Below are 115,343 nucleotides of genomic sequence, written 5' to 3'. Positions count from 1 at the left end.
AGAATGCGCTGGCCTGATCGTGGCCGGCATGGAATCGCGCCAGCGCGAAGTCGTGATGTCCGCCAAGGGCAAGCTAGGCCGCTGGATGAAACTCATCGCCCCCGGCCTGGTCGAAAAAATGGCACTGGCCGCGCTGAAAGACGATGTGAAGCCTTGATTGTAAGCATTTGTAATTCCCGTCAACTGGGTAGTAGGCGGTCGCGTTTTTTGCTCATGCGACACGGGAATTGTCCCGATGCCGAAACCCTGAAAAAGGAATTCAATCATGTCCAAAGTAATCGCTTCCCTGATCGCCGGCCTGTTCGCTACCGCAGCATTCGCTCAAACGCCTGCGACCGCCCCAGCCGCTCCTGAAACCAAGCCTGCTGTGGCGGAAAAAACCGAAGCGAAACCAGTCGCCAAGAAAAAAGTCCATCACAAGGCCAAACAATCCAAAGCTGCGGAAACCACTGCCGCCGCCGCAGCACCAGCAGCGCCAGTAGCGCCAGTAGCACCAGCAGCAAGCAAGTAATTAACGATATAAACCGTATAAATTAAAAGAGGACTGAATCATGAAAAAAGTTATCGCTACCCTGATCGCCGGCCTGTTTGCTTCCGCTGCTTTTGCTCAAGCTCCTGCCGCCTCGGCTTCCGCATCGGCCGCTGCTTCGACCCCGGCTGCTTCGGCGCCAGTCGTCAAGAAGGCCATGCATAAGAAAGAGCACAAAGCCAGCGCATCGACTTCGGCCTCGGCTTCCGCACCAGCCGCGTCTGCACCTGCTGCCTCGGCTCCAGCCCCGGCCGCTTCGGCTCCAGCCGCCAGCAAGAAGTAATTCGCGCTAGTGCCCGACGTGCCGCCCCGGACCCTCCGGGCCTGGGCGGTGCAAGAGAAAAGATGGCTTCCAACGCCATCTTTTCTGCATTTGGCGTCAACTAGAGTAAACTACGCACAAATTTCTTTCGCAATTCGGCGATTCGAACAAACTTTGTGAGTGACGCCCATGTCTGTATCTTCCGTATCCATTATGTTTTCTGACCTCAATCTCGGCGAGCCGCTGCTCAAGTCGCTGAATGATGTTGGCTACGAGTCGCCATCGCCGATCCAGGCCGCGACCATCCCCCTGCTGCTGGACGGCCTCGACGTGCTGGGCCAGGCCCAGACCGGCACCGGCAAGACCGCCGCCTTCGCGCTGCCAGTGTTGGCGCGCATTGATATCAAACAGACCACGCCGCAAGCGCTGGTGCTGGCTCCAACCCGCGAACTGGCTATCCAGGTCGCCGAGGCGTTCCAGACCTACGCCAAGCACATCCCTGGCTTCCACGTGCTGCCGATCTACGGCGGCCAGAGCTACGGTCCGCAGCTGTCGGCCCTGCGCCGCGGCGTGCACGTGGTGGTTGGCACCCCTGGCCGCGTGATCGATCACCTCGATAAAGGCTCGCTCGACCTGTCCAAGCTGAAAACGCTGGTACTGGACGAAGCCGACGAAATGCTGCGCATGGGCTTTATTGACGACGTTGAGCGCATCTTGCAAGAGACTCCGGAATCGCGCCAGACCGCGCTGTTCTCGGCCACCATGCCGTCGGCCATCCGCCGCATCGCCAATACTTACCTGCACAATCCGAAGGAAGTGACCGTTGCTGCCAAAACCGGCACCAATGAAAACATCCGCCAGCGCTATTGGCTGGTGTCCGGCATGCACAAGCTGGACGCGCTGACCCGTATCCTGGAAGCTGAAAACTTCGACGGCATGATTGTTTTCTCGCGCACCAAGCTCGGTACCGAGGAACTGGCGCAGAAACTGCAAGCACGCGGCTTCTCGGCTGCCGCCATCAACGGCGACATCCAGCAGGCGCAGCGCGAGCGCACCGTGCAGATGCTCAAGGACGGCAAGATCGATATCCTGGTGGCGACCGACGTGGCCGCCCGTGGTCTGGACGTGGAGCGTATCTCGCACGTGGTCAACTATGACGTGCCGCACGATCCAGAAAGCTACACCCACCGTATCGGCCGTACTGGTCGCGCCGGCCGTAGCGGCGAAGCGATCCTGTTCATCACGCCGCGTGAAAAAGGCCTGCTGAAGATGATCGAACGCTCGACCCGCCAGCCTATCGGCCAGCTGGAGCTGCCGACCATCCAGGCGGTCAACGATGTACGCATCGCCAAGTTCAAGCAGCAGATCACCGATACGCTGGCCGAAGGTGGCCTGGAACAGTTCCAGTCGCTGATCGAGGACTTTGAACAAGAACACAATGTGCCGGCGGTGGAAATCGCCGCGGCGCTGGCCAAGCTGTCGCGTGGCGATGTGCCGCTGCTGCTGGATAAAAAACAGCAGACCCAGTGGGAAGAGCGTCCGGCCCGCCCGGTTTCCGACCGTCCGGAACGCGGCGACCGTTTCGATCGCGCCGACCGTGGTGATCGTCCGGACCGCAGCGAGCGCTTCCCGAAAAAGGAACGCATCGCACGCGAATCCGAGCCAGGCATGCGCACCTACCGCATTGAAGTCGGCTACCAGCATGGCGTTAAGCCGGGCAACATCGTCGGCGCCATCGCCAACGAGGGCGGTATCGACTCCAAGAACATCGGCCGCATTGAAATCTTCGACGACTACACGGTGCTGGACATGCCGGACTCCCTGAGCCGCGAAGCGCTGGACATGATGGCGGGCATCCGCGTGGCCGGCCAGTCGCTGCGCATCAGCGTGGACGGCCAGGGCGCGCCTGCGCCAGCTTCGGCGCCATCGCCAGCCCCGGCCAAAGCGCCGCGCGCCGCCAAGCCAGCCGCCTCGCCGCTGGAAAAGGTAGTGCGCGCCGCCGCCGAAGAGCCGGAAGAAGCCCCGGCCAAGAAGAAAAAGGAAAAAGTCGGCAAGCTGGCGGTGCCGATGTCCGCTTTCCGCGTTGAGGTGGGTCGCAAGAATGAGATCACCCCGGCCAACATCGTCGGCGCCATCGCCAACGAGACCGGCCTGGAGGCCAAGTACATCGGCCGTATCGAAATCTTTGAGGACCACTCGATGCTGGAACTGCCGGACGGTATGCCGGAAGATATGTTCCGCAACCTGGGCAAGATCTGGGTTGGCGGTGGCCAGCTGAAGATCAGCCAGGTTGACCGCATGCCGCCGGAATCGGGCAAGCACACGCCGCCGAAGAAACCGGCGCCGGGCGCCAAGCCGAAGTCGAAAAAGTACTAAATACCACGGGGCCGCAAGGCCCCGTTTTCATTCCGCCCTGCATTGCACACAAGCGGTGCTGCAATGCACCAAAACGAATCCTGCCCGGGGAAACGACGGTAATGTTGTCATAGTAGAAGGCAGCTGGCCCGCTTATTGCATAACTGATAGCAATACTATCTCTTACCCCGGAGGGCAGATGTTATTGCGGAATGACCTGTTGCAGTACACGCATCCGTCGCTGCGCACCGTCCGCATTCTGTGGATTGCTCCCGAGCAGAGTCACGCTTATTTCTTCGATGTGGCGGCGCGCTCGGCGGAAGTCGAGCTGGTGCAACTGCCGGCGGTGTACGCCGACCTGCGTTCGGGGCACGCCAGCGTATTGCCGGCCGATCCTTATGTCATGGTGGTGAGCCAGGAGCTGCTGCCGCCCAAGCATCTGCAGCTGCGCGCCCGCGCGTGGGAGATCATCGAAGGGCTGGTGGCGCAGGAGCCGGGGATTTATGAGGCGCGCCTGCGCGGCCAGATGATTGCCCAGGCTACGGCGCAGCATGACGTCTCGCATCCCACCATCTATCGCTACCTGCGCCGCTACTGGCAGCGTGGCCAGACCCCCAACGCGCTGCTGCCCGATTACGGCAACTCTGGTGGGCGCGGCAAGGTGCGCCAGTCGTCGGCTGGTGTGAAGCGCGGCCGGCCGCGCAAGAACGGCGCTGACGCTGGTCCCGGCCTGAATGCGGATGAGGAGATCCGTCGCACCTTCCGCGTCGCCACGGCCCGCTACGCGGCTGCCAACGCCAAGTTCTCGCGGCTGGGGGCCTACCAGCAGATGCTGCATGATTTCTTCGTTGAGCGCCGCATCGATAGCGACTCCGGCCGCGTGCTGAGCATGCCGCCAGGATCGGTCAAGGATGTGCCGACCTTCGGCCAGTTCAACTACTGGCTCGATCACGACGACGACCGCCCGCCGGAAGTGGCGCGCCGGCCGCAAGCTGTGATGCCGGCCGCGCTGCAGGCGGCATCGCAGCCGCAAGGTCAGGGCGCCATGCCTGATGGCCGTCCCGGCGATGGCTTCTATCTGGATGCGGTGCGCGCTGAAGTGCAGCTGGTGTCGCGTGCCGACCGTAATCAATCCATCGGCCGCCCGGTGATCTACGTGGCGACCGATTGCTTCAGTCGCATGGTGTGCGGCGTCTATGTCGGCCTGGGCGAGGTGCAGTGGCCGCAAGCCATGCTGGCCCTGGCCAACTGCGGCGCCGACAAACAGCGCTACGCGCAGCACTACGGCCGCCGCATCGAGGCCGAACAATGGCCGTGCCGCCATCTGCCGGAGACGTTGTTCGCCAACGAGGCCTTGATGCGCGGCTGGCAGGGCGGCAGCGGCGACGCGCTGCTCAACAACTTCAACCTGCGCAGCGCGGCAGTGGACCAGGGGCCGGACGAGTGGCGCACCGTGCTGGAAAAACGTTTTCGTCTGCTGGCGCCGATGATGGAAGGCGCGCCTTGCCGGCTGGACGGCGTACTCGATCTGGAGCAGTTCACCCGCATCGTGATCGACTGTGTCTTGTACTTTAATAGCCGCCACCAGCTGGCGCATGCGAATGCCACGCCGCGCCAGTTATGGGACTGGGGCCGTGAACATCGCGGCGGCGGATTAAAGATATATCCTGAACACTTGATTCGCTGCTGCCTGATGCCGATGGCGCAAGCCCAGGTCACCAGCGACGGCATCGCATTGTTCGATAGCCTGTACACCTGCGCGCGCGCCATTGGCGAACGCTGGTTCGAACGGGCGCGTACGCGCGGTGCATGGAGCATCAAAGTGGCTTATGACCCGGCCAACCTGGATACGGTGTACCTGCTGGATCCAGCCGCGCCGCTGCAATTCCACGCTTGCCACCTGACCGACGCCAGCGTGGCGCACCAGAATCTCTCAGAGGCGGAGATAGCGCGCCTGCCGCGTGCACACGCGCTGCTGCAAGGCGCACCATTGCGTACCACTTCACAGGGTTTTCGCAGTTTCGTGGGCTAATTCCCGTCCGGCGTGCAGACCAGCAAACGCGGTGCATCGTAAAGGTGCACCGCGTTTTTACTTTGGTGGAAGCGTTTCTAACCGCTGATGAATAAAGTCTGTGCGTGTGAAGCCCCGCATCAGGTGTATAGACAAGAACTTGGCCGCGCATGAACAAACATTGTTTTATATCGTTTATCTCATTCCATAAGTAGTCGCCGCAGCGGCGAAACATGTTTATTTTTTGGCTACGTTGTGGCACGCCGTTTGCTAAAGAGGAGCTATGGGTTAGCAAGTCGCCCAAGGATCTTTCAGCAGACTGGTGAGGAAACAGATGGATAGCAAAACAGTAAAACCATATAAATCGTTTAGCTCATTTACGAGAAGGGATTTTCTATACCGTGCCGCCGCAGTCGGCGGCACTGGATTGCTGTTGAATACCATGAATGCCTGGGGCATGGGCATCGCCTCTACCGCCTCGGCGCCGCCGGCCTTGAGCGGCAGCGGCAAGGGCAAGAAGGTGCTGATCCTCGGCGCCGGCCTGGCCGGCATGACCTCCGCCTTCGAGCTGGAAAAGCTGGGCTACAAGGTGCAGATCCTGGAAGCGCGCGCCTTTGCCGGCGGCCGCTGCCAAACCGCGCGCAAGGGCTTCAGCCTGACCGAATTGGGCGGTGAGAAGCAGACCTGCGCCTTCGACGAAGGCCACTACATCAACCACGGTCCGTGGCGCATTCCGCTGCACCACCAGTCGACGCTGCACTACACCAAGCTGTTCGAAGTGCCGCTGGAGGTGATGATCAACGATAACGACCACGCTTACGTCTACTCCGAGAACGCTGGCCCATTCGCCGGCAAGCGCGTGCGCGTGAAGGAAGTGAAGGCCGATATGCGCGGCCACGTCTCCGAACTGCTGGCCAAATCAGTCAAGAACCACTCGCTGGACCAGGAGCTCACCGCCGACGACCAGCGCTTGCTGCTGGACTACCTGCAGCACGAAGGTGCGCTGACCGCCGGCGACTTGCAGTACAAGGGCCGCAGCGGCCGTGGCTACACCGTTAATCCGGGCGCCGGCCTGAATCCGGGACCGGGCACGCCGTCCGATCCGCTGGGCTTTAAGGATTTGCTGGCATCGAAGCTGGGCAACGTCTACAGCGCAGTGCAGGATTTCCCGATGCAGAACACCATGTTCCAGCCAGTGGGCGGCATGGATGCTATCGCCAAGGCGTTTGAAAAACGCGTCGGCAAGAATATTCGCTACAAGGCGGAAGTACAAACCATCCGCCAGAACGACAAAGGTGTGACCGTGACCTACAAGGACACCGGCACCAACAAGGTCAGCGCCATCAGCGCCGACTACTGCCTGTGCGCGATTCCGCTGTCGGTGTTGCGCCAGATCGATACCGATTTTTCGGACAAATTCAAGGCGGCCGTTGCCACGGTGGCGTACGCGCCGGTGGGCAAGATCGGCCTGCAAATGAAGCGCCGCTTCTGGGAAGAGGACGACCATATCTACGGCGGTCACATCATGACCGACGTTAAAGGTATCAACACGATTTCGGTACCGTCGTACGGCTTCCAGAAGAAGAAGGGCGTGCTGCTCGGTTACTACCAGTATCAGACGCAAGCCATTGAAACCAGCGCGCTGTCGCCGAAAGAACGCGCCGAATTCGCACTGGCGGCCGGCCAAAAAATCTTCCCGCAATACACGGAAAACTTCGAGACCTCGTTCTCGGTGGCGTGGCATCGCGTGCAGTACAACCTGGGCGGCTGGGCCGAGTGGACCGATAAGACCCGTGCCGCCGCTTACCCAACGCTGGTGGAGGGCGAGGGCCGCATCCTGCTGGCCGGCGAGCACCTGAGCTACCTGACCGGCTGGCAAGCCGGCGCCATTGAATCGGCATGGCAGCAACTCGCCAAGATCCATGAAAGGGCAAGCGCATGAAGGAAGTATTGATCAAGGCGGTGATGGTGGCGGTGGCGGCGTTTGCAGCGGCAGCATCGTCGCCGCTACGCGCGCAAGAGATGGACGGCAAATCGCTGTTCCTGAAGAACTGCGCGGCGTGCCACCAGCAAACCGGCAAAGGTATCCCCGGCGCCTTCCCGGCGCTGGCCGGTAGCAAATTCGTGCAGGGCAAAGGTACGGACGTGGCCAGCGTGCTGCTGAAAGGGCGCGGCGGCATGCCGGACTTCAGCGACTCGCTGAGCGACCGCGATATCGCCACCGTGCTGACCTTTGTGCGCTCCAACTGGGGCAACAAGGCCGATGGCCTGAGCGAGGCCGATGTGGTCACGCTGCGCACCACGTTGGGCATCGACCCGTTTGGCAATTCCATGATGTCCAACAAACACTGAGAGAAAGAGCACAACAATGAAGAAAGCACTTGCCACCCTGTTGATCGCCGCTGCCTGCGGCACTGCGGCCGCCGCACCAAAAGCGGACATCGTGCGCCACAAGATTCCGAATTCGGATTTTCCGATTGCGCTGGCGGTGACGATTCCACCCACCGCCACCATTCACTTCATCAGCGGCCAGGTGCCGGCGGTGGTGAACAAGGATGCGCCGGCTGATTCGATCGAAGCCTTCGGCGACACCAAGGCGCAGTCGGAATCGGTGCTGAAGAAGATCAAGGAAATCCTGCAGGGAATGAAGCTCGACATCTCTGACGTGGTGAAGATGCAGGTGTTCCTGGTCGGCGATCCGGCCAAGGGCGGCAAGGCTGACACCAAGGGCTTTATGGAAGCCTACACCCAGTACTTCGGTGGCGCCCAACCCAACCTGCCGGCGCGCGCGGTGGTGCAGGTGGCAGGCCTGAGCAATCCGGGCTGGCTGGTGGAAATCGAAGTCGTCGCAGCTAAAAAATAATTTTGTTGTTCGTGTTTCAGGTCTTACTTTTTTCATTCAAAAATGGGGATTAATCTTATGCATAAGGCCACACTCAAGATCGGCGTTGCAGCCGTACTGTCCACGCTGGCGTTTAGTGTCTACGCTGCCGAAGATGATGCAGCAGCGGCCGATGCAGGCGTCACGCCCAACGCGGGAGCGGTGATCGTGACGGGTACGCGTACCAGCGGTATCAAGGTTGAAAACAGCGCTTCGCCGATCCAGGTACTGGATGCGGCGTCGCTGCAGCGCACCGGCCAGCCGGACCTGATTCAGGCACTGGCGCAGAACCTGCCGTCGTTCACGGCGCAAGCCTTCGGCGGCGACACTGCCAACCTGACGCTGTCGGCCCGCCTGCGCGGCCTGAGCCCGAACAACACGCTGGTGCTGATTAACGGCAAACGCCGCCACGGTACCTCGAACCTGGCCGTGCTGGGCGGGCCGTACCAAGGTGGTGCAGCAGCTGACCTGAACTACATTCCGGTATCGGCGATTGACCACATTGAAGTGCTGCAGGACGGTGCGGCCGCGCAGTACGGCTCGGACGCGATTGCGGGCGTGGTCAACATCATCCTCAAATCGAACAACCATGGCGGCACCGCGACTGCCACCGGCGGCGGCTATGTCGATGGCGGCGGCCGCACGGCGGACGCTTCGGCCAACATCGGCGTTGAGCCGTTCGAGAATGCCTTCCTGAGCCTGACCGCAGAATCGAAATACCACGGCTACAGCGACCGTGGCGGCCTCGATCCACGCGTTACCACGGCAGCCAATATGGCGGCGTATCCGGGCATGTTCCAGCATCCGGGCTACCCGCACGTCAACCATATCTCGGGCGATGCGCAGTACCACCTGAATGTGTTTGCCGCGAACTTCGGCTACGACATCGACGCCGACACCCAGTTCTACTCGATCCTGACCGCCGGCCGCAAGGAAGCGCGCGCGTTCGAGAACTACCGTCTGCCGAGCCGCCTGCCGAAAGTGTATCCAACCGGCTTCTCGCCGAAGGAAACCATGAAGCAGGATGACTACGGCCTGACCGTCGGCATCAAGGGCAAGGTCGCTGGCTGGAGCACTGACCTGAGCTCGACCTATGGCCGCGACAAGGCGCTGATCGGCGTGGCCGATTCGGGCAACGTCTCGCTGTTCAATGACACGGGCTCGACGCCAACCGTGTTCAAGGCCGGCGCCTTCATCGCCAGCCAGTTGACCACCTCGCTGGAAACCGGCAAAGAGTTCGACATCGGCTGGGCCAAACCGCTGAACGTGGCCGCTGGTCTGGAGCACCGCATCGACAAGTATGAAATCGAAGCGGGCGATGCGGCTTCGCGCTACAAGGAAGGTTCGCAGTCGTATCCGGGCTTCTCGCTGACCGACGCCGGCAGCCACCGCCGCACCAATGAAGCAGCCTACGTCGACTTCGCCGGTAATCCGATTACCGACCTGACGCTGGATTTGGCTGCACGTTACGAGCACTTCAGCGACTTCGGTAATGCCAAGGTCGGCAAGATCACCAGCCGCTACGACTTCTCGCCGGTGGCAGCGGTGCGCGGTACTTTCTCGAACGGTTTCCGCGCGCCGACGCTGGCAGAGGAATACTACTCGGCCACCAACGTTTCGCCGACCAGCGCCTTCGTGCAGCTGGCGCCGAATTCGGCGGGTGCGAAACTGGTGGGCGTCGATGGCCTGAAGCCTGAGCGCTCGACCAACGTCTCGGTGGGTCTGGTGCTGAACCCGGCCAGCAACGTGGCGATCACGCTGGACCTGTACCAGATCAAGATCCGCGACCGCATCGTTGGTTCGGGCGCGCTGTATGGTTCGGGCGGATCGGTCAACTCGCCGGCGGTGGTGGCAGCGATCAAGGCCAACGGCAACGTGTTGGATAGCACCGTCAACCAGACCGGTATCAACATCTTCTCGAATGCGGTCGATACCCGCAGCCGCGGCCTGGAGTTCGTCACTACGATCAATTCCAACTACGGCACCTCGGGCAAGGTGGACTGGTCGATTGCCGCCAACTACAACAAGGTGGAAGTCACCAAGATCAACCAGGCGCCTAGCCAGCTGCTGCCGCAAACGCTGCTTGACCAGGCGGCAATTTCCGACCTGGAAACCGCATCGCCTAAGCTGCGCATGAACCTGGGTGCGCTGTGGAAGATCGGTAACTGGACCGTCAACCTGCGCGAAGCGATCTACGGCAAGGCTTCCGAGTACGGCAGCGAAGATGGCTCGGTGTACCACCTGACCGAGATCAAGCCGAAGGCCATTACCGACCTGGAAGTGGGCTACAAGATCAGCAACGCGTGGTCGGTAGCGGTGGGTGCGAACAACCTGTTCAACACCTATCCTAACGGCGTGAATCCGAACCTGCTGGCGGACCAGCGTGCGGCTGGCGACAATGCAGCGGTGACCGTGCTGCCATCGTTCTCGCCGTTCGGCATCAACGGCGGCTACTACTACGCCCGCGCCAACTACAAGTTCTGATCAAGGGGATGTTCTTTGCAGCCGCCCTTCGGGGCGGTTTTTTTTTCGTGTAGCATTAGTGCATGCTGAAAAAAATACGTACAACCTTGCTGGCGGCCGCAGTTGCGGGCAGCGCTGGCGGCGCGGCTGCCGCGCCCATGAGTCTTGACGACTACCTCGCCCTGAACGGCCCCGCGCCCACGCGCCACGTCGCATATGGCGCTGCGCCATCGCAGTTCGCGGAGCTGTTCCAGCCGGCCGGGGAGGGACCGTTCCCGGTGGCGGTGATTATTCACGGCGGCTGCTGGACCAAGCACTTCGGCGGCATCACGCAGATGCGCAATATGGCCGGCGGCCTCGCTTCGCAGGGCATCGCGGTGTGGAATGTGGAGTACCGCCGCTTCGACGAGGAAGGCGGCGGCTATCCTGGCATGTACCATGACGTCGGCACGGCGATGGACCGACTGCGCACGCTGGCGCCTGAGCACAAGCTGGACTTGTCGCGCATCGTGCTGGTCGGGCATTCGGCTGGTGGCCACTTGGCGCAATGGGCTGGTTCGCGCGCCAAGTTACCGCGCAGCAGCCCACTGTACGTGGCTGATCCGCTGCCGGTACCAGTAGTGATCAGCCTTGGCGGCCTGGCTGACCTGCGCAACGAAGAAGCGCTGATCAAGACCAGCTGCAACCGCGACATGGCGCAACTGGCCGGCGTCGCCAGCGCCGAGCGGCCTGACATCTACAGCGACACCTCGCCGGCCGAAATGCTGCCGGCCGGCGTGCGCACGGTGCTAATCCACGGTGAATTCGATGATATTTCGCCACTACGCGTGGGCCAGGATTACGCCCGCCGTGCCCAGGCAGCTGGCGACCCTGCCGAGGTGCTGGTGCTACCCGGCGGCAGCCATTACGATGAAGTGGCGGCGATTTCGCCGTCATGGAAGATCGTGCTGGAGCAGATCCGCAAGGCGCTGGGCCTTTAAGCCATCGCAGCGGTATGTATGGACGGACGCCGAGAAAACCGGTATCCTCCGTGCTGCTTGTTGTAATCACACCTCATGCGGCTGTAGCTCAGTGGATAGAGTATTGGCCTCCGAAGCCAAGGGTCGTGGGTTCGATCCCCGCCAGCCGCACCACAAATTCCCATAATATTCAATAACTTAGACGTTGCGATGTAGTGCAATGCAATGCGTTATTTTGCAAATTTTGGCACACTGACTGTGCCAAAAATGTGCCATTTCCATCGAGGATATATTTGTGTGACTGGCACAGTGTTTAAGGCCTGCCTCTCGTTGAGTACCTAAAGATTTTCAACGAGAGACCGCCTCCAGTTTGCGCTTTCTATACTCCTCCAGTTCTTGTAGGTCATGGTCACGCATATCTTGCATGACTTGCTCTCTCACTTCTTCATATTCTTTGCTGTGTGGACTATCAAGCGAATCTGTCTCGAAAAATTTTGCCCCGAGTGGCATCCTTTTCAGGATTTCGTCATTCATTTTTGCGTCCATCAATGACCTTAAGCTTTTCTCAAAATCGGGCGTAACACCTATCTTCGCCAGACCAGCTTGAGTTCGCTCCCTGAGCGGCTGGAGTAGTTTCATCTGATACATGAAGTACTCGGTGGATTCTGGCATTTCTTCATTTATTTTTTCCAAAATACACTCTGCTCCAGGCGGCGCGACGTGACCTGAGAGTGGGTCGGTTCCACCCGTCGCCAGCCAGAAGGCGTATTGCGGCCACCGTTCGCTCACGGATTCAATCATTTCCCCTGAGGGGGCGCTATTTCTATTCCAAAAGGTTCGCCACGTAGCCCCCGAAATTCGGGTGAACTCCTCCATTGACTTGAAGCGCCGGTCTTCACTACTCACGGCCTTGATGATCGTCAGCATCCTAGAACGGATACTCGTATAGATATTGCTTGACATTAACTGTCCTCTTGGCTACAGTTCGCTCAATCGAATCGTTTCAATTGAAACGGTCCAAATGAATCTATTCATGTGTTTGATGTGAGAGGTTGCGCTTAATGAGTCTTGAGGTCAAGTCCCTACCGTCATTGGAGCTGGTTTCTGTTGAGCAGTTGGCATTATTGCTGCACAAATCGCCTGCGAGTGTACGGAGCGATGTATCGAGAAATCCAGACGCACTGCCTCCTATTTGTCGTCTCCCTGGAACCAAACGCCTGCTCTGGCGCAGCGAAGACATCTCCACTTGGGTCGCAAAGTTTGTCCAAGGAACCTCAGCTACTCAGCCAACCTCCGTTCCATCGCTTGGCGCGCCGCGAGGCCGTGGTCGCCCGCGCAAGACTGAGCAGAGAGGCATTGCATGAGGCCTGTCCGCCATTCGTTGATCCGTCGCCAACGCGAAAAGGCCGCAGGCGATTACGCACAGGCTACCGGGGGCACCAGCTATGCACGCTCCGTTAAGTCTCAAATCTACGATGCTGGCAAATCGTCGGCGATCAATGCGGAGCGTACCGACAGCGCGCCAGCGCTGCCGGTGCGCTTCGCCGTTGATGCCGAGAATACCGGGTTAGTGCCGCAAATTGCGCAGGTAAGCGCAGCAATGAACGCCCCCATTAATAACATGGGGGAAAACCTGTCAGGCAAACGCGAGGCTCGTTGGAGCACTGCCAATGATGAGCACCTTGGTCATGTTCAGCTCGTCATGACTGATGGCGGGGAGGTCAAGACGGTAATGGTCCGCCGTCCTACTGAAAAGCAAATCTGCATTATCGACTGGATCAATTTCTCAGTGGCCGAGGAAACGTGGAACAAGACCGCTAGAGAGCAGTTAATCACGGATGAGCAATTCGTCTACGAAGCCAGTCGCCAGCTTGAAAAAATTTTTGGGTTCGGTGTTACGCAGAAGTGCAAGAGCGGTAAGAACTTCTTCACCGATTCTTGGATGCTGGGTGATGGCATGGGCTTTGTTTGCTTTGGTACCTGTGGCCTGTTTGCTTCGTCTCCTCCGTTGGCTCAACGCCACCGGATTTTGTCCCTGAAATCGTACCCGGATGTGCTGCTTGCCTGATTCAGTGAGCCTCCAAAAAAGATCTTTTTATTAGTGATTTGACATCTAACTTGCTTTGGAGTATCGTATTTGAACCCGCTCCAAAACGCGCGCGGACAAACAGCACTATCGAAATTGGCCACAAATGTGGCCTGGATCAACACGTCTATCAAGAAGAGAACATATGAAACAAGAGATTGTCCGCACCAAATCGAAATCCGTTCCTCCAGCCCAATCGAAACCGCCAAAGCGAGCATCGGCGATCGGCGAAAAGCCGACACCGGTAGCGTTTGCGCGGAAAGCGCTTAAGGGGGAATTTGCTAGAAAATGATTGATGAGAAAACGCACTCTAAAAGAGTGCTTCTCTGGAGGGGTGGTGCCCGAGGCCGGAATCGAACCGGCACGCCTTGCGGCGGGGGATTTTCGTACCTGCTACGGCTTTCGCCGCCTGCGCAAACGCAGTTTGGGGTCTGGAGCACGCCTTCACCATAGCACTGTTGTGCCTTAGGTGCCCGCCGTCTGCTCTCTACACCTTCCGAGACGCTTTCGCATCAAGGCTTGGCTCGGTATTGGCTCGGAATCAAGTTCCAGGGCCTTCGCCGAGTTTGACGGGCTTCACCTTCGAGGTTTCCCCTGAAGGGCTCAATTTTTGCGGTCTGGATCCCCTGCGTCTACCAATAGCACCAATCGGGCTATGAAGGGTCATATGATCGCGTGGCAGCGTTTGCCAGGCAGTGGAAGCTGAGGCAATCGGAGTGGGGCAATTCTGCTAGCAAACGAACAGCCAGGTCTTACCGAGGTCGCTTCAACACCACGTATAGCTGCTGGTGCGCAGAACACTTGAGTCGCCATAGGATGGCTTTGTGAGGAAAATTTTGGGGAAACCATGGGGAAAATTTGGGGAAGATTTAACCGAATTGTTTCCTCTTGCTTCCTCTTCTTGCTTTCTGTTTCCCGGTCGGTTATTCTTTAGATTCAAGGAGTTACAGAGTTTATGCGGCCTCCAAACCAGTCGACTGAGGGCCTCCGAAGCCAAGGGTCGTGGGTTCGATCCCCGCCAGCCGCACCAAAATTCCCCAGTAAATTCAATAGTTTATGTTTAGCGCAGGTTAACGAAACATGTTGGCGTCGTCGCCATTGGATTTACCGGAAATCGCTTCCATGCGACTATTCTTGCTCTAACTATAACGAGAGAGACAAGATGAACTGCATACCGATTCCGACTCAACAGCGGTATCCCTCCCTGCGCCGTGCCATGACAGCTAGCGCGCTGGCCATGATGCTCGGTGCCTGTGGCGGATCTGGCGGTACCGCCGCTGCCGCGTCGACTAGCACCAGCGCGCCGCCCCCGGTGGTGACGCCATCGAGCGGCACTTGCAGCAACGCCGTCACGGTGCCGCCGTATCAGACCAAGACCAGCCTGCCTTTCTGTGCCAGCCTGTCCACCGCAGCGGCGGGCAGTGATGGCGTTGGCGCTGAAAACGGCAAGGCCTGCCAGCAGCGCAGCGGTTTCGATATCGTTGCGGAGATGGGCGCGGGCTGGAATCTCGGCAACACTCTGGACGCGAGCGGTAACACCGCGAGCTCGCTGGCCGATGAGACCTTCTGGGGCAACCCTGTCACCACCAAAGCCAATATCGATGCCTTGAAAAAGGCTGGCTTCAGCAGTTTGCGCCTGCCGGTGAGCTGGGACGACCATATCAGCGGCGAGGGCAAGGTCATCGACCGCGTCTGGCTGGACCGGGTAGAGGAAGTCGCCAACTATGCGCTGGCGAATGACATGCTGGTTATCGTCAATATTCACCATAACAAGGGCTGGGAAATGCCCACGCTCGCCAATGAGGCGGTGGCGAAAGAGGTGCTGACCAAGCTGTGGACGCAGATTGCCGCGCGCTTCAAACCGTACGAATACCGCCTGATTTTTGAAGTCATGAATGAACCGCGCGTGACGGTGGATGGGGTGGACGACTGGGGCGGCAAGGCGGAATATTACGATGTGCTCAACCGGCTTAACGCCACCGCCCTGGCCACCATACGCGCCAGTGGCGGCAACAACGCGCGCCGGCTGGTGATGTTGCCGACCTACGCGGCGGCGCCGGGGGAGCAGCAGCTCAATGGCCTGCTGCTGCCGAACGATAAGATGGTGGCGCTGTCGACACACGCGTATTCGCCGTATGATTTCGCGCTGAACCAGAAGGGCAGCGCGGTATTCACTGGCCAGGCGGAATTGGATGCCTTGTTCCAGCGCCTGAATACGCGCTACGTCCAGAAGGGAACGCCGGTGATCATGGGCGAGTGGGCCTCTACCGACAAGAATAATGCCGCCGAGCGGGTCAAGCACGCACAGTATTTTGCACGGGGTGCGCGGCTGGCAGGCATACCCACGCTGTGGTGGGACAACGGCAATCTGAACTGGTCGGCGACCTCGACTGACGTCATGGGCATTTTCGACCGCCGGACCAACAGCTTTACCCATCAGGACATTGTCGACGCCATCATGTGCAGCGTGAAGTGAATCAGCGGCGCCCGCCAAGCGGCAAGCCCGGCAGCGGCGGGTACTTGACGGCGTTCAGCGTCATTTTCTCGATGGCGGCGGCGTGCAGGTCGACGTCCAGCTTGTCGGCCAGCTGCACCAGATAGAGCAGCACGTCGGCCAGTTCGTGGCGGACGGCGGCGCGGGTGGCGGCGTCCAGCTCGGCAGGGGCGCCGGTTGGCAGCCACTGGAAGTGCTCGGCTACTTCGGCCACTTCCACCGACATTGCCATCGCCAGGTTCTTGGGCGTGTGATATTGCGCCCAGTCGCGGGCTTGGGCGAATTGGCGGGTGCGTTCACGCAGATCGTGCAGATCGTGCAGGTCGGAGGTCGTCATTGCGCGGTTCATTCCTTGTTTTCTACCGTTTGTCGCACGGTGCGGACGTGCGCCAGGGGCGCTGGCTATAGTGGCGGCATTATAACTTTAAGGACTCGCCATCATGCGCCGCACTCTCATCGCTCTTGCTGCTCTCTCCATCCTCGCCGGTTGCGCCGTCATCGTGGTGCCGGATGGCGAGGGTGGTATGCATTACAAGTCCGCTTTCGGCGGTGATGCGGTGCAGGGCAACGGCCAGAATCTGGTCGAGACGCGCCAGGTCGCCACGCTGGACGGCATCGATGTCAATGGCCCGATGCAGGTTGAAATCCGTGTCGGCCAGGGCACCTCGCTGCAAGTGGAGGGCGACAGCAACATCTTGCCACTGCTGCGCACCGACGCCAGCAACGGCACGCTGCGGATCTGGGTGGAGGGCAATGTCCGCACCAGCAATCCGCTGCGCGTGACCTACACCACGCCGGCGCTGCACCAGGTCACGGCCAACGGCTCGGGCCAGATGAATATCGCTGGCTTGAGCGGCGGTCCGCTCAACCTGTCGCTGAATGGTTCGCGCGCGGTGCGGGTGAGCGGCTATGTCAGCCAGCTGGATGCGCGCCTGAATGGCTCCGGCGGCCTGAATGCCTCCGGCCTCGACAGCACCGCTACGGTGGCGCGTTTGAGCGGTTCCGGCCAGTTGGCGCTGGGCCGCGTCAATGGCGAGCAACTGAACCTTGAGCTGCACGGCTCGGGCAGCGCCAACGCCAGCGGCAACGTGCGCAATATGACGGTGCGCCTGAACGGCTCCGGCAGCGCCGACCTGGCCGGCCTGACCAGCCAGACCGCAGAACTCAGCACCAACGGTTCGGGCAGCATTTCGGCTGCCGTCACGCAGTCGGTGGTGGCGGCTGCCAACGGTTCCGGCGGTGTGACGGTGTACGGCAATCCGGCACAGCGTAACGTCAGCGGCAAGCGCGTGAGTTTCGTCCAGTAATTACCTCACCTTAAAGAACGCCATCGAGGTCTGAAGCTGTTCCGCCTGGCCGCTCATCTCTTCGGCGGTGGCGGCCAGCTGTTCCGAGCTGGAGGCGTTCATCTGGGTGGTCTGGCTCAACTGGCTCATGGCCGCATTGATCTGGCCCGCGCCGGCCGACTGTTCTTCCGATGCCGCCGTAATCTCCTGTACCAGGTCCGAGGTGCGTTTGATATTCGGCAGCATGGTATCGAGCAGTGATCCGGCTTTCTCGGCCAACGACACGCTGCCCGACGCCACCTGTTCGATTTCCTGCGCCGCCACCTGGCTGCGCTCGGCCAGCTTGCGTACTTCGGCCGCCACCACCGCAAAGCCTTTACCATGCTCGCCCGCGCGCGCCGCTTCGATGGCCGCGTTCAGCGCCAGCAGATTGGTCTGGTAGGCGATATCGTCGATGATGCCGATTTTCTTGGCAATCTCGCGCATCGCCGACACCGTGGAGCGCACCGCCTCGCCGCCTTCGCCGGCTTCCTGCGCAGCCTTGCCGGCCATGCTGTCGGTGACCTTGGCGTTCTCGGTGTTCTGCGCAATCGAGGCCGACATCTGCTCGATGGCGGCACTGGATTCTTCCGCCGCTGCCGCCTGCTCGCTGGCGCCCTGCGACAGCGACTGCGCGGTGGCGCTGACTTCTTCCGAGGCGCTGGCCAGGGCTTCCGCACCGTCATTCACTTCGGTCACCACGCGTGACAGGTTGCCGACCATGCTATTCATGGCCGCCAGCAGGCTGGTGGTGTCGCCCGGTTTGATCTGCACCCGCACCGTCAGGTCGCCGTTGGCGATGCGGTTGACGATGTCGGCCGCGTAATCCGGTTCGCCGCCCAATTGCTTGAGCAGGGCGCGCGCGATGAAGACGCTGATCAACGCCACCGCCGCCAGCGTGACCACGGCAATGATGATGGAATTGCGCATCGCAGTTTTCTTGGCCAGCACTGCCTGTTCGGCGCCGTGCTGGCCGAGATCGACGTTGTAATCGAAGTGTTCATCGATGGCCGCCTGCATCACCTGGATCGCCGGGCGTGCCTGGTCCAGCAGGGCGCGCGCCTTGTCGTTGTGGTTGGAGCGCGATTCCTGCAGCACCGCTTCAATCTGCGGCTGCACCTTGGTCCACGCATCGTGCTCGCGGGCCAGGATGGCTTTGTCCTTGTCGTCGGCCAGCAGCGCTTCGTATTTTTTCAGGTTGTCGTCGACCAGCTTGCGCATATCGTCGACTTGCTTGTCGAGCTCCGCGAACTTTTTGTCATCGGAATTGAGCACGTGCTGGTTGACGCGGATGCGCATGCGCAGGAAGCTGTCGCGCACCTTGTCCAGCACCACCAGACTGGGTACCGTGTTGACCGTGGAGAAGTTGGCGGCCTCATAGACTTCGTCCATCTGATATTGGGCCAGGCCGGCCAGCACCACGATGCCTGTCAGGGCTGCACCTGCCAGTAGTCCCAGTTTTTGCGCGACGCTCAGTTTCATTGCATGCTCCCCTATTTTTTAGGTGGCTGTCATGTGACTTAACCGACGGCTGCCACTGCCGTAGTTCCTTGTAACCGTTCGATCAGCGCCGCCAAGGGCATCGGCCGCGCGTACAGATATCCTTGCATGCTGTCGCAGTCGTTGGCGATCAGGAAGTCGGCCTGCGCCTGCGTTTCCACGCCTTCCGCCACCACCCGCAAACCGAGGTGGCCCGCCATCGCCAGGATGGACTGCACCAGCGCCTTGCTGCTGGCGTCTTCCGGCGTGTCCATGATGAAGCTGCGGTCGATCTTCAACTCGTACAGCGGCATCTTCTTCAGATAGGCCATGCTGGAATAGCCGGTGCCGAAATCGTCAATCGAGAAGCGCAGGCCCATTTCGGTCAGCTGGTGCATGCGGGCGATGGTGTCGTCCATCTTGTCGATCAACAGGCCTTCGGTCACTTCCAGCACCAGCAGGCGTGCAGGGGCGCCGCTGTCGGCCAGCGCTTGCCGCACCTGCTCGACGAAGTCGGCTTGCCGGAACTGGGTTGGACTGACGTTGACGGACAGCGGCATCGTCAGTCCTGCCGCTTGCAATTGCAGCACGGCGTCGCAGGCCTGGCGTAGCGCCCACCCGCCGAGTTCAACTATCAGGCCCGATTCTTCCGCCACCGGGATGAAGACGTTGGGTGGCACCATGCCGCCTTCGGCCAGCGGCCAGCGCATCAGCAGCTCGCCGCCGATGGCGCGGCCGCTGCGGTCGACCTGTGCCTGCACGTGCATCTGCAGCTGGCCGGCGGCCAATGCTGCGCTCAGGTCGCGCTCCAGCGTCAGGCGCTGTTCGACTTCAGCCTGCATCTCGGATTCGAAGAAGGCGATGCCGTTGCGGCCATCGGACTTGGCGCGGTACATGGCGGTATCGGATTCGCGCAGCAGGTCTTGCGAGGTCTGGCCGCCGTGGCCAGCGCGCGGCAGCATGGTCACGCCGATGCTGGCGGTGGAGTTGTAGGTCTGGCCTTCGATCTCGAAATCCTGGCCGATGGCGGCGCGGATTTTTTCCGCCACCGTTAGCGCCGCATGGGTGGCGCCGGGCAGCTCGTGCGACAGGTGGCCCAGCAGCACCACAAACTCGTCGCCGCCGATGCGCGCCACGGTGTCGGCCTTGCGCATCAATTTGCTGAGGCGGTCGGCGGCGTTGCACAGCAGGGCGTCGCCGATGGCGTGGCCGCGCGCGTCGTTGATGGTCTTGAAGCGATCGAGGTCGATGAACATCACGGCGCTGTAAGTGCCGCCGCGTTCGGAGCTGGCCAGCAGCTTGTCGATGCGGTCCATCAGCAGGCGGCGGTTGGGCAGGCCGGTCAGCACATCGAAGAATGCCAGGCGGTGGATATCGTCCTGCGATTTTTTGCGTTCGGTGATATCGCGTTCGACCGCCACCCAGTGCGTGTAGACGCCGCCCTCGTCGGCAAACGGTACCAGCTCGGTCTCGACCCAGTACGGCTCGCCGGTCTTGGTGTAGTTGAGCAGCTCGGCGCGCACCGGCTGGCTGCGCGCCATATGGCGTTCGATGTCGTCCACCACCGATTGCTCGGTGTCCGGCCCACGCAGCATGCGCAGATTCTGGCCCAGCACCTCGTCGCGGCGGTAGCCGGTGCGGCGCTCGAACGCTTCGTTGACGAAGATGATGTGCTGCGCGGTCTCCGGCGTGGTGGAGTGCTTGTCGACTTCGGCGATCAGCACCATGTCGTTCAGGCGCGCCACGGCGGCCGAGGTCAGGCGCAGTTCGGCGTTCAGCAGCGACAGCTGGTCGAACGAGCGCTCAAGGTGCTGCAGCAGCACCGCGCACGACAGCGTCAGTACCGCCGTCATGAACATGAAATTGATGGAGATAATGGCGGCCTTGAGGAAGCCGTAATCGGGTAAGCCTTGCAGGTGCAGGTTGGCGTTGTCTTCAAAGCCCAGCACCATCACGGCCAGGCCGGCCAGTATCAGTGTGACCATGGCTGGCCGCAGTCCCAGCAGCAGCGCCGCCAGCACCGGCACTGCCATCAGGTAAATCTGACTGACCGGCCCCACCTTGAGTAGCAGGGCGATGCCGAGCACAAAGGCCACGGTCAAAAAATTGATGACACGCGAGGTGTAGGAAATGCTGCGCCAGCGCCAGATTACGCCGACCCACACCAGCGCCACGCTGTCGACCACGGCGATCGACCACATGCCTTCGCTGACGGCCAACAGCACACTGGGCACGGCTGTGGCCAGCCCGAGCAAGAACACAACCAGCAGCAGCTTGGCAAAGATTTGCGCGCGCCAGTGCGCTATGTCATTGGCCACTGCCACGGGGGAAGCCTCCAGGATGCGTTACGGTAGTGATGCAACTGATAGTACCCGCATTCGCATGCCGTGTCACCGTGGCAATTCTAGCCTTATTCCCCGGCCTGGATGCTGCCGATCCCAGCCACTTCCTTGTTCACTTTTTTGGGATGGCCGTAGTAGGTCAGGCCGCCAATACCCTTGGCCACGGCGTTCAGCAGGTCGGAGGCGTAGACGCTGATATTGCCCACGCCTTCGAACTGCACATCGACGCGCTCGGCCTGCAGCTTGCGGGTGTCGACCCGGCCCACGCCCTTGGCGCTCAGGCGCAGGTACTTGACCTTGCCGTCGGCCACCAGCTGGCCGGCGCCGAGGTAGCTGATGTCGATGCGGTCGGTGTTGATGTTGTGGAGCTGGGTTTCGCCCGCGCCTTCCAGCTTGACGCGGCTCAGCGACGGCACTGTGATGGTGACGGTGGGCGCGCCCTTGGCGGAGGTGAACTGCTTGTCCGGCAGGATGACTTGCAGCTCATTGTCGATCACCTCGGTCTTCAGCATGCTGACGAATTTGTCTTCGCCGCTGACCACCACCGATTGCGCGTCGCCGACCTGCACCTTCATGCTGAAAGCGCCCTTGGCGTTAATGGCGATAAAGCCGGGCAGGGTGCGCTTGGACTCGGCGCCGTGTGCAGCAGCGCTGAGAGCAAACAAGGCGGGGATCAGGACAGCTGCAACGGTACGGCGCATGGTAATTCCTCGGTAAGGTTAACAAATACGACAATATTAATTTTACTGAATTTTTAGCTAACGCCGACAAGTTTGCGACGAACTGCAAAAATCCCGGCCTGTGTTGCGCGAGGACTACGCTCGCAGCTTCGTGAACAGGCGTTCGATGTCGATTTCCTGGATCAGCACATTGCCCTGGTTGGCCTTGATCAGGCGCGGCGCCAGCGCGGACTCGCCGGCGCCCAGCGGCGACTCGGTCATGTCGGCACTGTCGAACTGCTGCACCGAATGCAGGTCGTCGACCAGCAGGCCGATGGTGCTGTCGCCTTGATGCACCAGCATCACCTGGCTGTTGTCGCTGACCAGGCCCGGCTTGCCGGTGGCCAGCAAGGCAAGGTCGAATACCCACACGAAGTGCTTGCGGCCACCGGCCAGCGGCACGTCCAGCATGCCCAGCCGGGCCGGATGGCCGGCGCCGGCGGTGCGCTGCACTTTGGCGTACGGCACCGCTTCCTGCACCTGCGCCGCGCGCAGCGCCATCAGCGTGCGGCCGGCGTAGAAGATGGCGAAGTCCGGACCGCTGTCGCGCAGGCGCTCGATGCGCACGCCGGCGCGCGGCAGTTCGTGGCGCACCGGACCAAAGGCTTGCAGCAGCACCGCAATCACCGGCTGCTCGACGCCGTCGGCAGCGCGGAATTCGCGGTAGCCGCTGGCGCGGGTGCAGGCGGCGATCACGTACTGACCGTCGTGCTGCAGGATGCGCGCCACGCTGGCGCCATTTCCAGCGCAGGCTTGCGCCAGCAGGCCTGCTTCCAGTTGTAGCAGCGCGCCCGGCGCGCAGGCAGCATCGGTGGAGGACAGCACGCGGCCCTCCGGCGTGACGACGTAGGCGCGCATGTGCGCGCGCCCGGCCACGCCGCTGAGCAGCATGTTGAGCAGCTCCGGCTGGGCGTCGAACACGATGCCGATGCCACCAATGACGGTCGCGCTTTGCTCGGGATGGCGGATTGCCGCGTGGTAGATGTAGGTGGGCTGGCCGCCGTACAGTGGCGACGGCGCGAACGGCTCCGGGTAGTGATCGAGCTCGCTGCGCAGCGCGCACACGCGGGTCAGCGTCTCGCCGCTGATGAACTGGCCGACTGCTTGCTGGTCGCCGGTGCTGGCGATAATGCGGCCGCTGCGGTCGTAGACGAACAGGCGCGCGTACACGGTGTACAGGCTGTTGATGTAGCGGAGCACTTCGGCCATGGCGGCGGTTTGCGCATCGGAGGGCTGCGCCAGCCCGCGCCGCAGCTGGGCCGACAGCGCCCACCAGCGGCCATCGTTGGCGCGTTCGTACAGGTTGCGGTCCAGCATATCGACCAGCAGCTGCGAGGTCAGCGCAGCTTCGCTGATGCTGGAAGCCAGCACGGTCTGGTACAGGTCCTGGATCGAGTGCGAGAACAGCGCGTCGCTGCGCTCGCCGGTTTCGGTGATCTGGTCGAGCACGGTGTTGAGTTTGTTGATGCCGCCGCCATTCTGGCTTGCGCTGTCGTTGGCGGCGCTGGTGACCTTGCCGTTCCAGACGATGCGCTCGATGGTGCGGGTGGTCTTGGTGACCGAACTCATCAGCTCATGCAGCGGCGGGCTGAAGGCTTCCGCGTGCGACAGCAGGCCTTGCATCAGCGCTGGTTCAACCCCGGCCAGTGCGTGCTCGCCGTTGCCGCGGAACGCCAGGTCGACCGGGATCATCAGTTGCGCCTTCCAGCCTGCCGGGCCGGGATAGCCCTGGTAGCCGGCCGAGCTGAAGGTGCGCACCAGGTATTCGCGGCCGCCGAACATCAGCAAGTGCGGCTGGCCGTCGGCATTGGTGGGCACGCGCACGCCGGCTGGGATCCACAGCGGATCGGCGCTGCTGATCACGTGGTCTTGCGCGTCAAGCAGCAGCATGTTGGCGCGCTGCGAAGGATCGCGGTAGGCGGCGAAGATGGTGTTCATCTCCTGCTCGAAATTGAAGCACAGGCACAGCACGCCAGCCGGTGCGCCGGTGTCGGGATGCAGCATGCGGTGCGAGTACACCAGCGCGCGCGATTTGCCGGGCCGCAGGTCGGTGGCGCGGAAGGTTTCGTGGTAGCTGTGCTGCTCCAGCGTTTGCTGCAGCAGCGGGTCGCGGCTGTATGTCACCGGGGTAGATGGATCGGCTTGCACCAGCACGCGGCCTTCGGTGTCGAGCAACAGGATTTCATCGTAGACGGTGTACTTGTCGCGGTAGTCGGACAGGCGCTGGCGCGCTTGCTCACGGTCGTCGTCGAGGCCGGCCACGAAGCGGCACAGCGCGACATCGGTGGCGAGGAAGCCGACATCGGCGGTGCGCTCGAACAGGTTGCGTACCAGGATGTCGATGGCGTAGCGCGCCTGCGTGCCAAGGTCGGCCAGCACGTGGCGCACCTTTTCCTGCACCAGGTTGGCAACCAGCGCCTGCTCCAGGTGCGCGAAACCGGTGCGGGTGGCCACCATCGCCGGCAGCAGCAGGCGCGCTTCGGCCGGACAATTCATCTTGGCGGACGACTCGATGAGGCGCCACATCTGGTTGAGTTCCCGCAGGGAGGTTTCGCAGCGGGCGACGTCGGGCATATGGGGTAGGAATATGTCCGAATTAGCTTGGGTGTAAATGGTCATTACGGTTTGAGCTAGTCGTGAAAGAAGTATTTTTTAAGCAAACAATGTGCCACGGGAAACTTTTTGCACCAAAAAAAACGCCACCCGTCTGGGTGGCGTTGGCATGGGGCACGGCCTGCTTATTTATTGCTCAGGCACTCCTTCATGAAAGCTTTGCGTTCATCGCCTTTTTTGCCGGTGGCGTCGGCATTACATTTTTTCATCTTGTCCTGCTGCGTCATTTTTGGCGCTTCGGCGGCTGGCTTGGCGCTCAGGCATTCCTTCATGAAGGCCTTGCGCTCATCGCCTTTTTTACCGGTGGCATCGGCATTACAAGTTTTCATCTTGTTTTGCTGTGCAGTCGGTTCGGCCGCCAACACGGCGCCGCTCAGGGACAGGATCAAGCTGGCTACGAACAGTTTTTTCATGTGAATTCCTCGCAGGATAAAAGCACGGTGGTGGGCGTGGCGGGATGCTTGCCGCAGTTTTACTATAACGGACTTATCCCGCCACGCCTAATTTTCCTGCGTCAGTCGTCGCCCTCCACGAATACCACGGTGGTGCGCGGCGGGACGGTGAAGCTGCCGTTGGTGCTGCTGTAGGTGGCGGTGCGGGCCAGCGTGTCGCCGCTGGAGTTGCGCTGCACTTTGTGCACCTTCAGGCTGCGGCCCGCCAGTTCGGCGGCGCTCACGGTTTGCGCGCTGCTGGTGACGTTGAACAGCGTGACGACTGATTTGTATTTCGCGCCGTCATAACGCTGGCCGTTGATGCTCATCACGATCACGCCCGCCACTTGCGATGGACCGGTGTTGTGGAAGCGCAGGCGGTCGGCGACGTCGGCTGCCGTGCGCAGGCGGAACAGCGTGCTGTCCTGGCGGATCGCGAGATAGTCGTTCATCACATTGCGCGCGGCGACGATGGCGGCGGTGTCCGGCTTGATCAGCGTATTGGCCAGAATCGGCGACATCAGCGGCCAGTTGCCCGAGTTGACTGCGGCCAGCGGCAAGCCGACGCCGAAGTTGTTGGACTGGTAGCTGTAGTCCAGCTTGTTAAACCAGTCGCCTGCATCGTAGCTGTCACGGTCCATCGATTTGGAGCGCAGGATTTCCTGGCCGGCGTGCAGGAAAGGCAAGCCTTGCGACAGCACGGTGAAAGCCGCGCCCAGGTTCTGCGCCCGCACGCGGTCGGCCAGCGCGGTGTTTTGCGGCAGCTTGTAGGCGTTGAGGTCGAACAGGGTCTGGTTGTCGTGCGCTTCCACGTAGTTGATGGTTTCCGACGGCTGCGCGGCGAAGCCCGCTTGCTGGCCGAAGTAGTCGATCTCGGAGTTCTTGCGCAGCGTGCCCGAGCGGTCGGTGAAGCGGTAGTCGCGCAGGGTGCCGGACAGCGCTACCTTGGCCAGGTCGCCCAGGCGCAGCAAGTCATCCTTGGTCTGCGAGGAGTGGCCGTTTGGATCGGTGTAGACGCCGTTGACCAGACCTTGCTGGCTCAGCAGCGCATCGCCGCTGTCGCAGCAGCCGCCGCCGCGCATGGTGTCGCGGATGCGGTCGTTGAACGAGCCGATGCCGCTGCCGTACATATTCGCCTGGCGCGCCTGCACGAAGCGGCTGTCGTTGGCGACGGTGCCGAAGTTCCAGGCCTCGCCGTACAGGTAGATGTCGCGGCCGGCCGCCTGGTTGACGGAGCTTTGCAGCTGCTTCATCACCGACAGCGGCGTGAAGCCCATGATGTCGAAGCGGAAGCCGTCGACTTTGTAGTCGCGCGCCCAGGTGCTGGTGGAGTCGATCATCAGCTTGGCCATCATGGCGTTCTCCGAGGCGGTGTCGGCGCAGCAGCTGTCGTTGGTGATGCTGCCGCCCGCGTTCAGGCGGTAGTAGTAGGTCGGTACGATTTTATCGAGTACCGACAGCGAACCTTGCTGCGAGGCGCTGGTGTGGTTGTAGACCACGTCCATCACCACCCGCAGGCCTTGTTCGTGCAGGCCCTGCACCATGGCGCGGAACTCGCGCACGCGCACCGCGCCGTCGTTGGCGTTGGACGAGTAGCTGCCTTCCGGCGCCGTGTAATGGACCGGATCATAGCCCCAGTTGAAGCAGTCGGTGCCGCGCGCGGCTTCCACCGCCGCCTGCTGCTCGGTGCCGTTGGCGGCGCCGTTCGGGATGGTTGGCGTGGTGCAGCCAGCTTCGTTGACGCTGGCGATGTCAAACGTCGGCAGCAGGTGGATGTGGCTCAGGCCGGCCTTCTGCATGTCGCCGAGGTGGCGCATGCCGTTCGAGTTGGCATCGGTGAAGGCCAGGTATTTACCGCGGTGCGCGGCTGGCACGCTGCTGTCGCTGATGCTGAAATCGCGGATGTGCAATTCGTACAGCGCGATGTCGGCCGGATGCGCAAGGCGCGGCACACGTTGGCCATCCCAGCCGCTTGGTTTCAGCGCGCTGCTATCGAGGTTGGCGATGAAGCTGCGCTGGCTGTTGGCGTTCAGGCTCAGCGAGTAAGGATCGGTGACGGTGTTGTTGACCAGCGTATTGCCGGCCCAGCGTGATAGCACCTGCACGTTGTAGGTGTAGTAGTAGCGGTTGGCCCAGCTGGCGTCAGGCGCGGTGTAGCTCCACACGCCGCTGGCGTAGTCGAACTTCATGGCGCGCGTGACGGTGGCTGCTGCGTTGGCGTCCGGGTACAGGTTGAGGCTGACCGATTTGGCGGTCGGCGCCCACAGGCGGAAGGTCGGTACGCCATTGCTGGCGAAGCTGACACCCAGTTTGGCATTGATGGCGCTGGCAAACACACTGTCCAACATGCCACTGATTTGCAGCGAGGTCACTTGCACCAGCTTGCCCGCCGCATCGAACTGGGCGATGGCGAACTGGTTTCTGACCTTGGCTGCCAGGCTATTGGCGTCGTACGGCGAGATGCTGAGCGCGGTGGCGCCGGCCAAGTGCGGATATTTTTGCTGCAGGTAGGCGGGCAGGCTGGCGGCGCTGGTCAGCGCGATGCTGCCGTCGGCGCCGGTGACGCCGTCCACGCTGGAACCGAGGCCGCCGTTGGTCGCGTAGTACAGCTTGTAGCTGGCGCCGCTGACGGGCACGCCGGGCCAAGCCAGGGTGGTGGCGTTCAGCCAGTGAGCGTTGGCGTTGTTCAGGTTGCCGAAGCTGATGGCTGGCTGGCTGTTGTAGACGGTGCAATCGCCCTCCAGCAGCCAGACTTCCTGGCCGGCGGTAGCGATGTTGCTGCTGAAGGCGGCAGATTGGTCGTTACCGCAATTCTTGTTGCCGCTGCCGTCGGTGACCAGGAACCAGATCGCCGATTTGCCGGTGTTGATCGGGATGTCGACATAGCCGCCGAAGCTGTCGGCCTGGTTCATCATGAAGCGGCCGGTGATCCAGCCCGGGCTCGGGTTGACCGGGCCGTCCCACGAATACACGCCCCACTGGGCTTCGTCGCCCTGGGTGCGGTGGAAGTGCATGCGGATGTTGCCGGCGGTGACAGGGTTGGTGCTGGCGGACGTGCCGCTGGCGCGGGTTTGCAAAGGGGCGGCAAGTGTCTTGGTGGCCGGGCTGGCGGTATCGGCGTCACTGCCGCCACCGCCGCAAGCTGCCAGCGTGGCCAATGTCGCCATGGCCAAGGCGAGTTTCGCCATTGAAACTAAACTACAGTTAGGTTTCATGCATATCTCCGTTGTTGGTGTGATTTTGCCTCCGGTATTCTTTGTCCCGGATGGGTTTGTAATATTACTACTTACAAAATTCAAAAATGATAAATATTTTTACGGAGTGTGGCGCAAAAAAAACGCCACCCGAGGTGGCGCTGTGGTTTGGCAAGGGCTTAGAAGTCTTGCACGGTTGGGCGCAGGACGATTTCGTTGATGTCGACATCGGCCGGTTGCTCGATGGCGTAGGCGATGGCGCGGGCCACGGCGTCGGCTGGAATCGCCAGTTTGTAGAACTCCTGGACGAAGTTGGAGCTGGCTTGGTGCGAGCTGCCCAGCTTCAGTTCGGAATCGACCGCGCCCGGTTCGATGGTGGTGGTGCGGATGCTGCCGCCCACTTCATGGCGCAAGCCTTCCGAGATGGCGCGCACGGCGAACTTGGTGCCGCTGTAGACGGTGCCACCCGGGCTGAACACTTTGATACCGGCCACCGAGGCGATGTTGATGAAGTGGCCGCTGTTTTGTTTGCGGAACTGCGGCAGCGCGGCGGCAATCCCGTACAGCACGCCTTTGACGTTGATGTCGATCATGCGGTCCCATTCGTCGACTTTGAGCTCGTCCAGTGGCGCAATCGACATCAGGCCGGCGTTGTTGATCAACACGTCGACGCGGCCGTAGACGCGCACGGCAGTGTCGATCAGCGCTTGCACTTGCTGCTTGTTGGTGACGTCGGTGGCCACCACTTCGGCCTTGCCGCCGGCAGTGTGGATCTCGCCGGCGATTTGCTCCAGCTTCTCGGTGCGGCGTGCGCCGAGCACCACAGCGGCGCCGCGTGCGGCCAGGTAACGGGCAGTGGCTTCGCCGAGACCGCTGCTGGCGCCGGTGATCACAACGACTTTGTTTTCGATGTTATTCATTTCAGGACTCCTGGTGGTTGGTTGATGAAGCAAGTATAGGGAGCCTGACTATGGGAATAAATGGAAATGATATGATTTGAGAATTCCATTTTTAGGAATTATCTAGCCATGCTGAACCGATTGGAAATGTTGCGCATTTTCGTGGCCGCCGCCGAGGCGCGCAACTTCAAGGAGGCCGCAGCGCGGCTGGGGATTTCACCGCAAGCCGTCACGCGCGCCGTGCAGGACCTGGAAGCAGTGCAGGGCGAGCTGCTATTCCACCGCAACACGCGCGGCATCCAGATCACCACCTACGGCGAGCACCTTGCCACGCAGGCGCGCGACAGTGTGCAGCAGGTGGATGCGCTGTTCCAGTCGCAATCGGCGCAGGAGCCATCGGCAGGATTGGTGCGGCTGACCGCACCGGTGGGACTGGGACGGCGACTGATGCTGCCGGTGCTGCTGGCGCTGGGCCGTCAGTATCCACTGCTGCGCTTTGACATCCAGTTCAGCGACACCCACGCCGACGTGGTGGATGAACGCATCGACATCGGCGTGCGCTTCGGTTCCATGCATGACAGCCGCTACATCGCGCGCCGCGTGGCGTCGCCGCCGTTCCGCACGGTTGGCACGCCGGAGCTGATCGCGCAGCACGGCAAACCGAAGACCATCGAGCAACTGCATGAACTGCCGACCACCTCGCTGCGCGACCTCAGCACCGGCCGGCCGTGGCCGTGGTACTTCAGCGGTGGCCAGCATATCTCGCCGGTCAACCCGCGTTTTCTCAGCAGTGATTCGGAAGCGGAATTTGACGCCATCATGGCCGGCATCGGCTTTGGCCAATTGCCGGGCTTTATGGCTGATGAGCATATCGCCAGCGGCAAGCTGGTGCCGGTGCTGCAGAAATTGCAGCCGGAGGCGTGGGACATTTACGTTTACCGCCCCCAGCGCGGCCCGGTGCCGCCGCGCATCCGGCTGGTGTTCGACCAGCTGGTGGCGGGGCTGGGCGGATAGGACTTACGCGGCCTTGGCGCCGGCGTCCGGGCGGCCGCAGTAGCGTTCGACGTAGGCCTGGTGGGTCGGCAGCTGCACCACGGTGCGGTCGATGCGGCCTTTGATCCCGCCGAGGAAGCCTTTCAGCTCTTCATCGCCCATCAGGTCAGCGGTCTGGTGGTGCGACTTCGGCATGATGCCCTGGCCCAGCATCACCTGGATCCACGAGTTCTCCGCGAACAGTTCGTTTGGAATCCGGAACACGCGGCCACTTTCCTTGAACAGGTCGATGCGGTGTTTGAGCGAATCGGGAATGCTCATCTCGCGCGCATCGATCCAGAACTGCGAATCGGTGCGGTTGTTGACGTGGTAGTGCAGGATGATGAAGTCGCGAATGTGGTCGATCTCGCGGTTGCACTGGGCGTTGTATTCGTCGATGTCGGCCTGGTGGATGCCGTCCGACGGGAACGATTGCATCAGGCGGATTACGCTGCGCTGGATCAGGTGGATGCTGGTCGATTCAATCGGCTCCAGGAAGCCACTCGACAGGCCGATCGCCACCACATTGCCTTTCCACGTTTCGCGGCGCTGGCAAGGCTGGAACTTGATCACGCGCGGTTCGATCAGTGTCTTGCCGGTGACGTTGGCCAGCAGCTGTTTGCGCGCGGCGTCGTCGTCCAGATAGCGGCTCGAATATACGATGCCGTTGCCGACGCGGTGCTGCAGCGGGATTTTCCACTGCCAGCCGGCCTGGTGCGCCATCGAACGGGTCAGCGGCACGGCGTCGCCGACCGAGGTAGTTTGCACGGCAATCGCGCGGTCGCAGAACAGCCATTGCGACCAGTCTTCCACTTCCTCTTGCATGGCGTCGCCGATCAGCAGGGCGCGGAAGCCGGTGCAGTCGATGAACAGGTCGCCTTCAATTTCCTGGCCCGAGGCCAGCGTGACGGAACGTACGTCGCCGTTGGCGTGCTTGGCGTAGCTGACGATCTTGCCTTCGATGCGCTGCACGCCGCGCGGCTCGCTCAGGCGGCGCAGGTATTTGGCGTAGCGGCTGGCGTCCAGGTGGTAGGCGTAGTTCATACCGTTGTTCGGCAGGTGGGCGAAGCGGTTTTCTTTCGATGCTTTCAGCTCCAGGCAGTAGTCGCCGTAGTCGCTGGCGATGCCGCGCTCGACGCCCTTGCGCCAGAAGTGCTGGAAGCCGGCGGTCCAGTGGTCGGTGCCGGTAACGCCGAAGGAGTGGATGTAGTCTTCCTTGACGTTGCGCCATTCTTCAAAGCTGATGCCGAGCTTGAAGGTGGCCTGGGTCTCGGCCATGAATTCCTGCTCGTTGATTTCCAATACGTTGTGGAAGTTCATCAGCGTTGGGATGGTGGCTTCGCCCACGCCCACGGTGCCGATTTCTTCCGACTCGATCAGTTTGATGTCGAGCAGCTTGCCCAGCACTTTGGAGATGCCGGCCGCAGCCATCCAGCCGGCCGTGCCGCCGCCGCAGATGACTACGCGGCGGACGGGTTGGCGATTGTTCGGATCACGCATATTCAGGGTCTCCTTAACGGTTTAGTCTTTTGAGTAGTTGTGTGCGCAGGGCGCGCGCGCCATCGGTCGTCAGCGGCGCCAGGACGCCGCGCGCATTGGGCGGGATATGAGCAGCCGTTTCTTCGTCGGCCTCGAAAATGTAATGACGGAAAATCTCCTGCCACGCCTTGCGCTGCGCTGGAGGCAGGTCGCGCATGCTGAGGAAGGCCGTCATCAGGGCGTTGGTCGGGGTGTCCATATAGTCCGGCGACTGGCGCCACCAGTAGTTGACCAGCACGTTGAAGGCGTCCAGCGCTTCAATGTGATGCCACCACATGCTCGGGATGAACAGGGCGTCGCCCGGACCCAGCTCGGCCACCAGCGCGTGCTTGAGCGCTTCGGCAAACTTGGGAAACTTGTTGAAATCCGGATTCAGGAAATCGACCAGGCTGATGGCCTGGCCGGCCGGCGTAAAGTCTACCGGTCCCACGTACAGGTTCTGCAGCTGCGACGGCGGGAACAGGGTGAAGCGGCGATGGCCGGCTGCCACCACGGCCACATTGTCCGGCAAGTCGTAGTGGGCGGCGATGCGGGTGCGGTTGCCGATCCAGATGCTGGCCAGCGTATCGCGCGCACCCAGCTGCAAATCGTTGAATTCGCGGAAGCCGGGCAGGCAGGTGTCGATGGTGGTGGAGCCGACGTAGATGGTCGGTGCCGGGTCCATCTGGCTCTTGGCTTCGATCTCGTCCAGCACGCCGGTCAGCTTGGCGTGCACCGGCTGGAAATTGAAGCCGCTCAGGTCGTCGTTATAGAAGAAGCGGCCGCCCGCGTCCGGCCCGCCCAGCATGGCGCCGATGGTGGCGCCCTGGTAGTGGCGGCGCAGGTAGTCGCTGCCGGCGCGGTCGGATTCCAGCGCAGCACGCACCATCGGCCAGCTCGATGCGAGGCCGCGCAGCACCACCGGCGTGGTGGCGGTGAGCAGTTCGTCAGTCAGGTCAGCCGGCCCGAGGCCGCTGACTTCGCGGATGGCTTCAGGCATGGACGAGGGCGTTCTTACGGTCGATCAGCATGCGGAAGTTGGACAGCGAGGCGATCACCAGGTAAATCGCTTGCAAGTAGCCGGCCGCGTGCAGCTTGGCGATGGCTTCGCCGCTCAGCGCTTGCAGACGGTCTTCGTTGATGGTGTAGAAGCCGACCAGGCGGTTTTGCGAGCCGTCGTTGAGTTCGATGTCGAGCACAAAGCTTTCCAGCAGTTCGTTTTCCAGCAGCGCCGACAGGAAGCCAGGTAAATCTTGCATGCCCTGGTGGATGCCGAACAGCAGCGAGTTCATTTGTTCGAGGAAGTCGGTGTTGCCGCCGTGTGGCAGGAATACTTGCTGGCCGTCGAACTGGCTGACGCGCGGGTGGTCGAGGTCGATATTCACCATCAACTGGTCACCGCTGACGCCGATCAGGAAAGGCTGGCGCTCCACCATCATCGGCACGTAAGGCGCTTCCCAGCGTTCGCCTTTGAGGAACAGGTTCTCGCCTTCCTGGAAGCCGAACAGGGCGATCGGCTCGAAGCCCAGGCCGTCCACGGTCTTGCGGAACACGATGGGGTAGCAGGCTTGCACGTCGCGGAATTCGGCCGGGAAGGTGGCAACCGACATCAACTGGTCGCCCAGGTCAGCGCCGCGGCGGGTGATCACGCGCAGGTCGCGGTGTTCGAGGTTGTTCAGCAAAACTGGGTTAGGCATATGGTGTCTCTTCTCGTTTTAAATTTTCTGCAAGCCGTGAAGCTTGATGTGATTGATGAGCGCGCGGTTATCCGGCAACGCGCCCAGCATTTTTCTGGTCAAGGTGGCTGCTTCGTGGAAGTAGCCATCGGCCATGCCGGCTTCCTGCGGTTTGGGCGCGCGGCTGAAGTCACTGCGGAAGCCCATGCCGTACAGGATGTATTGGTAGCTCGCCGAGGGAAATACTTCCTCGATGCGGTTGAAGTCGCTGCGCGATGGCGCGCGGTGCTGCCACAGCGTCAGCAGGTCGCGCAGGCGTTCTGGCGCCTTGGCCGGATCGGTGTTGTCGCGCCAGTAGGGCGTGTCGCGGCGCCGGCTCAGCACGTAGTGCAGCTTGAGGAAGTCGATCACGCGTTCCCAGCGGTAGGTGAAAGCGTGGTTGAAGCGTTTGGCCACGATGTCCATCGCCGCGCGCGAGGCTGGCAGGTCGTCGCTGATCATGGCGGCCGACATTTCAACGATGGCCAGCGCCGATGCTTCCAGCGGTTCGATAAAACCGGCTGACAAGCCGATGGCCACGCAGTTGCGGTGCCAGAATTTTTCGCGGTAGCCGGGCTCGAAGGTCAGTTTGCGCGGCTGCGGAATCTCACGCGGGCCACCGCTCTGCACGATGTAGGCGCGCAGCTCCGCTTCGGCCTGGTCGTCGCTGATGTAGCCACTGGCGTAGACGTGGCCGATGCCGCGCCGGGTTGGCAGGCCGATATCCCAGATCCAGCCGGCGCTTTGCGCGGTGGAGGAGGTCTGCGAGGCAATCGGGCTGTCCTCGGCCGGATACGGGATCTGCACCGCCAGTGCCGAGTCGTTGTACAGCACGTGTTTTTGCGGAATCAGCGGGATGCCGTAGTGCTGGCCCAGCAGCAGCGATTGCAGGCCGGTGCAGTCGATGAACAGGTCGCCTTCAAGCGCGCCATGCTTTTGCGTTTGCAATGAGGCGATGTCGCCGTTGTCATGCGAGTTGATGCCGACCACGTGGTCCGACACGTACTGCACGCCCAGCTTTTCCAGGCAGTGTTTGCGCAGGAAGGTGCCGAACTTGCCGGCGTCGAGGTGGTAGCCGTAGTTGGCCACCGCCGCGTACTCGGGCGTCTGCACTTGCTTGGGGGCGCGGCCCTGGGTGCACAAATGCGGCTGGAAGCTGACCAGGTCGGCAAACGGCACTGACGCCCCCAGCGCTTGCCATTGCTCGGGCAGGTTCACCTCGCCGTAGCCTTGCGGCAGGACGAAAGGGTGGAAGTAGTAATCGTGCTCGCCGCCATCGACCCAGCGGTTGAAGCGCGAGCCTTGCTTGAACGAGGCGTCGCATTCGCGGAAGAAATCGGATTCGGACACGCCAATGCGGTGCAGGGTGTCGCGCATGCTCGGCCAGGTGCCTTCGCCCACGCCGATGGGGGCAACGTCAGGGGATTCGACCAGGGTGATCTGCAGGCCGCCGGGAGCTGCGGCGCGATGTTCTGCGGCGATCAGGCCGGCAGTCATCCAGCCGGCAGAGCCGCCGCCTACGATCACGATACGTCTCAGCATGGTGGGCCTTATTACGTAATGGGTTACGAAAATTTTAACCGAAAAAAGGCCGCTGATGAAACAGCGGCCTTTTCGTGGTGCTCTTACAACAAACGAGCAGCGTTAGAACTTATAGCGCAGGCCTACCATGTAACGCGGACCGTTCTGCGTCACCGATTCCAGCTGCTGCTTGGTGCGGCTGTGGACGCGGGTGATTTCGTTGGTCACGTTGATGCCTTCGATTTGCACGCTCAGCTTCTCGTTGATGGCATAGGTCAGGCTGACGTCGAGCTGGCCGTACGGTTCCACGTACTGCGGGTTAGGACCCGAGCCGTCGAAGGTCGAGGCCAGGAACTCGCCGCGCCAGTTGTAGGCCAGGCGGCCCGTAAACTTCTTGTCCTCGTAGATACCGATGACGTTGTACGAGTTCGACAGGCCCACCAGCGCAAACTGCTCGCCCACTGCGTTGTTGTCGTAACGCAGGCCCGAGTGCACGAAGGTGTAGTTGGTCGACACGCCGAAGCCGCTGTCGCCGAACATGTGCTGCAGGTTGATCTCGGCGCCGTGCAGATTGGCCTTCTTCTGGTTGGAGAAGGAGGTAATCTGGAACTGCGCGACCGGATCGCTCGGCTGGCCGATGATGGTGCCGGTAGCATTGCCCAGTGCATCGTCGGCGCCACGGGTCACGCCAGGGGCGGTCGGGTGGTTGCGGAAGATGTAGTTGCGGATGCAGGTGGTGTCAGTGTTGGCGCAGCCTTTGCCCAGCGCCTCGTTCCACAGTGCGCCACCAACCGGGGTGTGCAGGTTGAACGGGGTGGCGATGATGCGCGACTGGCCGGCGTAGTTCTCCAGGTCTTTCTTGAACAGGCCCAGCGACACGAAGTTCTGCTTGCCGTAGTACCACTCGTAGGACAGGTCCAGATTTTTCGACTTGACCGGTTTCAGCGATGGATTGCCTTGCGAACCGGTGCCGCCGTCGGTACGTACCAGCGAGTTCAGCGTGGTGCCGCCCTGGATCTGGTCATAGCGTGGACGGCCGATGGTTTCGCCGTAGCTGAAGCGCAGCTTCTGGTTTTGCGTCAGCTCGATATCCGAGTCGAAGCTCGGCAGCAGGTTGTGGTAAGCGCCGGTCAGGGTGGTGAAGGTTGGATCGCCAAAGGTGATCGGCAGCTCGTTCTGCGATACCCACTTGATGTTGACGGCGGCCGGCACCAGTGCGGTCGAGATGACGTCGGTCTTCTCGTAGCGCGCGCCGATGGCGGTGTGGATCGGCAGGGCGGTATCCCATTCGGTATTGAACTGCAGGTACAGCGCCTTGGATTTTTCCGAGGTGCGGGCATCGTTATCGAAGTAGGTCTTCGGCAGGTACAGCTCAGGCTTGCCGGATGCGGTGGCCGCCAGCTGACGCACTTGGGCGAAATTGAAGGTGTAGAACTGGTTGAACAGGTTGGAGTTGCTGCTGCCGTCGATCTTGTCGAAGTACTGGCGCACGCTTTGCTGGTGCCACACGCTGCTCGGGTAGTCGGACGGCTTGGTGGCGCCGCCCCAGGTGTCGCGCTGCTGGTTGGAGAAGGCCGAGCGGTTGTCCGACTTGGTGTAGTTGAGGCCGAACTTCAGCTCGGATGCTTCCAGCACCTTCCATGCCCCCTTGACCTGGGTCTGGTCGATCTCGCCGCGCATGTACTGGTTGGTAAACACCGAACCGGTCACTTGCTGGCCGGCTTTGACGAAGTCGGCGCCCTCGATGCTCAGCACCGGGAAATCCTTGCTGAAGTCGGCCGTAGTGGTGCCGCGGCTGAAGCTGGCGGTGCCGAGGGTATTGCTCGAGCCGAACGGGCTGTCGGCGCCCGAGGTGGCGGTCGAGTGGTGGGTGTCGAGTTCAAAGCGCAGCTCGCTCGATGGTTTCCACACGGCGTTGAAGCCCAACGATTTGTTTTGCGTTTTGGTGGCGAAGTCGGCCGCACCCATCGCGATGTCGGAAGTGCCGGCGCCATCTTTCAGCGGGATGATTTCTTTGTAGATCAGCGGGCTCGAAGGCGAACCTGCGGTCCACGAGCTGCTCGATGGGCCGAAGTTGAACCAGGCCGACAGGTCGTTGCGCTTGGTCTGGATCTTATTTTCCGAGTAGGTGTAGTCCAGCGTGGTGACCAGGGTGTCGACCGGTTTGTACTGCAGGGTCAGCTGGGCGTTGGTACGCTGGCGTTTCACGCCGTTGAAGTTGTAGTTCAGGTTTTGCGGTACCGAGTACAGCTGGGCGCCGGTCGGGCGGTTGGTGACCACGCAGGCCGGGCACGCATCGCTCGGGCCATTTGGAATGGTGCCCCAGTTGTTTTCATCGCCGCGGAACGGGCCGCGCCAGCCGTTCGAGACAGCGGCGGTGTTGTAGCCCAGGTTGCGTTCCTGGTAGCTGCCGGTCAGCGCCACGCCAAAGGTGTTGTTGGCGAAGGTGTCCGAGTACAGGCCCGACACTTCAGGCGTCAGGGATTTGCTGGCTTTGACGTCGCCCGGCAGGTTGCTGTTGGTGGTGTCGTACACGCCCTTGATGCCCAGGCTCGAGTGCAGGCCTGGACGCTCGAACGGACGCGCGGTCATCACATTCAGGGTGGCGCCGATGCCGCCGGTTGGCGAGTCGGCGCGGCTGGTCTTGTAGACCTGGATTTGCGAGATGGCTTCCGACGCCAGGTTGGCGAAGTCGAACGCGCGCCCATTTAAATCGCCCAGGTTCGAGGTCGGCATCTGGCGGCCGTTCAGCAGCACCATATTGAAGTCGGGGCCGACGCCGCGCACGGTGATCTTGGAGCCTTCACCGATCGAACGGTCGATCGAGACGCCGGAAATACGCTGCAGCGATTCGGCCAGGTTGGTGTCGGGGAACTTGCCGATATCTTCCGCCACAATGCCGTCGACGATACCGTCGGAATTGCGCTTCAGGTTCAGCGAGGACTGCATCGATGCGCGCAGGCCGGTAACGACTACGCTTTGTGGTTCTGCTTCTGCGGCTTTCGCCGGTGCTTCCTGCGCGTGGGCTGCCGCGCAGGCGCTGGCGACTGCCAGGCTCATGAGTGTCTGTCGTGCCTTAGGATAATGCATGGTATCTCCTGTGTTTTTATAAACAACAACGCTTTATCTACTGCTTTTCCTATCCAGAGAGCCGGCGGCTTGGAAAGGTTTCCAACTATGGTGTCAAATATATCATCGAATAATTTTCAAAGTCAATTTGAACACCTATCGATGCCATAACTTGCATGAAAGAACTATGGTATCGTTTCCAAAAAGCGACACTTCTTAGAAAAAAGATGATGGAGAGTAAATTCCTGCTGGTATGATTGCCTTTAAGGTTATCTTTTTTTGCAATCGAAACCATGATGGAGACGCGATGAAATCTCTTCTATCGAGCGTGACCTGTACACTTTGTTTTTTGTGGCTCCTACAACCGGGGCTTAGTGCTGCACAGACGTCTGTGACTATTTATGGCAACTCCGGCAAGGGGGAGCCCGGTGCTTGGAATAGCTCGATAGGCGGCAACGGGGGGCCTGTCATTACAAAGTCAGATCCAAACGTTGTGATGCCGCGGGTCGTTATGACGGCCACCCGAAAAAAGACTAAAGGCAACTCCAAGAATACGGCTATTCCTGATCCTAATTGCACAGGAATTCCCTCGGTAAACCCTGGCACGACGCGGCCTGTGGTATTGGCTACGGGGGAAAAATACCTGGAGCAGGTCGATTTTCAATCATTCGGTGATTACGGGCTGGGTTTGACGCGTACTTATCGTAGTTATGCGATGGATCGGCAGCCGGCGCAAGGGAGCTTCTTATTTGGCGATAATTGGTATTCCAGCCTAGCCTTGCCAGCCCTCAGCTATACGACTCAAGGCTGCATCCGAGTGTCCGGTAACTATTGCACGCCGAGTACGGTCGCAGTCACCGACAACGATGGTACGCAAATTGTGTATGGCTATTATGGCGAACCTGGAGACGGCACGCTGATCTATAAGAGTGGCGACTACGCCTCTACTGGCCGCCTCATCTACAAACGTGATGGCAGTGGATGGCAGTTATATCGAGATAATGTGACATACCGCTATCAAAGCAATGGTTTATTTTCCAGTATTACGGACGATGCTGGTGCTGCGCTGACCTCTAGCGGTGGCAATAAACTTACTTCGGTGACCAATGCATCCGGACAAACCGTGCGCTTTACTTGGGATGCCAACACTACGCATGTTACCCAAGTGACAGACCCGAATGGCAGTACCTGGGCTTATGAGTACAACACCAATGGCATGCTGTCGAAGGTGACTTCGCCTGGCTCGTCGCCAGATATCCGTGAGTATCACTATGAGGTGGCGGGTAAGCCCAGACTGCTGACGGGCATGTCGATCAATGGCGTGCGTTATAGTCGTTATAGCTACGATACTAGTAATCGGGTAGCACAAAGCGGGTTGGAAAACGGAGAGGAAGTGGATCGCTTCGCATACGGTACCAATCAGACCACTTTGACTGACGTACGCGGTCAGTCCACCACCTACAATTTCACTTCAGTATTGGGAGAGCTCAAGGTTAGTTCGACCTCGCGTGCGGCTAGCTCCACTTGCCCATTGGCTGGGGCTCAGACTGTCTATGACGCAGTAGGGAATGTCGATTACACCATTGACTGGAATGGAAACAAAACTGATTACTCCTTTGATACTGCTGGCAAACTGCTATCAGTAACGAGCGCCGCTGGTACTGCAGCGGCGCTGACCGAAGTCAATACTTGGAATACGGATGATCTGTTATCGACTGAGTATCGTGACGTTTCCGGCGTTGCTTATGCTCGAATCAACTACACGTATTCGACCAGCGGTCGCGATTTTCGTCGGATAACTAATGTTAAAAACACGGATTTGAAAACCACCGCGGTTCAGGAAACCGGCTACGCCCACAGTTTCTGGCCCTCCGGCGTGCTGGAAAGTATTATTGTGACGGAGCGTTTGGCATACGGCAATAGTGTCACCACTTACAACTTTGATACGCAGGGCAATCTGATGACCCTGACAAATCCACTGGGCCAGCAGGAGTCATGGTCAAATTACGATCAGATGGGGCATCCAGGACGATATACAGACATTAACGGGGTCACTTACGATTACCAATATGATCTGACTGGTAATCTCACTCAGACCACGCAAATGTTGGCACAAGGACCGAGCGTAACTACCACCTCGTATAACCATGCGCATATGCCGACTGATATTGCTTATCCAGAAGGTAGCGTGGAGCGCTTCCGCTATAACAGCGGATTGAGACTGGAACAGGTAGGGAATGCGCTAAACCAATTCCAGACAATTAGCCTGGATGTCCCCAATAAAAAGCAGATCACCAGCTCATCCCGGAATGTACCTGGCCTCAGTGGGACGACGCCAGTTGAAACGGCCAGCGGATCATTCACTAATACCTTGACTAAGGATTCGCTCGGACGAGTGTATACCGATACTGGCACGCTAGGCAGTAGCGTTAACTTCCGATACGATAAAAATGGTAATCCGACTAGCCGTAAAGATGCGTTGGGGCATGAAACAACACATGAGTATGATGCGCAAAACCGGCTTACCAAAACAACCGCTCCCGATGGTGGCATCACTCAATACACCTACAATGCCGAGGGCCGTCTACAAACGGTGACTGATCATCGCGGTCTGCAGACCAAGTATAGTTACAACGGGCTTGGCGACATCACCAGCATCATTAGTCCGGACAGCGGCACTTCAACTTATGCCTATGACAGCGCAGGGATGCTGAGCGGTGAGACCCATGCTGATGGTAACACCATAGGGTATACCTGGGATTTGCTGAAGCGGCTCAAGACGCGCAGCAACGGTACGACGGTGAGCAATTATTATTACGATGAAAGCGACTGGTCGCATGGTCAGTTGACGCGGGTGGTGGACCAAACTGGCAATACCACCTATACCTATAACACTGCGGCACAGCTTACTTCTCAGATCACGGTCATCAACGGAGTTAGTTACAGTGTTGGCTGGACTTACGATAGTGCGGGCCGCCAAACTGGTATGACCTACCCGAACGGGCTATCCCTGACTTATGAGTATGACAGTTATGGACGCCCGTCGCGTGTGCGTAGTTCGCTTGCCGGCGTAGGGGCGATACTGGCAGATAGTTTCCTGTATCAGCCAGCGACGGAGGTTCGCTATGGTTGGCGCTTCGGCAATGGGTTGCCTCGATTGCTCACGTTGGATACCGACGGACGAACTACACAACTTGTGAGCTCGTCTGCACACAATCTGACGCTGGCTTATAACAATGCTGACTTGATTCAGAGTATGAGCGATGCGATTAACTCGGCCATGAATCAAGTTTTCGGCTACGATGCTTCGGACCGCTTATCGTCAACTTCGCGCAGCAGTGACGCGCAGAGCTTTGGATGGGATAAGGTCGATAACCGAATTAGCCAGTCACGTCAAGGTATCAGCTACAGCTATACAGTGAGTAGTGTCAGCAATCGGCTGGATGCCTGGAGTGGCAATGGAAAATCCCGTAGCTTGTTCTATAACGGCGCCGGGAATATTAGTAGCGAGACGCGTACCGACGGCAATCGTGTCTATGAATACGACGGATTCAGCCGCTTGAGTAAAGTGAGCATTAATGGCACGGTGGTTGGTGACTATCGCTACAACGCGTTCGACCAACGTGCTTATAAGCTGGCAGGTGGCGTTGGCACTTCGTTCGTGTATAGCCCTTCTGGCGACTTACTGGTCGAGGCGGGGAGTACCGTGACTAATTATGTTTGGCTGTCCGGGGAGTTGCTGGGTATTGTACGCGGTGGCGTTTTTTATGCGAGCCACAACGACCATCTTGGTCGGCCAGAAGTGTTGACCAACGCTAGCGGTCTGGTAGCGTGGCGAGCGGCCAATGCGGTATTTGATCGCACGGTGTCGACTGACACGGTAGGTGGTCTCAATTTATTCTTCCCAGGGCAGTATCTGGATCAGGAAACAGGTCTTGCATATAACCTTAATCGCTATTACGATCCTGCGCTGGGACGTTATTTGCAGACCGATCCGATTGGTTTGGACGGCGGCATCAACTTATACGCTTATGTTGGTGGCAATCCTGTGTCGCAGACTGATCCCCTTGGCTTTATGCCAGGTGACCGATTCCAGACGCTTGATGCTGCGGCGAAGGACGCCCTCAAGTATGTCAATGCTTTGTCAATCCAGATCGACTTGGAAATTGGTGGCCGACTTTATAAACTGAAAGACGGTCGCTACACCTACGGATGGCCTGAACTGGGAATGAAGTCTCAGTTATACCGCCACCCGCCGGTTGATGCCAGTATTGGGACGGCTGCTGGGGCTTACCATACACATGCTGCCGATACGGGTGGGCATCGTGCAAACATCATTTCAGGCCATGATAAAACAGTTGCCGATTGTGAGGGCGTGGCGACCTATGTAGCTACGCCTGCCGGGGACGTGTTGAAATATGTGCCTGTGCGTGGACGGCCGTATCATCGTGATTTGAATCCGGTTCCGGACCGGCTCGTTGCCAGAGGAATCAAATAATGCGTGTTATGACGCTCTTCTTTGTGCTGTTATTTGCTGTCGCCGATTTTGCGACAGCAAAAGATGCACAAGCTGGCTACCGTCCACCGGAGGGCTTTGTACCAGATCAGCAAACGGCAGCTCTGATCGCCGAGGCTGTCTTAGTACCGATCTATGGCGTAGAAACCATTCAACGGCAAAAACCTTTCAGGATCGATCTACGCAAAGGTGTATGGACGGTAGAGGGCGGGACATACCCCGCCCCAGGCGGGAATTTCATGATTCGCATTTCAAAGAAAACAGGCGCTATTCTGTTCGTGATACACGAAAAGTGAATTTGAGCTTAGTTGACATTATCGGTGGGTAGTGTCATTCTGTGGGAACGTTTCCATTGGGCGACCCCGGATGACATTACGCACCTGCTTGACCTTGGCAGCGCTGCTGCTGGCGCCTTACACAGCCGCCGCCGAACCTGCTTTCCCCTGGCCGCACGGCGCCCGCGCGGCGGTCAGCCTGGCCTATGACGATGCGCTCGATTCGCAGCTGGACAACGCCATTCCCACCCTTGACCAGTACGACCTGAAGGGCAGCTTCTATTTGCAGCTATCCAACCCGGCGGTGGATAAGCGCATGGCCGACTGGCGGCGCGCGGCGGCCCATGGCCATGAGCTGGGCAACCACAGACTGTTCCACCAGTGTTCGCGCAAGGCGCCCGGCCACGAGTGGGTGCAGCCGCAGCGCGACCTTGACACCACCACGGCGGCGCAGATGCAGGACCAGGTGCGGCTGGGGAACACCATGCTGTTCGCCATCGACGGTAAGCGCGAGCGTACTTACACTGTGCCTTGCGGCGACGTGCTGGCTTCTGGTAGCGACTATCTGCCGGGCTTGCGCGACGCCTTTGCCGGCATCAAGGTGAGCGGGGCGGCGGTGACGCCATCGATGGCCACGCTCGACCTGCATGCGGTGGGCGTGGCGGCGTCGGAAGGCTTGAGCGGGCAGCAGCTGATCGCGCTGGTACAGCAGGCGGCCGAGCGCGGCACCATGGTGAATTTCACCTTCCACGGCATCGGCGGCGACTACATCACCACCAGCACGCCGGCGCATGAGGAGCTGGTGCGGTATCTGGCGGAGCACCGTCGGTTATACTGGACTGATACTTTTCTCAACATTATGACTTACGTGAAAAAACAACGTGGCGACCATTAAAGACGTAGCCCGGCTGGCGGGCGTGGGACTGGGTACGGCATCGCGCGTGGTCAGCGGCAAGGGCTCGGTGTCGCCGGCGACGCTGGCCAAGGTGCGGGCCGCCATCGATGAGCTGGGCTTCCGGCCGTCGCATGCGGCGCGCACGCTGCTGTCCGGGAACAGCAAGATGATCGGTGTCTACATCCCGGTGCTGAGCGGCACCTTCTACACGCCCATCCTGCAAATCATCGATACCGAATTGCGCGCGGCCGGGCTGCACATGGTGGTGGCCTTCGGCGCTGGCCTTGGCGGGGCGCGCCAGCAAGCCATCGAGGGCATGGCGTTTTTGGTCGAGCGCGGCTGCGACGGTTTGATCCTGATGACCAACGTGCTGCTGGAAGAAGACATCAGCGCACTGGGCGCGCGGCCGCCGCCGATGGTGGTGCTTAACCATGTGTTCGACAGCATTGCCGACCATTGCTTCACGGTGGACCACACGCTGGGCGGCAAGATCGCCGCGCGTACTTTGCTCGATCACGGCCACCGCGAGATAGCGCTGGTGTCGGGCCCGGCCAGCCTGCCCGACAACGTGGTGCGGGTGGATGCCTTCAAGCGCGAACTGGAATTGGCCGGCGTCGATACCGGCAAGATGTGGGTGGTGGAGAAAGACTTTTCGCCGGCCGGTGGCTGGTCGGCGGCCAAGGAGCTGGTGGAGTCGGGGCAGCGCTGCTCGGCCATGTTTTGCGCCAATGATGAGATGGCGGCCGGTGCGCTGTCCTACTTCCAGGAAGCCGGCATCCGCGTGCCGCACGAGATTTCGGTGATCGGCTACGACGACACGCCGAGCGCCGAGTTTTCCGCTCCACGGCTGAGTACAGTGCACATGCCGTGGCGGGAGATGACGCAGAACGGCGTCAGCGATTTGCTGAACCGCTGCTACGACTTGCAGCGTCCGGTGAGCCGCGACTATCCGGTCACCATGACGCTGCGGGCCTCGCTGGCGCGGGCCGGTGCCTGATCCGCGAGGAAGTCGAGCAGCTTATTGCGTCAGGCCGGCCAGCGCTTGCAGGACATCGTTCATTAAGTCGTCCGCATCTTCCAATCCCACGTGCAAGCGCACCAGCCAGCCTTGCTGCGGTGCGCGCAGCGGCGATACCGCGACCAGGCTGTGGACTGCGCCCCAGCTGTTCCCCAAGCGGAAATAGCGCAGCGCTGCGACAAATTTTTCGACGGCCGCCAATTCGCGCTTGCGCAGCGTGAACGACAGCAGCCCGCTGCCCAGCTTGAAGTCGCGCTGCCATAGCGCGTGGCCGGGATCGGACGGCAGCGGCGGGTAGTGCAGGCTGGCTAGCGCCGGATGGCCTTCCAGCGCCTGTGCCAACTTGAGCGCGGACGCGTAGTGGCGCTCCAGCCGCAAGGCCAGCGTTGGCAGGCCGCGCAGGGCCAGGAAGCATTCATCGGGAGAGACGTAGTAGCCGAGCAGCTCGGCGGTATCGCGCAGCTGCCGGTAGCGGTCGGCGTCACGCACGGCGACGGAACCCATCAGCAGGTCCGAGTGGCCGCCCACATACTTGGTCAAGGCCTGGATGGAGAAATCGACGCCGTGATCCAGTGGCCGGAAGCCGAGCGGCGTGGCCCAGGTGTTATCCATGGCCACCAGTGCGCCGTGGGCGCGCGCCGCTGCCGCAATGGCCGGCACGTCTTGCATTTCCAGCGAGTTGGAGGCTGGGCTTTCCACCCACACCAGCCGCGTGCGCGGTTCAAAAAATTGCGCGATGCCGACGCCGGCATCGTTAGGATAAGTCGAGCAGCGCACGCCCCATTTCCCAAACAGTTCGCGCGTCACATCCACGGTCGGGCCGTAGACGGCTGCCGGCAGCAGCACATGGTCGCCGTGCGACAGCACGCAGCTGCTGACCAGCGTGATCGCGGCCAGTCCGCTCGGCACCAGCACGGCGTGGCCGCCACCTTCCAGCTGGGCCAGCTTTTCCATCAACGCGTAATGGGTGGGTGTGCCGTTCTGGCCGTAGCTGTAGCCGACCCCGGCCTGTTCCTGCCGCGTAAGAAAGGACGCCACGTCCGGGAACAAAATGGTCGATGCGTGGAATACGCCTTGCGACAGCGAGGCAAAGCCTGCCGGGATGTGTTCGGGCGGTTGCAGCAATTCGGTGGCGATATCGGCCATGGCTTACTCTACGCCGAAACGGATGTCGGCGCTGTCAATCAGTTCGATGCGGCCGAAGTTACGCCAGGTGGCGGCATGGTGTTCCATGATGCGCGCGGCGTCGAGGTGGGCGCGGTCGCGCGTGGTGTGAGCGTCGGCCGCCACCGTCACCGACAAACCGCTGCTGGCGGCGTGGCGCACATTGGTGTCGATGCAGAACTCGGTGGCGTAGCCGCACACCACCAAGTGCTGTATGCCTTGCCCGCGCAGGTGGGCTTGCAGGCCGGTACCGAAAAAGGCATCGCACTGCGACTTGGTGCTGACGAAGTCGCCGGGCTGAGGTGCGATCGAGGCCGGGAACTGCCAGCTGTCTGTGCCGCTCTCCCATTCGCAGCCGGCTTCTTCGTGCTGGACGTAGATCACCGGCGTGCCGGCGGCACGCGCGGACGCAATCAGCGCAGCGATGCGCGTCAATACCTGCTGGGCCTGGTGAGCCGGCGGCTCGATGAAAACAGCGTTTTGAAAATCGATCACGATCAGGGCGGTGTGCATGGTGACTCCTTGGTGATTGGCTGCCATTCCCAGTTGCGTTGCATGGCGGCGCAGGCCGCGTCGGCGTCGGCGCGTTGCAGCGCCGTGATGATGTCGTCGTGGTCGGCCACCGATTGCAGCGCCAGCGGCTGGTTGCCGAAAAACGCCAGTTCGATGCGCTGGATGCGGGGGCGCAAGCTGCGCAGCAGCCGGGCAATTTCCGGGTTACCGCTGCGCTCGACCAGCAGGGCGTGGAAGTCCATATCGTGGCCGGTTGCGGCCGGGCTGTCGCCGCGCTGGATGGCTTGCGCCATGGCCTGGTTGATGGCGGCGAGGCGCTCGACATCGGCAGGCGACAGCTGCGGCTGGGCCAGGCGCACGGCGGCCGCTTCCAGCGCTGCCACCACCGGATACAGTTGCAGCATTTCGTCGAGCTCGGCGGGCGCGACCTTGGTCCATTTGTGGAAGCTGGTTACCACCAGGCCTTCGTCTTCCAGCTGGCGCAGGGCTTCGCGCACTGGCGTGCGCGACACGCCAAGGCGCTCGGCCAGGTCGTGGTCGCGCAGGATTTCGCCCGGCGCCAAGGTCAGCTCGACGATCCATTGTTTCAACGAACGATAGACCTCTTCGCGGGCGAGCGAGCGGGGAATGGCGGGAGCGGTGTCTGGAATGGGCATGGCGGCGGTGCGATTGGTTCTGTAGTGTGTAATATACTACAGCTTTCAAACCGCCGCAGCCGGCGTTGCCGCCGGCCTGCCATCAGGCTGCGGTGAGTACGGTTTCCAGCTTGTCGAACGAGCCGGTCCAGCCTTGCATCATGCTGGCGCGGTGGTCGAGGAATGCCGCCAGTTCCGCCGCCGTCGCATGGCCGGCCACTTCCCAGTTCACCGTGACGCGGGTGCGGTGCGGCGTTTCAGCGTGGAAGGTGACGGTGGTGCGCATGGTTTCCGGCCACACCGGCGCCATCGGATGGCGCGCGATGTTCTCGTGCTCGTCACAGAATTGCTGGGTGTAGACCAGCAGGTCGGCGCGGCGGACTTGCTCGTAGTGGGCGCGGCCGTACATGGTGAAGGCATCGTTGCCCATGCGGTACAGCGAACGGCCGCCGGTGCGGATGTCGGCGTGCAGGAAGCTCATCTCCAGGCCGGTTGGCGGCAGCCAGCGCGCCAGATGTGCCGGCTGGGTCCACATGTCGAACACCACTTCCTGCGGCGCCTCGAAGCTGCGGTTGATGACGAACTTGTCTTCGTCGCGCAAGCGCTTGCCGAGGTATTCGGCCAGACGGTCCCAGGTGGAATCGCCGTTGGCGTGCTTGATGAAGGTGCGGGTCTGGGCGGCGGTTTCAGCATCGGCCACGGTCATGGTCATGTCCATGCGGGTCTTGCCTTCGTGCTCATCGAACAGCACGGTGACGCGGAACAGCGGCGGACGCTCGTCGCTGCCGCCGTGGTCATAGACCAGTTTGCGCAGCGGTTCCACCTCGTGGTACAGCGTGTTGTTGGGCCAGTCAGTGCCATCCGGGCCGTGCATGGTATAGCGCCAGTGGCCGCCCACACGCAATTCCTTGCTGTGGGTGGTGATGGTGAAGCCGCGCGGGCCCCACCATTGCGCCGCTTGCGCAGGATCGGTCCAGGCATCCCATACGGCCTGCACAGGAGCATCGTACAGGCGGACGATGCGGATTTCATTCGGGGCACTGAATTCAGACATTTTCATCTCCTTGAGGCGGTTTTTTGGCGGTAACGGTTTTCAGGTAGGCATCGAGACGGTCGAAACTTTCTTCCCAGTAGACGCGGTATTGTTCCATCCAGTTGGCGGCGTCTTTGAGGCCGTCTCCGTTGAGCTTGCAGGAGCGCCACTGCGCGTTGCGGGTCTTGGTGATGAGCCCGGCCTTTTCCAGCACTTGCAGGTGCTTGGTGACGGCGGGCAGGCTCATCTCGCCCAGGAAAGGCTGGGCCAGGTCGGAAACGTTGGCCTCGCCGCTCGACAGCCGGGCCAGCATGGCGCGGCGGGTGGGGTCGGCAAGGGCGGAAAAAGTCCGGCTCAGCTGGTCTTGCATTGAACTTTACCAATCGCTTAATTAACTCGATGGTTAAATGTAAGGCGAAGCAAGCCAGCGGTCAAGCAAAAGGTTGTTTTTTTATGCGGCCTTGAGCTCGCTGTACAGCGCGAGGTACTCCTGGCTCAGCTTGTGGCTGCGGTCGAGGTGGATCATCGGCAGGTTGCGCTCGTGCGATTCGCGGATGCGGATCGAACTCGATAGCTTGTTGTCGAACACCGGCAAGCCTTCTTGCTTGAGCTGGTCGACCATGCGCTGTGGCAGCAGGGCGCGCGGCTGGAACTGGTTGACCACGATGCCTTCGATATGCAGGTCGGCGTTGTGGTCGGCCTTGATTTCCTTGATGTTGTTCATCAGGCTGTACAGGGCCTGGCGCGAGAAATCGTCGCAGTCGAACGGGATCAGGCAGCTGTCGGCGGCAATCAGGGCGGACTGGCTGAAGAAGTTGTAGGCGGGCGGAGTGTCGACATAGATTTCCTCGTATTCCTTGCTCAGTTCGCGTAGCAGGTCGCGCAGCTTGTAGATTTTGTTGCGCGATTCCAGCTTGGATAGCAAGTCACCCAGCTCGGGATGGGCCACGATCACGGACAGGTTTTCAAACGGCGTCGGATGGACGTAGTGGCTGGGCGCCTGGGCAAACATGCTGAAGCTGAGCACCTGTTCGAAGTAGGCGCCCAGCGTGGGCACCGTGTCGTTCACCGCTTCGCCCAGCAGGTAGCGGCTGGAATTGCACTGCGGGTCGATGTCGATCAAGAGCGTGCGCTTGCCGTGGCTTGCCGCGATGGCTGCCAGGTTCACCGCAATGCTCGATTTACCTACGCCGCCTTTTTGATTGAAAATCACCCGTTTCATAGCTCACCCACCATGTAGTGATGAAAATACAATCATAAACAAAAAAGCCACCCGGAGGTGGCGATTTGCGTTCACTGCGCTGCGATCATCTTCCAGCCGTTGCCGGACGATGTCGGCAATCGGCAGGTCGGTGTCGCGCAGCAGGGCGGTGGCGCGTTCGATGCGGCGTGTCAGCAGATAACGGTGTGGCAGCAGGCCAAAGGCTTTCTTGAACTCGCGCGCGAAATAGGCCGCAGAGACAGCGCTCACTTCCGCCAGCCGATCGACAGCCACTCCTCGTGGGGAGCGGCGTCCATCCGGTCTTTGGCTCGTAGTAATCTTCGCTGCAGCAGTGGGCTTTGGGGCATCCTATTCGCGCCAGGGAGTTGGTATCTTGCCCAGTAGTTTACCGAGTCTGCCGAGTGTTGCATGATCTGGTCGCAGTCGTTTTAATACTTCAAGGCTGGCGGCCAGGCCATCTTCGTGGAAGCAGGTTTCGCGCAGGTAGCTGCCGGTGAACCACAGACCGTGCTCTCCTTGCTTGGCCTGGACGTAGGCGCGCGCGTCGTACAGCGCTTGCCGTGGCGGTGTGCGGCTGTGCAGGTGGACGCCGTGGATAGGGCCGCGTGGCTGGGTGGCTGTCCTTGCGTCCGTCAGGTCCGCCATGTCCATGCTCCAGTCGAAGCTGGTGAAGACTTCGGCCTGGTCAAGCTGACCGGACCAGATCGTGCTCAGACCGGTCTTCAGGTAGGGAATATTTTTGTAGGCGTAGGTTGGCCAGGCGTTGCGGTCCGGCGGCATCAAGCCCGCGTCATTGTGGAGGACTGCGCGGCAATGGGCCAGTTCCACTTTGGCCAGCGTATCCACGGTTGCTTCAAGGTGCGGGCGGATCGCCGTGTTTTGCTCCAGGCCGCGCTTGAGGATCTCCGCTACCTGGTTCGGCCAGATCGCCAGGATCACTTGATCGTAGCTTTCGCATTGGCCCTTGGCGTCGGTGACTTGCCAGCCCTCGCTGGTGTGGCTCAGGGCGACCACGTCGGCGCCGGTTTTGACCTTGGTCGCCACCAGCGACTTGCGCACGGTCTCGACATAATTCCTGACCCCGCCGTCGACCACGTAGAAGGTCGACGTGCCATCGGCTGCACTCGCCCACGTCGGCAGGAATGAGCTGACCGGCAGATTGGGCATCTCGTCCTGGCTGGCGTGGAAGGCCAGATGGAGCAGCGGATAGAATACTTCATCGACAAAGCGGGCGTCGATGGAGGGTACCTGGGCGATAAATTCGCCCATGGTCATCCTGGCGTGCAGCTTGCCTTCGCGATCAAGCTTCTTGATGGTGCGCACAATCTGCAGCATGTAGTACAGGTTGCGGAAATAGCGGACCGACTTGCATTGCGTACGCAGGATTTTCTTGAAGTTCGCGGTCAGATGAGTGCCGTGGCCAAAATGCCCATCCCACAGGTAGCTGTCGAATTCGAGCGGGCGGGTTGCGACGCCCAGCTGCGACAGCCATTCGGTGAAATAGGGATAGCGTTCGGGCAGGAACAGGTAGACCACCGGATCGACGGCGTACGGTTTGCCATCCGGGGTTTTGGCATCCAGCGTGACTGCGTGGCCGCCCAAACGGTCGTCCCGTTCGTACAGGGTGACTTCGACGTCGGCTGCATCTTCGAGATAGTAGGCCGCAGAGAGACCGGAGACGCCGCCACCGATGATGGCAATGCGCTGCTTTTGGGAGGTTGGAGTCATGTCGATGTCAGAAAAGCAAAAAGCCCAACTTTGCAGCTGGGCTTTTTGCTTGATTATCTTGGTGGCCCGGGGCGGAATCGAACCACCGACACAAGGATTTTCAATCCTCTGCTCTACCAACTGAGCTACCAGGCCAAGGGCACGCATTATAACGACCGGTTGCGCGATTTGGCAAGGGCCTGAATCCATTTTATTGACAGCCTTATGGTCGAAGTATAAATTTGACCGCTTGTGCAATCTCACCGGGACAGGAAACTTATGAAGAAGGCAGCGTGGTTGGCGGCAGGTTTGGCGATGGCGGGTGTGGCGCATGGTGCGGAGTTGACGCCGGTGCAGCAGCAAATGCGTTCGATCTATCAGGAGCTGGTGGAGACCAACACCACCAATTCCGTCGGTTCCTGCACGCTGGCCGCGCAGAAGATGGCCAAGCGCTTGAAGGCCGGTGGTTTCAAGGACAGCGAGATCCAGCTGATCATCCCTCCCGGCGGTCCGAAAAAAGGCAACCTCGTAGCGCGCCTGAAGGGCGACGGTAGCAAGAAACCCTTGCTGCTGCTGGCCCACATCGATGTGGTGGAAGCCAACCGCGAAGACTGGGAGCGCGATCCATTTAAACTGGTCGAAGAAAACGGCATGTTCTACGCGCGCGGCGCGTCGGACGACAAGGCGATGGCTGCGTCCTTCGTCAACAATATGATCCTGTACAAAAAAGAAAAGCTGCCGCTCAAGCGCGACATCATCATGGCGTTGACCTGCGATGAAGAACTGGTGCCGTCCAAGTTTGACGGCGCCGAGTATCTGGTCAATCACCACCGCGCGCTGATCGATGCGGAGATCGCGCTCAATGAAGGCGGCGGCGGTTTGCTCGACAAAGACGGCAAGCCGGTACGCCATGGCGTGCAGGCCGGCGAAAAAATCTACCAGAGCTTCCAGCTGGAGGTGACCAATCCGGGCGGCCATAGCTCGGCGCCGTTCAAGGACAACGCGATTTATCATCTGGCTGATGGCTTGTCGCGCCTTGGCCAGTTCTCGTTCCCGTTCAAGCTGTCGCCGGTGACGCGCGCTTACTACGAGCGCATGTCGAACATCGAAAAAGGCCAGGTGGCGGAAGACATGAAGGCCATCCTGCAAGACCCGCCAGACCAGGCGGCGCTGGATCGCCTGTACGCCGTCAGCCCGGTGCATAACTCCACCGTGCGCACTACCTGCGTGGCGACCAAGGTGGATGCCGGCCACGCCGACAACGCGCTGCCGCAACGCGCGCGGGCGACGGTCAATTGCCGCATCCTGCCGGGCGAACCTATCGCTGAAGTGCAAGCCACGCTGCAGCGCGTGGTGGCCGATGACAAGATCAAGATCACCCGCGTCGGTGATGGCGTGGATGGCCCAATGCCGCCGATGACGCCAACACTGATGAAGGCAGTGGAGGAGATCAGCAACGATATGTGGCCAGGTGTGCCGGTGATCCCGACCATGTCGACCGGCGGTACCGATGGCCGCTTCCTGAATAACGCCGGCGTTTGGACTTACGGCATCAGTGGCATGTTCCACGGCCCGGAAGGCAGCGGCGCGCACGGCTTGAATGAGCACATACGCGTGAAGTCGCTGTACGACGGCCAGGAGTACCTGTACCGCCTTGGCAAGCGCCTGGCAACGGAGCTGTAAAAAAAGCCGCCCAAGGGCGGCTTTGCTTATTCCGGCACCACGATGCGCCAGCGCCAAGGTTTGAGGAAAGCCTGGCCATCTTCGCCGGGCAGCTTGTACTTCTGCAGCTGGCCGGTGGTGTTGACGATCACGCGTACATTGTTCGCACCCTGCTGGCGCTTGAAGGCAAACAGCTTGTCGTTGCCGACATCCAGCAGCTGCACCGCGCCGCCGGCGGTGCCGTTCCACAGCGCCGGGTTCTGCTTCTTCAGCGCGTTGAGGCCAGCGTAGAACAATTCGAGATCGATGTTGTTCCACACAATAGGGTCGCGCTCAAAGAACGCCAGCTTCTTATCCAGCTTCGCTTCCTGGCCGTTGTAGATCAAGGGAATGCCGGGCAGGGTGTAGCTCAGCACCGCCATCGCGCCAAATGCGGGACCGTATAAATCCTTGTCCGCGCCTTCCCACGAGTTGGTATCGTGATTGCTGGTGAACTGCAAACGGTAAGCATCGCGAGGATAGGCTTTCGGCGGATTGGTGATGTAGGCGCGCAGTTCGGCCGCACCCGCTTCACCCTTGCCGATTTTTTTCAGCACGCTGCTCAGCGGCCAGTCGTAGCTGGCGTCGAACGCGCGCTCGTGCAGTGCCGGCTCATCCCACTCGGCCAGCATGAACACCGGCTTGATCTTGTCCAGCTGTGCGCGAGCCTGATTCCAGAATTCGGTCGGCACCAGGCCCGCTGCATCGGCACGGAAGCCGTCCACGCCGACGTCCTTGACCCAGAACGCCATCGCCGCCGTCATGGCCGGCCACAGTTCTTTGTTGTCGTAATTGAGGGCAATGACGTCGGTCCATTCCTCCATCTCGCCGGCGACGTTTTTAAAATTGACGAAGGCGATTTCACCTTTGTCGTTTTTCTTGTACCAGTCCGGATGCTGCGTGGCCCACGGATGGTCCCACGCGGTGTGGTTGCCGACCCAGTCCAGGATTACGTGCATGCCCATCGCGTGCGCTTGCTTCACCAGCTTGCGCACGTCGTCGATGCTGCCGAATTCCGGATTGACGGCGGAGTAGTCCTGTACCGCGTAGTAGCTGCCCAGCGTACCCTTGCGGTTTTTCTGGCCGATAGGGTGGATAGGCATCAGCCAGATGATGTCGACGCCCAGCTGCTTGAGGCGCGGCAGATCGGCCGTGAACGCGGTCAGCGTGCCTTCCTTGCTGTACTGGCGCAGGTTGACTTCATAGATGTTCGAGCTGCGGGTCCACGCCGGATGTTTGGTTTCGGCGTGGGCAGAGGCGAACAAGGTCGCCAGTATCAGCGAGGCGGCAAGCTTTTTCATAGGTCTCCTTATTGTTTCAGCGTGCGTTCAAACAGCTGGTAGATGCGGCGGTATTCGTCGTGCCACGCTTCTGGATGCACGAAGCCGTGGCGCTCCAGCGGATACGAAGCCAGTTCCCAGTTGTCTTTTTTCAGTTCGATGAAGCGCTGGGCCATGCGCACCGAGTCTTGATAGAACACGTTGTCATCGACCATGCCGTGGGCGATCAGCAGATTGCCTTTCAGCTTGTCGGCGTATTCGATCGGCGACGATACCTTGTACGCTTGCGGGTCCAGCTCCGGCGAGTTCAGGATGTTGGCGGTGTACTCGTGGTTGTAGGTGGTCCAGTCGGTGACAGGACGCAGCGCCGCGCCGGACTTGAATTGATCCGGTGCGCGCAGCAGCGCCATGAAGGTCATGAAGCCGCCGTAGCTGCCACCGTAAATGCCGACGTTGGCGGCGTCACCCTGCTGCTTGGCCACCATCCAGTTCAGGCCATCGACGTAGTCTTCCAGTTCCGGGTGGCCCATCTGGCGATAGATGGCGGTGCGCCAGTTGCGGCCATAGCCCAGCGAAGCACGGTAGTCCATGTCCAGCACGATGTAACCCTTCTGCACCAGCAGGTTGTGGAACATCTGCTCGCGGAAGTAGACCGGGTAGCGCTTGGTCACGTTCTGCAGGTAGCCGGCACCGTGCACGAACATCACGACTGGATATTTTTTACCTGCTTCGAGCGTGGCTGGGCGATACAGCTTGGCCCATACTGGATCAGCGCCGTGAGTCGATGGCACGGCGACGATTTCAGGCTGGATCCACTCGCGTGCTTTGAAGTCGGCGCTGCGGGTGTCGGTCAACTGGGTGATTGCGCCGCCGGTGCTGGCGACGGTGCCGATCTGCGTTGGCATGTAGGCGGTGGAGTAGCGCACCAGCAGCTTGCGGCCGTCCGGCGACAGGGTGTAGCCTTCAACGCCGCCCAGCGAGGTCAGTTCTTTCAGCGCGCCGTCCTTGGTGCTGGTGGAGCAGACTTCATAAGTGCCCGGCAGTTTAGGGTTGCACATGAAGTAGGCGGTCTGGCCGTCGCTGGACCAGGTTACGTTCGACTCTTCCCACTTGCCCGAGGTGAGGGCGCGCGCTTTGCCGTCGGCGCCTTGCAGGTACAGGTGCGAGTAGCCGCTTTCTTCCGACTCGTACCACAGGGTGCTATTGTCCGGCTGCCAGCCAAAGTCGTTGCCGCGGTTGTTGACCCACGCGGAGTCGCTCAGGCGGTGCAGCGGTTTCAGTTTGGCGGCGCTGAGGTCCACGCTGGCGATCCAGCGGTCCTTGTTGTCGATGGCTTGCGCCATGACGGCCACGCGGGCGCCGTTGGGGCTCCAGCGGATCGATTCTTCACGGCCTTCAAAACGCACGCCGCGATTGCCTTTCAGTGCGTCCAGCTTTTGTGCGGCGCGCATTTCGGCCAGCGGGTCGGTCTTGATGCCCGGCAGGTCGTCCAGCGACAGGTCGGTGACTTTGCGGGTCGCTACGTCGACCAGTTTCAGTTGCTGTTGCAGCGGGCCGGCTTCGCTCACGCGCTTGCGTTCATCGTCGGTTTCTTCGTAGCCGGATTCGGTGACGTAGCGCGGCATTTTGCCGATGCGGCGTTTGTCGCCATCCTTCACGGCGGTGACCACCAGCAGGTAGCGGCCATCCGGCGACAGCGAGCTGGATTCGATGGTGACTTTGTCGCCGAGGTAGATCGGCAGCGGCGCACGGGTGGCGTCGGCTGCGCGGTCGGCGTTGCGCTGGTCGCGCGTTTCGTCTTTCTCTTGCTTGATGCGGGCCAGCGTGGACATCAGGCGCAGTTGCATGTCGCGGCGCAAGTCGGCGTCCGGCGCGGCTTCTGGATCTTTGGCGGTGCGCAGCAGGGCGACCGGCGAGACCAGGCGCTCGGCACGGCTCCAGCTGAACCAGTCGCTGCCCACGCGGAATTGCACGTGATTGCCGTCGGCGGCGTATTGGGCGTCGGCGGCTGCCGTGGTGCCGCGCACGATTTGCGTCAGGGCGCCGGTTTTCAGGTCGCGTTCAAACAGGTCGCCGTTGCGTAGCACGATGGTGCGCGTGCGTTCGCGGTTGTAGACCACGTCGGCGCTATCGAGGTTGGCCAGCTGTTTTTCTTCTACCAGTTTCACGGCGCCAGTGGCCTGGTAAGTGTCGCGCACGGCGGAGCCGCTGCGTTTTTGCTTGAAGTAGACCTGGCGGCTGTCCCAGCCCCACCATGCCGCTTCAACAGGGTTGCCGATCCAGTCCGGATTGGCCATGGCTTGATCGAGGGTGATAGGCGTCGGTGCAGCGTGAGCTGCTGCTACGTGAGCCGCGATGGCGGTCGCTAAGAGAGGCAGTACAAAACGCATCGGTAGTTTCGCTTGTAGGTTGGGTGATCGGGGGCGCCGGATCGCAGCGCGTTCCAGATTCTAGCCCAACCCTTAATTCCGAGCCATCTTGTCGGTTTGGCCATGGCCGGCGTCAGGGCCGCCGCGCCGTGGTGCGAGGCGCAAGGCCCACAGCAGGACGGCGCCGGCCGCGAGATACAGTACGATCAACGCGGCCAGCATGCCGGCGCTGCCACCCCAGTGCAGCATGCGTTCACTGAACGAAGGACCTAGCGCGCCACCCAGCAAGCCGACGCTGCCCACCAGCGCGATGCCGGCGGCGGCGCGGCGGCGATTCAGCATGCCGGCCAAAATGGCGAGCAGCAGCGGTGCGCCGGCGGCAATGCCCAGCGTCGCCAGCGTCAGGCCGGCCAGCGACCATGCGAGGCCGTTGTCGGCGGCGATGGCGAGTCCAAGTCCGCCCGCCGCCAGCACCATGCAGGCGACGAAGTGGCCGCGCCGTTCGCGCCGGCGGTCGGAATCGTAGCCGATCAGGATCATGCCGATGATGCCGGCCAAGTTGGGTAGGGCGGTCAGCAAGCCAAGCTGCATATGGCTTCCTGCGCCCCAGCGCTGCATCAACGTCGGCGACCAGAACACCAGCGCGTAGCTGGCGCCGAGCAGCAGCAGGTTGGAGAGGGCCAGCAGGGCGATCGACGGTTCACGCAGCAGCGACCAGATGGTGGCCAGTGCGGACGGCTCTTCGTCGTTTGTGATGGTGGCGGCGCCGTAGTTCAGCGCCTCTTCATCGCGTTCCAGGTCTTGCTCCACCATTTTCTGTTCGAACGGCGACAGCCAGCTCGCATCTTCAGGTTTGTCGTCCAGGTAGAAGTAGGTCAGCACGCCAAGCAGCACGACCGGCAAGCCTTGCGACACCAGCATCCACTGCCAGCCGTCGATGGCGCCGTAGTCACGCAGCTGGTGCATGGTGGCGGCGCATAGCGGACCGGCGACGATGCCTGCCATCAGCGCGGCGGAGGCAAAGATGGCGAATGCCCGCGCGCGCCGCGCGGACGGATACCACCAGGTCAGGTACAGCAGTACGCCAGGCACGAAGCCCGCTTCCAGCATGCCGAGTAAAAAGCGCAGGACGTAAAACTCAATGGGCTCGCGCACGAAGGCGCAGGCGGCGGCGATAGCGCCCCAGCACAGCATGAGGCGCAGCAGCATTTTGCGCGCGCCGATTTTTTCCAGCAGCAGGTTGGCCGGCAGTCCGCACAGGCAGTAACCGAGAAAGAAGACAGCAACGCCAAGTACATACACTTGTTCGCTGAAATCGAGGGCGGCGCCCATCTGCAGTTTGACGTAGCCGACGTTGACGCGGTCAAGATAGGCGGCGATGTAGCACAACATCAGCAGCGGCAGCAAACGCCAGCTGATTTTGCGGTAGATGGCATCCATGCCGGCAGCGCCGCGCAGGTGCAGGATCGTGGCGCCGTGGTTCATGATGCGAGCAGTTCAAGGACGGTGGCGGGATTGGTCTGCATATTGGCGATATTAGCTGCACGATATGGCCGGTGCAAGCTTTAGAATCGCGCCATGGAACGCAAAACAACAGTGTCCGAAATGGTGCACTTTTAACGGGATAAAACGATTATGTTGAAGCGGATTTTGTGGGCTGTTTTGTTGGCGGTTGCCGTCGTGGTGGCGGTGGTGGCGTGGAATACTTTGCGCCTGGCGTCGCGCCAGATCGAGGTGAAACCGCTAGCGCCACTGGCGCTGGAACGCGAGGCGGTGGCCGCGCGGCTGGCCGGTGCGCTGAAATTCCGCACCATTTCGGACGCCGCATCGGCTGATACCAACGCCGAAGAATTCACCCGCTTCCAGGCTTACTTGCAGCAAGCCTTCCCGCGCCTGCACGCTACGCTGAAACGCGAGATGGTGGGGCAGGCCATGCTGTTCACGTGGCAGGGCAGTGATCCGCAAGCCAAGCCGGTCATGTGGCTGGCGCACCAGGATGTGGTGCCGGTGGCGCCGGGCACGGAAGCCAACTGGGCGCAGCCGCCGTTCGACGGTGTGGTGAAGGACGGTTTCGTCTGGGGGCGCGGCTCGTGGGACGACAAGGGCAGCGTGGTGGCGCAGATGGAAGCGGTGGAAACGCTGCTGGCCGCAGGCTACCAGCCGCGCGGCACCATCTATCTTGGCTACGGCGCAGACGAGGAAGTGGGTGGTCGCCGTGGCGCGGTCGTCATCGCCAAACTGCTCAAGGAGCGCGGCGTGAAGCTCGATTATGTACTGGACGAGGGCATGCTGGTCACGCAGGGCATCATGAGCGGCATCAGCAAACCGGTGGCGCTGATCGGCGTGGCGGAGAAGGGCTATGCGAGCGTCAACCTGTCGGTGACGACGGCGCCGGGCCACTCATCGATGCCGCCGCAGAAGACCGCCATTGGCGCCATGAGCGCGGCGCTGGCCGATCTTGAACGTCATCAGATGCCAGCCGAGTTGACCGGCGTCGCACGCGAGATGTTCGACGTGGTGGCGCCGGAGATGCCGGGCCTGAACCGCGTGGCGTTGTCCAACCTGTGGCTGTTCGCGCCGATGGTGAAGCAGCAGCTGGAGCAGAACGCCGGCACCAATGCCATGCTGCGCACCACCACCGCGCTGACGGTGGTCCATGCCGGTAACAAGGATAATGTGCTGCCTGGCCGCGCGGATGCGGTGGTCAATTTTCGCCTGCGTCCGGGCGATACCGTGGCCGGGGTGGTGGAGCATGTCAAGCAAGCGGTCAATAACGCCGACGTGCATGCCGAGCTGGATGCCGGCGCAGCGGAGCCGTCGCGCGTGTCACCGGTGGCGTCGCCGCAGTATGCGCTGATTAACCGTACCATCCGCGAAGTGTTCAGCGACGCGGTGGTGGCGCCGGGCATCGTGATCGGCGCTACCGACTCGCGCCATTACGGTGGTCTGAGCGAGAACGTGTACCGCTTCTCGCCGGTACGCGCGGGCAAGGACGACCTGCCGCGCTTCCACGGCACCAATGAGCGCATTGGCGTGGACAATTATCTGGAAGCGGTGCGCTTCTACGTGCAGCTGGCCAGGAACGGTGCTTAAGCGGCGTAGCCCATGCTGAGGTAATCGCGGCGTGGGCGCAGTTCCGGGCGGGAGGCGGCGTCGTCGTCGTCGTGCGCCAGGAACTTGCTGCCGATTTCAAACCACTCCTCGCTGGAAATCACCTTCTGCGCCAGCGGCAGCAATTCCTGCTCTTCCTTGTCGAGGCGCTTGAGCAGGTTCTGGCAATACAAATCCACGGTTTTGCACAGGAATTTGCCCTGCGAGGCGCTGCGGCGCATGGCGCGGCGCAGGCAGCGGTAGACGGCGTTGAGCATGGCGCTGCCGCGCTGGCTCAGCGATTCAAGATCATTCAGCAGCGCGGCGCAGCTGGCGTCGGCGGCGCGTACAGCCGGCATCAGGCAGGCTTCCACCTTGCGCTGGTGGCGGGCTTCGGCAAAGCTGGTCAGCTCCTTGAGCTGGGTTTCAATGAACACAGGATCGATTTCCTGCGGACGGCGCGCGATCGACTGCACGTATTGCAGCAGACGCGAAATAAAGTGGCGTTCTTTTTTTTGTTCGATAGAGAGTGTCAACAAGACGTAGGTGGCAGTAAGCATAGCGTTTCCCGTATTTCGTGTGACTAGGCTGCGCGGTGGCGATCGCAGAGGAGCACATGCAAGCTAATACGATAGCTTGCGAGATGGGCTCATACAACGCCGTTTTACAATTGTTCACAACTAGTTGTGAGGCAATACAAAGCGAAGCATTACCGGCGGGGAAAACGAGTTACGCACACGTCAAGCCGGCTAGATCGTGGGCTTTTTCACCTGGCTGAGTAATCGATTATGCCCGGTTTCGGTGCTTGAAAATACGCAATTTATTGCAGACTCTAAAAATTATTTCTATCGGAGGCGGCCGCTTTTTACGGCCGCCTCAATGCTGCGGCGCGGCGCAAGTTACACGGCGCGCGGCTCGCCCAGATAGGCGCTGCGCGGTGCAGCAAAGCCGGCTTTGACTTGTTGCGAAGTAGCGTCAGTCAGTACCTCATCCTGGTTCGCCTGCAGCGCGGTGACGATGGCGGCGGCGATGTCGGCTGGCGCCGATTTCGGTGCGTCGACGCCGGCTGTCATGTCGGTGTCCATATAGCCCATGTGGGCGCCCAGCACATGGGTGTTTTGTGCGCGTAGTTCGCCCCGCAGGCCGTTGGTGAGTGCCCACGCCGCCGCTTTGGAGGCGCTGTAGGTGCCGGTGCTCGGCAGGCTGATCCAGCTCAGCGCCGACAGGACGTTGATGATGGCGCCACCGCCATTGCGGCCCAGTACCGGCGCAAACGCGTGGCTCACTGCCAGTGGCGCGAAGAAGTTCACTTCCAGTTCATCACGCGCCGCTTGCAGGGCGTCGGCGGTGGTGACGCCGCTGCCGGTGGAGATGCCGGCATTGTTGATCAAAATGGTCAGGTCGGGAATCGCTTGCACGGCGGCGGCGATGTCGGCAGCGTTGGTCACGTCCAGCTTGATCGGCGTAACGCCGGCAATGTCGACCGAGGCTGGGTTGCGGGCGGCGGCGTAGACTTTGCGCGCGCCGGCTTGGACGGCCGCTTGCGCCAGGGCTTTGCCCAAACCACGGTTGGCGCCGGTAACGAGGACGACGGAGTCTTTGAAGTTCATGATGCTTCCTTTCAGGGTTAAAGTAAAACTACAATATGACCGGTCGTCTTAAAAACGGCCGAAAAAAAATCAGGTCAAAATACGGCCCAGTACCATGCGCACGAAGCGCTCCAGCGGTTCGCTGCTTTGCTCGGACTTGGCGCGCAACACCGCACCTTGCCAGGCGTCGTTGACGAAGCCGGCAAGTTCGGCGGCGGGCACGTCAGCATTGATGCTGCCGTCTTGCTGGCCGTCGGCAATCACGGCCGCCAGCGCTGCCACCGAACCGCTGTAGGCGTCACGCATGGCGCTGCGCATGGCTGGAATCTGGTTTGACAGCTCGGTGCTGAAGTTGCCCAGCAAGCAGCCGAAATGGAAGCAGTTGCTGGCGTTGCCGGCGATCATGCGCTCAAAATACTGTTGCAGGCGCTGGCGCGGCGCCAGGCTAAGGTCTTGCAGGGGCGTTGCCAGCTGGCCTACGCCTTCCGTGTAACGTTGCAACACTTCCAGTCCCAGCGCTTCCTTGCTGGAAAAGTGGTTGTAGAACGAGCCTTTCGGCACCCCGGCAGCGTCGGTAATGTCCTGTACGCTGGTGGCGTTGAAGCCCTTGCTGTGCAGGAGCTGCAAGCTGGTGGTGACGATCTGCTCTTTAACGTTTGCTTTAGCCATGACTACAATATGACCGGTCGTCTTAAATAAGTCAAGAACTTTTTGCGGCGGTGCGATAAGATATTTGTTGTCAACTATGAAAGGGAGAGCTGCCGTGCGCCCGATGCTTATGCCGCTACTGCTGGGTTTTCCGCTGCTGGCGCAAGCTGCGCCGCTGGAGGTGAAAATGTGCATCTTCGACCATCCCTTCCCTCCGATGACTTATCCCGACGGTTCTGGCAGCGCGCAGGAAGTGCTGCGCCGCGCTGCGCGCTTGCAGGCGGTGCAGATCCAGACGGTGGTGGCGCCACGTTTCCAATGCATGGAGCAGCTGCGCACTGGGCAGGTGGACGCCATGCTGGCTGCCTTCATTGAGGAGCGCAGCGCCTATAGTGCGTTCCCGATGAAAGATTCGCAGCCCGACACCAGCCGCGCGGTGGGCGAGTTGAGTTTCTCGGTGTCGCGCCGGCATGGCGGCACGGTGGACTGGGACGGCAAGCAATTCATCAACCTCGGCCGCCAGCCGGTCGGCACGCAGCCCGGTTTGCTGCACGTGGCGCTGCTGCGCCAGCTCAATGTGGTGATCGACGACAGCGCGGCCAGTCCGGAGCAGGCGTTTGCCATGCTGGCGCAAAACCGGGTGGCGGCGGTGGTCACGCAGCAAGGCGAGGGTGAAGCCATCATCGGCCGCAAGTACAAGGGCGAAATCGACATGCTGCCGACACCGCTGATCACCACGCCGATGTACCTGGTGGTCAACAAGGCTTACTACCAGAAGCACCAGGCGCAGGTCGACAGCTACTGGGATGCGGTGCGGCAGGTGCGCAGTTCCAGATAACACAGGTTTGAACTATAAAAATGAAGATGAAAATGCGGGCTTTCGCCGCACTGGCTTGCATCGTGTCACTGACAGCTTCTGTTGCAAGCTTCGACTGCGCAAAAGCAAAATCCAAGACGGAAAAACTGATTTGTTCGGATGGCGCAATGTCGGCCCTTGATGAAGCTTTGGCTGTTGCGTACAGGAGCGCTTACAGCCGGGTAGGCAACAAGCTCGGTATAAAACAGTCGCAGCGTGACTGGCTCTCGTCGTATCGATTGACTTCATGCGACGACGTGGCATGTCTCAAGAAGGAGTTCACTGAACGCATTGAGATACTCAATGGCGTATCGGCATCAACCGATCTGGCTTCCAAATGGACGGGCAGTTTTGTGCGGTATTGGAAGGGCAAGGAAGACCAGGACACGGCATCGATGTCCATCCTCGGACTGCGTTCCGGCCGCTTGTTTATTTCGGGCCGGGCGCTTTGGTACGGGCCAAATGCAAAAAATGGTCAAATCAATGACGGAGAGATACTGGGTTATTCCAAGCCAGTTGGGGCGGATGGGATTGCGGTCTTCGATGCCGATGGATGCTCTGCAAAATTGGCGCTACACGACAATGTGATCGAAGTGAAGGAAGAGTCAGGCTGCGGCGGCTTGAATGTGAGCTTTAATGGGCAATATCGGAGACGGTAGGCTTTATGCGTGCAAAACTGCTGCTTCTCATCCTCGTGTACGTTTCGTTGGTGGCTTGTACCAAGTCCCCGAGTCAGTGGCAGGAGGAAGTAAAACTGAGTAGCGGTGAAACCATTGTGATCACCCGCCAAACGGACTATGTCTCCGGTGGCGGCGAATGGGCCAGCAATCCAGACTTGAGCAGGGCAGATATTCGCCATCTTAAATTCACATTCCCGCTTAACTCGTCCCAACCAGTTGAATGGCATTCGCAGCCAGAGCCGGGTGGACTGTATCCCGAAAGTCCGCTGATATTCGATATCGAAAGCGGCGTCCCGGTGGTGATTGCTGTAGGCTCAGTCAGCAGAGAATGTCCTGAGTACCGGCGGTACGCCCACCTCAGCACCGGTTGGCAGCGCCAACCCTTGTCCGCCGCCGACTGGCAGCGTGCGACGAATTTGCTGATCGATTCAAGCAACGAATATTTGATCACGCTCGAGCAGAAGCAAAAGCTGAATGAAACAGGCGCGTACTCAAAACGGATTAGAACCATCGATCCAAGCGTTAAGGCCTGCCCCGAGATCACAGCGCAGTGGAAGATCAAAGTGCTCAAGGTGCAGGTAAAGTCTGATGTGTTTATCGTCAATGGCCATACCTACGCTACCTCTGCTGAGTTGACGGCTGCACTGAAAACGCTGCCTCGCCCAGATGAAATCGACCTGATGCAAGAGCGTGGCATCTCGCGTGAACGTCGCAACGAAGCGGTTGCGGCGATACGGGACACCGGTCTCAATGTGCTAATCGGTGTCGAGGGGAACGAGGTTTTTCATTAGGATTACAAGACTAGAAACGGAGACCATATGTTTTCTTGGCGAGTGTGCTTCTTCATGGTAGTGCTGGCAACAGGCAGTAACGCACAAGATTTGCAGCGCCTGGAACGCGTGGCGGATACGCTGGCGAAAGAGCAGAATTTTTCCGGTGCCGTGCTGGTGGCCAAGGGCGATAAGGTACTGCTGCAAAAAGCCTACGGCGAAGCGAATTTCGAATGGGGGATTCGCAATTCATCAGATACCCGCTTTCGTCTTGGGTCGGTAACCAAGCAGTTCACGGCAGCATCGGTGCTGTTGCTGCAGGAGCGCGGAAAACTGAAACTGAGCGATCCTGTCGGCCAGCACCTGCCTGAACTTCCGACAGCATGGCACGCCATCACCATCCAGCAATTGCTGACGCATACCGCCGGCATCCATTCTTTCACCGACCTGCCGGAATACCGCAATATCGAGCGCTTTGCGAAATCGCCTGCTGAGATTCTGGAGCTGGTACGCGCGCGTCCGCTGGACTTTGAACCAGGCAGCCGCTGGGACTACAGCAACTCTGGTTATGTTTTGCTGGGCATGCTGATTGAGAAAGTGAGCGGCGTGACCTACGAGCAGTTCGTGCAACAAAATATATTCACTCCGCTACAGATGAAGGACTCCGGCTACGACACGAATGCAGCGATCATTCCACGCCGTGCCGCTGGCTACGCCAGCCTGGGCCAGGAATTGAGCAATGCGGAGTTTATTCATATGAGCGTCCCCTATGCCGCCGGCGCGCTGTATTCAACCACGCGGGACCTGCTGCGCTGGCAAAACGCTTTATATGAAGGCCGGCTGCTTTCGCTTTCTTCCGTTCGCGCGATGACTACACCGGTCCCGCCGGGCTACGGACTGGGCCTGATGATCATGGATGGCCCCGAAGGAAAACGCTATTTTCACGCCGGCGAAATTGAAGGCTTTAGCACTTTGAGCAGCTACCGCCCTGACGAGAAAATCAGCGTGATCATCCTGAGTAATATCGAAAAAAGGGAACTGATGTGGATGGAGTTGCCACTTGCTCAGGTGGCGCTAAAACAGAAAGTCATTTTGCCATCTGAGCGTACGTTGATGAGTTTGACGCCGGCGCGTTTGGATGAACTGGCCGGTACCTACGCAGCGGCGGATGGCGCGAAGACGTGGGTCAAACGGGATGGCACCCAGTTGAGCGTGCGCCAGGGTGGTCAACCTTGGCTGCCCATCTTCGCCGAGTCAAACAAGCAATTCTTCGCCCGCTCAGCGGACGTGCAATTCGAATTCAATCTTGCCGCGAATGGAACGGTGGAAGCGTTGACCCGCCATCAATTCGGTTCACTGCAGCGCATGTCGCGCGTGGCCGAGGCCGATCCGGATTACGCCCGCGTCCCGTTCTTCCTGCGCGGCGATATGAATAACTGGGGGCTCAATGACGTCATGCAATCGCAAGCCCCGCATGTGTACAGCGCGCAGCTCCAGCTAGGCAAAGGACACTACCTGTTCAAGTTGGGCTCTGAAGATTTCAAGGCAGTTGATTTTGGCGCGGCGAGTGGCGACACGAAGGTAGAGCCAGGAAAAGCTAAGACGCTGGATGCGGTGGGAGATAATTTGCAGTTTGAAGTGAGGGCAGCCGGGCAGTTTCGTTTTACCTTAGATACGCGAAATGCGCGCGCGCCCAAACTAACGGTGACCCAACTTCAATAGTTCACGTCGACGGCACAATCAGGAGTAAGGTTTGATAAGAAATCTCATAGTCTTCGGCTTAGTGATCATCATTGGCTTAGTATCCTCAGTAGAGGCCTATGCCGACATGCCTCCAATGGAGCGGAAGAAAACGGAGCAAACGTTCAGGTTCGGCGCTATCAAGATCGTTCAGTCTTTCAATTCGATACGCGATCCCAAGTCGCCCGAATTCAAAGTGCGTGTATTCAAAGGCGATAAGCTCTTGCTTCAATTGAGCGATGCCTTCTGTGGGAATTTTTTCGCAGCACCCAATCAATTGCTATTCGTTGGACTGTCCAATACAGGTTGGCCTGGCACTGCGGTCATCGTATTTGATGATAGTGGGCGAATCCTGCTGTTGGCAGATCATAATGCTGCGCAATTTGATTATTGCGAAGAGACGCCCACGCTCTTGAAACAGTGGTACGACGATAAGAATCCCGAAGTTCAGTTTCACCTTCCGAATGCTGGCAAGGAAATCAAGCCCAGTATTTCGGTGCGGGACTGCCGTGGAGGCACTGTCGATTTATTGGACGCGGTCCTGAATGCAAATGCTCGCGGTGAAAAGACTATCCATGACGCCATCGAGCTTTTGCTGTACATCCCGAAGCGGGGCGCAAAATGATATGAAACCTTTGGGCGCTGCGTCCGGCCGGGATATTGCGGAAAGTAACAGCCTGACGCAGTGCCCGGCTCTCTTGGTATGATGTCCGATGCCCGGCCACAAGCCGGTATTTTTCTAATAACATCGGAGAACCCCGAATGAGAATCCCACTGCTGCTGTTGGGCGCCGCGATGGCGTCCAGCGCTGTGGCCGCGCCGCGCGGCTTCACTGTAGAAGACCTGGTCAAGATGGAACGCGTCGGCAGCCCTGTGCTGTCGCCGGACGCCAGCCGCGTGGTGTACACCGTGCGCACCACTGACCTCGACAAGAACCGCGGCAATACGCAGCTGTGGCTGCTGGACTTGCGCAATCCGAAGGCCGCACCAGTGCGCCTGACGCAAGCTGCCGCCAGCGCCACCGATCCGGAATGGTCGCCAAGCGGCGATGCGATTTACTTCCTGTCCGGCCGCTCCGGTTCGTCGCAAGTATGGCGCCTGCCGCTGGCGGGTGGCGAAGCGGCCAAGGTGACTGACCTGGCGCTGGATGTTGATAACTTCCGCCTGTCGCCGCAGGGCGACCGCCTGCTGTTCAGCATGGCCGTGTACCGCGATTGCGCCGAGCTCGCCTGCAGCAAGAAGCGCGCTGACGAACAAGCCAAGGTCAAGGCCAGCGGCAAGGTGTACGACAAGTTGTTCGTGCGCCACTGGGATACCTGGGCCGATGGCCGCAACAATGTGCTGTACTCGGCGCCGATCGATGCGACCGGCAAAGTCAGCGCCGAACCGGTCAGCCTGAGCGGCAAGCTGGATGGCGACGTGCCGTCCAAACCATTCGGCGATCACGACGAATATCACTTCAGCCCGGACGGCAAGACCGTGGCCTTCTCGGCCCGCATCGCCGGCAAGACCGAAGCCTGGTCGACCAACTTCGATGTCTACACGGTGCCGGTCACCGGCGGCGATCCAAAGAACCTGACCGCCGACAACCAGGCCTGGGACACCAAGGCGATCTACTCGCCGGACGGCAAAACGCTGGCCTACGTGGCCATGGACAAGCCGACCTTTGAAGCCGACCGCTTCCACTTGGTGCTGATCGATGTGGCCAGCGGCAAGAAGCGCACCGTGGCTGACAGCTGGGACCGCTCGATTGCGGACTTCCGCTGGACCCCGGACAGCAAGGCCATCCTGGCCAATGCCGATGATGTCGGCCAGCATCGCCTGTTCTCCATCGACGCCGCCAGCGGCAAGGTGACGGCGCTGACCGGCAAGGGTTATGTCAGCGGCTTCGACGTGGCCAAAGACACGGTGGTGATCGCGCAAGCCAACCTGGCATCCGCAGCGCAGCTGTACAAGTTCAAGCTGGGCGGCAGCGCCGACAAGGCTGAGCAACTGACCCACCTGAACGAAGCCGCGCTGGCCGACGTCAAGTTCGGCGAGTACGAGCAATTCTCCTTCACCGGCGCCAACGGCGACACGGTGTATGGCCACGTGATGAAGCCGTGGAATGCGCAGCCGGGCCAGAAGTATCCGGTCGCCTTCCTGGTGCACGGCGGTCCGCAGGGCAGCTTCGGCAACTCGTGGAGCTATCGCTGGAATCCGCAGGTGTACGCGGGCGCCGGCTACGCGACAGTGTTCATCGACTTCCACGGTTCGACCGGCTACGGCCAGAAGTTCACCGACGCCATCAGCGGCGACTGGGGCGGCAAGCCGCTGGAAGACTTGCAAAAAGGCCTGGCCGCAGCGGTGCAGAAGTTCCCGTGGCTGGACCGCGAGAACAGCTGCGCGCTGGGCGCGTCCTACGGCGGCTTCATGATGAACTGGATCCAGGGTAACTGGTCCGACGGCTTCAAGTGCATCGTCAACCACGACGGCGTGTTCGATACCCGTGGTATGGCGTATTCGACCGAAGAGATCTGGTTCACCGAGTGGGAAAGCGGCGGTCCGTACTACGAAGTACCGGAGCTGCACGAGAAGTTCAACCCGGCGCTGAAGGTGAAAAACTGGAAGACGCCGATGCTGGTAGTGCAGGGCGACCTTGATTTCCGCATCCCGACTGCGCAAGGCCTGGGCACCTTTACCGCGCTGCAGCGCCGGGGCATTCCGAGCAAGTTGCTGTTCTTCCCGGACGAGAACCACTGGGTGCTGAAGCCGGCCAATTCGGTACTGTGGCATCACACGGTAATCGACTGGCTGGACACCTATATCAAGAAATAAACGAAATATTGCCATCAAGAAAATTATGACAATATTTTAATTGGTGGGTTGTCAGACCAGCGCAAGCCAGCCCCTCGGGCTGGCTTTTTTTACGCTTATACGTATTAATTTTTGCATAATTACAACACAAATAAAACAATTCCAGCAGATTTTGATGACATCGTCATGACAAAACTTTCATAGTGCAAGCAAGATTTAATTTGGTTTTTTAAAAAGATATTCAAATAATAAAAGTTAATGTTTCGTTACTTTGTGGAAGTGGTTTAGCTATATTGATTGTTACTTTTTAAGAAAAGTAATCAGGGCTCAGCCGGGCAATCGACCGGGCGAGTCATGGCTCCATCCCTTAACCACAAGGCAGAGAAATGAACGACTTCATGCAGCTGAAACAAGCAGGGGCAGCCGTGCTCGGCGCACTGGCACTGATGAGCGCCGCGCCAGCCATGGCCGACACCATCGATTTTGACTCCCTCGATTCCAACACCTACAACGGCCTCGATACCTTTGACACCGGCGCCTATCACTTCGCCGTGATCGACACCCCAACCGCCGGCCCGAACGGCACTGGCTTTGCCGGCGCCATCGGCAACGGCAACGATCCTTACCTGTGCGCGATTGCTGCTTGCCCGAGCGGCAATACCAGCATGTACTACCTCGGCGTCAACGACGGCAGCGTGAATATTTCGCGCGGCGACAGCAAGGCCTTCACCCTCGGCGCCATCGACTACGCCTTCCTGGCGCCAGTCGGCAGCCTGCCTGGCTATTCCTACGGCCAGCTGACCGTGACCGGCATCACCAGCGGCGGCGGCAAAGTGACCTATTCCTTCGACTTCCCGGCGCTGGTCGGCGGCAACTCGCCGTTCCTGACCGCCAGCCTGGCGTCCAAGTTCGGCGGCACGGCGTTCAGCAGCGTCACCATCAGCTCCTGCGTGTTCGATGGCTCCGGTTGCATCAATCCTGCCGACAACCAGGCCCAGTTTGCGATCGACAACCTGACCCTGTTGGCGCCAGTACCGGAACCAGAGACCTACGCCATGCTGGGCCTCGGCCTGGCTGCAATCAGCCTGGTGTCGCGTCGTCGCGCCAATAAAACCAACAACGTTTAAGCAGGGGAACCCGCATATGAAAATCAAACTTCGCCCCCTGACTACCGGCGTCCTGCTGATGCTGTCGGCACTGGCTGCCACTGCGCACGCGGAAGCTGAGCGTAAATCCTATATCGTGCAACTGGTCGACAAGCCAGTCGCTACCTACACCGGCCAAGTGACCGGCCTGGCTGCCACCATGCCAGTCCAGGGCCAGCGCCTGAATGTGGATGCTGCCGACGTGCAGGCCTACATCAGCTACCTGGACGGCAAACAAAACGATGTGATCAGCACGGTCGCCAATGCCGAAGTGACCCACAAGTACGACGTGGTGTTCAACGGCTTTGCTGCGCTGCTGACCGACGATGAAGTGCGCGCGCTGAAAAAGAACAGCGGCGTAGCGGCCATCACCGCCGACTCCGTGATGAAGCTGGATGACAGCTACGTCAATTCCTTCATCGGCCTGGACAAGGCCGGCGGCCTGTGGGAGCAGCTGGGCGGCAAGGGCGCTTCCGGTGAAGACATCATCATCGGCATCGTCGACGGCGGTATCTGGCCGGAAAACCCAAGCTACGCCGATCGCGTGGACTCGGATGGCAACCCTAGCCACAGCGGTTCGACGCTGGTGTACAACGCGCCGCCAGCCAGCTGGAAAGGCAGCTGCGATACCGGCGAAGGCTTCAGCGTGGCCAATTGCAACAACAAGCTGATCGGCGCGCGCTACTACAAACCATCCTCGCAAACCCTGCACTGGACCGAGTTCAACTCGGCGCGTGACTCGGTGGCCGGCACCGAAGGTTCGGGCGGCCATGGCAGCCACACGTCGAGCACGGCGGGCGGCAACGGCAATGTGACCGTGCTGACCGGCGGCCTGAATCTGGGCAAGACTTCCGGCGTGGCGCCGCGTGCGCGCATCGCCGCCTACAAGGTGTGCTGGACCGACGCCGCGACCGCCAAGAACGGCTGCGCCACTGCCAACAGCGTGGCGGCAATCAACCAGGCGGTCAAGGATGGCGTGAACGTCATCAACTTCTCGATCGGCCCTAGCTCCGGCGGCGGCACTTTCAATGAAGCGACCGAGCAAGCCTTCTTTGGCGCAGCGGCAGCTGGCGTATTCGTGGCCGCGTCGGCCGGTAACTCGGGCCCGACCGCAACCGCGCCGGCGCCGGTGGCCCACATCAGCCCATGGCTGACCACGGTCGGTAACTCGACCCACGACCGCATCTACCTCGGCGATGCTGTGCTGGGCAATGGCGTCACCGTGACCGGTGTCTCGGCCAACGCCAACACCCCGGCGGCACCACTGATCCTGTCCAGGGACGCTGGCCTGCCGGGCGTCAACGCAACCCAGCTGGCGCAGTGCTTCGGCGCGACCGACGGTTTGGCGGCGCTGCTGGATCCGGCCAAGGTCAGCGGCAAGGTGCTGGTGTGCGACCGCGGCAGCAACGTACTGGTCAACAAGAGCGCCAACGGCAAGACCGCCGGCGCGGTGGGCGTGATCATCGCCAACGTCGAAGGCGGCAACAGCACCGTGCTGAGCCAGCCGCACACGGTATCGACGGTGCACATCACCAAGGAAAACGGCAAGATCGTCAAGGATTACGTGGCGGCCAACGCCTCGGCCAACAGCTCGCTGGGCAACCTGCGCGCTACCCTTGACACCACCGTCAAGGCGCCGATCATGAACGGTTCCTCGTCGCGTGGTCCTAACGTCGCCAGCGCCAACATCCTGAAACCGGACCTGACCGCACCGGGCACCGACATCCTGGCTGCCGTAACGGCCGGCCTGACCAAAGAGCAGCACGATGCGGTGGCAGCAGGCGGCGTATCGCCAGTGACCGACTGGGCGTTCTACACCGGTACCTCGATGGCGTCGCCACACGTGGCCGGCGTGGCAGCGCTGCTGAAACAGCGTCACCCGGACTGGACTCCAGCGGCCATCAAGTCGGCCCTGATGACCACCGCGTATGACACCTACACCGACGGCCTGACCAGCGGCGTGGCGTGGGATGCAACGGCCAAGAACACCGGCACGCTGCCATGGGCCCAAGGCGCTGGCCACATCGCCCCGACCACCGCGGCTGATCCTGGCCTGGTGTACGACATCGCGCCAATCGAGTACGCACGCTTCCTGTGCGGCCAAGGCCTGATCTATTCGGCGGCACAGTGCACCTCGTTCGGCGGTTCGATCGCTGCGCAGAACCTGAACCTGGCGTCGCTGACGGCTGGTAACGTGCTGGGCTCGATGACCCTGACCCGTACCGTGACCAACGTCGGCAGCACCACTGCAACCTACAACGCCACCGCATCGGTGCCGGGCTACTCGGTGCAAGTGTCGCCGGCACAGCTGGTGCTGGGTACCGGCGCCAAGGGCACCTTCACGGTGAAGGTGACCCGCGTCGATGCGCCTATCGATACCTGGACCTACGGCAAGCTGGTGTGGAGCGATGGTACCCATACCGTGCGCAGCCCGCTGACCGTGCGCGGCAGCGCGCTGGCAGCGCCAGCTGGCGTGTACAGCGAAGCGACCACCGGCAGCAAGATCATCACCGTGGGCACCGGCTTTGCTGGCACCATGAGCGCGGTGAAAGGCGGCCTGATTCCAGCGTCGAAGGAAACCCGTACCGTGGTGCAGGGCACCGCCCTGTCGACCGCCAATGCACAGTGCGCAGCGGGCGGTGCAGCCGGTGTGAATCTGCATACGGTCAGCATCCCAGCCGGCACCATTGCTGCGCGCTTCTCGTTGTTTGACGATGAAGTGCATGGCACGACTGCTGGTACGAGCGACCTCGACCTGGTAGTGATCAAGGGCACGACCGTGGTCGGCAGCAGCGGTGGCGACACTGCCAACGAGTCGGTACAGCTGCTGAATCCAGCTGCTGGCGACTACAAGGTGTGCGTGATCGGTTATGCACCAGCAGGCGGTTCCGCCACCTACGCGTTGTCGAGCTGGCTGGTGAATTCGACCTCGACCGGCGGTAACTTCAAGGTCAACGTGCCAAGCTCGGCGACCATTGGCGGTACTGCCAGTGTCGGCGTAAGCTGGTCGGGCCTGCCGGTTGGCCAGCGCTACGTGGGCGCGGTGAACTTCCTGCTGGGCGGGGTCAAGCAGGGCACCACCGTGGTTGACGTGGACACCACCGATCCGCTGCCGCTGTTCCAGAACTCGCGCGCCAAGGAAGCTCTGGCGTTCTGATCGCGTAGTCTCCGGTAAGCAAAACCCGCGTGCAGTTGGACGCGGGTTTTTTTTATTAGTACGCGATGTCTTCCAAGCGGTAGCGGTATTTGCGGCGCTCGGGTAAGTCCCAGCCGTCGCCCGGCGTGGTGTCGCGCGGCGGGGCTGGCACCGCTTGTGCTGGCAGCGCCGCTTGCTTGTGCAGCTGCGTTTGCAAGGCGGTCAGCAGGGCGAGTGCTGAGGTGTCGGATAGTGCGGCGGTGATTCCGGTGACTGTTGCTTGCTGGTTCTGTTGGTCTTGTTTGGCTTGCTCCGCGCGCAGGCGACTGGCCGGCCTGAATTGTTTGTCTTCAGGGCGCCTGATGCGCAAATCTTCCCAAGCGTTGCGCGTGCTGCGGGCGAAGGACTGAGCGAATTGGTTGGGCGTGACTGAGTGGCCGTTATGAATGATTTCGTCACCCACTACGCGGGCGTAGTTGTGCTCGCCGTAACTCCATGAACAGAGTTCCGTTCCCTCCGGTAGAAATATGGTTTTCCATTGATAGCCGCGGACGCAGGCTGGGTCACAACCCTTTCGTAGACTGGCTTGTTCGCGCAGCCAGAGTTCGATGGCGCTGCCGATCACCTCGGATACGTCTTGTGTTCCGCCGCGTATTTGGAGTTGCGAAATCAGGCGGAGCAGGAGGCTGGTGTCTACCTGTAGACTGATTGTGGATTTCATCCTATTTCTCCTTCTATTTTGTTCTGCTTTCTTCTATTTAGACCTGCAATTGCGGGAAGAGTTCAAAAGCAGGAAAAAACAGGGAAAAATAGAAAAAAATAGAAGGGAAAATCGAGCGAAATACACAGGGGGATGGAACATACCCTACCCCTGTGTATAGCGGAAGAACTATTTGACGTTGGGTTGGCCGGAGGGTGGGACCAGGGAGCGTTCGTTGAGGACGCAGACGCCGGCGCGGCAGCTGGCGCCGGGATCGCTGACGACGGAGCAGGTCGACATTATGCCTTGCTTTTTATCGTCGGCACGGCGCGCGGCGGAGTGCTGCTCGACCAGTGCTTTCAGCTTGGCACCGTCGCTGTTTTTGCTGGACCAGGCCAGGTAGTTTTCCGGTCCGCCGCAGGCTTTGGCGCCAACCCCCAGGCTGTGGCATTGGCTGCTGTTGTCGCAGGTGAGGTCGGTATTGGCGGCCTGGATTTGTTTCCATAGCTCCGAGGTCGACGTTTGCGCACCGGCGCAGGCGGTGAGGATGAGCAAGCTGGCCGTAGCCAGGCGCAAGGTGGGGGCGATTTTCATGGTGGTCATTCCTCTGGATCTTGGTGCTTGAAGCTTAGCAGGGTTTCGTCGGACCAGCTGCGGTCCCAGATCGGCGCGTAGTAGCTGCGCTCGAGCAGTACTTCACAATCGCAGAAACGCAGCGAAGCAGGGCTTTGCGCGCCGCCGGCATACAGCGCGGTGAGGGGCAGGTTGGCGCTGCGGTTGCCGTCGAACAGGGTGACGCCGGCTAGCGGGCGTTCCGCAAAGAACAGGTAGTTGCCATCGGCTGCGTTGCAGACGCTGTCGGCGCTGGTGAACAGCTGGTCCAGCCACGCGAACAGGTGCGCGTTGTTCGACAGCAGGCCGGCTTCGACGCCAACCAGGCATTCCAGCCGCAAGTCGCCCAGGCGGCGCATGCCGTCCGGCAGGTTGGGGCTGCGCACTTGCACGCGCCACGTCAGTGTGCTGGCCTTGCTGCTGGCGATGACGGCCGCATCTTCCTGCAGCGCGCGCTGATTGCGCTCCAACGTGAAGCTGTGATCCGGCCCTACCACCACCGGCAGCGAGACGGTATCGCCGGCCACGCGCAAAGTGATACCATCCAGTTGCGTGCCGGGCAAGCGCGGCAACAATTGGAAGCGCAGGGTGGCTTGCGGCGCCAGCGCGTGGCGGCGTTCAAACAAGTCCATGCCGGCCATCATCTTGCGGTAGGACTTGTCGACCGGATCACGGGTGGCGGCCACCGTAACGCTGGATGCACTTTGCGCCGCCGCGCCGCCTGCCAGCAGTGCGGCGGCCAGGAAAATGGTCAGTCCCGACTTCATGCGCGTCTCCGGCCATGCGAGACGCTTATGGTAAGCCGCTGCGTCCGGTGGCGGCGCACTGTTCGGACAGCGCCGCGTTCAGACTGCAGGGCGGCTGGCAATCCAGCGTATCAGCTCGCGCCCGAACACGCGGGTGCGGGCGGTGTCGAGCTGGCGTTTTTTGTAGGCTTCGTGGCTGGCCGGTCCGCTCAGGCTGCGCTGGTAGCTGGCCTCATCCATCAGCTGGATTTCGTACTCGAAGAAAAAGCCGACGTCGTAATCCTGTTCCGGCGCCGCATCGAGCTGCTGCACGTGGATCATCTTGCGCACCGTGACCTGGATGCTGTTGAAGCCGACGCCGCTGTGCGGATTGTCGCAGCGCGTTTGCGGCTGGGCGATCTCGGCCAGTTCCGCATCCATTTGCCGCAGCAAGTCCAGCGGGTAGTCCGTGCTGTGCTCAAGCTGCGCGCGGTACTTGCAAAAGACTTGCTTGGCGGCGTCGAGATCGAGCAGGGTGTTGCGGGTGCGCTCGGCGTCGACATTGGTCACCGACAGCAAATGCGCGCGCTGCAAGGTGCGCAGGGCCAGCAGGCATTCGCAGCGGGTGGCAAACACCAGCCGCACGCCGAGGTGATCGAAAATATCGGCCGCCAGATACGCAGCTTTTTGCAGCAGCTTGAGCAGGATGCTGTTGCGGCCCTTGTTGTCCTTGCGGTCGTAGTGCAGCAGCGGCAGGCAAACTTCGCCGTCGGTGAGGAAGTGCTGCTTGCCGTCGTGGCGTATCACTTCATCCAGCGTGCCGAACACTTGCGCACGGATGGCGTGGAAGTGGCGCAGCTTGAGGTTGTTGTCGATGTAAAAAATCCCATGCATCACCTTCAGCACCGCGCACGACCACATGCGCCGCAGATCGACTTGCTGGCCGCGCAGCGAGGCGTACACCAGCAGTTGCAGCGGATCGTCCGGCGTCGCCACCTCGGGCGGAATCAGGCCGGCCTGGCCAGGCTCCAGAAAACTGCAGCGGATGAAAGCCACCGCCTCGGCATGGGCGCGGCCGATCAGCGCCACCGCCGCCGGTTGCTCCAGGTCAAAGCCGTACTCGCGCACGAATTGGCGCGCATCGTGCAAGTTGCGCAAGGCCAGCGCGCCGAGGTCGATCGCCGAAATGCCGTTGGCGATGGCGTTCAGGTAGCTCCAGTTGAGCGACAACTTGCCGTCGCTCCTGAGTGAAGCGTGCAGTTCCGTCATGTCTCCTCCCGCCGGATTACTTTTATATTAATTGCTTACCGGTTGAAACTATAATAGCGCCTTTGCAAGCCTAATTCTCAAGCGGATGATTAAATTCCTCGATAGCCGCCTGGCCGGACTGGCGGCGTGGTTTGCACGCCGCACCAACTTCCTCACGCATCCACAGGCTGGTCGCTGGAGCATGCTGGTGATACCGCTGCTACTGGGTTTGCTGTCGCTGGCTAGCGGCCAGGACGATGGCTGGGACATGCGCAACTACCACCTGTACAACGCCCACGCACTGCTCAACGGCCGTATCGGTTTCGATTTTTCGCCGGCCGGTTTCCAGAGCTATTTCAATCCCACGCTGGAACTGCCGTACTACTACCTGAACCAGTGGCTGCCGCCGCGCGCGGTCGGCTTTGTGATGGGCCTGCTGCATGGTCTGGCGTTTGTGCTGCTGGCCGGGATTGCGCGCCAGTTGCTGGGCGCTGCTGCGCCGCGCCGCACGGTGCTGCTGCTGGCAATGGCTGGCCTGTTCGCGCCCGGCTTCCTCAGCGAGCTGGGCAACACGATGGGCGACAACCTGAGCGCCTTGCCGGCGCTGCTCTCGCTATATCTGGTGTTGCGCTGCTGGGATGCACTGCCGCAGTGGTGCGCCAGCGTGGCGTGGACCGTGCTGGCGGCCGGTGCGGCGATGGGCGTCAGCGCCGGACTCAAGCTGACCAACGCAACCTACGCGGTGGCGCTGTGCGCCGCCTTGCTGACCGTGCCGCTGGCGTGGTGGCAGCGGCTGCGGCTGGCTTTCGTGTACGGCGTCGGCGTGCTGGCCGGCGTGGCGGCTGCCGCTGGCTGGTGGTTCCTCAAGATGTGGCAGACCTTCGGCAATCCGCTGTTCCCGCAATTTAACAACCTGTTCCACAGCCCGCTGGCGCAAGAGGGCGGCGTGATTGATGTGTTCTTCCGTCCGCAGGGCTGGGTGGAGAACCTGTTCTGGCCATTTATCTTTGCTTTCAACACGCGGCGCGTGTCGGAGATTCCGCTCAAGCTGGCCGTGTGGCCGGTGCTGTATCTGGTGCTGGCGGCATCGCTGGCCGTGTGGCTGTGGCGCCGCCGCAGCGCGGCAGCAGCACCATTGCCGGCGCCGCGCATCGTGTTCCTGCTAGCCTTCGTGGCGATCGCCTACCTGGTGTGGATGCGCATGTTCAGCATCTACCGCTACCTGGTGCCGCTGGAGTTGCTGGCGCCGCTGGCGATCTGGCTGGCGTGGCAGTACATCGCGCCGCAGGCGCAGCGCGTGGCGGGCGTGGTGCTGGCCTTGCTGGCGCTGGCCGTGTTCCCGATCGCAAACTGGGGCCATGCCGAGTGGGCCGAGCAAGCTTTCAGCGCCGAGGTGCCTGCCATCGCCCAGCCGGCCGACAGCATCGTGTTCTTCGCCCAACCCGATCCGCCGTCCGGCTGGATGGCGACCTTCCTGCCGCCGGCAACGCGCGTGATCGCGCTCGGCACCGGCTTGCCGGAATCGCCGGCCTGGCGCGCGCGGCAGTTGGCGGCGATTGCCGAACGTCCGGGTCCGCACTACCTGTTGCTGAGCGCCGCCCGCAACGACCGCGACGGCACCCGGCTGCGCAAGCTGGCGTTCGCCCAATCGCTGGGCTGGACCGACGATGCAGCCGGTTGCAACAAGCTTGCAAGCCTGATGCAGCACGTGCGCCTGCAAGTTGAATTGCGCCGCCTGCCCAGCGGCGGCTGCACCTTCGACCTGTTGCCGCAGCATCGCATCGATCTGGCCGCGCAAGACCGTACTACCATCGCGCAAGCGGCTGACCGATTGCAGCAATACGGCCTGCAACTGGACGCCGCCAGCTGCGTCACCCAGCCCGCCGCGATCGGCGCCGAGCCGCGTCCCTTCCTGTGGTGCCGCGTCGGCCTGAGGGACCGCACGGCCGCGCGATAGTCTTTAAAATGGGAGCCAGTTCAACTTGTTCGCGGAGCTTGCATGTCTTTTCTGATCGTTCTTGCCGCCCTGGTGTTCCTGATGCTGGCCGCGTATCGCGGCTACAGCGTGATTCTGTTTGCCCCCATTGCCGCGCTGGGCGCGGTGCTGCTGACTGACCCGGGCGCGGTGGCGCCGGTGTTCAGCGGCATTTTCATGGACAAGATGGTGGGTTTCGTCAAACTGTACTTCCCGGTGTTCCTGCTGGGCGCGGTGTTTGGCAAGCTGATCGAGTTGTCCGGCTTTTCCGAAGCGATCGTGGTGGCGGCCATCAAGTATATCGGCCGCACCCGCGCCAATGCAGTGATCGTGCTGGTGTGTGCGTTGCTGACGTATGGCGGCGTGTCCTTGTTCGTGGTGGTGTTTGCCGTCTATCCATTCGCGGCTGAGCTTTACCGCCAAAGCAATATTCCCAAGCGCCTGATGCCGGGCGCGATCGCGTTGGGGGCGTTCTCGTTCACCATGGATACCTTGCCGGGCACGCCCCAGATCCAGAACATCATTCCGACCACCTTTTTCAAAACCACCGGCTGGGCGGCGCCGTGGCTGGGCGTGATCGGTTCCATCGCCACGCTGGCCGCCGGTCTGGCCTTCCTGGAGTGGCGCCGCCGTAGCGCGATGGCCAAGGGCGAGGGCTACGAGAGCGCCGCCGCGGCAATCACCGGTGGCGACGCTGCGGTCGCCGCTGCCCCGGTGCCGGTGCCGGCGCCGCCGCACGCCGGCTTGCCGCATCCCTTGCTGTCGCTGGCACCGCTGGTGCTGGTCGGCATCGCCAACTTTGCGCTGACCAAGCTGATTCCCGTCTGGTACGGCGACAGCTACGCCCTCACCGCCGACGCCTTGCCCGGCCTGCACGCCCCGGTCACGCTGCCGATCAAAGCGGTGGTCGGTATCTGGGCGGTGGAGGGGGCTCTGCTGCTGGGCATCTTGCTCACCGTGGCCACCGCCTTTGCTCGCATACGCCTTACCTTTGCCGATGGCACCAAGGCCGCAGTCGGCGGCGCGCTGCTGGCGGCCATGAACACTGCCTCCGAGTACGGCTTTGGCGGCGTGATTGCCGCGCTGCCGGGCTTCCTGTCGGTGAGTGAAGCGCTGCGCAGCGTGCCCAATCCGCTGGTGAATGCGGCGGTATCGGTGACCGCGCTGGCCGGCATCACTGGCTCCGCCTCGGGCGGCATGAGCATCGCGCTGGCGGCCATGTCAGAGCAGTTCATGCGCGCGGCGGAAGCGGCGCAGATTCCGCTGGAAGTAATGCACCGGGTGGTGGCCATGGCCAGCGGCGGCATGGACACGCTGCCGCACAATGGCGCGGTGATCACCCTGCTGGCGGTCACCGGCCTGACGCATCGCCAGTCCTACCGCGACATTTTTGGCATCACCATCATCAAGACGCTGGCGGTGTTCGTTGTGATTACCGTGTACTACCTGACCGGGCTGGTGTAAGCGCGGGCGGCCAAAGCTTACTTCGCCGCGCTGCCCAGCATGTCGTGCACGCTGTAGCTCATCATCGCCAAGAACGCCACCAGGCCGAGATACAGCACGCCGTAGTTAATGCGCGTGTCGCGCGCGACGGTGTAGTAGTGGTCCGGCTTGGCGGGATCACCCCAGATGGCTTCCTTGATTTGCGGATAGGCCAGCACTGCCACCAGGATCAGCATCGGGCTCGGATGATAGAAGAACAGCGCCGCCAGCAGCGGCACGCCGGCCAGCCACACCTTGGGGGAGATGATGGCGGTGATACGGCCGCCATCCAGCGGCGAGATCGGAATCAGGTTGAACAGATTCAGCATACAGCCGGAGTAGGCCAGGGCCAGCAGCAGACTGCTGTCGTTGTTGCGCGCGAAGTAGTAGCAGAGCATGGCGCCTGCCGTGCCGGCCAAGGGCCCGGCAAAGCCGACGTAGGCCTCGGTCTCGACGTCGTGCGGCAGCTCTTTCAACGCGATCCAGGCACCGACAAATGGAATGAAGGTCGGCGCGCCGACATTCAGCCCACGCTGGCGCGCGGCGACATAGTGGCCCATCTCGTGCACAAAGATCAGGCCCACGAAGCCGGCCGCATAGCGCCAACCATAGACCCAGCTATATACCACCATCGATATCAGCATGGTGCCGCACGTGGTCAGCAGCTTGCCCATCTTGCCGGCCGCCAGCAGCCAGACGATCAGCTTGCCCATCGGCTTACTCCGGCTTGCTCAGGTCGACCGCCGCAGGGCGCTCTTCACGCTTGCGGCCCAGCAGTTTGTAGATCCAGCTGCCGACGGCCGCGACGCCGATCAGGATGATTTTCTTAAAGGCCAGCAGCAAGGCAAACAGCTTGCCGAAGAAGCCGAGCTTGGCCGCAACGCCGCCCGCCACCAGTGCCGCGATGCCGTATTCCGCCACCTTGTCGGTGCCGGCGTTGAAGTCGGCGTAGCGGTTGCCCGATGTGAACTCGGTGAAGCCGGTGACTTTTTTCATTTCGGTTTTGACTTGCGCAATCTGCGCCATGCCCGCGACCGCATTCAACACCAGCACGCCCTCGCGGCCCAGCACGCGGATGTTGTAGTTCAAGCCGTTTTCCTGGTCGCCCTCGGTATGCAATTCCTTGGCCCAGTACAGTTTGTGCTGCGCCTTGTCATAGCTTGGCTGCTCGGCCCAGCCGACCAGCGTCATCGCCGCGTAGCCTTGCTCCTTGCGGGCCTTGTTATTCTCGACCATGCTTTCCTGAATGTCCTTCAGCAGGTCGGCATAGTTGATTTTGTCGGCGTCGTCGTCCTTGACGTGGCCGTCCTTGTCGTAGGTGACCACCACGCCCCAGCCGGCGGCGCTCAGCGGATTGACGTCGGCCGGCACGATCATGCCCAGCGTTTGCACGCCGGGTGGATTGCCCCAGCCGTCGGTCAGCAGCTTGGCGGCATCGGCCTGGTCCAGGTAGCGGAAGCTGGCTGGCAGATCCAGCGTAGCGATATTGCCGGGTAGCGTGATTTTGCCGTCGCGGAAAGTCAGCGTGGACAGCAACTGCTGCGCGCTGATCTTCGGCGCACCGTCAGCGGCGGCAGCAACCGCAGGCAGAATGGCGGCCAGGCTTAGGCACAGCAGGGCTGTGATCAAACGGCGCATAAGTACTCCTTGCAAAAAAACCTATATCCTACAGGAAATAATTGCAATGTTGGTAATTACTTATGACATTGTCGTTGTGCTTGATTCGTGGCAGTATGACCGGTCACGATTTGTGTAAACCAAGGAGGCTAGCTTGAAAAAAACCATGCTCGTAATGTCGCTGATCGCGGCGTTTGCAGCCACTGCCGCCCACGCGGCGAACGGTCCTGAGATCGACGCAAAACGTCTGTCGCAGGATGTGAAGGTACTGTCGTCGGACGAATTCGAAGGCCGCGGCCCGAACACCGCCGGCGAAGTGAAAACCGTCGCCTATCTGATCGAACAGTTCAAGGCCGCCGGTCTGCAGCCGGGCGGTGACCTGGTCAAAGGCAAACGCGCATGGACGCAAGACGTGCCGCTCGGCCGTTTTGAAATCAAGGGCCCGGTCAAGCTGACCGTCAGTGACGGCAAGACCGTGCAGGAACTCAAGCAGGGCGACGACCTGGCCGTGCGCGCAGCGATGAACGGCGCCAAGCTGGTCGACTTCAAGAACGCGCCGCTGGTATTCGTCGGCTACGGCGTGACCGCGCCTGAGCGCAAGTGGGATGATTTCAAGGGCCAGGACCTGAAGGGCAAGCTGGCCGTGGTGCTGATCAACGATCCAGACTTCGAAACCGGCGAGGGCGATTTCGGCGGCAAGGCCATGACCTACTACGGCCGCTGGACTTACAAGTATGAAGAGATGGCGCGCCGCGGCGCGCTGGGCACCATCATCGTGCACGAAACCGCACCGGCATCGTATGGCTGGAACACGGTGAAGAACTCCAACACCAACGTCATGTACGACATCGTGCGCAAGAAGCCGAGCGAAGCGCACGCACCGATGGAAGCCTGGATCCAGCGCGACCTGGCAGTGGACCTGTTCAAACGCGGCGGCCTCGATTTCGAAGCGTTGAAGAAGCAGGCGCAAACGCGCGACTTCAAACCGGCAGAATTGAAAGGCGTGACGCTGTCGGCCAACTACGCTGTGGATGCGCAAGTCATCACCTCGAAGAACGTGGTAGCGCGCATGGTCGGCGCCAAGAAGCCGAATGAAACCGTGATCTACAGCGGCCACTGGGACCACCTGGGCATCGGCCTGCCGGATGCCAAGGGCGACAAGATCTACAACGGCGCAATCGACAACGGCACCGGCATCGCCGCGCTGCTGGAATTGGCGCGCGCTTACGGCAAAGCGCCGGCACCAGCACGCAGCGTGGTGTTCCTGGCGGTGACGGCGGAAGAGAAAGGCTTGCTGGGCTCCGAGTACTACTCGGCCAATCCGGTGTACCCGCTGGCCACCACCGTCGGCGTGATCAATATGGACGCCCTAAGCCCGACCGGCCCGACCCGCAACTTCACCATCTCGGGCAGCGCCAAGCTGGATCTGCTGGACCAGCTGATCGCCAAGGCCAAGCAGTACAACCTGGCCTACACGCCGGATCCATTGCCGGAAGCGGGCCACTTCTTCCGTTCGGACCACTTCCCGTTCGCCAAGCGCGGCGTACCGGCCATCTCGTATGGCTCGGGTAACGACCTGGTCGACGGTGGCCTGGACGCTGGCCGCAAGGCAGAAGAAGCCTACACCACCAACAACTACCACCAGCCGTCGGACGAGTGGAGTGCTGACTGGAGCTTCACCGGCATGCAGCACGATCTGGGCATGCTGTACTCGCTGGGCCGCGATCTGGCGGAATCCAAGGACTGGCCTAACTGGTCCAAGGACGCCGAGTTCCGCGCCGCGCGTGACGCCAGCGCCGCCAAGCGCAAGTAAGCAGGCAGGTAAGCAGGCAAGTAAGCAGGCAAGTAAGCAGTGATGCTGCAAGCCTTCGACCTGTGCTGCGTTCGCGGAGAGCGCCGCCTGTTCAGGGGCTTGTCGTTATCGCTGGACCGCAGCGCCGTGCCGACTACGATCCGGCGCCGCCATTTGCATCTCGCCAGAGAAGTTCTTCAAGAACCAGGGGTAGTTGCACCGATGTTTTTGGCGAGGAAGGCCTCGATGCGGCGCCACAGGTCGATGCGGTTGCCCTGCGTTTTCCAGTCTTCCACGCTCGGCGTGTACTCGCGCCACTCCACGTTGGAATTGGTGGCCGATAGCGCCTCGTAGAATTTTCGGCCGTCGCTGAACGGCACGCGGCTATCGTCCTTGCCGTAGGCGAGTAGCACCGGCTGTTTGATGCGCGCGGCGTTGTGCAGCGGCGAAGTGGCTTTGAACTGGGCCGCGTCCAGTTTGGGATCGCCGACGATGTCGCGCAGCTGCGCCATGGCTTTCGGCTCCGCCAGGTCGTTCCAATTGTGGCTGAACATGGCGCCGATGTCAGTGATGCCGGACCAGCTGACGCCACACTTGAACAGCGCCGGATCGCGTATCAATCCCATCATGGCGGCGTAGCCGCCGTAGCCCGCGCCGGCGATGCACACGCGCGCCGGATCGGTGTAGCCTTGCGCCACCGACCACTTCACCGCATCGGCGATATCGTCCTGGATCGCCAGTCCCCATTGTTTTGCACCAGCCGCTTCGTGCCCACGGCCGAAGCCCGGCGTGCCGCGCGGCTGCGGTTGCAGCACCACGTAGCCGCGCGAGGCGAGGAACTGTACTTCGGCGTCCCATTCCCAGCTGTCGCTGCGTTTCCATTGCGGGTCGCTCACTAGCACCACGGTGGGCAGTTGTTTTCCAGCGCCGGCCGGCTTGGTGATGTAGACCGGCACCTGCAAGCCGTCGCGCGCCGGATAGCGCTGCATGGTCATGGGCGCCATCTGCTTCGGATCGATGTCCGGGTGGGAGGAACCGAGGCGCAGCAGCTTCTTGTTGTCACGGTTGTACAGCAGGTAATCGTGATCCATCGTGTCGCTGTGGGCGTCGATCAGCACATACGGCGTTTCGCTGTGCGAGCCGTAGGAGAGGGTGTTGACGGTACCTGGCATCAGCGTGTCGATTTCTAGCTGCATGGCTTTCATCGTGGCGTCGAACCATACGGTGTTCTCTGAATCGGTGTTGACCCGGAAGCCCAGCACCTTGCGGTCATCGACGATGAAGTAGCCGTCGGCGTCGAAGCCCGGCACAGTGATCAGCGGCGTCTCTTCAATCGCATTCTTCACCAGGTCGTAGCGGTAGATAGAGGATTCGTTGTTGCCGTTGTGGGCGCGCACGTACAAGCGGCCGTCGACGTATAACAGCGGCTGGAAGCCCTCTGCCGACGACGGATCGAATGACGCCAGTTGGCGCCAGCCGCCATCCACTTTGTAGAACACGATCTCCTTGCCCGCACGGCGCGCGACGGTGATGCGGATGTCGCCATTCGGATCCGACAGCCAGCGGTAGGTGCCCGCTGGCGCGTTGACTGAGGCCCTGCCTCTGCCGCGCGTGTTGACACGCACCAGCGCTTCCGTGTCGTCGGTCCGCTCGATGGCGAACATGGCTTCGGACTTCCGGTAAGGGAAGCCGTTGATGGTGGAGGCGGCGAGGTAGCTGCGGTCGGCGTAATCGCTGTCGGCAAAAGAGCGCTGCCGCACGACGGTGGGCGCCAGCGGCGTGAACCCAGTGCCGTCGCGGTCCACGGCATACAAGCCGGGATCGCCCATGCTGCCGCCGTGATCAACGTTGATCACGGAGTAGACCAGTTGCTTGTCGCTCTGCCAGTAGAACATGTTGATGTCGGCGTTGCCGAAGCTGGCGACCACTTTTTGTGCGTGCGTTTCCACGTCAACCACATTCAGCATGCTGCGTCCTGCCGGCGACAACCTGCGTAACACAACGTTGCGGCCATCAGGCGAGAGGCTGGCGCCGGTGACGGACGGCTTGCCGAAAAATTGTTCAACCGGGACTGCCGAAGCATTTGTAGCGATGGCGCAAACGAGGAAAGCGAAAACTGGTTTCATAAAAATTAAGCATACTAAAAAACTAACGATAACGTAAAACCGGCGGGCTGCCCAGCAAAGTTTTTCGTTTGATGCTAATATTTAGCATCCTAAGTATATTTAAGCGAATCCAGAGATGAGCAGCTACGACAAAACCTTGATGTCCCTGACCCACACGCTGATCCACGTGGCGCGCACCTACAAGAGCGCAGCCGACGCGCTGGCGGCGGATTTCGAGCTGTCGCACGCCAGTGCGTGGCCGATTGTGATGATCGCGCGGCTGGGCGACAGCACTCGTCCGGGCCAGCTGGCGGACGCCGTCGGCATCGAGCCGCCCTCGCTGGTGCGCATCGTCGACCAACTGGTGAATGCAGGGCTGGTGCTGCGCAAGGATGATCCGAGCGACCGCCGCGCCAAGGTCCTGTCGCTGACGGCCGAGGGCAAGCGCATCGCCGAGCGGCTGGAGAAAGCGCTGGTGCCGTTCCGCCGCGAGCTGTTTAAAGACATGTCGCAGGCGGACGTGGAAGCCACCGTGCGCGTGCTGATGAAGCTCGACCAGGTGCTGGCCGGGCACGACGCGTCATGAACGCCCCCAAGATGAGCGAGATGCTGTTCTCGCTCAAATGCTTTATGGCCTCCATGCTGGCGCTGTACGTGTCGCTGGCAGCAGGCCTGCCGCGTCCTTTCTGGGCCATGATGACGGCGTATATTGTGGCCAGCCCGTTTTCAGGCGCGGTGCGCTCCAAGGCGCTGTTTCGCGTGTGCGGTACGCTGATCGGTAGCACCGCCACCATTTTCATGGTGCCGCGGTTAGCGAATGCACCGGAGCTGCTGTCGCTGGCGCTGGCGTGCTGGGTAGGTCTGTGCCTGTATATCTCGCTGCTGGACCGCACGCCGCGCTCCTACATCTTCATGCTGGCCGGGTACACGGCGGGCTTGATCGGCTTTCCGGCGGTGACCGATCCCGCCGCCATTTTCGACACCGGCCTGGCGCGCGTGGAAGAAATCACCATCGGTATTTTGTCCGCCACCGTGGTGCACTCGCTGGTGTTCCCGCAGGGCGTGGGCCCGGCGCTGCTGGGCCGCCTGGACCGCGCGCTGGCCGATGCGCAGCGCTGGATGGCCGACACGCTCAAACCGGGCGCCGGCAAGACGCAAGCGCTGCACACACGTCTGGCGCTGGCCGGCGAGATCAGCGAACTGCGCGTGATGTCGACCCACCTGCCGTTCGATACCTCGCAGCTGCGCTGGACCGCCGGCATGGTGCACGGCCTGCACGACCGCCTTGCCATGATGGTGCCGCTGCTGCTGGCAGTGGAAGACCGTCTCAATGCGCTGCGCGAAACGGACCCGGATAGCCTGACCCCGTGGACCGCGCTGCTGGACGATATCGCCGCCTGGGTGCAAGCTGGCCGTGATGCCGATCCTGCCCGCGCCGCCGGGCTGCGCGCGGCGTTGGCGCAACTGACGCCTGAACTGCCGTCCAATGCCGGCTGGAGCGCGATCCTGCGTTTGAACCTGGCGCAGCGTCTCGACGCGCTGATCGAAGCGTGCGAAGACGGTCTCGAATTGCGCAGCAACGTCAGCACCGTGATGCAGGGCGGCGTTGCGCGTTACACGCCGCACCTGACGCCTGCGGTGCTGCACCGCGACCACGGCATGGCCCTGCGTTCGGCGCTGGCGGCGGTGGTGACCATCCTGCTGTGCTGCGCGTTCTGGATTTTTACCGCGTGGCCGTCCGGTGCTGCGGCGCCGATGATGGCCGGTGTGCTGTGCTGCTTCTTCGCCACGCAGGATGACCCGGTGCCGGCCATCCGCATGTTCCTCAAATGGACAGTGATCTCGATGCCGGTGGCGGCGTTCTACATCCTGTTCGTGCTGCCGGCGGTGCATAGCTACGAAATGCTGGTGCTGGTGATTGCGCCGGTGTTTCTGGTCGGCGGCGTATTCATGCCGCGTCCCGCCACGGCGGGCAGTTCGCTGGCATTTTTGATCGGCGTGGCCGGCACTTTGTCGCTGCAGGACACTGACACGCTGGATATCCCGAGTTTTTTAAATAGCATGGTGGCGCAGCTGTTCGGCTTTATCGCCGCTGCGGTCATCACCAGTTTGATTCGCACCGTGGGCGGCGACTGGATGGCGCGACGCATGCTGCGCACGGCCCGCCGTGAAGTGGCCCAGATGACGCAAGCGTCGCCGTCTGAACCGCTGCTGAATATTTCGGCGCGCATGGTGGACCGTATCGGCTTGCTGATGCCGCGCCTTGCCGTGTCCCATCCGACACCGGAAGAGCGAGCGGTGGCGGTGGATGGTTTGCGCGAGCTGCGCGTCGGTCTGCATACCGCGCAACTGTGCGGCCTGCAGCCGCTGCTGGAGCAGGGCGGTGTGAGTTTGCGTCCGCTGCTGCAGAAACTGGGTGTGTATTTCGGCGGTTCGGAGCATGGCCACGGCAAGGCGCCTGCCGTCTTGCTGGAAAAGCTGGATAGCACGCTGCGCGCGGTGTGCGCAGCTGCCGGCACTGCAGCCGATGCCGGCGCGGCGCGCCAGCAAGCCGCCGCCGCACTGGCCAGCATGCGGCGCGACCTGTTCCCGCGCGCGGCCGCCTATCAACCGGAGATTGCATCGTGACTGCTGAACTGAGTCTGTACGGACTATACGTACCCACCTTGCTGCTGCTGTCCATTCTCGCGCTGGTGTGCACGCGCGTGCTGGGACGGCTGCTGATGCGCGTCGGCTTCTACCGCCTGGTATGGCATCCCGCGCTGTTTGAATTTGCGCTGTTCTTCATTTTGCTGGGCAGCTTCTCAACATTGTTAACCAATCGGGGCTAATCATGAACCTCAAAAATCCCTTGCTGGCATTGGGCCGGTTTATTGTCACGATGATTGCGGTGGCTGTCGCCGCCTCGCTGGCGTGGCGCTTGTGGCAGCACTACGAAGTGGAACCATGGACCCGTGACGGCCGCGTGAAGGCAGACGTGGTGCAAGTGGCGCCGGACGTCACCGGCCAGGTCACCGCCGTGCTGGTGCACGATAACCAGCAGGTCAAGGCGGGGCAAGTGCTGTTTGAAGTAGACCGCGCGCGCTTTGAGCTGGCGTTGCGGCAGGCCGAGGCAGCGGAACAGGCGCAGCGCGCCACGCTGGAACAGGCGCTGAAGGAATCGCGCCGCAATAACGATCTGCGCGACCTGGTGTCGGCCGAGACGCGCGAGCAGGGCTCATCGCGCGTCGACCAGTTGCGTGCGGCGCTGGCGCAAGCGGTGGTGGCGCGTGATGTCGCCAAGCTGAATCTGGAGCGTACGCGCATTGTCTCGCCGGTGAACGGCACGATTTCGAATCTCGACCTGCGCACCGGTTCCTACGTCAGCGCGGGCCGTGCCGTGATGGCGCTGATCGACAGCGACTCCTATTACGTGGAGGGCTATTTCGAGGAAACCAAGCTGCCGGCGATCCAGGTGGGTGATGAAGTGGCGGTGCTGCCGATGGGCGCATCGCTGCGTCTCAAAGGTCATGTGGAAAGCCTGTCCGGCGGCGTGGCGGACCGCGACCGCAGCACCTCGGCCAACCTGCTGTCCAGCGTGAACCCGACCTTCAACTGGGTGCGCCTGGCCCAGCGCATCCCGGTGCGCATCAAGCTCGATGCGCTGCCTGCCGGTGCGCGTTTGGTGGCCGGACAGACCGTGACGGTGGACGTGCAAACCAAGCACTCGTGATGCGGAGGATGCCATGAACTCGATGAAGAAAATCGCTGCGCTGTCGCTGCTGGCCTCACTGGCAGCATGCAGCACGGTCGGTCCCAATTACAACGTGCCGGAGCAGGCCGTGGCCAAGCGCCCGGAAGCTGCCGCGCCTTTCCTCGGTGCGCAGGAATCAGTCTACAAATCGGAACCGCTGCCTGCGCACTGGTGGCGTTTGTATGATGATCCGGTACTCGATAAACTGATCGAGCAGGCGCTGGCCGCCAACACCGACCTGCGCGTGGCTTCCGCCAACCTGGCGCGCACCCGCGCCGTGCTGGATCAGGTGGAAGAAGAGCGCAAGCCGGAAGTCAGCGTCAGCGCCGCGCCGGGCGTGGGCCGTTCGTCGGGCGTGCCGATTGGATCGCCGAAGGCGCTGCCGGATAAATTCAACTATGACGCGGGTGTGCGCGTCTCCTACCAGACCGACGTGTTCGGCAAGATCGCGCGCGCGGTGGAAGCGGCCAACGCCGACACGCAGGCCGCGCAAGCCGGCGTGGACGTGGTGCGCGTGACGGTGGCCGCCGACACGGCGCGCGCCTACGCCGACGCTTGCGCCGCAGTGCGCCAGATCGCCGTCGCCCAGCAAGCGGTGGACCTGCAGCAGAAGTTTGTGGCGCTGACCGACGAACGCACCCGCGCTGGCCGTGGCACCGCCATCGACGGCGCGCGTGCCCGCAGCCAGCTGGCGCAGTTGCAGGCTGCCTTGCCGACGCTGGAAGCACAGCATCGCGTGGCGCACTATCGCCTCGCCGCACTGACCGGCCAGACGCCGCAGCAGATGAATATGAATCTGCTGCAGTGCCGCGCCGCACCGCGTGTCACGAAGCAGATTCCGGTTGGTGATGGCGCCGCGCTGCTGCGCCGCCGTCCCGACATCCGCCAGGCTGAACGCACCCTGGCCGGCGCCACCGCGCGCATCGGCGTGGCGACAGCGGACCTGTACCCGAGCATCAGCTTCGGTGCATCGGTCGGCAGCACCGGCTTACTCGACCACTTCGGCGCGGGCAACGCCTTCCGCTGGAGCCTCGGTCCGCTGATCTCGTGGACGCTGCCCGACACCGGCGCCGCCCGCAGTCGCATCGCGCAAGCGGAAGCCGGTACCGACGGCGCACTGGCGCGTTTCGACGGCGTGGTGTTGACCGCCTTGACGGAAGTGGAAAGCGCGATGACCGTCTATGCACGTGAACTGGATCGCAACGCCGCGCTGAAAACGGCGCGCGACGAAAGCGCGCTGGCGTCCGAGCAGTCGCACCGCCTGTACCAGTATGGCCGCACCGATTTCCTGTCGGTGCTGGATGCCGACCGCACGCTGGCTGCCACCGATGCCGCATGGGCGGCCTCCGACGCGGCGCTGGCGTCCGACCAGATCGCGCTGTTCCTGGCGCTGGGCGGCGGCTGGGAGCAGAAGTAAGAGTGGTATGCTATCGCCTTCGTTAATAAGGAGTGAGCATCATGGGACTGGCAGACCAGTTATTAAAAGCCGGTTTGGTCGACAAGAACAAAGTGAAAGTCGCCCATCAGAGCAAGAGCAAGCAGCAGAAGGACGACCGCCGCGCCGGCGTGGAAGCAGTGGATGAAACCAAGCTGGCCGCGCAGGAGCTACAGCGCCTGAACGCCGAGAAGGCGCGCCTGGCCAACGCCGAGCGTGACGCCGCCGCGCAGCAGAAAGCCATCGCTGCGCAGATCACGCAGATGGTGCAGCAGAATAAACAGAGCAAGGGGAATAACGGCGACATCGCCTACAACTTCACCTTCGGCACCAAGATCGAACGTATTTACGTGACGGCCACCGTGCGCGAGCACCTTGTGGCAGGCCGTCTGGTGATCGTGGGCGAGGGCGGCGGCTACGAGCTGGTGCCGCGTGTGATCGCTGACAAAATCGCCGAGCGCAACGCCGGTATCGTGGTGCGCGTCAAGCAGGTCACGACGGAAGTCGACGAAGACGATCCTTACGCCGACTTCAAGATTCCTGATGACCTGATGTGGTAATCAGCGCGCCAAATTAGAAGTAGTAGTTGGCGGAGATGCCGACGTGGTTGGCCTTCACGTCCGGGTAGCCGGACTTCTTGAAGGTTTCATTCACGTAGCGCATCTTCATGCCGAATTTCGGCGTCCAGAAGTATTCCGCTTCCAGCACGCCGCTGACGGCGTTGTCGAACTTGACGTCCAGGCCGGAGGCGGCGCCGCTGCTGGTCAGTTTAGGGCTGGCGGTGTAGCGCACGCCGGCGCCGACGCGCCAGTTGTTGTCGACGTGATAGTAGCCCAGCAGTTCAACCGGGAAGCGCTGGAACTTGATGCTGCCGTTGTTGGCGTTGGTGTCGTCCACGTGGAAGTTGACCGTGCCCTGCACCGAGAATTCTTCGCTCAAGCGGTAGTCGGCGCCGGTGGTGAAGTACACGCCGCCGCCTGCCTTGATTTTCTGCGAGCTGCCGTTGGTGTATTTGGCGGTCGCTAGGTTGTCGCCGCCGCCGCTGATACCGAGGCCAGCCAGGAAGCGTACTGGCGATTGGGTCTGTGCCTGGGCCGCGCCTACGGTGGCCAACAATGCTGCTACTGCGAATGCAATCTTTTTCATGCTGTTACTAGAAAGTTAAGAGAGCCGAGAGTGTAACAATGTTGTTGCTCATAATCAATTAATTTTTAATAAACTCAAAAAAACACTGCCATCCAGTGGTGGTGTCGAATGGTAAAAATACAACATTTGTATCTGATTTGTTTCAGCTGTATCACATCCTTCTAGCGCGTCATTTAACAATTCTGGATGCGCTCCCACCCCGTCCCGATCCCGCCTTTTCGCTCTGTGCACCCAGCGCAGCATGAATTCCTTTCAAGAAAAATCCGTAAACACACGGTAATTCCTATGGTTTTCTGTCTATCGATGTGCAAGGAAATACGTATAAATTTTAACAATCTGGTGCTAGAGTGAAGTTTCAAAAACAGCCATATTCGTTAATATTTTTTCACCCTCGCCAGCCAGAAAAGGGATCAAATGAAGACCAAGCTTTTGATATTGTGTGCCGCGGTGGCGGCAGTGACGGGTAGTGCGCAGGCCATCACCCTGCCGGGCAGCACCCCGCTGACCAAACCGCGCGTTGCCGCCGATACGCGCATTGTCGACCTGGGCGTGGCGGCGTCGAGCGACGTGAAGACCATCTCGCTGTCGCTGGCAGTGCGCAATGGCGACCAGCTGGATGCGTTCATTGCCAGCCTGGCCGATCCGGCCAGTCCCAACTTCCGCAAATTCATCACGCCGCAGCAGTTCGCTGCCACCTACGGCCAGACGCCGGAATCGGTGGCCGCCGTGGTCAGCTACCTGACGTCCAAGGGCTTCACCGTCAACAAGGTGTTCGCCAATAACCTGCAGATCAACGCCACCGGCACCAATGCGCAGATCAGCGCCGCCTTCGGCGCCAGCGTGCACAATTACTCGCTGCTGGGCCAGCGCTACCAGGGACCGGCTACCGCGCTGGCGATACCAGCAGCGCTGGCGTCGGTGGTGAAATCGGTCAACGGCATCAGCACCAAGTCGGTGTTTGAGCGCCGCTCGACGGCCATCCCGCGCACTGGCGTGCTGGCCAACGATGTCGGCACCAAGGTTACCGGCTCTATCGGCGGCGTGCCGGGCCAGTACACCACTGCCGACCTGGCGGCCAAATACAACATCAACCCGCTGTACGCGCGCGGCATCACCGGCGCTGGCAAGACCATCGGCATTGCCACCCTGGCCGGCTATTCGCAGTCGGACGCTTACAACTACTGGGCGCAACTGGCGCTGCCGGTCAGCCCGACCCGCATCATCGATGTGCTGGTAGACGGCGGGCCGCTAGCCGCTGATGGCCCTGGCTCTGACGGCGCCGGCGAAACCACGCTGGACGTGCAGCAATCGGGCGGTGTCGCACCTGGCGCCAATCTGCGCGTGTACCTGGCGCCGAATACCGACGCTGGTTTTATCGACGTGTTTGCGCAAGCCGTCGATGAGAACCTGGTTGATGTGCTGTCGGTTAGCTGGGGCAATCCGGAAGTGTATTTTGACGACGCCACGCTGGCGGCGTTCCACGCTGTGTTCCAGCAGGCTGCGGTACAGGGCATCCCGGTGATTGCCGCTTCCGGTGACGCTGGCGCCTTCGATATCAACCGCTCGCTGCCTTACCCGCATTGCTCCACGCTGCTGGGTGTCGACTTCCCGGCCGCCGACCCGCTGGTGCTGGCGGCTGGCGGCACTACGCTGCCGAACACCGCGCCGCACAAGTATGGTCCGGTGACGGTGCCAACCGAGCGCGCCTGGGGCTGGGACTACCTGAAGGATTACATCGTCACCCACTACGGCACCGACCTGTACTACTCCTCGTACCTTGCCTCGGGCGGTGGCGGTGGCGTCAGCTCGTTGTACAACGTGCCGTCGTTCCAGAAAGGCGTGACCGGCGTGCAGAAGACCGCTGCCGCGCAGTCGCTGATTTGCGAGAACGCCGTGTTCGGCAAAGGTAGTGGTTATGGCGACTATCTCGACCTCCCGGCCAATATCGCCGGCCGCAACGTGCCGGACGTGTCCCTGAACGCCGACCCCTACAGCGGCTACGCGGTCTACTTTGGCGGCGCGTGGTCGAGCGGTTCGGGCGGCACCAGTTTTGTGGCGCCGCAACTGAACGGCATCCTGACGCTGATCAGCTCCGGCCTGAACGGCCGCGTCGGCCCGATCAACCCGCAGCTGTACGCCGCCTTTAAAACTTACGGCTATGGCGCCGGCTCGCCGTTCAAGGCGATCACGGCCGGTACCAATCAGTACTACCAGTCGACCGCGACCTACAACCCGGCCACCGGCCTCGGTTCGCTGGATGTGAATGCGCTGGCCAAGGCACTGGGCGTCAAGTAAGCAATGACCGGGCAGGGGCCGCGTGCGCCTGCCCTCCATGAACTCTTTGATATGGAACGCAAATGAAATTCTTTCGACAATTGATCGTGACGGTTGCCCTGGCCATGTGCGGCGTTGCCGCCCACGCGGATATCTACGTGCCCAAGGATCCCGGCGCCCCCGGCGTGTTCAGCAACACCTGGACCTTCGATGATTCCAGTACCGGTACGCATGCCGCCGGCGCTGAATTTAAAGATGTCTTCTACTTTAACGTGCCGGATGCGCAGAATATTTCGGTGTCGCTGACCGACTTGTTCAAGACCAGTTCGTCCGACGTCAGCTTCCTGGGCGGCGCCCTCATTCTCTTTAGCTATAGTGATTTCACTGAACTGCAGAACGTCGACGGCACTCAGAAGAGCACGCTGAGCGGCGGTGCCTGGCTGCTGGATAGTGGTACCTACGGCCTGTATGTAGTCGGCACCTACTTGGTGGACGGCGCCAGCTACGGCGGTCAAGTGCTGGGCACGCCGGTGGTGGCAGTGCCGGAGCCGGCGACCGTGCTGCTGCTGCTGGCCGGTCTGGCGCTGGTGGCGGTGGTGGCGCAGCGTCGCCGCGCCTGAGCATTCCGCGCAGGACAAAAAGCCGCGACAGTGTTCGCGGCTTTTTTTATGTCAGCGCGGCGCCAAGCCTTGGGAAGTCGGGCAGGCGGCGTTTTCGTCGGGGATGTGGCGCAGCTTGCTAGTGGCGGCCGGCGGCGTGGATGGCGTGGCCACACAGGCGCTGGCGCTGGCCGTTGCTGGCGGCACACCGTCCCGTTGCGCTGGCGCACATGCGCCCAGGCACAGCAGGATGAGGAGTGGTGAGCGACGCAATATAGCCATTTCCAGACTCTACTCCGCCCCCATGAAAAACGCCACCCAAAGGTGGCGCGTCAGTGGCGACAACAACGGTGTTCAGGTACGGCGGCGCTTGAGCAGGCTCAGCAGGCCTAGCCCGGCCAGCAGCATCAGGCCGGATTCTGGTTCCGGCACCGGCGCGGTCACGCCGCGCAGGCTCATTTCGCCTTCGCGTACAACACAGCAATCCGTCTGGTTGGTGGTGATGACAACCTGACCGTCGGCAAAGATGGACAATTCCGCACCGGTAAAGGTGTGGCTCCAGGCTTGGGGGCCAGTAGTCCAGCAGTAGGCGCTGGAGTCGGGGCAGCTGGCAACCAGCACGCCGTCGGCCCAGACTGTGTGTATGGAAGTGCTGGAGACCGTGCTATTGCCGAACATCCCGCTCAGCACGGCGGAGACCGCCATTTCGCCGGATGGGATGCTAAACATGATGGTGCCAACGGTTTCAACGCCGTTGGCGCCGGAGCCGTCAAACTCCGGCAAACTTCCCGAGAATGTGCCAGCTTGGGTAGCTGGCGCCAGGGCTAAGGCAGCGACGATGGCAGCGATTCGCCCGATACGTGGATAGCGCATTTTACCTCCCTCATTTTGCTGTTTTTATCAGGGCAAGTTTGTCGGCACTTGCCTTGGCCGGGGTGCAGGGCAGGGCCGTTGCAGCACCGCCTGCTTTATCTGAACGTCTTTCTGATATGAAAAAGAAATTCAAATAATTTAACAGTATAGGCCGCTTAACGGCGAACCCAAGGAGGTTTTCCGGCTCTGTTGTTTTTTGAAAGTGAGTATATTGGGCGTTGGTAACGAATGTTTGCGGTATGCTAGGTCATGGAGAAAACCCTGCAGGATCTGGCTGCCCTGTTGCTGGACGTCGTTTTCCTCGTCAGGGAAGACGGCCAGATCGCGTTCGTCAATCCGGCCTGCACCGCCGTGCTCGGTTATGCGCCGGACGAGATGATCGGGCGTGTGATCCAGGACTTCATTCACCCCGACGATTTGCTGCGCACCCGCACCGAGATGGCGCAAGTCGCCAGCGGCCGTCCCGGCTACGGTTTTGAAAACCGCTACCTGCGCAAGGATGGCGCCGCCATCCATTTCCAGTGGACCGCCTTCTGGTCGGTGCAGGACAAGCTGCGCATCGGCGTGGCGCGCGATATCAGCGAACGCAAGCGCAGCGAGGCGCGGCAGGCAGCCTTGCTGGCCTTGTCGACCGCTGCTCACCAGGCTGATTCGCCGGCCAGCATGTTCAGTGCCTTCGACCTCACCCTGCGCGACTTGCTGCCGCTGCGCCGGCTGGCGGTGGTGCTGGAGCCGGATGGCCGCCTGGCTTACCTGTCGGATGGTGCGGGCTGGGCCGAGACCGACCATTGGCATGCGGTGACGATGTCGACCCCGGGCGCGGCGTTCGGCCAGTTGCGGCTGGAGCTGGCCGGAGGATTGCAGGCGGTCGAGCACGAGCTGCTGCAGTTTGCCGCCAGCCAGGCGGCGGCCGCGATCGAGCGGTTTGCCCTGCAGGCAGACCTGGCGCACGCGGCCCGCTATGACGAGTTGACCGGCTTGCCGAACCGCCGTCTGTTCCAGGACCGCATGCGGCTGGCGCTGGCGCGCAGCCGCCGCGACCAGGTGGGCGGCGCGGTGCTGTTCATCGACCTGGACGACTTCAAGTCCGTGAACGACCAGCACGGCCATGCGGTGGGCGACCAGCTGCTGCGTACGGTGGCACAGCGCATCAAGTCCTGCGTACGCGAGGCCGACACCGTAGCCCGTCTCGGCGGCGATGAATTTGTGGTGCTGCTGGAAGAGGTGGGTAGTTTGCCGCAAGTGCAAAGAGTGGCCGACAAGATCCGCAAAACGCTGGCGGCACCGCTTGCGCTGGGCGGCGTGGCGTTGCCGGTGTCGGCCAGCATCGGCCTGGCCATGTATCCGCAACAGGGCGAGGCGATGGATGATTTGATGCGCCACGCCGATCAAGCCATGTATGCGGCCAAGGCGCTGCGCAAGCGGGGCCTGTCCGGCGCAGAACTCCGAACGGAAGTGTGAAAACAAAAAAAGCCACCCGAGGGTGGCTTTTTTACTATTCTTGGTGGCCCGGGGCGGAATCGAACCACCGACACAAGGATTTTCAATCCTCTGCTCTACCAACTGAGCTACCAGGCCAAGGAGCAGAATTATAGCACGCAGCTGGCAAAGCGCAAGGGGCAATTTCCATTTGCCACAAACGCTATAATGCTTGGATGAATAAGCCCACCTCTCCCGCAGCGCTGCGTGTGATCGAAAGTGATATTTGCATAGTTGGCAATGGCGCGATTGCCAAGACTGCTGCGCTGGGCCTGGCCCAGGCCGGCCTGAGTGTGACTTTGCTTGGCCCGCCGGCCCCGCCGCCCGCGCCGGCATCGGCCGATCAAGGCTGGGACGCTCGCGTTTATGCGCTGAATCACACGGCTAATCAGTTGCTGTCGTCGCTGCGTGTCTGGGATGCGCTTGACCACGCGCGCGTGGCGCCGGTCGATGCGATGCTGGTCTATGGTGACGGCCCGCGTGCCGGCGGCCTGGCCTTCGATGCCTACGGCGCCCACACCAACACGCTGACCTGGATCCTCGAAGACCGCAACCTGAATCAGGCGCTGGACGCCGCGCTGCGCTTTGCCCAGAACGTGAAAGTGGTGACCGGCCGCGCCACTGGCCTGCTGCGCGGCGAAGATAGCGCCACCGTGCATCTCGATGACGGCGGCAGCATCAAGGCGTCGCTGGTGGTTGGTGCCGACGGCGCGCAGTCGTGGGTGCGTGGCCAGTGCGATATCGGCCTCGATTACCGCAGCTATAACCAGTGTGCGGTGGTGTCCAACTTTGCCTGCGAGCTGCCGCACCATGGCGCGGCCTTCCAGTGGTTCACCGGCGCGGAAGGCATCGTGGCCTTGCTGCCGCTGCCGGGCAATCAGGTGTCGCTGGTGTGGTCGGCGCCGGAAGCGCTGGCCGACACGCTGCGCACTGAATCGGCGCAGCAGATCGCCGACCGTCTCGCCGTCTACGCGCACGAGAAGCTGGGCGCACTGACGCCGCTGCAGCCGGAGCTGGTGCGCGACTTCCCACTGAAGCTGGTGCGCCCGCACAAAATGACCGCCGCCCGCGTGGCGCTGATTGGTGATGCCGCCCACGTGGTGCATCCGCTGGCTGGCCACGGCATGAACCTGGGCTTCGCCGACGTGTCGCAATTGATTAAGACCCTGTCCGAACGCGAGCCGCAGCGCAGCATCGGCGACGACCGCGTGCTGGCCCGCTACGAGCGCACCCGCAAGGAAGACGTGCTGCTGATGCAGCTCACCACCGATGGTTTGGCGCGCTTGTTCGAGACCGATATCGAACCCCTGCGCGTGGTTCGTAATTTCGGATTAAACTTGCTGGATAAATTACCTGTGCTGAAGCGCCGCCTCATCTCGCACGCGATGGGGAAGTAGTCAGTCGTTACTGGAGAAGTTATGAGAAAGAGTAAGATCGCGTTGCTGTCGTTGTCCGTATTGATGGCATCCTGCGTCGGCGCGCAAAACGCGCCCAGCACCGAGTCGATTAAAAAACTGATCGAGCCGCGCCTGGGCGTGAATGTGAAGGTCGATTCGGTCAAGGAGACCCCGTACAGCGGCCTGTATGAAGTGCGCATCGGCAGCGACATCCTGTACACCGACAAAACCGCCACCTACCTGATCAACGGCCATATCTTCAACCTGACCACCGGCGCCGACCTGACGCGCGACCGCATCGACGAAATCTCCAAGATCAAGTTCTCCGACCTGCCGCTGGATAAGGCCATCAAGACCGTCAAGGGCGACGGCTCGCGCGTGATCGCGGTGTTCGAAGATCCTAACTGCGGCTACTGCAAGCGCCTGCGCCAGACCACGCTGAAGGAAACCGACAACGTCACCATTTACACCTTCATGTACAACATCCTGTCGGATGATTCGTTCACCAAGTCGAAGAACGTGTGGTGCTCGGCCGACCGCAGCAAGGCATGGGATGACTGGATGGTGAGTGGTAAAGCCGCACCGGTTGCTGCCGCATCGTGCGATGCGCCGAACGATGAAGTGCTGGCGCTGGGCCGCAAGCTGGGTGTAGCCGGTACGCCGGCGATTTTCTTTGCCGACGGTTCGCGCATTCCAGGCGCCATCGACGCCAAAGCGCTGGAAGAGAAGTTAAACAAAATTAAGCAGTAAATATCCAACGCAGGGACTACAGGAGATTTGAATGATCACTTTGAACATCAACGGTAAGGATGTACAGGTAGACGCCGACCCTTCGACGCCTATCCTGTGGGCCTTGCGCGATAACTTGAATATGACTGGCACCAAGTTCGGTTGCGGCATGGCGCTGTGCGGCGCCTGCACGGTGCACCTGGGCGGCCAGCCGATCCGCTCCTGCGTGACGCCGATTTCGGCGGCCGCCGGCCAGAAGATCACCACCATCGAGGCGATGGAGTCCGACAAGGTGGGCAAGGCGGTGCAGGAAGCGTGGGTCAAGATCGACGTGCCGCAATGTGGCTACTGCCAGAGTGGCCAGATCATGAGCGCCACCGCGCTGCTGCGCACGAACAAAAATCCGTCGGATGCCGAAATCGATAATGCCATGAGCGGGAATATCTGCCGCTGTGGTACCTATCAGCGCATTCGCTCCGCCATCAAAGACGCTGCCAAATCCATCGCCTGAGGAGGAAACCATTATGCGTATCGAATGGCTTAATCAAGGGACGATAGCCAGCGCTTCGGCGTCTGGCGTGTCGCGTCGCAGCTTCATGAAAGCGGGCGTGGTGGCAGGTGGTGGTTTTGTGCTGGGCTTCGTGGTGCCGGGCGCTGGCCGCTTCGCCAATGCGCAGCAGCCGCCGGCCAAGGTGTACCAGCCGAACGCTTTCCTGCATATCGCGCCGGATAACCGCGTGACGGTGCAGGTCAATCGCCTGGAGTTCGGGCAGGGCGTGCAAACTTCGCTGCCGATGCTGATCGCCGAAGAGCTGGAGGCCGATTGGTCGCTGGTGAACGGTGCGCTGGCGCCGGCTGGTGACCAGTACAAGGATCCGGCATTCGGCATCCAGATCACCGGTGGCTCGGGCAGCATCGCTCACTCCTTCACTCAGTATCGCGAAATCGGCGCCAAGGCGCGCGCGATGCTGATCGCTGCGGCGGCCGAGCAGTGGAAAGTGCCAGCGGATCAAATTAAGACTGTGAAGGGCACGCTGATCGGCCCTGCAGGCCAGAAGGCCACTTATGGCTCGCTGGCCGATGCCGCCATGAAGCAGCCGGTGCCTGCCACCGTCAAGCTGAAAGACCCGAAAGATTTCACCCTCATCGGCAAGCCGGTGAAGCGCCTCGACGCGCGCGCCAAGTCCACCGGCAAGCAGCAATTCGGCATGGACTTCAAGGCGCCGGATAGCAAGGTCGCTGTGGTGGCGCGTCCACCGGTGTTCGGCGCCAAGGTCGCCAAGTTCGACGCCAGCAAGGCCAAGGCTATCAAGGGCGTGATCGATGTGCTGGAAGTGAAAACGGATCGCGGCGGCAGCGGCGTGGTGGTGATTGCGGACGGCTACTGGCCGGCCAAGTCGGGCCGCGAAGCATTGGCCATCGACTGGGATACCAGCGCCGTGGAGAAAGTCAGCAGCGACAAGCAGTTGGCCGAGTACAAGGCGCTGTCGCAAAAGCCGGGCAATCCGGTGCGCAAGGCCGACACCTCCAAACTGGCTGGCGCGGCGAAGAAAATCTCCGCTGTGTATGAATTCCCGTATCTGGCGCACGCGCCGATGGAGCCGCTGAACTGCGTAGTCGATCTGCGCGCGGACGGCTGCACCGTATGGGCCGGTTCGCAATTCCAGACCGTGGACCAGGGCGCGATTGCCGCCACTGCAGGCCTGAAGCCGGAGCAGGTGGTGCTGAACACGATGATGGCCGGTGGCGGTTTCGGTCGCCGTGCGGTGCCGACGTCGGACTATCTGGTTGAAGCAGTCAATATCGCCAAGGTATGGCAGGCTGCGGGCCACAAGGAACCGGTCAAGGTGATCTGGAGCCGTGAGGACGATATCAAGGGCGGCTACTATCGTCCATCGCACGTGCACCGCGCCGATATCGGCATCGATGCCAAGGGCGAGATCGTGGCGTGGAATCACGTCATCGTCGGCCAGTCGATTGTCAGCGGCACCATGTTTGAGCCGATGATGGTCAAGGACGGCGTCGATGCGACGATGGTAGAAGGCATGGGCGAACCGTACGAAGTGCCGCTCAACCTGAGCGCCCACACGGTGAAAACCAATGTGCCAGTGCTGTGGTGGCGTTCCGTCGGCTCTACCCACACCGCCTTTGTGATGGAAACCCTGATCGACGAAGCGGCGCATGCGGCCAAAATGGACCCGGTGGCCTATCGCAAAAAGCTGGTGGGCGAGAAGGGCAAACGCCACATCGCTGCGCTGGAGCTGGCGGTTGAAAAATCCGGCTACGGCAAGAAGGCTTTACCTAAAGGCCAGGCTTACGGCGTGGCGGTGCACGAATCGTTCAACACCGTGATCGCTTATGTGGTGGTGGCGTCCGTGAAGAATGGCACGCCGAAGCTGCACAAGGTGACGGCGGGCGTTCACTGCAACACGGCAGTCAATCCGTTGACCATCGAAGCGCAGATCCAGGGCGCGGCGCTGATGGGCCTCGGCATGACTTTGCCGGGTGCCGCCATCACGCTGAAGGATGGCGTGGTCGATCAGCAGAACTTCAGCGACTACGTGGTCGCGCGCATGACCGACATGCCGAAGATCGATGTGCACATCGTGCCGTCCAACGATCCGCCAACCGGCATGGGCGAACCTGGCCTACCGCCGCTGGCGCCGGCGTTTGCTAACGCGCTGTTCAAGTTGACCGGCAAACGCCTGCGCAAGCTGCCGTTCGACCTGGCTAGCGCCTGATCTGGATGGCGTTAGTCGGAATCCTGCTCGCAGCCGGACGCGGTCGACGCTTCGACCCGTCCGGCGTTGAAAACAAGCTGCTGCAACCGCTGGGTGCTGATGACGGCGGCGACGTCGTCGTCGCTGCAAGTGCAAAAAACATGCTGGCCGTGCTGTCGCGCGTAGTCGCGGTGGTGCGCGAAGGCGACGACAAGGTCGCCGCGCTGCTGGGCCGCCTCGGTTGCGAGGTGCGCGTCTGCGCTACCGCCGACATGGGCATGGCCGAATCCCTCACCACTGCAATCGAATATACCAAGGGCGCCGAAGGATGGCTGGTCGGGCTGGGCGACATGCCGCACGTCCAGCCGGACACCATGCGTGCCTTGGTCGCTACAATAGAACGTGGCGCGCGCATCGCGGCGCCCGTTTTTGAAGGACGACGCGGCAATCCGGTCGCCTTTAGTGCATATCATCTGCCGTTGCTGCTGGCGCTAGACGGCGACCAGGGGGCGCGCGCAATTTTAAAAAGCCACGCGGTGAGCGAAGTGGTGGTCGATGATGAAGGCGTGGTGCGCGACATCGACACAAAACAGGACTTATGATGAAAAAAAACCAATCGGCTATCGCCTATACCATCGTCGGCCATGATCTGGCCGCGCACTTGTTCCATGTTTCGGTGACGGTGGCCGCACCGGCCGAAGGTGGCCAGATTTTCGCGCTGCCGGCGTGGATCCCCGGCAGCTACATGATTCGTGAGTTTTCTCGCAATATTGTGCGCATTCGCGCCGAGTCGAAGGGCGAGCCGGTTGAGTTGACCAAGCTGGATAAGCACACATGGCAGGCCGCGCCGCTGGCCGACCGGCGCGCGCCGCTGACGCTGCATTACGAAGTCTATGCCTGGGATTTGTCGGTGCGCGCTGCGCATCTGGACCAAACCCACGGCTTCTTCAACGGCACCAGTGTGTTCCTGCGCGTGCTGGGGCAGGAAGAACAGCCGCACGTGGTGGATATCCAGCGGCCGCAGGACGAAGCGGCGCAGGACTGGCGCGTAGCGACCTCGCTGCCGGAGCTGAAGGCGAAACGTTATGGTTTTGGTACTTACATCGCCTCCAATTACGATGAGCTGATCGACCACCCGGTGGAGTTGGGAGACTTTGCGCTGGCCACCTTCAAGGCGCACGGCATCCCGCACGACATCGTCATCACCGGCCGCGTACCGAACCTGGACCTGGCGCGCCTGAGCGCCGACCTGAAAAAAATCTGTGAAACCCAGATCGCCTTCTTCGAGCCGAAGACCAAGAAAGCGCCGATGGAGCGTTACGTGTTCATGACGATGGCGGTGGGCGACGGCTACGGCGGCCTGGAACACCGCGCCTCGACTGCGCTGATTTGTAACCGCAGCGACCTGCCGACCACTTCGGCCAAGAACAAGGACATCAGCGACGGCTACTTGCAATACCTCGGCCTGTGCAGCCACGAGTATTTCCACACGTGGAATGTAAAGCGCATCAAACCGGCTGTATTCGCACCATATAACCTGCAAGTTGAAAACTATTCGCCGCTGCTGTGGTTATTTGAAGGTTTCACCAGTTATTACGACGATTTAATGCTGGTGCGTGCGGGTTTGATCGGCGAGCCTGCATATTTCAAGCTGCTGGGTAAAACCGTGGGCAGCGTATTGCGCGGTGCTGGACGTACCAAGCAGAGCGTGGCTGATTCGAGTTTCGACGCTTGGGGTAAATATTATCGCCAGGATGAAAATGCACCTAACGCCATCGTCAGTTATTACACCAAAGGATCGTTAATTGGTTTGGCGCTGGATTTAAGTATTCGCGCTAAAACCGGCGGTAAAAAATCGTTGGATGATGTAATGCGTGCCTTGTGGCACCGTTATGGCCGCGACTTTTATACTGGCGGTGGCCGCGGCGTTACTCCGGCGGAAGCTGAAGCTTTATTCGATGAAGTCAGCGGTGGCCGCTTTAAAGCTTTCTTCGATAAATATATTCGCGGTACCGAAGATTTGCCGCTGGCGAAATTGCTGGCGCCGTTCGGTGTTAAATATACCGACGAACGCAAATCGGCCAAGCCGAGCTTTGATGCAAACCTCGGCCGCGACGGTAATGATTGCAAACTGTCCGCTGTCCATGAAAATGGCGCCGCCCATGGCGCTGGATTGTCGGCTGGCGATATTCTGGTGGCCATCGATGGCCTGCGCGTAACGGCCACCAACCTGGATAATCTGCTGTCGCGTTATGCCGTCGGCGAGTCGATTCAGGTGATGGCTTTCCGCCGCGACGAGTTAATGAGTTTCGATCTGGTGCTGCAAGGCGACCGCGTACCAGGTGTTACTTTGACACTGGAATCGGCAGTTAAGCGGTCCGGGCCGCTCCGGCCGAGCGCAAGTCGCTGATTTTCAAGCCGCATCCCTCTGATGCGGCTTTTTTTTGGCCTGAATTTATGCTAACTTTTAGCATGTAAAAGCTCAAATCTGGCGTGTATCGTGATCCTGCTCGACCCAACTACCGTAATTTTCATGGCCACGCTGATGGCCTGCGCCATGAGCGTTGTGCTGTATTCCGCCCATTTGAGCTTTCCCAAAGAGATTCAAGGCATGCGCGAATGGGCCGCCGGCTTGTTATTCCTGGTAGCCGGTGCTGTGCTTTTCTGCATGCGCGATACCTCGGCAATCGTCTCGTTGGCCGCTAATGCGTCATTAACCTGGGGATTAGGCTTAACCCTGATAGGCACCGAGAAACTATATGAGGTGCCACCGTCGTGGCGCATATTCCATATGGTCTGGATCGTAACCACGCTGGGCATTGCTTACTGGCGGATTATCGAGCCGAATTTCAGTGCGCGCGTCGCGGTGTTTTCCTTGACGGTGTTGGTGTTTTATGTGCGCCAGGTATTCCTGATCTGGAAATTCGGCGAGCCGCATTTCTCATCGCGCTTTTTCGGAATTTTAATGTCGATTCAAACCGTGGTGGTTTTCACGCGCGGTGTTATCGCATTAATATTTGGTGGCCAATATGTCGATATAACCACGGTGGGTGCATTCCAGAGTTTATATCTGGCAGTCGGCCATTTCATGATTTTGTTACTGACTGTGGGCTTTATGACGGTTTGCACACGCCGCCTGCAAATCATCCTTGAGCGTCGCTCGACGCTCGATCCATTAACCGAGGTATTAAACCGTCGCGGCTTTGCCGATATTTACGCCAAAGAGCATGCCTTGATGCGCCGGGAGGGCACATTCATGACCATGCTGAATATCGATATCGATCACTTTAAACAGATTAATGATAGTTACGGCCATGCTGTCGGCGACCGTGTTTTAGTGGATGTGGCAGCGGTCATTTCCAAAGCCCTGCGCGCATCCGATCACGTGGCCCGTTTCGGCGGCGAGGAATTCGTGGTGCTGCTGCCGGCCACCGGGCTGGACCGGGCGCTGCATATTACCGAGCGCATCCAGGCCGCGCTGCGCACGCCGCGCGCGGACGTGCCGCCATACGCGGTCAGTTTCGGCGTGGCGTGCCAAACCAGCGCGGATGAGAGCCTGGATGGCATCCTGGTCCGTGCCGATAAAGCGTTGTATTGCGCTAAGGAAAGAGGGCGCGACCGTTACGAGATCGCGCCGGAGGCCGTGCTCAGTCGAACAGGCGAGCCAGTTCGGCGCCAGGATCAGGCGCGCGCATAAACGCTTCGCCAACCAGGAAGGCGTGGACATTGGCGTCACGCATGGTTTTAACATCAGCCGGGGTCAGAATGCCGGATTCGGTGATCACCAGTTTTTCCGGTGGCATGCGGTCCAGCAGGTCCAGGGTGTTTTTCAACGAGACTTCGAAGGTGCGCAGGTTGCGGTTGTTGACGCCTACCAGCTTGGTTTTCAGCTTCAAGGCGGCCGTCAGCTCGTCGCCGTCGTGGGTTTCCACCAGCACGTCCATGCCCAATTCGTGGGTCACGGCTTCCATTTCTGCCATCAGGCCATGATCCAGCGCCGAGACGATTAACAGGATTGCATCAGCGCCCATCGCGCGCGCTTCGTAGATCTGGTAAATGTCGACCATGAAGTCCTTGCGGATCACCGGCAGCGAGCAGGCGGCGCGCGCTTGCTGCAGGTAGGCCACCGAACCCTGGAAGAACTGTTCATCGGTCAGCACCGACAGGCACGCGGAGCCATGGGCTTCGTAGGTGGCGGCGATTTCCGCTGGCCGGAAGTCGGCGCGCAGCACGCCTTTCGAGGGTGAGGCCTTTTTGATTTCGGTGATCACACCAGCTTTGCCGGCGGCGATTTTGGTGCGCAGGCTGGCTTCAAAGCCGCGCAGGCCGGCGCGCAGTTCGGTGTTGGATTCCACCTCGTCGCGCAGGCTGGCAAAGCTGCGGTGCTTCTTGGCTGCTGCCACTTCTTCGGCTTTTACCGCCAGGATTTTGTTCAGAATGTCAGACATGATTAGTTTTGCTCCGAGAGTGCAAGACGCGCGCCGAGGGCCAGGAACAGGCCACCCATCGTGCGGTTCAGCCATAGCGACACCAGCGGTTTGATTTTCAAACGCGTACTGGCGAAGGCGGTGAACAAGGCAAGGCCGTGGCAATACAGCATGCCGTTGAAATTAAAAATGGTGCCGAGGATGATGAAGGCCAGCGGTTTGCTGCCAGCATCGGCGTGAATAAATTGTGGCACGAAGGCCAGGAAGAACAGCGCCACCTTGGGATTCAGCACATTGGTGAGGAAGCCCTGGAAGTAGATCTTGCGCCAGGCTAGCGGCTGCGCTGCACGCGCCACCACGTCGCGGTCCTCGTCTTCGCCGCGCAGCTTCGAACGCAGCATGCCGATGCCCATGTAGACAATGTAGGCCGTGCCTACCCACTTCACCACCGTGAAAGCGGCAGCAGAAGTGGACAGCACTGCCGACAACCCCAGCGCCGCAGCCAGCACGTGAACCATGGTACCCGTGCCGATGCCCAGCGCAGCGGCTGAGCCGGCGCGCCAGCCCTGCGTCGCACTGCGCGACATGATGAGCAGGTTGTCCGGTCCGGGCATGATGTTCAGCAGCAGGCCCGAGATGATAAACAGCGTCAGGTCATGGATGCCGAACATGGTCAGTTACCTCGGCCGAGCGTTTGAGTGACTTCGACGAATTGATCGATCTTGCGCAGCGCCGCGCCGGACTGAATGGTTTCACGCGCGCGCTTCAAGCCATCTTCGATCGAGCTGGCCACACCGGCCGCATACAGCGCGGTGCCGGCGTTGAGCGACACGATATCGTAGGCCGGACCGGCTTCGCCGCGCAGTGCTTCCATCATGCGCTGCTTGGATTCGTTCGCATCGGCCACCTTCAGATTACGGCTGGCGATCATCGGCATGCCGAAATCTTCCGGGTGGATTTCATACTCGCGGATCTCGCCGTTAATCAGCTCACCGACCATGGTCGATGCGCCTAGCGACACTTCATCCATATTGTCTTTACCGTACACCACGATGGCATGCTGCGCGCCCAAACGCTGCAGCACACGCACCTGGATACCGACCAAGTCAGCGTGGAACACGCCCATCAGAATATTTGGTGCGCCGGCCGGATTGGTCAGCGGTCCCAGAATATTGAAGATGGAGCGCACGCCCAGTTCCTTGCGCACCGGCGCCACGTGCTTCATGGCGGCGTGGTGGTTCGGTGCGAACATGAAGCCGATGCCGGTCTGCGCGATCGATTGCGCAATCTGCTCTGGCTTCAGGTTGATATTCGCGCCCAGCGATTCAATCACGTCCGCGCTGCCTGACGACGATGACACGCTACGGCCGCCATGCTTGGCCACGCGTGCGCCAGCGGCAGCGGCGACAAACATTGCAGTGGTGGAGATATTGAAGGTGTGCGCGCCGTCGCCGCCGGTGCCGACGATGTCGAGCAGGCCGGTGGTGTCGGCCATCGGCACCTTGGTGGAGAACTCGCGCATCACCGTCGCGGCGGCGGCGATTTCACCGATGGTTTCTTTTTTTACGCGCAGGCCCATGGTCAGGGCCGCGACCATGGTCGGGGACATTTCGCCGGACATAATCTGGCGGAACAGGTGCAGCATCTCGTCGTGGAAAATTTCGCGGTGTTCGATGCAGCGTACCAGTGCTTCTTGATGGGTGATAGGCATGGCTAGTCCTTCTTTAATCAGCGTACGAGGAAGTTCTTCAACAGTTGGTGGCCGTGTTCCGACAGGATGGACTCGGGGTGGAACTGCACGCCCTCGATGTCGTAGTCCTTGTGTCGCACGCCCATGATTTCACCGTCGTCGGTCCATGCCGTCACTTCGAGGCAGGACGGCAGCGAGCTACGCTCGATAGCCAACGAGTGATACCGGATCACTGTGAAGGGAGATGGGAGGTCCTTGAAGACGCCCACGCCCGTATGCGCGATTAAAGAAGTTTTGCCATGCATGACCTGCTTGGCGCGGATTACCTTGCCGCCGAACGCTTCGCCGATGGCCTGGTGGCCAAGGCACACGCCCAGGATCGGCTTCTTGCCGGCGAAGTGCTTGAGCACTGCGATAGAGATGCCTGCCTGCGCCGGATCTTTCGGCCCCGGCGAAATGCAGATATGGTCCGGATTCAGTGCCTCGATCTCCGCAATCGTGATTTCATCATTGCGGTAGACGCGCACGTCTTCACCCAGCTCGCCGAAGTATTGCACGATGTTGTAGGTGAAGGAGTCGTAGTTGTCGATCATCAGCAGCATATTAGAACTCCCCATCCAGGCCATCTTGCACTTGCTCGGCGGCGCGCAGTACAGCGCGCGCCTTGTGTTCAGTTTCTTGATATTCCATCTCGGCGATGGAGTCGGCGACGATGCCGGCGGCAGCCTGCACGTACAGATTGCCGTCCTTGATCACGCCGGTGCGGATCGCAATCGCCACATCCATCTCGCCGCCGAACGACAGGTAGCCGCAAGCGCCGCCATAAATACCGCGCTTGGAGATTTCCAGTTCGTCGATGATTTCCATTGCACGCACTTTCGGCGCACCGGTCAGCGTACCGGCCGGGAAGGTGGCACGCAGCACGTCCAGGTTGGACAGGCCGTCTTTCAGCTTGCCCTCAACGTTGGAGACGATGTGCTGGACGTGCGAGTATTTTTCGATGATCAAACGGTCGGTCACTTTGACGCTGCCGATTTCCGAGATGCGGCCCAGGTCATTGCGCGCCAGGTCGATCAGCATCACGTGTTCGGCGATTTCTTTTTGATCGGCCAGCAGTTCTTTCGCCAGCTCGGCGTCGCGCTCCGGCGTCGAACCGCGCGGGCGGGTGCCGGCGATAGGGCGCAGCGTGACTTTCTTCTCGCCGTCAGGCGCGGTCTCGTTGCGCACCAAAATCTCTGGCGACGCGCCGACGATCTGCATGTCGCCGAAATTGTAGAAGTACATATACGGCGACGGGTTCAGCGAACGCAGTGCGCGGTACAGGCTCAGTGGCGAATCGACGTATGGCTTGCGGATACGCTGACCGATTTGCACCTGCATCAAGTCGCCGGCCAACACGTATTCGTGGGCCTTGGCGACGGCTTTCAGATAATCTTCCTTGGCGAATTCGCGCACAGCTTCGGTGCGTACCGAGGCAGTGGCCACCGGCACTTCCACGCCACGGCGCAGCATCACGCGCAGGTCTTTCAGGCGCTGTTTCGCTTTCGAGTAGGACTCTGGCTGGGTGGTGTCGGCGTAGACGATCAGATACAGCTTGCCGCTCAGATTATCAATGACGGCCAGTTCTTCGGTCACCATCAGCTGAATGTCTGGCAGGCCCAGATCATCTTTCTGCGCGCTGTGCGCCAGCGTTTTTTCGATGTGGCGTACGGTGTCGTAGCCGAAGTAGCCGGCCAGGCCGCCGCAGAAACGTGGCATGCCAGGACGGATCGCTACTTTAAAACGCTTCTGGTAAGCCTCGATGAAATCGAGCGGATTGCCTTCATGCGTTTCGATGACGGCGCCGTTTTTCACGATCTCGGTGCGGTTGCCGAAGGTGCGCAGCAGCGTGGTCGCCGGCAGGCCGATGAAGGAGAAGCGGCCGAAACGCTCGCCGCCCACTACTGACTCCAGCAGGAAGGTGTTCTTGCCGGCGTTCTGGCTCTGGGCCAGTTTAAGGTACAGCGTGAGCGGGGTTTCGAGATCGGCGAATGCTTCCGCGATCAGAGGAATACGGTTGTAGCCATCCGTGGCCAACGATTTGAATTCGAGTTCGGTCATGTGTTCTCTCCATGCGCTGGCCTAGGTGGGCCAGCGCAGTGGTGCATCAAAAAACCTGTCGCGCGCAAGCGGGCGGACGACAGCAATCAATTCGGCTTAGTTAGGCCAGGATTGCCAGCGTCGCCACAGCCAGGCCTCAATCGAGCCTGGTTGGTTGACGATGTGTTTTTTGGTGAGAGACGACATTTTGGTCAGTGTTCAGCTATTGGTGTGATGTGAACGAATCAGGCTAGCCGCTTCTAGCAGCGTGGTTACTATACCATCGGAATCGGTTTCGTGTATAGACTCTCCGTGGTTATAACCATATGGCACGGTCAGCACCGGGCAACCCGCAGCCCGCGCGGCTTGCGCGTCATTCGAAGAATCGCCGATGGCCACCACTTGCGACGGTGGCAGGTCGAAATCAGCGCACACGGTTTGCAGCGGCAGCGGGTCTGGCTTCTTGCGCGGCAGCGAGTCGCCGCCGTAGACCACTTCAAAGAACTGGTCCAGGCCTTTGAGTTTCAGCAGCGGCGTGGTGAAGCTGATTGGCTTGTTGGTCACGCAGGCGAGGCGCAGGCCGTTCGCCTTCATGGCGGTCAGGCCTTCGATCACTTGCGGGAACAGCGTGCTGTAATTGCCGTTAATGCTCAGGTAGTGGCGCTGGTAGGCGTCCATCGCTTGCGCAAACGCGGCCTCGACACGCTCCGCATCCCAATCCAGCGCCAGAACGGAGCGGATCAGGTTTTCCGAGCCTTTGCCGACCATCAGGGCGATTTGCTCCTGCGTGATCGGGCCCAGGCCCAGTTCCGCGCGCATGCCGTTGATCGCGACGTGGAAGTCGGGGATCGTGTCCAGCATGGTGCCGTCGAGGTCAATGATTGCGGCGCGCACGCCTGCCAGCACGCTCATGGTCTTAGACCTTGGCCAGATTGGCGCGCATGGCGTCGATCACGGCCTTGTAGTCTGGCTGGCCGAAGATGGCCGAACCGGCGACGAAGGTGTCTGCACCAGCTGCCGCAGCGGCAGCGATGTTGTCGATCTTGATGCCGCCGTCCACTTCCAGCAGGATGTCGCGGCCGGAGTCGTCGATCAGACGGCGTGCTTCAGCGATTTTCTTCAGCGCTTGCGGGATGAAGGACTGGCCACCGAAGCCTGGGTTGACCGACATGATCAGGATCATGTCGACCTTGTCCATCACGTGTTCCAGGTAGCTCAGCGGGGTGGCCGGGTTGAATACCAGGCCGGCCTTGCAGCCGTGGTCACGGATCAGCGACAGCGAACGGTCGATGTGGTCAGACGCTTCCGGGTGGAAGGTGATGATGTTGGCGCCGGCCTTGGCGAAGTCCGGGATGATGCGGTCTACCGGCTTCACCATCAGGTGCACATCGATCGGCACATCCACGTGCGGGCGGATCGCCTGGCACACCAGCGGGCCGATGGTCAGGTTAGGTACATAATGGTTGTCCATTACGTCGAAGTGGATGATGTCGGCGCCGGCCGAAACGACGTTGCGGACTTCTTCACCCAGGCGGGCGAAATCGGCGGACAGGATGCTAGGAGCGATGCGGTAGGTGGTCATGGCGTTGGGCTGGCCCGTGGGCTTGCGATAAAAAAGATGCGCTATTTTACGCTGCTCCGGCCGGCAATGGCCGTTTTCAGCAGCGTCCTCCTTGCGTCGCGACCTAATTTGCGGTGCAATGGGCACTTGGCGATATACAATCGCCAAGCTTGCAAATTAGAGGAATGTTGATGTCGAATTATGAATTTACCGTGTCGGTCAGAACGCAGTACCTGCCGGAGCAGTCGGACCCGGAGCGCACGAATTTTGTGTTTACGTACTCGATCACGATTAAGAACACCGGCAAGATAGCGGCGCAGCTGATCTCGCGCCACTGGACTATCACAGACGCCAACAACCATATCGAGGAAGTGCGCGGGCTGGGCGTGGTCGGCCATCAGCCGCTGCTGCAGCCGGGCGAGCAATTCGAATACACCAGTGGCGCGGCGCTGCAAACCCAGCAGGGTTCGATGGTCGGTGAGTACTTCTGCGTGGCTGAGGATGGCCACCAGTTCGAGGTTAAGATCCCGGAATTCGTGCTGTCGCTGCCGCGCACCTTACACTGATTACTTCTTCCCCTTCATCGTCCACCAGACGATGAAGACGAGCAGGAAGAAGGCCACGCCTGCTTCAACCATCAATAGCCACATAGTTATCCTTTTATGTCACTCAAGTCCCGTAGTCTACTCGTTCCGCTGAGCGCCGTCGCGCTGGCGTTGGCCGCCTGTACCTCCACGCCGCTGCCGCCGGATCAGTCCACTGTGCCGCCGGTGCAGCCGCAACCGCAACCGCCCGTCCAACCGACACCGCCAACGCCGCCGGTCCAGCCGCAGCCTCCTAAACCAACCGCGCTGCAAATGGTGCCGGCTACCTTCGCCGCGCTGCCGGGCTGGGACAAGGATGACCTGCGCGCCGCCTGGCCGGCGTTCACGTCTTCGTGCTCGGTGCTGATTAAGCAGGCGACGTGGAAAGAGGCATGCACCATCGCCCGCACCGTGAATGGCAACGATGAGCGCGCGATCCGCACTTTCTTTGAAGCTTTCCTCGAACCGAACCAGGTGGTCGCACCGGATGGCGCCACCGATGGCCTGATTACCGGCTACTACGAGCCGCTGCTGCACGGCTCCCGCAAAAAAGGCGGTGTGTACCAGACCCCGCTCTATAAAGTACCGGACGATATGGTCACCATCGACCTGGCCAGTGTCTATCCTGAGCTGAAGGGCATGCGCCTGCGCGGCAAGGTGGTTGGCAAGAAGGTGATTCCGTACTCGACCCGCGCCGATATCGAGTCGGCCAACTTCAGCGGCAAGGAGCTGCTGTGGGTGGATGATCCGGTCGAATCGTTCTTCCTGCAGGTGCAGGGTTCGGGCCGCGTGCAGCTGAGCGAAAGCGGCGAAACCGTGCGCGTAGCGTATGCGGACCAGAACGGCCATCCGTATAAATCCATCGGCAAGTACCTGGTGGAGAAGGGCGAGCTGACGCTGGAGCAGGCGTCTGCGCAAGGCATCAAGGCGTGGATCGCAGGTCACCCGACCCGCATGCAGGAGCTGTTCAACGTCAATCCAAGCTATGTGTTCTTTAAAGAAGAGCGCTTGCCGGATCCGAAGGTCGGCCCGAAAGGTTCGCTGGGCGTGCCGCTGACGCCGCAGCGCTCAGTCGCCATTGACGCTACCCAGCTGCCGCAGGGGGCGCCGGTGTTCCTGTCGACCACCCAGCCGAACAGCGACATCCCGATGCAGCGTCTAGTGATGGCGCAGGATACGGGCGGCGCGATCCGTGGCGCGATTCGCGTTGACTACTTCTTCGGTTTCGGTGCCGAGGCGGCCGAGAACGCGGGCCGCATGAAGCAGCGCGGCAGCATCTGGGTACTGCTGCCGAAGAAGTTCTAAGTTTTACTGCGCACCGACGGCGACAGGGCCAGCAACAGCATCAGCCCGATACTGCCTGCTGCCACGCAGGCCAGCCCGGTGCGCACATTGAAATGCTCGCCGAGATAGCCGGCCGTCAGTGCGCCGACCGGCGCAATCGCCACCGTCAGGAAGCGCATGGTGGACACCATGCGGCCCAGGTACTCATCCGGCGTGACCTGCTGGCGCAGGGCTGAGTAGGGCATCAGGAAAAGCATCACGCCGCAGTCGAGGAAGAATGACAGGGTGGCACAGGCAATCGCGCTAGCCAGCGGGTAGCCAAACAGGTTGGCCGGGATGAGCGGAATGACGATGTAAGTAAAGGTGCACATACCTACGCCCACCAGCATGGCGCCGGTGGCCCCGAAGCGCTTGCTTAGCGGCTTAAGCATCAACGAACTTGCCAGCACGCCGAGGCCGCCGATCATTTGCGCCACGCCCAGCATGCCCGGCGTCATACCGAGCTCGCGCGTTGCAAAGATCACACTCAGCGCAGCAAAACCGTAGAACAGCATATGCCATAGCCCCGAGGCCCAGGCCAGCGTGCGCAGCAGCGGCTGGCTCCAGATGAAGCGGAAGCCGTCCTGTATGTCGCGCAGCGGATGCTTATTAGAGGGCGGCGGTTTCGGATCATTGGCCTTCACATTGCGCAGCAGGGCTATCGAGACCACAAAGCCGAGCGCGTTGATGATTACCGCATAGGGCGCGGTCAGCCATTGAATCAATATGCCGGCCAGTCCCGGCGCCAGCAGGCGCGAGGCGGAGTCGGTTGCAGCAAACTTGGATTGGGCATCGGTCAGCTTGTCGCGGCCGATCATATTGGTCAGGAAAACCATCTCAGCACCGCCACCCACCACGCCGCAAGAGCCGGAAACAAACGACACCACATATAACCACTGCACCGTTAGCAGGCCCAGCCACCATGCCAGCGGGATGCTGGCCAGCGCGATTGCCTGGACGGCTTTGCTTGCCAATAAAATAGGCAGCTTGCGGTTGCGGTCGAGGAAAACCCCCGCAGGCAGGGCCAGCAGCGCGAAGGGCAGGGCTGCGGCCGCGCCCATCATGCCCATTTGCGATGGTGAGGCTTTGAGCATCAGCACCGCACACAGCGGCACTGCCAGCGCGCTGACATAACTGCCGAAACCGTTGAGGATGGCGGCGGACCAATAGCGGCGGAAGTCACCGTTGCGAAGAAGCTCGTCGCTGCGAAGGAAGTTAAAAATGGGAAGCTCTTTAGTGCTAGTTGCCGAATTTCAATCATACCAGCGCTGGGGATAGACGCTACAATCGATGAGTCATATTCCACAGTGGAGGAGCAACCCATGCAGTACCAAGACCTGATCGTAGAAGTGCACGATAAAGTAGCCCTGATCCGTCTGAACCGCCCGAAAGCCCTGAATGCGCTGAACGACAACATGATGAACGAGTTGGGCGATGCCTTATATAAGTTCGACGCCGATCCGGCCATCGGCTGCATCGTGCTGACCGGTAGCGAGAAAGCCTTTGCCGCCGGCGCCGATATCGCGGCAATGGTGGACTACAGCTATCCGGACACCTATCGCGACAACTACATCGGCCGCAACTGGGAGCACATTCTGCGCGTGCGCAAGCCGGTGATCGGCGCCGTAGCAGGCTTCGCGCTGGGCGGCGGCTGCGAGCTGGCCATGATGTGCGACTTCCTGGTCGCAGCGGATAGTGCCAAGTTCGGCCAGCCGGAAATCAAGGTCGGCGTGGTGCCGGGTGCAGGTGGCACGCAGCGCCTGCCGCGCGCCATTGGCAAGGCCAAGGCCATGGACATGCTGCTGACCGCACGAACTATTGATGCGGCTGAGGCTGAGCGCATTGGCCTGGTGTCGCGCGTGATCCCGGCAGATAAGCTGATTGAAGAAGTGCTGGCCATCGCCAAGCAGATCGCATCCATGTCGACTTCGGTAGCCATGCAGATCAAGGACTCGGTCAACCGCGCCTTTGAAACCACGCTGTCGGAAGGCGTTACTTATGAGCGCCGTTTATTCCAGGCTGCGTTCGGTACGCCTGCGCAGAAAGAAGGCATGCAAGCTTTCCTGGAAAAGCGCTTGCCAAACTTCGAAGGTCTTTGATATGATTCTGTCCCTCGCAAGACAACGCAGACGCTGAGAAGCGAAAACGAAGAAAAGCGAGGGATTGACGAGATGTAGAAAACGCTTCATAATCTCATCTCTCTGCTGCGAACAAAACGCTTCGCAGCGCAAGACAAGATCTTTAAAAATTAACAGTCGATAAGTGTGGGCATTTGGTGCTGCAACAAAAAGCATTAAATGCTCAACAAAGAAATATTCAGTAGAAATACTGTCAGTATTTTTGAGAAGAGCGAACCAGTGACC

The 115,343-nt window shown here is 61.0% G+C and carries 95 protein-coding genes, 3 tRNA genes and 1 pseudogene (1 of these 99 running past the window's edge); 51 read left to right on the top strand and 48 right to left on the bottom strand.

Annotated elements, in window-relative coordinates:
• From GTP46_RS00495 to GTP46_RS00445, 11 genes are all read left to right on the top strand, one after another.
• On the top strand, positions 1–157 hold the 3' portion of the coding sequence (locus GTP46_RS00495; protein ID WP_161004689.1) for an SDR family oxidoreductase. 647 nt of this gene lie to the left of the window's left edge; 157 of the gene's 804 nt are visible here — the last part of the coding sequence; its start codon lies off the left edge, out of view; the stop codon is at positions 155–157.
• A 108-nt stretch (positions 158–265) separates the two neighbouring features.
• Complete coding sequence (locus GTP46_RS00490; protein WP_161004688.1) at positions 266–511, top strand: hypothetical protein; 246 nt, start codon at positions 266–268, stop codon at positions 509–511.
• Positions 512–551: 40 nt separating this feature from the next.
• On the top strand, positions 552–812 hold the full coding sequence (locus GTP46_RS00485; protein ID WP_161004687.1) for a hypothetical protein: 261 nt from the start codon (positions 552–554) through the stop codon (positions 810–812).
• A gap of 192 nt (positions 813–1,004) precedes the next feature.
• Positions 1,005–3,167, top strand: coding sequence for a DEAD/DEAH box helicase (locus tag GTP46_RS00480; RefSeq protein WP_371869506.1), 2,163 nt, complete (start codon positions 1,005–1,007; stop codon positions 3,165–3,167).
• Positions 3,168–3,345: 178 nt separating this feature from the next.
• Positions 3,346–5,178: a TnsB C-terminal domain-containing protein gene (locus GTP46_RS00475; RefSeq protein ID WP_161004685.1), complete on the top strand. Its 1,833-nt coding sequence runs from the start codon at positions 3,346–3,348 to the stop codon at positions 5,176–5,178.
• Positions 5,179–5,491: 313 nt separating this feature from the next.
• Positions 5,492–7,099, top strand: coding sequence for a flavin monoamine oxidase family protein (locus GTP46_RS00470; RefSeq protein WP_161004684.1), 1,608 nt, complete (start codon positions 5,492–5,494; stop codon positions 7,097–7,099).
• On the top strand, positions 7,096–7,509 hold the full coding sequence (locus GTP46_RS00465) for a c-type cytochrome (protein ID WP_161004683.1): 414 nt from the start codon (positions 7,096–7,098) through the stop codon (positions 7,507–7,509). The genes GTP46_RS00470 and GTP46_RS00465 overlap by 4 nt, the downstream gene beginning before the upstream one ends.
• 16 nt (positions 7,510–7,525) lie before the next feature.
• Complete coding sequence (locus GTP46_RS00460; RefSeq protein WP_161004682.1) at positions 7,526–8,020, top strand: RidA family protein; 495 nt, start codon at positions 7,526–7,528, stop codon at positions 8,018–8,020.
• Between the two features lie 57 nt (positions 8,021–8,077).
• Positions 8,078–10,522 carry a TonB-dependent receptor plug domain-containing protein gene (locus GTP46_RS00455; protein ID WP_161004681.1) on the top strand — a complete coding sequence of 815 codons (2,445 nt, stop codon included), beginning with the start codon at positions 8,078–8,080 and terminating at the stop codon, positions 10,520–10,522.
• A gap of 62 nt (positions 10,523–10,584) precedes the next feature.
• Positions 10,585–11,481, top strand: coding sequence for an alpha/beta hydrolase (locus GTP46_RS00450; RefSeq protein ID WP_161004680.1), 897 nt, complete (start codon positions 10,585–10,587; stop codon positions 11,479–11,481).
• Positions 11,482–11,558: 77 nt separating this feature from the next.
• Positions 11,559–11,634 (top strand) — tRNA-Arg (locus GTP46_RS00445).
• A 174-nt stretch (positions 11,635–11,808) separates the two neighbouring features.
• Here the strand turns inward: GTP46_RS00445 and GTP46_RS00440 are convergent.
• Positions 11,809–12,387 (bottom strand): hypothetical protein, encoded by a 579-nt coding sequence (locus tag GTP46_RS00440; protein ID WP_161004679.1) that lies wholly within the window; start codon positions 12,385–12,387, stop codon positions 11,809–11,811.
• A gap of 433 nt (positions 12,388–12,820) precedes the next feature.
• On the opposite strand from GTP46_RS00440, the gene GTP46_RS00435 reads away from it, so the two are divergent.
• Positions 12,821–13,528 (top strand): hypothetical protein, encoded by a 708-nt coding sequence (locus tag GTP46_RS00435; protein ID WP_161004678.1) that lies wholly within the window; start codon positions 12,821–12,823, stop codon positions 13,526–13,528.
• A gap of 1,234 nt (positions 13,529–14,762) precedes the next feature.
• Positions 14,763–16,022, top strand: a complete 1,260-nt coding sequence (locus GTP46_RS00430) for a glycoside hydrolase family 5 protein (RefSeq protein WP_161004677.1) — start codon at positions 14,763–14,765, stop codon at positions 16,020–16,022.
• 1 nt (position 16,023) lies between these two features.
• Here the strand turns inward: GTP46_RS00430 and GTP46_RS00425 are convergent, their stop codons facing one another.
• On the bottom strand, positions 16,024–16,377 hold the full coding sequence (locus GTP46_RS00425; protein WP_229258743.1) for a nucleotide pyrophosphohydrolase: 354 nt from the start codon (positions 16,375–16,377) through the stop codon (positions 16,024–16,026).
• Between the two features lie 103 nt (positions 16,378–16,480).
• Here GTP46_RS00425 and GTP46_RS00420 point away from each other — a divergent pair, with 103 nt between their 5' ends.
• Positions 16,481–17,347, top strand: a complete 867-nt coding sequence (locus tag GTP46_RS00420) for a head GIN domain-containing protein (RefSeq protein WP_161004675.1) — start codon at positions 16,481–16,483, stop codon at positions 17,345–17,347.
• Here GTP46_RS00420 and GTP46_RS00415 read toward each other — a convergent pair whose 3' ends face one another.
• From GTP46_RS00415 to GTP46_RS00385, 7 genes are all read right to left on the bottom strand, one after another.
• Complete coding sequence (locus GTP46_RS00415; protein ID WP_161004674.1) at positions 17,348–18,847, bottom strand: methyl-accepting chemotaxis protein; 1,500 nt, start codon at positions 18,845–18,847, stop codon at positions 17,348–17,350.
• A 38-nt stretch (positions 18,848–18,885) separates the two neighbouring features.
• On the bottom strand, positions 18,886–21,168 hold the full coding sequence (locus tag GTP46_RS00410) for a putative bifunctional diguanylate cyclase/phosphodiesterase (protein WP_161004673.1): 2,283 nt from the start codon (positions 21,166–21,168) through the stop codon (positions 18,886–18,888).
• A gap of 86 nt (positions 21,169–21,254) precedes the next feature.
• On the bottom strand, positions 21,255–21,887 hold the full coding sequence (locus tag GTP46_RS00405) for a head GIN domain-containing protein (protein WP_161004672.1): 633 nt from the start codon (positions 21,885–21,887) through the stop codon (positions 21,255–21,257).
• A gap of 114 nt (positions 21,888–22,001) precedes the next feature.
• The gene (locus GTP46_RS00400; protein ID WP_229258742.1) at positions 22,002–24,479 is read right to left on the bottom strand and encodes a chemotaxis protein CheW; all 2,478 of its coding nucleotides are present in this window, start codon (positions 24,477–24,479) and stop codon (positions 22,002–22,004) included.
• A gap of 164 nt (positions 24,480–24,643) precedes the next feature.
• Positions 24,644–24,931 carry a PsiF family protein gene (locus GTP46_RS00395; RefSeq protein WP_161004671.1) on the bottom strand — a complete coding sequence of 96 codons (288 nt, stop codon included), beginning with the start codon at positions 24,929–24,931 and terminating at the stop codon, positions 24,644–24,646.
• Positions 24,932–25,032: 101 nt separating this feature from the next.
• Positions 25,033–28,137 (bottom strand): pullulanase-type alpha-1,6-glucosidase, encoded by a 3,105-nt coding sequence (gene pulA / locus GTP46_RS00390; protein WP_229258741.1) that lies wholly within the window; start codon positions 28,135–28,137, stop codon positions 25,033–25,035.
• A 185-nt stretch (positions 28,138–28,322) separates the two neighbouring features.
• Positions 28,323–29,063 carry an SDR family oxidoreductase gene (locus GTP46_RS00385; RefSeq protein WP_161004669.1) on the bottom strand — a complete coding sequence of 247 codons (741 nt, stop codon included), beginning with the start codon at positions 29,061–29,063 and terminating at the stop codon, positions 28,323–28,325.
• Between the two features lie 108 nt (positions 29,064–29,171).
• On the opposite strand from GTP46_RS00385, the gene GTP46_RS00380 reads away from it, so the two are divergent.
• Positions 29,172–30,056, top strand: coding sequence for a LysR family transcriptional regulator (locus tag GTP46_RS00380; RefSeq protein ID WP_161004668.1), 885 nt, complete (start codon positions 29,172–29,174; stop codon positions 30,054–30,056).
• Between the two features lie 3 nt (positions 30,057–30,059).
• On the opposite strand, the gene GTP46_RS00375 is transcribed toward GTP46_RS00380, so the two are convergent.
• From GTP46_RS00375 to GTP46_RS00355, 5 genes are all read right to left on the bottom strand, one after another.
• Positions 30,060–31,574 carry a tryptophan halogenase family protein gene (locus GTP46_RS00375; RefSeq protein WP_161004667.1) on the bottom strand — a complete coding sequence of 505 codons (1,515 nt, stop codon included), beginning with the start codon at positions 31,572–31,574 and terminating at the stop codon, positions 30,060–30,062.
• A 13-nt stretch (positions 31,575–31,587) separates the two neighbouring features.
• Positions 31,588–32,592, bottom strand: a complete 1,005-nt coding sequence (locus GTP46_RS00370; protein WP_161004666.1) for a cupin-like domain-containing protein — start codon at positions 32,590–32,592, stop codon at positions 31,588–31,590.
• Positions 32,585–33,289, bottom strand: coding sequence for a SapC family protein (locus tag GTP46_RS00365; RefSeq protein WP_161004665.1), 705 nt, complete (start codon positions 33,287–33,289; stop codon positions 32,585–32,587). Before GTP46_RS00365 ends, GTP46_RS00370 begins: the two co-directional genes overlap by 8 nt.
• A gap of 18 nt (positions 33,290–33,307) precedes the next feature.
• Positions 33,308–34,849: a tryptophan halogenase family protein gene (locus GTP46_RS00360; RefSeq protein ID WP_161004664.1), complete on the bottom strand. Its 1,542-nt coding sequence runs from the start codon at positions 34,847–34,849 to the stop codon at positions 33,308–33,310.
• A gap of 102 nt (positions 34,850–34,951) precedes the next feature.
• Positions 34,952–37,888 (bottom strand): TonB-dependent receptor, encoded by a 2,937-nt coding sequence (locus tag GTP46_RS00355; RefSeq protein WP_229258740.1) that lies wholly within the window; start codon positions 37,886–37,888, stop codon positions 34,952–34,954.
• A gap of 262 nt (positions 37,889–38,150) precedes the next feature.
• Between GTP46_RS00355 and GTP46_RS00350 the strand changes: the two genes are divergently transcribed.
• From GTP46_RS00350 to GTP46_RS00335, 4 genes are all read left to right on the top strand, one after another.
• Positions 38,151–42,395: an RHS repeat-associated core domain-containing protein gene (locus tag GTP46_RS00350; RefSeq protein ID WP_161004662.1), complete on the top strand. Its 4,245-nt coding sequence runs from the start codon at positions 38,151–38,153 to the stop codon at positions 42,393–42,395.
• The gene (locus tag GTP46_RS00345) at positions 42,395–42,709 is read left to right on the top strand and encodes an NTF2 fold immunity protein (RefSeq protein WP_161004661.1); all 315 of its coding nucleotides are present in this window, start codon (positions 42,395–42,397) and stop codon (positions 42,707–42,709) included. The genes GTP46_RS00350 and GTP46_RS00345 overlap by 1 nt, the downstream gene beginning before the upstream one ends.
• Positions 42,710–42,779: 70 nt before the next feature.
• Entirely contained in the window at positions 42,780–43,583 is an 804-nt protein-coding gene (locus GTP46_RS00340; protein WP_161004660.1) for a polysaccharide deacetylase family protein, read from the top strand.
• Positions 43,570–44,580, top strand: coding sequence for a LacI family DNA-binding transcriptional regulator (locus GTP46_RS00335; RefSeq protein ID WP_161004659.1), 1,011 nt, complete (start codon positions 43,570–43,572; stop codon positions 44,578–44,580). The genes GTP46_RS00340 and GTP46_RS00335 overlap by 14 nt, the downstream gene beginning before the upstream one ends.
• 21 nt (positions 44,581–44,601) lie before the next feature.
• Here the strand turns inward: GTP46_RS00335 and GTP46_RS00330 are convergent, their stop codons facing one another.
• From GTP46_RS00330 to GTP46_RS00290, 9 genes and pseudogenes are all read right to left on the bottom strand, one after another.
• Positions 44,602–45,747, bottom strand: a complete 1,146-nt coding sequence (locus GTP46_RS00330; protein WP_161004658.1) for a trans-sulfuration enzyme family protein — start codon at positions 45,745–45,747, stop codon at positions 44,602–44,604.
• Between the two features lie 3 nt (positions 45,748–45,750).
• Positions 45,751–46,278, bottom strand: a complete 528-nt coding sequence (locus GTP46_RS00325; protein WP_161004657.1) for an isochorismatase family protein — start codon at positions 46,276–46,278, stop codon at positions 45,751–45,753.
• Positions 46,263–46,934, bottom strand: coding sequence for a GntR family transcriptional regulator (locus GTP46_RS00320; protein ID WP_161004656.1), 672 nt, complete (start codon positions 46,932–46,934; stop codon positions 46,263–46,265). Before GTP46_RS00320 ends, GTP46_RS00325 begins: the two co-directional genes overlap by 16 nt.
• 82 nt (positions 46,935–47,016) lie before the next feature.
• Complete coding sequence (locus GTP46_RS00315; protein ID WP_161004655.1) at positions 47,017–47,967, bottom strand: SRPBCC family protein; 951 nt, start codon at positions 47,965–47,967, stop codon at positions 47,017–47,019.
• Complete coding sequence (locus GTP46_RS00310; protein ID WP_161004654.1) at positions 47,960–48,316, bottom strand: ArsR/SmtB family transcription factor; 357 nt, start codon at positions 48,314–48,316, stop codon at positions 47,960–47,962. Before GTP46_RS00310 ends, GTP46_RS00315 begins: the two co-directional genes overlap by 8 nt.
• Positions 48,317–48,397: 81 nt before the next feature.
• Complete coding sequence (locus GTP46_RS00305) at positions 48,398–49,168, bottom strand: ParA family protein (protein ID WP_161004653.1); 771 nt, start codon at positions 49,166–49,168, stop codon at positions 48,398–48,400.
• Between the two features lie 108 nt (positions 49,169–49,276).
• Positions 49,277–49,515 (bottom strand): annotated as a pseudogene (locus tag GTP46_RS00300) (helix-turn-helix domain-containing protein); the annotation flags it as partial.
• Position 49,516: 1 nt separating this feature from the next.
• Entirely contained in the window at positions 49,517–50,896 is a 1,380-nt protein-coding gene (locus GTP46_RS00295) for an FAD-dependent oxidoreductase (RefSeq protein WP_161004652.1), read from the bottom strand.
• A 59-nt stretch (positions 50,897–50,955) separates the two neighbouring features.
• Positions 50,956–51,031 (bottom strand) — tRNA-Phe (locus GTP46_RS00290).
• A gap of 123 nt (positions 51,032–51,154) precedes the next feature.
• Between GTP46_RS00290 and GTP46_RS00285 the strand changes: the two genes are divergently transcribed.
• Complete coding sequence (locus GTP46_RS00285) at positions 51,155–52,558, top strand: M20/M25/M40 family metallo-hydrolase (protein WP_161004651.1); 1,404 nt, start codon at positions 51,155–51,157, stop codon at positions 52,556–52,558.
• Positions 52,559–52,584: 26 nt separating this feature from the next.
• Here GTP46_RS00285 and GTP46_RS00280 read toward each other — a convergent pair whose 3' ends face one another.
• From GTP46_RS00280 to GTP46_RS00270, 3 genes are all read right to left on the bottom strand, one after another.
• Positions 52,585–53,877, bottom strand: a complete 1,293-nt coding sequence (locus GTP46_RS00280) for an alpha-amylase family glycosyl hydrolase (protein WP_161004650.1) — start codon at positions 53,875–53,877, stop codon at positions 52,585–52,587.
• Between the two features lie 8 nt (positions 53,878–53,885).
• Positions 53,886–56,246, bottom strand: coding sequence for a S9 family peptidase (locus GTP46_RS00275; RefSeq protein WP_161004649.1), 2,361 nt, complete (start codon positions 56,244–56,246; stop codon positions 53,886–53,888).
• Positions 56,247–56,318: 72 nt separating this feature from the next.
• Complete coding sequence (locus tag GTP46_RS00270; protein ID WP_202414087.1) at positions 56,319–57,710, bottom strand: MFS transporter; 1,392 nt, start codon at positions 57,708–57,710, stop codon at positions 56,319–56,321.
• Positions 57,711–57,860: 150 nt separating this feature from the next.
• On the opposite strand from GTP46_RS00270, the gene GTP46_RS00265 reads away from it, so the two are divergent.
• A complete protein-coding gene (locus tag GTP46_RS00265; protein ID WP_161004648.1) occupies positions 57,861–59,318 on the top strand; it encodes a M20 family peptidase in 1,458 nt (485 codons plus the stop codon).
• On the opposite strand, the gene GTP46_RS00260 is transcribed toward GTP46_RS00265, so the two are convergent.
• From GTP46_RS00260 to GTP46_RS00250, 3 genes are all read right to left on the bottom strand, one after another.
• Positions 59,315–59,875 carry a hypothetical protein gene (locus tag GTP46_RS00260; RefSeq protein WP_161004647.1) on the bottom strand — a complete coding sequence of 187 codons (561 nt, stop codon included), beginning with the start codon at positions 59,873–59,875 and terminating at the stop codon, positions 59,315–59,317. The genes GTP46_RS00265 and GTP46_RS00260 overlap by 4 nt on opposite strands.
• Before the next feature lie 339 nt (positions 59,876–60,214).
• Positions 60,215–60,925 carry an SDR family oxidoreductase gene (locus GTP46_RS00255; protein ID WP_161004646.1) on the bottom strand — a complete coding sequence of 237 codons (711 nt, stop codon included), beginning with the start codon at positions 60,923–60,925 and terminating at the stop codon, positions 60,215–60,217.
• Between the two features lie 69 nt (positions 60,926–60,994).
• Positions 60,995–61,573: a TetR/AcrR family transcriptional regulator gene (locus GTP46_RS00250; RefSeq protein ID WP_161004645.1), complete on the bottom strand. Its 579-nt coding sequence runs from the start codon at positions 61,571–61,573 to the stop codon at positions 60,995–60,997.
• A 94-nt stretch (positions 61,574–61,667) separates the two neighbouring features.
• On the opposite strand from GTP46_RS00250, the gene GTP46_RS00245 reads away from it, so the two are divergent.
• The 8 genes from GTP46_RS00245 (at position 61,668) to GTP46_RS00210 (ending at position 72,696) form a co-directional block, all read left to right on the top strand.
• Positions 61,668–62,390, top strand: a complete 723-nt coding sequence (locus GTP46_RS00245; RefSeq protein ID WP_161004644.1) for a substrate-binding periplasmic protein — start codon at positions 61,668–61,670, stop codon at positions 62,388–62,390.
• Between the two features lie 20 nt (positions 62,391–62,410).
• Complete coding sequence (locus GTP46_RS00240; RefSeq protein WP_161004643.1) at positions 62,411–63,067, top strand: lysozyme inhibitor LprI family protein; 657 nt, start codon at positions 62,411–62,413, stop codon at positions 63,065–63,067.
• A gap of 5 nt (positions 63,068–63,072) precedes the next feature.
• A complete protein-coding gene (locus tag GTP46_RS00235; RefSeq protein ID WP_161004642.1) occupies positions 63,073–63,879 on the top strand; it encodes a hypothetical protein in 807 nt (268 codons plus the stop codon).
• 27 nt (positions 63,880–63,906) lie between these two features.
• Positions 63,907–65,580: a serine hydrolase gene (locus GTP46_RS00230; RefSeq protein ID WP_161004641.1), complete on the top strand. Its 1,674-nt coding sequence runs from the start codon at positions 63,907–63,909 to the stop codon at positions 65,578–65,580.
• 31 nt (positions 65,581–65,611) lie between these two features.
• Positions 65,612–66,223, top strand: coding sequence for a hypothetical protein (locus GTP46_RS00225; protein WP_161004640.1), 612 nt, complete (start codon positions 65,612–65,614; stop codon positions 66,221–66,223).
• A gap of 137 nt (positions 66,224–66,360) precedes the next feature.
• Entirely contained in the window at positions 66,361–68,415 is a 2,055-nt protein-coding gene (locus tag GTP46_RS00220; protein ID WP_161004639.1) for an alpha/beta hydrolase family protein, read from the top strand.
• A 365-nt stretch (positions 68,416–68,780) separates the two neighbouring features.
• Entirely contained in the window at positions 68,781–69,521 is a 741-nt protein-coding gene (locus GTP46_RS29350; RefSeq protein ID WP_202414086.1) for an NF038120 family PEP-CTERM protein, read from the top strand.
• A gap of 16 nt (positions 69,522–69,537) precedes the next feature.
• Positions 69,538–72,696 (top strand): S8 family serine peptidase, encoded by a 3,159-nt coding sequence (locus GTP46_RS00210; protein ID WP_161004638.1) that lies wholly within the window; start codon positions 69,538–69,540, stop codon positions 72,694–72,696.
• Positions 72,697–72,751: 55 nt separating this feature from the next.
• On the opposite strand, the gene GTP46_RS00205 is transcribed toward GTP46_RS00210, so the two are convergent.
• From GTP46_RS00205 to GTP46_RS00190, 4 genes are all read right to left on the bottom strand, one after another.
• Positions 72,752–73,396, bottom strand: a complete 645-nt coding sequence (locus GTP46_RS00205) for a hypothetical protein (RefSeq protein ID WP_161004637.1) — start codon at positions 73,394–73,396, stop codon at positions 72,752–72,754.
• Between the two features lie 168 nt (positions 73,397–73,564).
• Positions 73,565–73,969, bottom strand: coding sequence for a hypothetical protein (locus GTP46_RS00200; protein ID WP_161004636.1), 405 nt, complete (start codon positions 73,967–73,969; stop codon positions 73,565–73,567).
• A 5-nt stretch (positions 73,970–73,974) separates the two neighbouring features.
• Positions 73,975–74,754, bottom strand: coding sequence for a hypothetical protein (locus tag GTP46_RS00195; RefSeq protein WP_161004635.1), 780 nt, complete (start codon positions 74,752–74,754; stop codon positions 73,975–73,977).
• A gap of 78 nt (positions 74,755–74,832) precedes the next feature.
• The gene (locus GTP46_RS00190) at positions 74,833–75,981 is read right to left on the bottom strand and encodes a TIGR04552 family protein (protein WP_161004634.1); all 1,149 of its coding nucleotides are present in this window, start codon (positions 75,979–75,981) and stop codon (positions 74,833–74,835) included.
• Between the two features lie 85 nt (positions 75,982–76,066).
• Between GTP46_RS00190 and GTP46_RS00185 the strand changes: the two genes are divergently transcribed.
• A complete protein-coding gene (locus GTP46_RS00185; protein ID WP_161004633.1) occupies positions 76,067–77,917 on the top strand; it encodes a hypothetical protein in 1,851 nt (616 codons plus the stop codon).
• Between the two features lie 42 nt (positions 77,918–77,959).
• A complete protein-coding gene (locus tag GTP46_RS00180; protein ID WP_161004632.1) occupies positions 77,960–79,399 on the top strand; it encodes a GntP family permease in 1,440 nt (479 codons plus the stop codon).
• Between the two features lie 17 nt (positions 79,400–79,416).
• On the opposite strand, the gene GTP46_RS00175 is transcribed toward GTP46_RS00180, so the two are convergent.
• Positions 79,417–80,130, bottom strand: coding sequence for a site-2 protease family protein (locus GTP46_RS00175; RefSeq protein WP_161004631.1), 714 nt, complete (start codon positions 80,128–80,130; stop codon positions 79,417–79,419).
• A gap of 4 nt (positions 80,131–80,134) precedes the next feature.
• Positions 80,135–81,055 (bottom strand): DUF2167 domain-containing protein, encoded by a 921-nt coding sequence (locus tag GTP46_RS00170; RefSeq protein WP_161004630.1) that lies wholly within the window; start codon positions 81,053–81,055, stop codon positions 80,135–80,137.
• Between the two features lie 133 nt (positions 81,056–81,188).
• Between GTP46_RS00170 and GTP46_RS00165 the strand changes: the two genes are divergently transcribed.
• Complete coding sequence (locus tag GTP46_RS00165) at positions 81,189–82,847, top strand: M28 family metallopeptidase (protein ID WP_202414085.1); 1,659 nt, start codon at positions 81,189–81,191, stop codon at positions 82,845–82,847.
• Between the two features lie 176 nt (positions 82,848–83,023).
• Here GTP46_RS00165 and GTP46_RS00160 read toward each other — a convergent pair whose 3' ends face one another.
• Positions 83,024–84,952 (bottom strand): S9 family peptidase, encoded by a 1,929-nt coding sequence (locus GTP46_RS00160; protein ID WP_161004629.1) that lies wholly within the window; start codon positions 84,950–84,952, stop codon positions 83,024–83,026.
• Positions 84,953–85,067: 115 nt separating this feature from the next.
• On the opposite strand from GTP46_RS00160, the gene GTP46_RS00155 reads away from it, so the two are divergent.
• From GTP46_RS00155 to GTP46_RS00130, 6 genes are read left to right on the top strand one after another with little or no spacing between them, the layout of a single operon-like run.
• Positions 85,068–85,517, top strand: a complete 450-nt coding sequence (locus tag GTP46_RS00155) for a MarR family winged helix-turn-helix transcriptional regulator (protein WP_161004628.1) — start codon at positions 85,068–85,070, stop codon at positions 85,515–85,517.
• Entirely contained in the window at positions 85,514–87,559 is a 2,046-nt protein-coding gene (locus GTP46_RS00150; RefSeq protein ID WP_161004627.1) for an FUSC family protein, read from the top strand. The genes GTP46_RS00155 and GTP46_RS00150 overlap by 4 nt, the downstream gene beginning before the upstream one ends.
• The gene (locus tag GTP46_RS00145) at positions 87,556–87,762 is read left to right on the top strand and encodes a DUF1656 domain-containing protein (protein WP_161004626.1); all 207 of its coding nucleotides are present in this window, start codon (positions 87,556–87,558) and stop codon (positions 87,760–87,762) included. The genes GTP46_RS00150 and GTP46_RS00145 overlap by 4 nt, the downstream gene beginning before the upstream one ends.
• Before the next feature lie 2 nt (positions 87,763–87,764).
• The gene (locus GTP46_RS00140) at positions 87,765–88,643 is read left to right on the top strand and encodes an efflux RND transporter periplasmic adaptor subunit (protein WP_161004625.1); all 879 of its coding nucleotides are present in this window, start codon (positions 87,765–87,767) and stop codon (positions 88,641–88,643) included.
• Between the two features lie 13 nt (positions 88,644–88,656).
• A complete protein-coding gene (locus GTP46_RS00135) occupies positions 88,657–90,081 on the top strand; it encodes an efflux transporter outer membrane subunit (RefSeq protein WP_161004624.1) in 1,425 nt (474 codons plus the stop codon).
• A 41-nt stretch (positions 90,082–90,122) separates the two neighbouring features.
• The gene (locus GTP46_RS00130; protein WP_202414084.1) at positions 90,123–90,659 is read left to right on the top strand and encodes a DUF2058 domain-containing protein; all 537 of its coding nucleotides are present in this window, start codon (positions 90,123–90,125) and stop codon (positions 90,657–90,659) included.
• 13 nt (positions 90,660–90,672) lie between these two features.
• Here GTP46_RS00130 and GTP46_RS00125 read toward each other — a convergent pair whose 3' ends face one another.
• A complete protein-coding gene (locus GTP46_RS00125; RefSeq protein WP_161004623.1) occupies positions 90,673–91,245 on the bottom strand; it encodes an outer membrane beta-barrel protein in 573 nt (190 codons plus the stop codon).
• Positions 91,246–91,659: 414 nt separating this feature from the next.
• Between GTP46_RS00125 and GTP46_RS00120 the strand changes: the two genes are divergently transcribed.
• Positions 91,660–93,540 (top strand): S53 family peptidase, encoded by a 1,881-nt coding sequence (locus GTP46_RS00120; protein WP_161004622.1) that lies wholly within the window; start codon positions 91,660–91,662, stop codon positions 93,538–93,540.
• 62 nt (positions 93,541–93,602) lie between these two features.
• Positions 93,603–94,139, top strand: coding sequence for an FxDxF family PEP-CTERM protein (locus tag GTP46_RS00115; protein ID WP_161004621.1), 537 nt, complete (start codon positions 93,603–93,605; stop codon positions 94,137–94,139).
• Between the two features lie 51 nt (positions 94,140–94,190).
• On the opposite strand, the gene GTP46_RS00110 is transcribed toward GTP46_RS00115, so the two are convergent.
• Positions 94,191–94,400 (bottom strand): hypothetical protein, encoded by a 210-nt coding sequence (locus GTP46_RS00110; protein WP_161004620.1) that lies wholly within the window; start codon positions 94,398–94,400, stop codon positions 94,191–94,193.
• Between the two features lie 72 nt (positions 94,401–94,472).
• A complete protein-coding gene (locus GTP46_RS00105; protein ID WP_161004619.1) occupies positions 94,473–94,991 on the bottom strand; it encodes a PEP-CTERM sorting domain-containing protein in 519 nt (172 codons plus the stop codon).
• Between the two features lie 249 nt (positions 94,992–95,240).
• Between GTP46_RS00105 and GTP46_RS00100 the strand changes: the two genes are divergently transcribed.
• Positions 95,241–96,452, top strand: coding sequence for a sensor domain-containing diguanylate cyclase (locus tag GTP46_RS00100; protein WP_161004618.1), 1,212 nt, complete (start codon positions 95,241–95,243; stop codon positions 96,450–96,452).
• A gap of 41 nt (positions 96,453–96,493) precedes the next feature.
• On the opposite strand, the gene GTP46_RS00095 is transcribed toward GTP46_RS00100, so the two are convergent.
• Positions 96,494–96,569: transfer RNA gene (locus GTP46_RS00095), tRNA-Phe, on the bottom strand.
• 77 nt (positions 96,570–96,646) lie between these two features.
• Between GTP46_RS00095 and GTP46_RS00090 the strand changes: the two genes are divergently transcribed.
• The 7 genes from GTP46_RS00090 (at position 96,647) to GTP46_RS00060 (ending at position 105,013) form a co-directional block, all read left to right on the top strand.
• The gene (locus tag GTP46_RS00090) at positions 96,647–97,867 is read left to right on the top strand and encodes an FAD-dependent monooxygenase (RefSeq protein WP_161004617.1); all 1,221 of its coding nucleotides are present in this window, start codon (positions 96,647–96,649) and stop codon (positions 97,865–97,867) included.
• 21 nt (positions 97,868–97,888) lie between these two features.
• The gene (locus tag GTP46_RS00085) at positions 97,889–98,617 is read left to right on the top strand and encodes a DsbC family protein (RefSeq protein WP_161004616.1); all 729 of its coding nucleotides are present in this window, start codon (positions 97,889–97,891) and stop codon (positions 98,615–98,617) included.
• A gap of 31 nt (positions 98,618–98,648) precedes the next feature.
• Positions 98,649–99,107: a (2Fe-2S)-binding protein gene (locus GTP46_RS00080; protein ID WP_161004615.1), complete on the top strand. Its 459-nt coding sequence runs from the start codon at positions 98,649–98,651 to the stop codon at positions 99,105–99,107.
• 13 nt (positions 99,108–99,120) lie between these two features.
• Positions 99,121–101,337, top strand: coding sequence for a xanthine dehydrogenase family protein molybdopterin-binding subunit (locus GTP46_RS00075; protein WP_161004614.1), 2,217 nt, complete (start codon positions 99,121–99,123; stop codon positions 101,335–101,337).
• Positions 101,338–101,342: 5 nt separating this feature from the next.
• Positions 101,343–101,918 carry a nucleotidyltransferase family protein gene (locus tag GTP46_RS00070; RefSeq protein WP_161004613.1) on the top strand — a complete coding sequence of 192 codons (576 nt, stop codon included), beginning with the start codon at positions 101,343–101,345 and terminating at the stop codon, positions 101,916–101,918.
• Entirely contained in the window at positions 101,915–103,726 is a 1,812-nt protein-coding gene (locus GTP46_RS00065; RefSeq protein ID WP_161004612.1) for a M61 family metallopeptidase, read from the top strand. The genes GTP46_RS00070 and GTP46_RS00065 overlap by 4 nt, the downstream gene beginning before the upstream one ends.
• A gap of 90 nt (positions 103,727–103,816) precedes the next feature.
• The gene (locus tag GTP46_RS00060; RefSeq protein ID WP_371869501.1) at positions 103,817–105,013 is read left to right on the top strand and encodes a GGDEF domain-containing protein; all 1,197 of its coding nucleotides are present in this window, start codon (positions 103,817–103,819) and stop codon (positions 105,011–105,013) included.
• On the opposite strand, the gene trpC is transcribed toward GTP46_RS00060, so the two are convergent.
• The 7 genes from trpC to rpe all read right to left on the bottom strand — a co-directional run bounded on the left by trpC (position 104,964) and on the right by rpe (position 111,094).
• A complete protein-coding gene (gene trpC / locus GTP46_RS00055) occupies positions 104,964–105,764 on the bottom strand; it encodes an indole-3-glycerol phosphate synthase TrpC (RefSeq protein WP_161004611.1) in 801 nt (266 codons plus the stop codon). The two genes, GTP46_RS00060 and trpC, sit on opposite strands and share 50 nt — an antisense overlap.
• Positions 105,765–105,766: 2 nt before the next feature.
• Positions 105,767–106,414 (bottom strand): LysE family translocator, encoded by a 648-nt coding sequence (locus GTP46_RS00050; protein ID WP_161004610.1) that lies wholly within the window; start codon positions 106,412–106,414, stop codon positions 105,767–105,769.
• A 2-nt stretch (positions 106,415–106,416) separates the two neighbouring features.
• Positions 106,417–107,454, bottom strand: coding sequence for an anthranilate phosphoribosyltransferase (gene trpD, locus GTP46_RS00045; RefSeq protein ID WP_161004609.1), 1,038 nt, complete (start codon positions 107,452–107,454; stop codon positions 106,417–106,419).
• A 17-nt stretch (positions 107,455–107,471) separates the two neighbouring features.
• Entirely contained in the window at positions 107,472–108,035 is a 564-nt protein-coding gene (locus GTP46_RS00040; protein WP_161004608.1) for an anthranilate synthase component II, read from the bottom strand.
• 1 nt (position 108,036) lies between these two features.
• Entirely contained in the window at positions 108,037–109,533 is a 1,497-nt protein-coding gene (gene trpE / locus GTP46_RS00035; RefSeq protein ID WP_161004607.1) for an anthranilate synthase component I, read from the bottom strand.
• Positions 109,534–109,731: 198 nt separating this feature from the next.
• A complete protein-coding gene (locus GTP46_RS00030; RefSeq protein WP_161004606.1) occupies positions 109,732–110,424 on the bottom strand; it encodes a phosphoglycolate phosphatase in 693 nt (230 codons plus the stop codon).
• A gap of 4 nt (positions 110,425–110,428) precedes the next feature.
• Complete coding sequence (rpe, locus tag GTP46_RS00025; RefSeq protein WP_161004605.1) at positions 110,429–111,094, bottom strand: ribulose-phosphate 3-epimerase; 666 nt, start codon at positions 111,092–111,094, stop codon at positions 110,429–110,431.
• A gap of 170 nt (positions 111,095–111,264) precedes the next feature.
• Between rpe and apaG the strand changes: the two genes are divergently transcribed.
• Both apaG and mltA read left to right on the top strand, forming a co-directional pair.
• On the top strand, positions 111,265–111,639 hold the full coding sequence (gene apaG, locus GTP46_RS00020; RefSeq protein WP_161004604.1) for a Co2+/Mg2+ efflux facilitator ApaG/CorD: 375 nt from the start codon (positions 111,265–111,267) through the stop codon (positions 111,637–111,639).
• 96 nt (positions 111,640–111,735) lie between these two features.
• Positions 111,736–112,962 carry a murein transglycosylase A gene (gene mltA, locus GTP46_RS00015; protein WP_161004603.1) on the top strand — a complete coding sequence of 409 codons (1,227 nt, stop codon included), beginning with the start codon at positions 111,736–111,738 and terminating at the stop codon, positions 112,960–112,962.
• Here the strand turns inward: mltA and GTP46_RS00010 are convergent.
• On the bottom strand, positions 112,959–114,203 hold the full coding sequence (locus GTP46_RS00010; protein ID WP_161004984.1) for an MFS transporter: 1,245 nt from the start codon (positions 114,201–114,203) through the stop codon (positions 112,959–112,961). The two genes, mltA and GTP46_RS00010, sit on opposite strands and share 4 nt — an antisense overlap.
• 99 nt (positions 114,204–114,302) lie before the next feature.
• On the opposite strand from GTP46_RS00010, the gene GTP46_RS00005 reads away from it, so the two are divergent.
• Entirely contained in the window at positions 114,303–115,079 is a 777-nt protein-coding gene (locus tag GTP46_RS00005; RefSeq protein ID WP_161004602.1) for an enoyl-CoA hydratase, read from the top strand.
• The last annotated feature ends 264 nt before the right edge of the window (positions 115,080–115,343 follow it).

It is taken from the genome of Duganella flavida, assembly GCF_009857445.1.
In the GTDB taxonomy this organism is placed as follows: domain Bacteria; phylum Pseudomonadota; class Gammaproteobacteria; order Burkholderiales; family Burkholderiaceae_D; genus Rugamonas; species Rugamonas flavida.
This window is presented reverse-complemented; position numbering and strand designations above follow the sequence as displayed.

Coding starts and splice junctions, on each gene's coding strand:
- GTP46_RS00490 (WP_161004688.1), top strand. CDS start 266: ATGTCCAAAGTAATCGCTTCCCTGATCGCCGGCCTGTTCGCTACCGCA.
- GTP46_RS00485 (WP_161004687.1), top strand. CDS start 552: ATGAAAAAAGTTATCGCTACCCTGATCGCCGGCCTGTTTGCTTCCGCT.
- GTP46_RS00480 (WP_371869506.1), top strand. CDS start 1,005: ATGTTTTCTGACCTCAATCTCGGCGAGCCGCTGCTCAAGTCGCTGAAT.
- GTP46_RS00475 (WP_161004685.1), top strand. CDS start 3,346: ATGTTATTGCGGAATGACCTGTTGCAGTACACGCATCCGTCGCTGCGC.
- GTP46_RS00470 (WP_161004684.1), top strand. CDS start 5,492: ATGGATAGCAAAACAGTAAAACCATATAAATCGTTTAGCTCATTTACG.
- GTP46_RS00465 (WP_161004683.1), top strand. CDS start 7,096: ATGAAGGAAGTATTGATCAAGGCGGTGATGGTGGCGGTGGCGGCGTTT.
- GTP46_RS00460 (WP_161004682.1), top strand. CDS start 7,526: ATGAAGAAAGCACTTGCCACCCTGTTGATCGCCGCTGCCTGCGGCACT.
- GTP46_RS00455 (WP_161004681.1), top strand. CDS start 8,078: ATGCATAAGGCCACACTCAAGATCGGCGTTGCAGCCGTACTGTCCACG.
- GTP46_RS00450 (WP_161004680.1), top strand. CDS start 10,585: ATGCTGAAAAAAATACGTACAACCTTGCTGGCGGCCGCAGTTGCGGGC.
- GTP46_RS00440 (WP_161004679.1), bottom strand. CDS start 12,387: ATGCTGACGATCATCAAGGCCGTGAGTAGTGAAGACCGGCGCTTCAAG.
- GTP46_RS00435 (WP_161004678.1), top strand. CDS start 12,821: ATGAGGCCTGTCCGCCATTCGTTGATCCGTCGCCAACGCGAAAAGGCC.
- GTP46_RS00430 (WP_161004677.1), top strand. CDS start 14,763: ATGACAGCTAGCGCGCTGGCCATGATGCTCGGTGCCTGTGGCGGATCT.
- GTP46_RS00425 (WP_229258743.1), bottom strand. CDS start 16,377: ATGACGACCTCCGACCTGCACGATCTGCACGATCTGCGTGAACGCACC.
- GTP46_RS00420 (WP_161004675.1), top strand. CDS start 16,481: ATGCGCCGCACTCTCATCGCTCTTGCTGCTCTCTCCATCCTCGCCGGT.
- GTP46_RS00415 (WP_161004674.1), bottom strand. CDS start 18,847: ATGAAACTGAGCGTCGCGCAAAAACTGGGACTACTGGCAGGTGCAGCC.
- GTP46_RS00405 (WP_161004672.1), bottom strand. CDS start 21,887: ATGCGCCGTACCGTTGCAGCTGTCCTGATCCCCGCCTTGTTTGCTCTC.
- GTP46_RS00400 (WP_229258742.1), bottom strand. CDS start 24,479: ATGCCCGACGTCGCCCGCTGCGAAACCTCCCTGCGGGAACTCAACCAG.
- GTP46_RS00395 (WP_161004671.1), bottom strand. CDS start 24,931: ATGAAAAAACTGTTCGTAGCCAGCTTGATCCTGTCCCTGAGCGGCGCC.
- pulA (WP_229258741.1), bottom strand. CDS start 28,137: ATGGCGAAACTCGCCTTGGCCATGGCGACATTGGCCACGCTGGCAGCT.
- GTP46_RS00385 (WP_161004669.1), bottom strand. CDS start 29,063: ATGAATAACATCGAAAACAAAGTCGTTGTGATCACCGGCGCCAGCAGC.
- GTP46_RS00380 (WP_161004668.1), top strand. CDS start 29,172: ATGCTGAACCGATTGGAAATGTTGCGCATTTTCGTGGCCGCCGCCGAG.
- GTP46_RS00375 (WP_161004667.1), bottom strand. CDS start 31,574: ATGCGTGATCCGAACAATCGCCAACCCGTCCGCCGCGTAGTCATCTGC.
- GTP46_RS00370 (WP_161004666.1), bottom strand. CDS start 32,592: ATGCCTGAAGCCATCCGCGAAGTCAGCGGCCTCGGGCCGGCTGACCTG.
- GTP46_RS00365 (WP_161004665.1), bottom strand. CDS start 33,289: ATGCCTAACCCAGTTTTGCTGAACAACCTCGAACACCGCGACCTGCGC.
- GTP46_RS00360 (WP_161004664.1), bottom strand. CDS start 34,849: ATGCTGAGACGTATCGTGATCGTAGGCGGCGGCTCTGCCGGCTGGATG.
- GTP46_RS00355 (WP_229258740.1), bottom strand. CDS start 37,888: ATGAGCCTGGCAGTCGCCAGCGCCTGCGCGGCAGCCCACGCGCAGGAA.
- GTP46_RS00350 (WP_161004662.1), top strand. CDS start 38,151: ATGATTGCCTTTAAGGTTATCTTTTTTTGCAATCGAAACCATGATGGA.
- GTP46_RS00345 (WP_161004661.1), top strand. CDS start 42,395: ATGCGTGTTATGACGCTCTTCTTTGTGCTGTTATTTGCTGTCGCCGAT.
- GTP46_RS00340 (WP_161004660.1), top strand. CDS start 42,780: ATGACATTACGCACCTGCTTGACCTTGGCAGCGCTGCTGCTGGCGCCT.
- GTP46_RS00330 (WP_161004658.1), bottom strand. CDS start 45,747: ATGGCCGATATCGCCACCGAATTGCTGCAACCGCCCGAACACATCCCG.
- GTP46_RS00325 (WP_161004657.1), bottom strand. CDS start 46,278: ATGCACACCGCCCTGATCGTGATCGATTTTCAAAACGCTGTTTTCATC.
- GTP46_RS00320 (WP_161004656.1), bottom strand. CDS start 46,934: ATGCCCATTCCAGACACCGCTCCCGCCATTCCCCGCTCGCTCGCCCGC.
- GTP46_RS00315 (WP_161004655.1), bottom strand. CDS start 47,967: ATGTCTGAATTCAGTGCCCCGAATGAAATCCGCATCGTCCGCCTGTAC.
- GTP46_RS00310 (WP_161004654.1), bottom strand. CDS start 48,316: ATGCAAGACCAGCTGAGCCGGACTTTTTCCGCCCTTGCCGACCCCACC.
- GTP46_RS00305 (WP_161004653.1), bottom strand. CDS start 49,168: ATGAAACGGGTGATTTTCAATCAAAAAGGCGGCGTAGGTAAATCGAGC.
- GTP46_RS00295 (WP_161004652.1), bottom strand. CDS start 50,896: ATGACTCCAACCTCCCAAAAGCAGCGCATTGCCATCATCGGTGGCGGC.
- GTP46_RS00285 (WP_161004651.1), top strand. CDS start 51,155: ATGAAGAAGGCAGCGTGGTTGGCGGCAGGTTTGGCGATGGCGGGTGTG.
- GTP46_RS00280 (WP_161004650.1), bottom strand. CDS start 53,877: ATGAAAAAGCTTGCCGCCTCGCTGATACTGGCGACCTTGTTCGCCTCT.
- GTP46_RS00275 (WP_161004649.1), bottom strand. CDS start 56,246: ATGCGTTTTGTACTGCCTCTCTTAGCGACCGCCATCGCGGCTCACGTA.
- GTP46_RS00270 (WP_202414087.1), bottom strand. CDS start 57,710: ATGAACCACGGCGCCACGATCCTGCACCTGCGCGGCGCTGCCGGCATG.
- GTP46_RS00265 (WP_161004648.1), top strand. CDS start 57,861: ATGTTGAAGCGGATTTTGTGGGCTGTTTTGTTGGCGGTTGCCGTCGTG.
- GTP46_RS00260 (WP_161004647.1), bottom strand. CDS start 59,875: ATGCTTACTGCCACCTACGTCTTGTTGACACTCTCTATCGAACAAAAA.
- GTP46_RS00255 (WP_161004646.1), bottom strand. CDS start 60,925: ATGAACTTCAAAGACTCCGTCGTCCTCGTTACCGGCGCCAACCGTGGT.
- GTP46_RS00250 (WP_161004645.1), bottom strand. CDS start 61,573: ATGGCTAAAGCAAACGTTAAAGAGCAGATCGTCACCACCAGCTTGCAG.
- GTP46_RS00240 (WP_161004643.1), top strand. CDS start 62,411: ATGAAGATGAAAATGCGGGCTTTCGCCGCACTGGCTTGCATCGTGTCA.
- GTP46_RS00235 (WP_161004642.1), top strand. CDS start 63,073: ATGCGTGCAAAACTGCTGCTTCTCATCCTCGTGTACGTTTCGTTGGTG.
- GTP46_RS00230 (WP_161004641.1), top strand. CDS start 63,907: ATGTTTTCTTGGCGAGTGTGCTTCTTCATGGTAGTGCTGGCAACAGGC.
- GTP46_RS00220 (WP_161004639.1), top strand. CDS start 66,361: ATGAGAATCCCACTGCTGCTGTTGGGCGCCGCGATGGCGTCCAGCGCT.
- GTP46_RS29350 (WP_202414086.1), top strand. CDS start 68,781: ATGAACGACTTCATGCAGCTGAAACAAGCAGGGGCAGCCGTGCTCGGC.
- GTP46_RS00210 (WP_161004638.1), top strand. CDS start 69,538: ATGAAAATCAAACTTCGCCCCCTGACTACCGGCGTCCTGCTGATGCTG.
- GTP46_RS00205 (WP_161004637.1), bottom strand. CDS start 73,396: ATGAAATCCACAATCAGTCTACAGGTAGACACCAGCCTCCTGCTCCGC.
- GTP46_RS00200 (WP_161004636.1), bottom strand. CDS start 73,969: ATGAAAATCGCCCCCACCTTGCGCCTGGCTACGGCCAGCTTGCTCATC.
- GTP46_RS00195 (WP_161004635.1), bottom strand. CDS start 74,754: ATGAAGTCGGGACTGACCATTTTCCTGGCCGCCGCACTGCTGGCAGGC.
- GTP46_RS00190 (WP_161004634.1), bottom strand. CDS start 75,981: ATGACGGAACTGCACGCTTCACTCAGGAGCGACGGCAAGTTGTCGCTC.
- GTP46_RS00185 (WP_161004633.1), top strand. CDS start 76,067: ATGATTAAATTCCTCGATAGCCGCCTGGCCGGACTGGCGGCGTGGTTT.
- GTP46_RS00180 (WP_161004632.1), top strand. CDS start 77,960: ATGTCTTTTCTGATCGTTCTTGCCGCCCTGGTGTTCCTGATGCTGGCC.
- GTP46_RS00175 (WP_161004631.1), bottom strand. CDS start 80,130: ATGGGCAAGCTGATCGTCTGGCTGCTGGCGGCCGGCAAGATGGGCAAG.
- GTP46_RS00170 (WP_161004630.1), bottom strand. CDS start 81,055: ATGCGCCGTTTGATCACAGCCCTGCTGTGCCTAAGCCTGGCCGCCATT.
- GTP46_RS00160 (WP_161004629.1), bottom strand. CDS start 84,952: ATGAAACCAGTTTTCGCTTTCCTCGTTTGCGCCATCGCTACAAATGCT.
- GTP46_RS00155 (WP_161004628.1), top strand. CDS start 85,068: ATGAGCAGCTACGACAAAACCTTGATGTCCCTGACCCACACGCTGATC.
- GTP46_RS00150 (WP_161004627.1), top strand. CDS start 85,514: ATGAACGCCCCCAAGATGAGCGAGATGCTGTTCTCGCTCAAATGCTTT.
- GTP46_RS00140 (WP_161004625.1), top strand. CDS start 87,765: ATGAACCTCAAAAATCCCTTGCTGGCATTGGGCCGGTTTATTGTCACG.
- GTP46_RS00135 (WP_161004624.1), top strand. CDS start 88,657: ATGAACTCGATGAAGAAAATCGCTGCGCTGTCGCTGCTGGCCTCACTG.
- GTP46_RS00130 (WP_202414084.1), top strand. CDS start 90,123: ATGGGACTGGCAGACCAGTTATTAAAAGCCGGTTTGGTCGACAAGAAC.
- GTP46_RS00125 (WP_161004623.1), bottom strand. CDS start 91,245: ATGAAAAAGATTGCATTCGCAGTAGCAGCATTGTTGGCCACCGTAGGC.
- GTP46_RS00120 (WP_161004622.1), top strand. CDS start 91,660: ATGAAGACCAAGCTTTTGATATTGTGTGCCGCGGTGGCGGCAGTGACG.
- GTP46_RS00115 (WP_161004621.1), top strand. CDS start 93,603: ATGAAATTCTTTCGACAATTGATCGTGACGGTTGCCCTGGCCATGTGC.
- GTP46_RS00110 (WP_161004620.1), bottom strand. CDS start 94,400: ATGGCTATATTGCGTCGCTCACCACTCCTCATCCTGCTGTGCCTGGGC.
- GTP46_RS00105 (WP_161004619.1), bottom strand. CDS start 94,991: ATGCGCTATCCACGTATCGGGCGAATCGCTGCCATCGTCGCTGCCTTA.
- GTP46_RS00100 (WP_161004618.1), top strand. CDS start 95,241: ATGGAGAAAACCCTGCAGGATCTGGCTGCCCTGTTGCTGGACGTCGTT.
- GTP46_RS00090 (WP_161004617.1), top strand. CDS start 96,647: ATGAATAAGCCCACCTCTCCCGCAGCGCTGCGTGTGATCGAAAGTGAT.
- GTP46_RS00085 (WP_161004616.1), top strand. CDS start 97,889: ATGAGAAAGAGTAAGATCGCGTTGCTGTCGTTGTCCGTATTGATGGCA.
- GTP46_RS00080 (WP_161004615.1), top strand. CDS start 98,649: ATGATCACTTTGAACATCAACGGTAAGGATGTACAGGTAGACGCCGAC.
- GTP46_RS00075 (WP_161004614.1), top strand. CDS start 99,121: ATGCGTATCGAATGGCTTAATCAAGGGACGATAGCCAGCGCTTCGGCG.
- GTP46_RS00070 (WP_161004613.1), top strand. CDS start 101,343: ATGGCGTTAGTCGGAATCCTGCTCGCAGCCGGACGCGGTCGACGCTTC.
- GTP46_RS00065 (WP_161004612.1), top strand. CDS start 101,915: ATGATGAAAAAAAACCAATCGGCTATCGCCTATACCATCGTCGGCCAT.
- trpC (WP_161004611.1), bottom strand. CDS start 105,764: ATGTCTGACATTCTGAACAAAATCCTGGCGGTAAAAGCCGAAGAAGTG.
- GTP46_RS00050 (WP_161004610.1), bottom strand. CDS start 106,414: ATGTTCGGCATCCATGACCTGACGCTGTTTATCATCTCGGGCCTGCTG.
- trpD (WP_161004609.1), bottom strand. CDS start 107,454: ATGCCTATCACCCATCAAGAAGCACTGGTACGCTGCATCGAACACCGC.
- GTP46_RS00040 (WP_161004608.1), bottom strand. CDS start 108,035: ATGCTGCTGATGATCGACAACTACGACTCCTTCACCTACAACATCGTG.
- trpE (WP_161004607.1), bottom strand. CDS start 109,533: ATGACCGAACTCGAATTCAAATCGTTGGCCACGGATGGCTACAACCGT.
- GTP46_RS00030 (WP_161004606.1), bottom strand. CDS start 110,424: ATGAGCGTGCTGGCAGGCGTGCGCGCCGCAATCATTGACCTCGACGGC.
- rpe (WP_161004605.1), bottom strand. CDS start 111,094: ATGACCACCTACCGCATCGCTCCTAGCATCCTGTCCGCCGATTTCGCC.
- apaG (WP_161004604.1), top strand. CDS start 111,265: ATGTCGAATTATGAATTTACCGTGTCGGTCAGAACGCAGTACCTGCCG.
- mltA (WP_161004603.1), top strand. CDS start 111,736: ATGTCACTCAAGTCCCGTAGTCTACTCGTTCCGCTGAGCGCCGTCGCG.
- GTP46_RS00005 (WP_161004602.1), top strand. CDS start 114,303: ATGCAGTACCAAGACCTGATCGTAGAAGTGCACGATAAAGTAGCCCTG.